This window comes from Streptomyces sp. NRRL F-5122 (assembly GCF_001507435.1).
GTDB lineage: Bacteria > Actinomycetota > Actinomycetes > Streptomycetales > Streptomycetaceae > Streptomyces > Streptomyces lannensis.
On sequence record NZ_LMWH01000266.1, the window covers coordinates 171,515 to 286,857 of the forward strand.

The following is a 115,343-nucleotide window of genomic DNA, read 5'->3' on the forward strand; positions in this document are numbered from 1 at the left end:
CAACATCGCCGTGCTGGTCATCGCCGCCCGTGTCTCCACCGCGCACGGGTTCGCCACCTTCTCGATGGTCTACCTGACCTTCACGGTGCTGCTCGGCCTCAACATGGCGTACGTGGGCCAGGCGGTCGTCCTCATCCGCGGCGGTACCGCGACGACGGGTGCCGCCTGCCGGTCCGCGATTGCGTTCACCGCGCTGGGCGCCACCGCCGCCGGCGTCCTGCTCGCCGCCGTCGGCGCGGGATCCGCCGCCCTCACCGGCGGCTGGGCCGGGCCGGGCGGAGCCTTCCTCGCCCTGGGTCTCGTCCTGCCGCTGGTGCTGGTGCAGGACGGGCTGCGCTACGCGTTCTCCACCCTGCGGCGCCCCGGCCTGGCGCTGGCCGCGGACAGCCTGCGCCTGGTGTGTGTGGTGCCCGCGTTGCTGCTTCAGCCCCGGCACACCTCCCCGGGGCTGCTCGTGGCCGTGTGGGGACTGTCCGCCGTGCCCGCACTGCTGCTCGGCCTGTTCCTGCTGTGGCCCCATGTGCGCGGCACCCGGGCCGACCTGTTGCCCTATGTGCGCCGGGGCCATCTGGGACAGCGCTTCGTGGTGGAGTTCGCCGTGGGCAACGCCTCCAGCCAGCTCGCCGTGCTCGGCCTCGGGCTGTTCGCCGCTCCGCTGGCGGTCGGAGCGCTGCGCGGTGCCACCACGCTCTTCGGCCCGCTCAACGTCCTGTTCAACTCGGTCAACGCGTTCGGGCCGCCGCTGCTGGGCCGGCTCGGGGGCCGCCGGGCCACCGCGCGCGCCGCGGCCGGGCTCGGCGCGCTGCTCTGTGCCGTCGGTCTCGCCTGGGGACTGGTGCTGTACGCCCTGCCCGACGGCATGGGGCGTCAACTCCTCGGAGCCACCTGGCAGTCGGCCTCCGCGCTGCTGCCCGCCTCGGGCGCCCAGTACGCTGTGATGGGCCTCGGCACCTGTGCCCTGGTGACCCTGCGGGTGCTCAGCCCGCGGGCCACGCTGTCGGTGCAGGTGGTGTTCTCGCTGCTCTCGGTCGTCCTCATGCTCGGCGGGTACGCGCTGACCGGCTCGGCGCTCGGCGCCGCCTGGGGGCTTGCCGCGGGTTCCGCGCTGAAGGCGGTGGCGGCCTGGACGCGCGTCGCCCGTCTGCGTGTGGAGGAGCAGCCCGCTGCGGCGCCGGTCCCGGCGGTCCCCACGGGCTGAGAGCCGATCGGCCCCGCTCAGCGCAGCCCGGCCGCCCGATCCTGCCGGAACGTGGTGATCAGCGCGATGCAGCACGCCGCGATCGCCACACGCCCCGACGCCTGCAACAGGGGCCCCCGCAGCAGGATGAAGGAGTACCCGGCGACCAGCGGCACGGTCAGCGCGATCAGACTGCCCGGGGGGGCCCGGCGCACCGCACGGCGCGCATAGCGGCGGTCGACCCGCGCCGCCGCGTACCCGAGGGCCACGAACCCGGCCGACATACCGACCGGACCGAAGTCGATCCACAGCTCGGCCCACACCGGGGACGAGAGATTGGTGTTGGTCGCCCCCATCCACTGGCCGATCACCACACCGGTGTCCATCGGCTTGCCCGGCCACACCGACCGGGGAACGGCGAACAGCACCGCGCCCGCCAGCTGGCGACCGTAGGTGTGCCCGGGCCCCGACCGCACATAGGTGACGGTGTTGGCGAACATGCCGACCTGGTCGTAGTCCTTGAGGGCCAGTGGCTCCAGGGGCGAAGTGGTCTGGATCGGACGGTAGTTGGCGTCGTCGTAGCGGAACCGGTCCGCGAACGGGAAGACGACGAGCGCCACCACCACACCCAGGCTCAGAGCGATCCGGTACAGCGCGGCGCTCACCGGGAACACGGTGAACAGCAGTGAGAACAGGACGGTGAGGAACCAGAAGCGCGGGTTGGATATAGGGTTGTTGACCAGAGCGTTCAGCGCGGCCAGCGCCAGCCATACGGCGATGATCACCACGGAGCGGCGGGCCCTGCGCGAGGTCACCAGCCACCGTGTGTACACCAGCCAGGCGATGAGGGCGGGCACGGTGCCGAAGCCCCGTACGATCGCCTGGCCCGCCTGCGAGTCGGCCTGGGAGAGCCCCGCCTCCTCGACGCTGCTGATGACCTCCTGGCGGCTGGTGAAGAAGACCGCCGGGCCGCCGAGCTTGACCACGAGGAGCGCCGACCCGACGAAGGCGACGAGCGTCAGCAGGTACAGGCGGCGACGGTGCACCAGTGCCGGGCGCACGGTGTCGTTCCGCTCCCGGCCCGGCCGCTGACGGGCCAGCAGCGAGCCGATGTCGAAGGCGACACAGCCGATCAGGACGAGCGAGACCGCTTCGGTCAGATCGGTGCGCGACCCCACCACCGGGGTCGGCGTGCGGCCGAGCACGGCCTGGGCGAGCGGGGCCACTCCCATCGCCATGTAGACGAACAGCCAGAACGAACCGGCGAGCAGCTTGCGGCGGCTGGTGAGGATCATCGCGGACAGCCGGATGCCCGCGTACATCGTCAGCGCCAACTGCACCCACAGCGCCGCATCGCGCGGGCCCGTGCCGGGCTGGACCAGCACCAGCAGCGGCAGGAACACCGAGAAGCCGAGCACGAGCGGGACGGACAGTGCGCGCGAGAGCAGCGTGCGCGGTGAGAAGGGCGGCAGCGCGGTGCGCTCCGGCCAACCCGGCCGCGGTGTCTCGGGCGCCGTCGTCGCACCCCGGTCCGTCTGCTGCGTCATGGCGCCCCCGCCCCCGGAAAAGATCCCCGCCGCAGTCTACCGACGCTCCGCCTGCGGTGAACGGTCAGCTACTAGAGTGTGACGAAGGGGCGTCAGGGGAGGCGCCGTTGGGGGGATGGATCGATGCGTGATCTCCCGGCCTTCACACTGGCCGGATACGACAAGGGGCGCGGCAGACTCGTCCAGGCGCTCTGGTTCGCGGTGATGAACACGGTCTTCATGGCGTGGTTCACGCCCGCTCGCGTCAGGGTGGCGCTGCTGCGCGCCTTCGGCGCCGACATCGGTACGGGGGTGCTCGTCCGGCACCGTGTGCGGGTGCTGTGGCCGTGGAAGCTGACGGTCGGGGACCACGCCTGGATCGGCGAGGGCGCGTGGATCCTCAATCTGGAGCCGGTCACCCTCGGCGCCCATGTGTGCGTGTCGCAGGAAGCCCTGCTGTGCACCGGCAGCCACGACCATCGCGCCGCCGACTTCCGTTACCGCAACGCGCCGATCACCGTGGACGACGGCGCCTGGATCGCCGCCCGCGCCACGGTCCTCGCCGGAGTGAAGGTCGGCCGGTGCGCCGTGGTCGGCGCCGGCGCGGTCCTCCACCAGGACCTTCCGGAACTGACCCTGCACACCGCCGACAACCGGCGCCGTCCCGTCCAGGAGCCGGCGTGAGAGTGCTGCACGCGGTCACCCTGCACAGCCCGACCCACGCCTTCGGCGGCCCGGTCAGGGTCGCCCTCAACCTCTGCCGGGGCCTGCGCGGACGCGGACACGACGCCCGCATCACCGCCCTGGCCGCCGGCTTTCGGCGGCCGCTGCCCCACGAGGTGGAGGGCGTACCCGCCCGGCTCCATCAGGCGCGCAGGATCCTGCCGTTGGGCTTCAGCGGACTGACCTCCCCGTCGCTCCTCGCCGGCGCCCACCGGCTGGTGCGCGACGCCGACGTGGTCCATGTGCACCTCGCACGCGATCTGGTGACGCTGCCCGTCGCGCTCGCCGCGCTGCGCGCCGGGCGGCCCCTCGTGCTGCAGACGCACGGCATGGTCGATCCGAGCGAGCGGCTGTCGGCCCGGCTGCTCGACGCGGTCGCGGTGCGCCGGGTGCTGCGCGGCGCCGCCGCCGTGCTGCATCTCACCGCTCACGAACTCCGCGGTCTTGAGGCCGTGGTGGGCACGGCGGGCCTCGCCCGCGCCGTCCGTCTGGTCAACGGCGTTCCCGCACAGCCCGAGGCCCCGGCCCCCCAGGGGCCGCCGCGCATCCTGTACGCGGCCCGGCTGCAGGCCCGCAAGCGCCCCGTCGACCTGGTGGACGCGGCGCCCGCGATCCTGGCCCGGCATCCGGGGGCGACCTTCGTCGTGGCCGGTCCGGACGAGGGCGAACTCGCCGCCGTACGGCGGCGGATCGACGAGCTGGGGCTGGCGGGGAAGGTGATCTGTCCGGGACCGCTCACCGGGGACCGCATGCTCGAGGAGCTGCGACGGGCGCACGTCTATGTGCTGCCGTCGGTGGACGAGCCGTTCCCGATGTCGGTCCTCGAGGCCATGGCCGCGGGCACCCCGGTCGTCGTGACCGACTCCAACGGTCTGGCCCGCGACGTGGACCGGGCAGGTGCCGGACGTGTGGTGACCGGCCCGGACGGTATCGCCCCGGCGGTGCTCGACCTGCTGGAGCCGTCCGTGCGGCCGTCCGCGTCGGCGGCGGCCCGCAAGCTCACCGCCGACGCGTTCTCCATGGACGTGGTCCTCGGCACATTGCTCGACGTGTACGAGCGGGCCTACGCCGGAAGCCAGGCGTAGCAGCCCGACGAGACGAACGTACGGGTCCCGGCCGGGATCCTCGCGGTCACCTTCTTCGCGCCGCCCGGTCCCGGCCCGGAGGCCAGGACCTTGTCGCCGGCTCCCAGCGCCTTCCAGGTGCAGCCCTTGGAGGTGGTCAGCGCCCGGTAGGTGCCCGGCCGCGGTGTCTTGCGCGTGCCGTCGGCGAAACCGGTCGCGGCGATGTCGAGCAGGGGCTTCTGCTTCGGGCACAGCTCGTCGATCGCGTCGTCGGCCGACGGCACGTCCCCGGCGATGAGCGCTCCGACCGCGGCGTCCTTGTCGTGGGCGGCGGTGCGCTCGATGCGCTGGCAGGCTTCCTGGCCGACCTCCAGCACGGCGGCCGGGTCCATGTTCGCCGGTACCCGGCCGTGCAGGTACTTCTTCTCCTTCGCGGTGAAGGAACCGGTCACCGGGGTGAGCTTCGCGTCGGGCAGCACCGGGCCCTTGGCGGGTGTCGGGGTGCTCCGGGGAGCGGGGCTCGCCTGGTCGTCGGGCACGGCGGCGGCCTGCTCGTCGGAGATGCGCTGCGTGGCTTCCGGCTTCGCCTGCGTGCCGTCCCCCGAGCTGCAGCCGGCGAGCGCGAGGAGCGCGGTGAGAGCGACGGCGCCGGCGGTGGTACCGCGCCGAAGAGTGCGAGTGTGCATGGTGGCTCCTGCGGCCCCAGCGGGCCTGGGTATGGTGGCGGGCCCGCACAGAAGTGCGGGCCCGAGCGGGGCGTGCGGGGCACCGGCGCTTGGTCCGGTGCCCCGCACGCCGGGACGCCCTGGAGGGTCAGGGCGCCCCGAAGGTGAGTACCAGCTGCGGAGTGTTCTCCGCGGCTGGCGCCTCACTGGACCACAGCCACAGCGCGTCCGCCCCGGTGCTGGTGAGCGCCAGGTCGTAGGCGCCGCCCAGGGCCGGGGTGAGCGCAGCGGTGTCGAGCGTCGCCGAGTAGACCGTCGAGAGGTCCGTGGCTCCGCTCAGGGTGCCGACCACGGTCGAGGACACCGCGGGCTTGGAGGCGAAGGTGGTTCCGGCCTCCGTCCAGCTTCCGGTGACCGGCCGCACGGAGATGTCGTCCGTGCTGCCCGCGCTGCTCAGGGTGGTGGTCTTCACCGCGAGCCGCGCGCTCTTGAGCACCGTCCCGGCCGGGGCCGAGGGCAGGTCGAAGCGCAGATACGTCTCGTACGCCGCGCTGCCGCGCACCGCCAGCGAGGTGGAGGTGCCGTAATTGGTCCCGGAGGCACCGGCGTTGACATAGGTGTCGTCCGACGCGCGGACGGTCTGCACGCTGTCGGCCGGGGCCGAGGCCAGGGTGTAGTGGCTCTGCACCTGGGCCGCGCTCAGCACCGACGGGTAGATCGCGGTCTCGTCGACCTGCCCGGCGAAGTAACTGCTGGAGGGCTGGTCGGGCCAGCCGTTGAGGTTGTCGCCGCCGACGTGCCAGTACCCGCTGTAGGGCTGGCTGTTGGTCTCGGCGAGCGTGCCGACCTGGCTGCCGTCCACGTAGAGCGCCATCCCGGAGGCTCCCTGGGTGGCGACGACGTGGTGCCAGGCACCGTCGTTGTAGCCGGCGGGCGAGGTGATGGTGCGGGCGGAGCCGGTCCACACGCCGAAGACCAGCCGGCCGTCGTTGCGCATGTAGACGTGCTTGTCGTACTGGCCGCTGGCCCGTGTGGTGTTGTCGCCGAACCCGACGAGCTTGCCGCCCCGGGTGGTGGTCGTCTTGAACCAGGTCTCGATCGAGTACTGGCTCGGCACCGTGGTGCGTTTGTCGCTGTAGACGATCTGGTCGGTGCCGTCGAAGCCGATGGCGGTGGACGGACCGGTCACGGCGGCCGGGGTCTGGCGCAGCGAGGGCCCGTTGAGGTGGATGCCGCTCTGGTCGCCGGGCGAGGTGTCACCCACGAACGGAGTGGCGGACTCGTCGTAGCGCCAGTACAGGTTCGCACCGTCGTCGAGCACCTTCGCCGCGTACTTCTGGGCGGAGGTCGGCACCGTCACCGTGGCGGCGGCGGACAGTGCGGAGGCGTTGCCCGCTCCGTCAGTGGCCGTCACCCGGTAGGTGTAGGTGGATCCTGCGGTGACGTTCTTGTCGGTGAAGGACAGCTGCGGGCGCGACCACTCCACGGAGTCGCCGTCGACGGTGTACACGGGTGTGGAACCGCCGTTGCGGTACACCTTGTAGGTCAGCTTGGTGTCGTCCGTGTCGAGGCTCGCGCGCCACCGGATGTGCGTCTCCGTCGGCTTCACGGACTCGGCGCTGACCGACGGCACCGTCGGCGCGCCGGTGTCGGGCGAGGCCGCGAAGCGCGTCAGACCCTGAGCCGCCGAGCCGTTGACCGTGGTGAACTCGCCACCGACCCACATGTATTTGTTGTCGGACGTCTCGGAGACCACCATGGCGCGCGGGCCGATGCCCTCGCCCAGACCGTCGTTGGTGTCCGGGAACCAGCCCAGCTTGTTGGTGCCGGTGGTCGGCTCCGCGAGCAGGTGATGGCGTCGCCCGTCGGGGAACTCCCCGACGCTGGAGCAATCGTGGGCGTGCGAGGCGCTGTACAGCACGTCCTGGTACGACTTGACGGCCTGGGTGGCGCCGAGGCAGGTGTCGCGCCAGCGCTGGTCGAGCGTGGACAGATCGAGCGCGATGCGGCCGTCGAAGACGCCGCCGCCGGTGCCCTCGTTTCCGGTGTAGAAGCCCGTGCCGTCCGTGTCGAGCGCCTTGACCACGGAGTTGGTCTCGATGAACCCCGGATAGGTGCGGACATTGGCGCCCGTGGTCGCGTCGACGACGGCGAGAGCGTGCGAGTTCGCGCCGTTGACGGTGAAGAAGTCACCGCCGAGGATCACGTCCTTGCCGTCCGGGGTGACCGCGACGGCCCGGCCGGGCTCGTCGACGTCGGCCTGGAACGGCTTGACCGCGCCACTGGTGGCGTCGACCGCCGCGTACCGCGCGTGCGCGCTGCCGCCGACGGAGGAGAAGTCCCCGCCCAGATAGACGGTGTCGTCCGTGACCGCGAGCGCCCGCACGGTCGCGGAGACGCTCGGGTGGAAGTTCGCCTTGGGCGTGCAGGTGGCGATGTCGATGGCGGCCAGGCTGCTGACCTGCGTGCCGTTGACCGCGCCGAAGTAACCGCCCGCGTACAGCGTTTTTTTGTCCGGTGAGACGGCGAGCGCCCGAACGGTCGCGGTGCCGCTTCCGATGGTGAAGGACAGCTTGCACGACGTGGGATCGCCGGTCGCCGCGTCCAGCGCGACGAAGTTCACCGCGGTCTGCGCGGTGCCGCTTTCTCCATCCGGCGGGCGCACCTGCGAGAAGGTGCCGCCCGCGAAGACCGTGCCGTGCGCCTCCGCCAGGGCCCACACGATGCCGTTGGTCTGCCAGGTCGGCAGATCGTCGGCGGTGAAGGCGACGGGCGGGGTGAGCGCGGCAGCCGGCTGCGGCAGGGCCACCAGGCCCAGACCCGCCGCGGTGGACAGGACGAGGGCGGCACTGAGCCCTCTGGATCTTTGCATGTACCCCCCGGCTTCCGGGCCCGGTCGTGGGCCCTCTGCCTCATCGAGCCTGTGTCGGTGTCCCCCGGATCCGAACAGGCCGCTCGAACTTGGTTGTTGGCGAACCATACGAGTACATGACACGCAATGGAACGCACTTGACTCATCTAGTAGGAAATTTCAACGTCTTCACCCCGACCCCGTGCGTCCCGGACGTCGGGACGGGCGGGTGCGGGCCGTCACGGCCGCGCCCGCGGTCAGCGGTCTATGCGCACCACGGCACCCGCGAGCTGGTCCTCCACCTGCCGAGCATCGGCGTCGACCATGATCCGCGCGAGCTCGTCCACCAGGACGGTGGGCCGCCAGCCCAGCGTCTCGCGCGCCTTGGACGCGTCCCCTATCAGCGCGTCGACCTCGCTCGGCCGCTCGTACTTGGGGTCGTAGCGCACGTGCTCGCTCCAGTCGAGGCCGACGTGGGCGAACGCGGTCTCCACGAACTGCCGCACGGTGGCCGGTACTCCGGTGGCGACCACGTAGTCCGCCGGCTCGTCGTGCTGGAGCATCCGCCACATCGCCTCGACGTAGTCCGGCGCGTACCCCCAGTCGCGTACCGCGTCCAGATTGCCGAGGTAGAGGCGGTCCTGGAGGCCGGCCTTGATCCGTGCGACGGCTCGGGTGATCTTGCGGGTCACGAAGGTCTCGCCGCGGCGCGGGGACTCGTGGTTGAAGAGGATGCCGTTGACCGCGAACATCCCGTACGCCTCACGGTAGTTGACGGTGGTCCAGTACGCGAAGACCTTCGCGGCGCCGTAGGGGCTGCGCGGGTGGAAGGGGGTGTCCTCGTTCTGCGGGGGAGGCGTGGAACCGAACATCTCCGAGGAGGACGCCTGGTAGACACGGGTCTCCACCCCGCTCGCCCGGACTGCTTCCAGCAGCCGCAGTGTGCTCAGGCCGGTCACGTCGCCGGTGTAGAGCGGCGCGTCGAAGGAGACCCGCACATGGGACTGGGCGCCCAGGTTGTACACCTCGTCCGGCTGGATGTCGCGCAGCAGGTTCACCAGCGCCACTCCGTCGGAGAGGTCGGCGTGGTGCAGCACGAAGTGGCGTTCGGCCTCCTGGGGTCCCTGGTAGATGTGGTCGATCCGCTCGGTGTTGAAGCTGGACGACCGCCGCAGCAGGCCGTGGACCCGGTACCCCTTCGACAGCAGCAACTCCGCCAGGTACGAGCCGTCCTGCCCGGTCACGCCGGTGATCAGTGCGGTCTTGGTCATGCGGTGTTCCCCTCCCCGCCGGACCCGTCTGCTTGACGGATCCGGCGCGTACGCCCGCCGAGTGCGGGTTGTATGTCGTGAACTGCGAGAAATTTCGGCAGAGTTGACGATCCGGGCATGTCGATCGCGTGGCGCCTGGCATGATCCGGCCCATGACCGCATCGCTGCTGCCCGAACGTGCCCGTGTCTTCGTCGCCGGCCACCGTGGCCTGGTGGGCTCCGCCGTGGCTCGCCGGCTCGCCGCCGACGGGCACGAGGTGCTCACCCGTACCCGCGCCGAACTGGACTTGCGTGACGCCGCGCGTACGGCGGCCGAACTGGCCGCCCTGCGTCCCGACGCGGTGGTGCTCGCCGCCGCGAAGGTCGGCGGGATCATGGCCAACAGCACTCAGCCGGTGCAGTTCTTGGAGGAGAACCTCCAGATCCAGCTCAGCGTGATAGCCGGGGCCCACGCCGCCGGGGTGGGCCGGCTGCTCTTCCTGGGGTCGTCGTGCATTTACCCCAAGCACGCGGCCCAGCCGATCACCGAGGACGCACTGCTGACCGGTCCGCTGGAGCCCACCAACGAGGCCTACGCCCTCGCGAAGATCGCGGGAATCGTCCAGGTGCAGTCGTACCGGCGGCAGTACGGCGCTTCCTTCATCAGCGCCATGCCGACCAATCTCTACGGCCCCGGCGACAACTTCGACCTGGAGACGTCGCACGTCCTGCCCGCCCTGATCCGCCGCTTCCACGAGGCGGTGGCCGAGGGACGGGAGGAGGTCGTCCTGTGGGGCAGCGGCACCCCGCGCCGGGAGTTCCTGCACGTGGACGATCTCGCCGCCGCCTGCGCCGTACTGCTGCGCTCGTACGACGGGGACGAGCCGGTCAACGTCGGCTGCGGCAGCGACCTCACCATCCGCGAGCTCGCCGGGACGGTCGCGGAGGTCACCGGGTTCGCCGGCCGTATCGCCTGGGACACGACACGGCCCGACGGCACTCCGCGCAAGCTGCTCGACATCTCCCGGCTTGCGCAGCTCGGCTGGAAGCCGGCCGTCCCGCTGCGCGACGGCATCGCCGCCACCTACGCCCACTGGCGCGGTGGGCTCGACGGCTGACGGACTCCGGTCGGGTACGTGCCTCGGCGTGCGGCGCGCGCCGAGGCACTGTGCGGCCACGGGCGGCGCTCTCAGTACGCCCCGCGGCCGTCGACGACGGCGCGGAACGTACGGGCCACGACATCGACATCGCTGGTGAACGACCAGTTGTCGACGTAGCTGAGATCGAGCTGGACGGTCTCGTCCCAGGACAGCTCGGAGCGTCCGCTGATCTGCCACAGCCCGGTCATGCCGGGCCGTACGGTCAGCCGCCGCCATTCGACCGAGGTGTAGTGCGCCACCTCTTCCGCGAGCGGCGGACGCGGGCCTACCAGGGACATGTCACCCTTGAGGACGTTGACCAGCTGGGGCAGTTCGTCGAGGGACGCACGGCGCAGCCAGCGGCCGACCCGGGTGACCCTGGGATCTCGGCGCATCTTGAACATCAGGCCGTCGTTCTCGTTCTCATGGGCCAGCGCGGCCTTCTGGCGGTCGGCGCCCACCCGCATCGTGCGGAACTTCCACATCACGAAGGGGCGTCCGGCCCGGCCGATGCGCTCGTGAAGATACAGAACGGGTCCCCGCGAGGAGAGCTTCACCGCCGCCGCGACCACCAGCAGCACCGGCGCCAGCACCAGCAGGCCCAGCAGGGCGGCGCTGCGGTCCAGGACCTCCTTGAGCAGAGGCTGCACGCCCTCCCGCACCGGTGGGGCCACGCGCAGCAGCGACAGCCCTCCGGCGGACCCGGTCTCCAGACGCTTGACGGACACCTCCACCAGGCCGGGTGCGACGAACAGTTCGACACCGGCGTCGTGCAGGCCCCAGGAGAGACGCCGCAGCCGTTCCCCGGACAGTGCGGTGCCCGGGACGACCAGCACCAGGTCGGCGCGGTGCCGGTGCACCGCACTGACCACCAGGCTGGCGTCCTCCGTGGGGGACTCCGGGGCGGTGGCGGCGAGCCGTTCCCCGCTCCGGACACCTGACGCGAACGGGCCGCGTCCCACGGGGACGGCGCCCACCGCCACATACGGGTGGTCGGTGCGCGCGGCGAGATGTGCGGTGACGCCGTCCACCGCGGTGGGCTCACCCACCACCAGGACCTTGATCACCGCTTGCGCCCTGCGGCGCACCGCGGCGAGATGACGGTGCACCGCCTTGCGGCACGCCAAGGTCAGCGGCAGGGCCGGCAGCAGCGCCACAAGGCAGAGCGGCGCGCGCAGTCGTGTCCCGGTTGCGGCGTGCCCCACGGCGAGCACGCCCAGCAGGATGAACCAGTCGTGGAGCACGGGCAGTGTGCCCCGGCTCTCCCCGATGGCGCGTGCCGCGTAACGCGAGCGGAAGAGCTGGACCGCCGCCCAGGCGAGTCCCGCGACGACACCGCTCGGCACCGCCCACGGCTGACGGCTGGCGGAGAGTACCAGCGTGACCGGCACCCCGGCACCGACGAGGTCGGTGATCAGGCAAGCCGGAAGGTACCAGCGGGACTTGCGTCCCATCCACAGTGAGGAGCGCGCCCGCGAGCGCGCCTTGCGTGATCTGTCGGATTCAGCGGCCTGAACATCCCACATGTACCCCCCCAGGCACGTTTCGCGGCACGAGCGGCTTCATGTCGCGAACATCTATTCGTCGAACATGAGGCACGATGGTGAACAGTACGGCAAACTTGTGCTCGCATGGGAGCGTTTACGTGAACGTCGCTGAGAAGTGCCGATCCGTACGAAATCCCGCGCAGGGTCCGATGTTTGGTCCGGCCGGGTCGACGGACGGGCGGAATGCGCCACGAATGCCGAACGTGCTGGCTACAGTGTGCGCCCGGTGCGGAAGGGGCCGTACCGCGTTGATGTGGGGGGTTGTGTGGTGGGGGACAAGAACACGGCGGAGGCCGAAGCGACCGGTCGGGACGACGCGGCGGAACGGGAGGAAGGGGCGGGCGGAGCCGGTCCTTCGGCCCCGGAAGCGGTCGACGGCGTTCACTATGCCTCAACAGATCCTTCACAAAAGGGGGTTGACGCTTCCGGAACCGAACCGAAGCGATCCTCGCGACGCAGGAGCCGTGCGCGGCGGGTGCTCCTCGGAGCGTTCGCGCTGCTCGCCGTGGGTCTGCTCATGGTGGGCGGGGTCACCTGGTGGGCGGTGGAGCACTACACCGGCAAGGTCGACCGTCTCTCCGGCGTCTTCCCGACGCAGGTGCCCGCGGCGGCTCAGCCGGCGCCCTCCCGTGGCGGCCAGACCTTCCTCCTCGTCGGCGTCGACAGCCGCTCCGAGCTGCCGACCACGGGCCGTGACGCCAAGGCCCCCGAGTGGAAGTACGGGGCCCAGCGCAGCGACACGATGATGCTGGTCCACCTCCCGGCGGACCACTCGGGCGCCTATGTCGTCTCGCTGCCCCGCGACGCATGGGTGGACGTCCCCGGACACGGCAAGGCCAAGCTCAACGCCGCCTTCTCCTGGGGCGGACCGCCGCTGCTCATCGACACCGTGCAGCGGCTGACGAAGGTGCGCGTCGACCATCTCGCCGTCATCGACTGGGACGGGTTCAAGAAGCTCACCGACTCCGTGGGTGGAGTGGACCTCGTCGTGGACGGCGCCGCCCGCCATATGAACGGCACACAGGCCCTGGCCTATGTGCGTGAGCGCTACCACCTCGCCCGCGGTGACTTCGACCGGACGCACCGTCAGCAGTACTTCCTGCGCACGCTGCTGGCGAAGGTGATGCGGCCCTCGACCTTCTCCAACCCCGTCAAGGGCGCCGAAGTGCTGGACGATCTCACCGCCGCCGTGAGCGTCGACGACCGGCTGGACGACGGCGACCTGCGCGCCCTGCTGTGGGACAACAAGAAGGTCCGCCCGGGGAACATGGTCTTCATGAACGCTCCCGCCAAGGGAACCGACATGATCTCCGGCCAGTCCGTGGTCCTCCTGGACCCCGGCGCCGGTGCCGATCTGTGGCGGGCCATGCGCGAGGACGCCGTCGACATCTATCTGCAGTCGCACGACGCCGACCGGCTCGGGGCCACGACCCCCTGACGGCACGTCGACGACCGCCGGAGATGCCCGGCTGATGATGGTTTGCCGGACAACGGGCCCCTCGTGCACTAGAGTTCGCATCGGCGGCCCCCGGCATCCGCGGAGGACACCCATGACGGATCACCCCGCTCGTCCGACGCACCGGCACCGAAGGTCCTCGGTGCGGTGGCGCACCGCGGTGGGTGCCCTGTTCGGCCTGCTGCTGATCGGACTGATCGCCGGTGTCGGACTGGCCCGCGACCGCGGGGACGCCGCGCCCCGCGCCGCGCGGGCGAGCGCGGCGATGCCCTTCGACCTGCCGGCCGCCGACGTGTTGCGCGACAGTCCGCATCAGGTCTTCGCGCACTACTTCCCGCCGTACCCGCTCTCCCTCGACAACCGGCCCGCCGAGGACGACTACTACGCCCGCAACTACCTCACGCCGCAGGGCGAGCAGGGCAAGCACGCGGCCTACGGCGGGCTGCTGCGTGACCGGCCCCAGCCCGTGCCGCCGGCCAAGGGGGACTGGCAACTCACCGACCTCGAACGGGAGGTGAGGACCGCTCGGGACGCCGGGCTCGACGGATTCACCGTCGACATCCTCTCCCTCGACGGCATCAACCGGCAGCGCGTCGACAAGTTGCTGAGCGCGGCGCAGCGGGTCGACCCGCACTTCCGGATCGTGCTGATGCCCGACATGACGTCCCTGCACACCGATCCGCGCACGCTCGCAGATCAGCTGACCCGGCTCGCCGCGTCCCCGTCCGCGTACCGGCTGGCCGACGGACGTCTCGTGGTCTCCCCGTTCAAGGCCGAGGCCCAGGACCCCGCCTGGTGGGGGCAGGTCATCGCCCGGCTGCGTGACCACGGCATCGGCACCGCGCTCGTGCCGGTCTTCCTGGACTTCCGCGCCAACGCCGAGAGGTTCGCGCCGATCAGCCACGCCTTCTCGTCCTGGGGCAACCGGAGCTACATCCGCCAGGACAACGTTCCCGGCGACATCCGGCTCGCCCACTCGCTGGGAAAGAAGTGGATGCAGGCCGTGTCCGTACAGGACGCCCGGCCCAACCAGGGGATCTACGACGAGGCGGGCAACACCGCCACCCTGCGGTCGACCTGGAACCACGCGATCTCCGACGGCGCGGACTGGGTGCAACTCACCACCTGGAACGACTACTCGGAGGGCAGCCAGTTCGCGCCCTCGCTGCACAACGGGCACGCCTACCTGGACATCTCCTCGTATTACCTCACCCGCTTCAAGACCGGGACCTGGCCGCGGATCGTCCGCGACACCGTGTACGTCACCTCGCGCGTCCAGTTCGCCGACGCGGGCGGAGCCGGCCTCCAGCCCCGGCTCATGCGCCCGCGACCGGGCACCGCGCCCCCGCGCGACCGGGTGGAAGTGCTCAGCTTCCTCACCGCGCCCGCCACGGTCTCCGCGCGTGTGGGCACCGTGCCCCACGTCTATCGCGCGCCGGTCGGCGCATACGCGCAGGATCTGCCGCTGTCCCCCGGCCGGAGCGAGGTGGTGGTCCGCCGTGCGGGGCACACCGTCGCCGCCGTGGCCACCCGCTATCCGGTGCGGCGTACGGTCACCGTGCAGGATCTTCAGTACTACGCCGTCTCCAGCGGCCGGTGAACCCCCCGGAGGCTTCCGGCGGTGCCGGGCGCCGGGCCCCGCTCGGTGCGGACGAGCCGGTACGCAGGCGCGTCGCCGGTGCGGGACACCGGCAAGCGCGGTACGCACGACGCCGGTTGCCGGCGCGGCCCGCGGACGCCCCGCTCCGGTCGGATCGTCGTGGGGCGGGGTCATCGCGGTCGGCGGCCGGCCGGGACGACGGCGCCGTGGCCGTGCGACCGGGCCGCCCTGAGTGGCGTTCCTTCAGTGTGGATCGGCCGTCCTCGGCGGGTGCCCGGCGCGCCCGAGGTTCAGGGGCGGCCGGCCGGGCGATCGCCCGGCCGGCCGCCCGTCATCAGTAATCCCCCCGTACCAGCCGCGCCAGGGTCTCGCGGCCCCGGTCGACGACCTCCTTGTCGTCGTGGGGCACTCCCCAGGCGATGGCGCTCACGGCGTCCAGGGCGGAAAGGCAGCGCAGGGCGGTCCGCTCCGCGGAGATCAGCTCGCGTCCGAAGCCCTCGAAGAAGGCGGTCCTCAACTCCGGCCGTCGAACCCAGGGTCCGCAGGCCAGCCGGACGACGTCGAGCACCGCGGCGTGCGGCCGGGCCCGTTCGAGATCGACCACCGCGAGTGATCCGCTTCCGGAGTCGTGGAGCCAGTTGCGCTCCTGGAAGTCGCCGTGGACGTATCCCACGGGCAGGGGGCCGAGCAGCGCCAGCCCCGCGGCGTGCCGGCGGACGACCTCACGCTCGGGTACGCCGATCAGGTCTGCGGACAGTTCCAGGTGCTTCTCGGCGGCTTCGACGGCGCGTTCCATCTCGCCGGCCGCCTCGGCGCGGTCCCGGTGGGTGAGATCGCGGGCGTCGCCGTGGAACCGGCGCAGCCACGCGCCCGCCTTGCGGTGCAGGGCGCGCCCCAGGGCGGGGGAGAGGGCCGCGGAACGCACCGGCCGGCCCGGTACCGCGGTCATCAGCAGCGCCCTGTGCCGAGCGTCGGTCTCCACCAGGTGCGGCACGGTGCCCCGCTCCAGGGCGGGCGCCGCCTCGCGATAGGCGCGGGTCTCGCGGGCGTAGAACACGGGTGTGGGGGCCACCTTGAGGATGGTCCGGCCGGTGGCGGAGGTCAGTTCCCAGACCTGGGACTCGGGGCGGGGGTGCGACACGTCCCGCACGGTGCGGAGGGGGCCGACGATGTTCTCGGCCCAGGCGGCCAGGGCGGGTGGAACCGGTGCGCCGGAGGTCATGCGCCCCACCTCGGTGTCGGTCGTGAGAAGGACGGGCGGCCGGCACCGGCGACTCGCCGCGCGTCGGCCCCGCACCGCGCGGACGAGGAATGCACCGACCGGTTCTCGAACAAGCGACGACCGGCGGCAGGGGCGGGGACGGGGTTCATGATTCCTCCGGAGGTTCTTGGCGATGCGGACAAGCGACCGAACAACCCGCCCGATCATGGACGCGTAACGGGGGATCGGGGGCGAATTTCCATACGTAAGTTCGAGCCATTCGGTTCTCCGCCCGCTGGGCGGGGGAACGCCGACGCCGGTGCCGTTCGATTCCCTCGTGTGGTGAAGGGTGCCCCGATCGGAGGATTGCTCGAAGCCCGCTTGACGGAGCGTCAGGTCGTGTCGGGGCCGGTTCCGCTGCCGGGGAGGTGCCGCCGGGTCAGGTCAGCACATGCTCCAGCAGTCGCAGCAGATCCCCCGTCGCGTCCGCGGCGCCCAGGGCCGGCAGCGTGCCGAGTGCGAGCGTCGACGCGGCGAGCGGCCACAGATGCGGGGGCGGACCGCTCTGCAGGGCCGCGATGCGGCGGGTGACCGCGTGGTCGGTGAAGTTGAGCGCGCACGACGGGGAGCGGCGCCTGGTGGTGAGCGCCGCTCGGGCCAGGGCGCGGGCCGTCGTGGAGCGGTCGCCGACCGCGTCGGCCGCCTGCTCGTCCGCCCAGCGCTCCATCAGGAACGTGACCGTGGTGCGGACGGGCGCGAGAAACGGGTCCGCGGCGGTGGCCAGCGCCACGGCGGCCGCGAGGGACGCGTGCCGGTGGGTGAGATGGGCGCGCTCGTGGGCCAGCAGCACCCGGCGCTCCGCGGGTTCCAGCGCGCCGAGCAGGGCCGAGGTGACCAGGATCCGGCCCGGCGCGCCGCCGCTGCCGGGGATGGCGAACGCCTGGGGTACGGGGGAGGCGGCGACGACCAGTTCCGTGTCCGGTGGATGTCCCGCGCACAGGGTCCGCAGTGCCCGGCGGGTGCCGAACTCGGCGCGGATTGCCCGATGGACGCGCACGACGACCAGCAGCAGGGCCAGGGTCGCGGCCACGGCGATCGTGCCGGGGACCGGTTCGGGCAATGGGTGGCCGTCCGCCCGGGCGTCCGCGACGACCGGCGGTGCCTGGCCGATCAGGGTCACCGCGAGCAACAGGAGCGACCAGGTGGTGGCGGCCGCCGTGAGAACGGCGGACACGGCCAGCACCCGGGCCGCGAGCGCGGGCGCCACCCTCCTGCCCACCATCGGGCTCACCGCGGCCAGCAGCAGCGAGAGGAGGATCGGGGTGTAGACGTCGATCCTCATGCACCCGCTCCGTCGGAGTGCGGGTACCCGTCCAGGAAGCCGCGCAGGGCACGCTCCTCCTCGGGGCTGAGTCCCGAGACGAACTGCTGGAGGGTGGCGATCGGATCGGGGCCGCGGTCGAGTGCCTCGTGCATGGCCTCGGCGGTCAGTTCGGCCGCGTTCTTCGAGGGGCGGTACGCCCCGCGCCGCCCGTCCACATCGCGCAGGACGAGCCCCTTGTCGTAGAGGCGCTTCAGGATGGTGTGCACGGTGTTGTAGGCGAGGCCGCCGCCGATCTCGGCCTGGATCTCGGCGGGGGTGAGCGCCTGCTCGGTGGCCCACAGCGTGGCGAGCACCTCGCTCTCCAGCTCACCGGCGCTGCGTCGTTCCATCCTGCCCCGCGGGCCCGTGCCAGCCATGCCCGCAACCTTACAGCGCGTAGGGGCGCGCGATACCGGGGACCAGGGGCGGTTGCCCGCGGGCCCGGTTCACGCGATCGGCGTAACGGCGGCCTCGGGGCTCCGGGTTGCCGCGGGTCTCATGCTGCACCCCCAGGCGCATCGCGTTAGCTTGTCCGTGTTTTACCTGTTTTCTTTCCCGATTTCCATCGTCGACCCTACGACCTGTAGGGTGTGATGCCCCTACAGGTTGTAGGGGGTGAGGGATGGGTATGGCCAACTCGAACACCACGCTCGCAGGGGTCCGCAGGCTCGCGGGGCCGTCGGTGGCCGGCACGTCGTGGCAGGACCGCGGCCACGGTCTGACAGCAGTTGTGGCGGGCGCCTTCACACTGGCCCAGCTCCTGCTCGTCGGCCCCCGCATGGGCCTCGGCTGGGACGAGACGGTGTACGCCAGCCAGATCAGCGCTCACGCTCCCGCCGCGTACTTCAGCGCACCTCGCGCCCGCGGCGTATCGCTCCTGGTCGCCCCCGTGACCTCGTGGTCCTCGTCCACGGCGCTGCTGAGGGTCTATCTGGCGGTGCTGTCGGGCGCCGCGCTGTTCATCGCCCTGCGCGCCTGGCGGGGAGTCTTCCCGGCCCGTGTCCTCGCCTTGGGCGGGGTCCTGTTCGCGAGCCTGTGGGTGACCCTCTTCTACGGCCCGCAGGTCATGCCCAACTACTGGGTGGCGATGGGCGCGCTGGCCGTCACCGGCTTCTTCCTGCGTGCCCACGCGGACAGCGCCGACCGGCCGGCCCTGTGGGGAGTCGCCGTCGGCGCGGCACTGATGACGTGGATGCGGCCCACCGACGCCGCGTGGACCGCGGCACCGCTCGTGTTCCTGCAGGTCTTCCTGCCCCGGTGGCGGAATCTGCCGCTGCTGCTGGCGCTGGTGGGCGGGCTGGTGGTCGGCGCGGCCCAGTGGATCGCCGAGGCCTTCGGCCGCTACGGAGGGCTTCTGCAACGCCTGTCCGACGGTTCCCGGTTGCAGGGCGGACTGGGCTGGAACATCGCCGTCGGCGACCAGTTGCGCAGCCTCGGCGGGCGCACCCTCTGTCGTCCCTGCACCGGCTCGATGCCGAACCCGGCGGTCGTCGCATGGTGGTTCGTGCTGCCGCTGCTCGTCGTGCTCGCGGTGGCCGTCGCCTTCCGGGCCCGGCGTCCCGCGTCCCCGAGCCGGACCCTGGTGCCGCTGGCCTGCGCGGCGACGGCGGCCTTCCCGTATCTCTTCCTGATCGGGTACGCCGCGCCGCGCTTCCTGCTGCCCACCTACGCCCTGCTCGCGATCCCCGTGGCCGACGCGCTGGTGCACCTGGTCACGGCCCCCGACGGACGATGGCGGCCGATCACCGCCTCGCTCGTGGCGATCGGGCTCGCCGGGCACCTGGCCGTGCAGTACGCGGTGCTGCACAGCACCGTGGAGCGGACCCAGGCGGACCGCCGGGGCTGGTCCCGCACCGCGGCCGAACTGCACCGGCTCGGCGTCCGGCCGCCCTGTCTGCTGACCGGGAACGAGGCCGTACCGATCGCTTTCTACACGGGCTGCTCCTCCGCCGCGACCGGCGGGAGCAACAAGAACTCCACCGCCGAAGGCATCGCGCGTTCCGCCCGGACCATGCCCGTGGCCCACCTGGGCACGCCCACCGGCCGTCCGCCGTCGTACACGCGCGGCTGGAGTCCGCACTCCTTCGACGGCCTGCGCATCTACGTCGCCCCGGCGGCGACCCGGAACGGACCCGGATGACGCCTCCGACCGCCACCCAGGTGGCTCCGGGGACCAGGCGGACGCCGGCCGAGCGGGCCGCGCCGGCCGGTCGGGCGAGGGCTCTGCGGCGGCGCGCCCCATGGCACCTGGCCGTCACCCTCGTCGTGCTCGTCTGCGCGGTGCTGCTGGCCCGGCACCACTGGCCGGTGATCGAGGCGGGCATCACCCGGCTCGAGGACGCCGACCGGGGCTGGCTGCTCCTGGCGGCGATCGCGACCGTGTCGACCTGGCCCTGCTCGGCGCTCGCCCAGCAGGGCGCCGTGGCCGAGCGACTGCCCTTCGGGCGCCTGGCTGCCGCGCAGTTCGCCGCCTCGGCCGCCAACCATCTTCTTCCCGCGGGCCTCGGGGCGGGCGCGGTCAACCTCCGCTTCCTGAACCGCCGCGGACTGTCGATGACCCGGTCGGCGACCGCGCTCGCGGTGAAGGCCACCGCCGGAGCCGTGACCCGTGGCGCGCTGATCGCCCTCCTCGCGCTCGCCGGCCCCGGTCTGCTGAGCCTCCCGCGCGCCTCCGCGGTCGCGGTGGGTGCCGCACTCGTGGTGGGCGGAGGGCTCGCGGTGGTGTTGTGCCGTCCGCTGCGCCGGGCGGTGTGGACGGTCCTCGCGGACGTGCGGGCCGTGCACCGGCTCCCGAGCCGTGCCGCCGCCCTGTGGGGCGCGTCGCTCGGGTTCGCTGCGCTGCACTCCCTGGTGGTGATCGCGGTGACCCGGTCGCTCGGCCTGCCGTTGCCGTCCGGCCGGGTGGCGCTGGCGTATCTCGTGGCGAGCAGCGCCGCCGTCCTGCTGCCCACTCCCGGCGGTCTCGGCTCCCTGGACGCGGCGCTCGCCTTCGCGCTCGCGCTGGCCGGCGCCCCCGGGAGCGCGGCCGCCTCGGTGGTCCTCGGTTACCGGCTGCTGACGGTGTGGCTGCCGCTGATCCCCGGTCTTGCGGTGCTCGGTCTGCTCGTGCGGCGCAAGGAGCTGTGACCCGTCAGCCGCTGACGCCGTCCTTCGCGGCCCGGCGGGAGCGCAGCAGTTCCAGGGCGAGCGGGAGCACCGAGACCACGACGATCACCGCGATGATCGGCAGCAGGTACTTGTCCACGTTCGGCACCGAGGAACCGAGGGCGTACCCGGCCAGGGTGAGGCCGAGGCTCCAGACCAGGCCGCCGATCGCCTGCCAGAGCGTGAAGGTCCGCACGGGCACCTGCAGGGCGCCTGCCATCGGGTTGAGCACCGTACGCACCACGGGGACGAAGCGCGCCAGGACGATCGCCTTCGCGTGGCCGTAGCGGTCGAGGAGTTCCTCGGCGCGCTCCGCGCCCTCCTTGAGGCGGACCGAGCGGCTGCGGGCGAGCAGCGCGCCGCCGGCCTTGCGCCCGAGCAGATAGCCGCACTGGGACCCGGCGAGCGCGCCCACGGCCGCCGCCACCAGGAGCGGGAACAGCGACAGCTTCACCCCGTGCTGGCCCGAGCCGGTGCACAGCAGACCCGCGGTGAACAGCAGGGAGTCGCCGGGCAGGAAGAAGCCGATGAGCAGGCCCGTCTCGGCGAACATCACCACACCCACGCCCAGCACGCCGAAGGCCGCGAGCAGGGACTGGGCGTCCAGCAGGTTCACCGCGAGCTGTGAGCCCAGGGTCAAGGATGTGGCCATCGGCGCGAGCCCTTTCGTACGGGGCCGGGCGGACACGGTGTCGCCCGACGGCGCACCATCGTACAGACCGTCTACTGAACTGTAGACGACGAACGGGTGGCGAGTGGTCTCGCGCTCGGCGTTCCGCACGGCCGCGGTGGCCGGCTCAGGCGGCGGCGAGGGAGATCTCCGTGGACTTGATCAGGGCGACGACCGAGGCGCCCGGCACCAGCCCGAGGTCATCCAGGGCGCTCCTCGTGATGACCGAGGTCAGAACGGCCCCCACGATCGTGACCCTGACCGACGCGACGGCCCCGTCCGGGGTGACGCGGTCGACGGTCCCGGGCAGCTGGTTGCGGATGGAGACGCCCGGCATCTCGGACGAGGCGAGCGCCACCTCCGTGGACTTGATCAGGACGTACACGGCGGCGCCCGGTGCGAGGTCCAGTTCGTCGACCGCCTCCGCGGTGATCGCGGCGGTGATGTCCTGGCCTCCCGCCAGTTTGACCTTGACGACCGCCATGACCCCGCCCGGGAGGACGACGGTCACGGTGCCGGGAAGCTGGTTGCGGATGCTCAGGTTCATGGGCGCGCCTCGCGGAACGTGGGGAGATGATCGTGTCCGTTCCCATGCTGGGCCCGCGGCGGCCGGATTCACGGCCGCGCCCGCGCGGCGTGTCAGGCCGGATACGCGTGCGTCTGCGTCGCCTTGACGGTCGCCCAGACCGTGGCGCCGGGCTGGAGGCCGAGCTCGGCCGCAGCGACGGCCGTCAGATCCGCGGCCAGGGTCAGCTCACCCGTGAGGTCGGCACGGATCTGGTCGCCGTGCGTCTCCAGGCCCGCCACCTCGCACCGCCACAGATTGCGCGCGCTGGCACCGCTGGGCCGGTCCCGGAACAGAGTGACCGCCCCGGGCGGAAACGCCACGAAGACGGGACCGGACAGCTCCTCGGTCGTGGTGATCACGGGCCCGGCCTCCAGCCGCACGGTGTGCCCGCCGGCCGTCCCTCGGTACAGATTGAGCCCCACGAGCTGCGCGATGTAGTCCGTGCGCGGACGACGGGCGATCTCCGAGGGTGTGCCCTCCTGGACGACCAGGCCGCTCTCCACCACCACCAGCCGGTCGGCGAGGACCATCGCGTCCAGTGGATCGTGGGTGACCAGCACGGCCACCGCCTCGAACTCGGCCAGATGGCGGCGCAGTTCCGCCCGGACCTCGAGCCGGGTGCGGGCGTCGAGCGCCGCGAGCGGCTCGTCCAGGAGCAGCAGCCGCGGCCGGGTCGCCAGCGCCCGGGCGAGCGCCACCCGCTGGGCCTGGCCGCCGGACAGCCGGCGGGGCTTGGTGCCGGCGTGGTCGGCCAGTCCCATGCGGTCCAGCCAGCCCGCGGCGATCTCGCGCGCCCTCGCCTTGGAGGCGCCGTGGCACCGCGGGCCGAACGCCACGTTGTCCAGGGCGCTCAGATGCGGGAACAGCAGATAGTCCTGGAAGACCACGCCCACGGGCCGCGACTCGGGCGGGATGCGGTCCAGCGCGGCGCCGTCGAGACGCACACCACCGCCGGAGACCGGGACGAGTCCCGCCAGCGCGCGCAGGGCGGTGGTCTTTCCCGCGCCGTTGGGCCCGAGCAGTGCGACGACCTCGCCGGGCGCGACGGTCAGGGCCACGTCGAGCCGGAAGGAGCCGCGCTGGACGACGAGGCGCGCGTCGAGTCCCTCGCAGCCGACGCCCGTGGGGGTGCTGCCGGGAGCGGTTTGATGGATGTGGGTCATGACGCCGTCATCCAGCGGTCCCGCAGGCCCGCCAGGACCGTGATCGACACGGCCAGCAGGACCAGGCTGAGGGCGATCGCCGCCGCAGGATCGTTCTGCAGGGCCAGATAGACGGCGAGCGGCATCGTCTGGGTACGGCCGGGGAAATTGCCCGCGAAGGTGATCGTCGCCCCGAACTCGCCCAGCGCCCGCGCCCACGCGAGGACCGAACCGGCCGCGACACCCGGTGCTATCAGCGGCAGCGTGACCCGGCGGAAGGCGGTGAAGCGGGAGGCGCCGAGTGTCGTGGCGGCCTCCTCGTAGCGCGGATCGGCGGCCCGGAGCGTGCCCTCGACGCTGATGACGAGGAACGGCATCGCCACGAACGCCTCGGCCACCACGACCCCCGCCGTGGTGAAGGGCAGCGTGATCCCGAACCATGCGTCCAGCCACTGCCCCACGATCCCGTTGCGCCCGAGCGCCAGCAGCAGCGCCACACCGCCCACCACCGGTGGCAGCACGAGCGGCAGGGTCACCAGGGCGCGTACGAGACCCCGTCCCGGAAACTCCGTGCGGGCCAGCAGCCAGGCCAGCGGCACGCCCAGCACGAGGCTCACCGCGGTGGCGGCGGTCGCGCTCACCAGGGAGAGTTGCAGCGCCTGCCACACCGCGGTGCTGGTCAGCTGGTCGGGGAGGGTGCGCCACGGGGCCCGTGCCAGCAGAGCCACCAGCGGCAGCAGCAGAAACGCCAGTCCGACCAGCGCCGGGAGCATCAGCGGCAGCGGCACCCCCGGACGCCGGACACGCCCGGACCGCGGCCCACCCGTGAGGGTGTCGGCCGCGGCACGGGACGTGTCGGCACCGGTCACGGCTGGAGGAATCCCGCTTCGGTCAGGACCTTGCTGCCCTCGGCGGACTGGACCAGCGCGATGAACGCCTTGGCCGCCTCGGCGTTGGGGGCGTCCTTGAGCAGGACGATCGGGTAGTCGTTGACGGCCTTGGCCGACTCGGGGAACTCCACGCCCTCCACCTTGTCACCCGCCGCCTTCACATCGGTCTTGTAGACGACCGCTGCGTCGGCCTCCTTCAGTTCCACCTTCGTCAGGGCGCTCTTGACGTCCTGTTCGTACGACACCGGTGTGAGCTTCAGGTTGCTCGCCTCGAGCGCCTTCTGCGCGGCGGCACCGCACGGCACCGTCTTGTCGCACAGTACGACCTTGAGGCCGGACTTGGTGAGGTCCTTCAGGGAGGCGACCTTGTCCGGGTTGCCGGGCAGGGTGGCGATCTCCAGCTGGTTGCGCACGAAGGTGGCGGGCGTGCCGGCCGCGTCCTGCTTGTCCGTGACGATGGCCATGGTCTTGGGGCTGGCCGCGGCGAAGACGTCGGCGGGGGCACCGCCGGTGATGCTCGCGGCGAGCGTGTCACTCCCGCCGAAGTTGAAGGTCACCTTCGTGCCGGGGTGCTGCTTCTCGAACTCCTGGCCAAGGGTCGTGAAGCTCTCCTTGAGCGAGGCCGCGGCGAAGACGGTGACCGTGCCGGACAGCTTCTCGGCGGAGGACGACGAGGACGACGAGGAGTCGGACTTGGGGGAGGAACTCGAGTCGGACGAGGAGGAGCAGGCGCTCAGGGCCAGCAGCGCGGCGGCCCCCGCACCGGCCACCTGCACCATCCGGCGGGTCCGGCGCGCGGAACGGGTCTTCACGGGGTCCACTCCCTCTGGTCGGCCGTGAGGGGCCCGCCAGGCCCCTCCATTACGCCGATCATACTGACGCAGGTGCCATGCGGAAGTCCCCTGTTGCATCGCATGAGCTGGGAGATCCGATGAAGGGAGCTGCATGTGCGTTTGTACGGGGTGGCCGCACGGGTACTGTCCTGCGGGAGGTGGTGTCCTGTGGGCCGGCCCCAGACGGAACGGGTCGCCGACGCGGCTGCGCCGGCCGTACTCGCGCTGACCGGAGACCTCGAGCGACCCGCCCGGCTGACCGTGCCCGACCTGCTGGCCTGGCCCCAGCACCGGGTCCGGGTCAGTTTCGAGTGCGCCACCAGCGGCGTACAGCACCACCGGTTCGAGGGTCCGCTGCTGCACGACGTGCTCTGCGCCGCGGGCCCGCAGTTCGACCCAGGCAGGCGCAAGGACCGGCTGCGCTTCCTGATCGCCGTCACGGGCGCGGACGGCCACCACGCCCTGCTGTCCTGGGCCGAGATCGACCCGGACTTCGGCCGTGCGCCCGTGCTGCTCGCGGCCGGCATCGACGACACCTCGCTGGACGGGAGCGGACCTCAGCTGGTGCTGCCGCAGGACCGTTGCGGGGCGCGGTACGTCAGCGGAGTCAACGCGATACGGGTGGACGGCCGTTACGGCCCGTGGACATGAGCCGCGCACCCGGTGGGCCGCCGGGCGCTCAGGTCCGGTCGATATGGACGTTCGTCGACTTCACGCGGGCGGTGGCCTCCATGCCGACCTCCAGGCCCAGTTCCTCGACGGCCTCCCGGGTCAGCAGTGACACCAGACGGTGCGGTCCCGCCTGGATCTCCACCTGCGCCGCCACGTCACCGAGCTTCACGGCGGTGACGATGCCGGGGAACGCGTTGCGGGCCGAGGTGTACGAGAGGGCGTCGTCCTCGCCGGCGCCGCCGCGTGCCAATTCCACCGAGAACGCGGCCAGATCCCTGCCGTCGACGACCCGGCGCCCGTTCTCGTCGCGACGGGTCGCCACCCGGCCCGCGTCGGCCCAGCGCCGGGCGGTGTCCGAGCTCACTCCCAGCATGCGGGCGGCCTGACCGATGGTGTAGGACTGCATGTCCGTCACGATAAGGGCTCGAGGCACTCCGGCCGTACGCGCCTGCGAGGGACTCCCACACGCCGTATCCACGGAAACCGCCATGGCCCCCGGGGCCGCATGGCAGGATCGCACGCCATGGATGTGTCCTGGACGGTGCGGAGCCTGCGCGCGGCGGTGTTCGCCGTGGTGTGCGTGCTGCTCGCCGCCGGGGGGCACGCACTGGCCACCGGCACCGTGCCACCGGTACGGGTGGAGGCGGCCGGTGTCCTTCCGGTGTTCGCCCTGAGCGTGGTTCTCGCCGGGCGTGAACGTTCCCTCCTCGGCATCGGTACCGCGATGCTGCTCGTGCAGGGCGGGCTCCATCTCGCCTTCGACTCGGCGGCCCCGCCGGTCGCACCGATGCACATGGCAGGCATGGCGCACGGCATGCACATGGCCGCGCAGCCGCACGCCATGACACCCCATGCCGTCGGCGCGCATCTGGCCGCCGCACTGACCGCCTCCTGGTGCCTGCGGCGCGGCGAGGCCGCCCTGTGGTCGCTGCTGCGCAAGGCGGCCGCCCTCGTCCCGGGCCTTGCCGCCTGGTGGCGTACGGCGCCGCTTCCCGCCTACGGCGGGACACCCCTTCCGTACACCTACCGCCGGCCCCTGCGGCAGGCGCTGCTCCGCCACGCCCTGTCCCGGCGCGGCCCGCCCCCGGGGACCCCGTACGCGATCTGACCCCCCCGAAACCGAGCACAAGTACGGAGCTTCCCCACTCATGTCCCCGATGCGTACCACCCTGCGCCGCGCCGGCACCGTCGCCGCTCTGACCGCCGCCGGCGTCCTCACCGCGGCGGGCGCGGCCTTCGCGCACGTCACCGTCCATCCCGAGAGCTACGCCAAGGGCGCCACCGACGGAGTGCTGACCTTCCGTGTCCCCAACGAGGAGGACACGGCGGCGACCACCAAGGTGCAGGTCTTCCTGCCCACCGACCACCCGGTCCTGGGCGTGCTGGTCGCGCCCCGGGACGGCTGGACCGCCCAGGTGACCACCACCAAGCTCAAGACGCCGATCAAGACGGACGACGGCACCATCACCGACGCCGTATCCGAGATCACCTGGTCGGGCGGGCGTATCCGGCACGGTCAGTACCAGGACTTCGACGTCGCCTTCGGTCAGCTCCCGGAGGACACCGACCAGTTGACCTTCAAGACGTTGCAGACCTACTCCGACGGAAACGTCGTCCGCTGGATCGAGGAGGCCCAGAAGGGCGCGGACGAGCCGGAGAACCCGGCGCCGGTCCTGCGGCTGACCGCCAAGGGCACGGCGGAGGGCGGCGGTTCGACCGCGGTCTCCTCCTCCACCACCGCGACGGACGAGAAGCCGGGCGGTTCCACGGCGAAGGCCACCGCCACCAGTGACTCCACCGCCCGGGGGCTCGGCGTCGCCGGGCTGGTCGTCGGTGTCCTGGGCCTGGCCGCCGCCGGCTTCGCGATCGCCCGCGGTCGTACCCGTACTCCCTCCTCGGAGTGACCTGACCCCGTCCCGCCGGCGACGACCACCGCCGGCGGGACGGGGAGCCGGCCGTTTCCCGGATGCGCGGTACGGGCCGATCGGCCGTCCGGCGGCCGCCGTGACAGCCGCGGCCCGGCCCTCACCCGCCGGGGTGAGAGCCGGTCACTTGGCCGGCGCGGGCCGGCGCTCCAGACGGATGTCCTGACTCGAGAGCGTCATCGGCGAAGCGGTGAAGGCGCGCAGCCGGATGCGGGTGCCCTTTCCGGGCACGGAGAAGCCGCCGCCGGGCGCCTGGATCCGGTAGGTGCCCGTCGAATGACCGGCGACGGAGGAAGGGCCGTCGAGCACCTTCCAGTACCGGCTCATCCCTTGTCCCGTGGTCACCATGAAGTGCGGCCGCAGCGCCGCGTCGCCGGTGTTGTCCACATGGACCGTGAGTGTCCTGACCGCCCGTGGCGTCCGGGAGGCGGCGGCGGCCTGCAGGTGCAGCGGAGGTCTGCCGGTCGCGGCCAGGAGCACCGCCACCAGGGAGGGGGCCAGCAGGCCCGCGGCCACCACCGTGCGGGCTGTCCGCCGCCCGTCCAGCAGCCGTGGCTGCCAGGCGGTGGTGAAGGCGCTCTGCGGCACGGTGACGGCCGCCGCCAGCCACAGCGGTGTCATCAGCAGGTAGTAGCCGTCCTGCGAGCGGGTCGCCAGGAAGAAGGCGCACCAGGGCAGCACCGTCGCGGCCGGGCCCAGCCGGCGCACGAACAGGACGAACACCGCCAGCAGGCCCGCCGCCAGCAGCATGCTGGCGTGCGAGTACCAACTCAGGCGGTCGCTGCCGTTCGTGAAGTACAGGGAGACATCGACCAGGCCCTGGCCGTGGATGACGGCGTCCTGGGTGAGCGGCAGCGCGACGCCCCGGATCCAGGTGCGCGGCTCGCTCACGATGAAGTACGCGTTGATCAGCAGCCAGGTACCGGCCGCTGTGGCCACGATGCGTCCCACGGCCACGGCGGCTCCGCGCGCCCCCAGCTCGCCGCGCCGCAGCGCGTAGACCCCGGCGAGCAGGAACGGTGTGAGGAACCACGGCAACTGCTGGGCCGCACAGGCCGCGCCCAGACATGCCGCCCGCGCCCAGTCGGCCGCGCCGCCGGCGCCCATGCGCGTCCAGCGGACCACCACCGGTACGAGGAAGGCCAGCGCGACGACCGCCGGATACCCGAGCCGGGCGTACACCGGGATCATGCCGAAGCCGAGGCACACCATGGTGGCCGCCGAACGCCAGGGCGCCGGCAGCATCTTCCACATGACAACCGTGCCCAGCACGAGGGCGGTGGTGGTGACCAGGGTCTCCGGCAGTGCGCCGTGGCCGATCCACAGCAGGGGCGCGGTCAGCAGCGCGGTCAGCGGCGGGTAGCCGTAGGTGAAGTCGTATCCGCCGCTCACCGTGGCCGTGTAGGCGACCCCGTGCCCGAACAGCCACGGCCACGGCTGTCCGTACACCGGGGCGCCCGCGAGCAGTTCATGGGCGGCCTGTGTGGTGAGTATCGACTCGTCACTGAAACCGTGCGCCACGGACACCGCGCAGTAGGCGAGCGTGACCGCCGTCAGCAGGACGGCCAGATCGAGCCGCGCCAGCGCACGGCTTCGCCGCACCACCAACGTCAGGACACCCGTGACCAGGATCGATGCGTAACAGACGGAGATGACGGCCGCGATCATCAGTCGGTGACTCGCAGCGGAGGACCACACCCCGCGGGTACCGATGAACAGGCTGATGTCCGCGAGCAACGTCAGGGCGCGATGCCACTGGGCGGGGGTCGGGTCGGGTTCGACCGGCGTCATGGCCGGTCGCGTCAATCGGCCGCTTGTCGACGGCCTCATTTCTGCCAACTGCACGCCACGGAACGTAAGGGGACAGGTTGAGTGCCGCGTCCGTGGTGGTGAAGATTCCGGTGTGAGGGCAGTAAGAAGAGGCCCTGCGGGTCCGGACGCCGGACGCCGGCCGCGTTCCCCCTGATGGGGGACCTCGTCCACCCGGTCGGCCGTCCACCGGACGGGCACCGCCGCACTCCCGCCGGGGCTGCGCGCGCGGCCGGTGGCACGACCGCCGGTCGCGTGGCGGTCCGTGTCGCTGTTGGGCCGGACGGGTGACCATGCGTAAGAATTGCCCGGTGCAGACATGGAATGCGAGCCATCAGGGGGAGGGCCGGTGAACGGCTACGACGTCACCGACGAACAGTGGGAGGGGCTCGCGCAGGTCGTGCCGTTGCGTGGCCGGGACGCCTGGCCGTCCGCCGTGGACCACCGCTCGATACCCGAGGCCCGGACCGAGGCGCGACGCCGTTTTGTGGTCCTGAGGGTCAACGTGTTCGCGGACGCCCGCGAGGTGGCCGAGACGCTGATGGCGGGGGTGCCCGTCCTGCTCGACCTGACGAGCGCGGAGACCGAGGTCGCCAAGCGGGTGCTCGACTTCAGCACGGGCGTCGTCTTCGGCCTCGCCAGCGGGATGCACCGGGTCGACCGCAATGTCTTCCTGCTGACCCCGTTGGGTACCGAGGTGCGCGAACTCATGGAGGGCGCGAGGGCTTCCGGCGGCTGAGGGCCGCCCGCGTACGCGGCCTGTGTGCGGGGCCCGTCGCCCGATCGTGGGAAGGGCACGCGGGCAAAACGGTTCGCCCATGCCTCCTGCGCCTACGGTCCCGGACATGACGGTGTCTCCCACGGTGTCCCTGCCCCGCCCGATCGCCGGGACCGAGCCGTGCCCGGACCGGCCGAACGTGACGGAACTGCGGCTGTCCGCGTTCGCGGGGCACCGTCGGGCCCGGTTCGTGCTCGGGCCCCTGACGCTCTTCACCGGCCCGAGCGGCTCCGGCAAGTCGCGGGTGCTCCAGGCGTACGCGGCGCTGGCGCGGCTCGGGGGCGGGGCGGAACTCCAGGAGGCGTTCCCGGATCCGCCGGCCTGTGTCCCGGAGGGGGCGCGGCCCGACGCCCAGCGGCGGCGCGGATTCCGCATCGGCTGCACGGCCGACGGTCCGGAGGGGCCGGTACGGCTCGACGTGGCCGTCCAGGCCGAGCCGGAACTGCGCATCGTCGGCGAGCGGTTGACGTCCGGCGACCTCGTCCTGCTGGAGACGGCGCTGCGCGACCCCGCCAGGCGCACGGTGCAGGCGGCCTGGCACACCGCCGGTTCCTCACCGGTGACCCGGGGCCCGTTGCCCGACGACCGCCTCGGTACCGCGCTGCTGCCGCTGCGTGTGGCCGGCAAGACGGACGGACAGCGCCGGGTGCTCGCCGCGGCCGAGCAGATGGTGGTCGCCCTGCGCTCGGTCTTCGCCTGCGACCCGAGTCCCCGCCGGATGCGCGCCCCGGTTCCACCGGGCGCGGGCCGGCTGCTGTCGGGCTGCGGCAACCTCGCGGAGGTCCTGCTGCGCACCCGGGCGGAGTGCGGGCGGCGGCACGCGCTGCTGACGGCGGCGGTCGCCGCCGGGTGCACGGGCCGCGTCGTGGATCTGCTGGCGGAGCCGCTCCGGGACGGCACGGTGCGCGCGTTGGTCGACCGGGGCAACGGAGTGCGTACACCACTGAATCTGCTGGGCGACGGTGAGCTGCGTTATCTGGCGCTGGCTCTCGTCCTGCTCACCGGGCCGGGCGTCCTCGAGGTCGACCCGGTGGGCGAGGTGCCGGCGGCGCTGCAGACACTCACCGTGCTGGCGGACGGTCTCGACCGCGGTATGGACCGCCGGCAGGCGCGGGAACTGCTCCGATTGGCGGTCAGGATGAGCACGCGGGGGCATGTCCGGTTGGTGGGTGCGGTGAGTGACGTGTCCCGGGCCGCGGAGGTGGACGGCGTGACGGTGGTAGACCTGAGCCCGTGACTGAAGAACCCGGGCGGCGCGAGGACCTGGACGTGGCGCGGTTGCAGCGGCGGCTTGCGGATTTCGCCGCGAGGCGCAACTGGCAGCACTACCACACACCGAAGAATCTGGTCGCCGCGCTCAGCGTGGAGGCGTCCGAACTGGTCGAGATCTTCCAGTGGTTGACGCCGGAGGAGTCGTCGCGCGTGATGGACGATCCCGGTACGGCCCACCGGGTGACGGACGAGGTCGCGGACGTGCTCGCGTATCTGCTCCAGCTGTGCGAGGTGCTGGGCATCGACGTGTTGGCGGCGCTGGACGCGAAGATCGACCGCAATGAGGGCAGGTTTCCGGCACCCGGAGCCGAGTGACTCTCCCTCCCTGTCACTCTCCGGAGTTATTGAGTTGTCCACTTCTCTCCGGGTGTCCACAGATTTCGGACTACCTCTGGCTTTTCGTCCGTTGTGCCTTCACGCTGGGTAGTGAACAACGGAGTTCGGGCAGACGTGCGGGAGTGCGTCAGGACAGAGCGGGGGCAGCGCATGGAAGCGGTGCGGCTCATCGTGACGAGCAGACGTGCCCTGGCGGGGAGCGGGGACGGGTCGAGGATCATGACGGAGGCGTGGCAGGCGTACGCCCTGGCGCAGGCGATCGGCAGCCGGCTGGCTGTCTCGGGACCTCCCGAACTGCGCGGGGAGGCCCTGGGGTTGACGGAACTCGCAGGCAGGGGCTGCGGCGTCCTCGACACACCCTCCATCGACGTGGCGGACCTGCGGGCCGCCCAGCTCACCGATCTGGGCGATGCGCGCGGGGCCCTTCTCGACCTCGCGACCCTCCTGGTGGAACTGGGCATGGCCCTGGTCGCCGTCGCGAGCGCGGCGGACGACGAGGGCACCTACTGGCAGTGCATGGAGGCCATCGACGCGGCGGACGAGTCGAGGGACAGGGTCAGCGAGATGCTGCGGCGACTGGCGGCAAGGGACGGCGAGATGCGGGAACGACACAAGGCGCCGGGCTGAGCCGCTCGTCCACGAGCTCTGTCCCGTGGGGCTGCTCGGGAAACGACGGCTCGCTCGGCCCCGGCCCCTTCCCGGCGAGCGGACACGGCGAGGGCGAGAGGCACGGCCATGGGCGGAGGGTGCCGGCCGGTGCGGCACCGCGGCGGTGATCGGCGCGAGGAAGGGCCGGCGGAGCGGTCTTTCACCCGATCATCCGATTGCCGGACGTTCGCTCGGTCCGGGGCGGGTGGGGCGGAAGGGACCAGTGGGATCGACGGGTGCCGGAGCGTGCAGGATGGAGGTATGGATCTTCGCATCTTCACCGAGCCCCAGCAGGGCGCGACCTACGACACCCTTCTCACCGTCGCCAAGGCCACCGAAGACCTGGGCTTCGACGCCTTCTTCCGTTCCGACCACTATCTGAAGATGGGGAGCGGGGACGGCCTCCCCGGCCCCACCGACGCCTGGATCACCCTGGCCGGCCTCGCCCGCGAGACCAAGCGCATCCGCCTCGGCACGCTGATGACCGCCGCCACCTTCCGTCTGCCCGGTGTCCTGGCCCTTCAGGTCGCCCAGGTCGACCAGATGTCCGGCGGCCGGGTCGAGCTGGGCCTCGGGGCCGGCTGGTTCGAGGAGGAGCACCGGGCCTACGGCATTCCGTTCCCGAAGGAGAAGTTCGCCCGCCTCGAGGAGCAGCTGGCGATCGTCACCGGGCTGTGGCGGACCGAGGTCGGCAAGACCTTCGGCTTCCACGGGACGTACTACGACCTCACCGACTCACCCGCACTGCCCAAGCCCGCCCAGGCGAAGGTCCCCGTGCTCATCGGCGGCCACGGTGCGACCCGTACCCCGCGGCTGGCCGCGCAGTACGCCGACGAGTTCAACATCCCGTTCGCCTCGATCGAGGACAGCGAGCGCCAGTTCGGCCGGGTCCGTGCCGCCGCCGCGGAGGCCGGCCGGGCCGCCGACAGCCTGACGTACTCGAACGCACTGGTGGTCTGTGTCGGCAAGGACGACCAGGAGGTGGCCCGCCGCGCCGCCGCGATCGGGCGCGAGGCCGACGAGCTGAAGATCAACGGCCTGGCCGGTACCCCGGACGAGGTCGTCGACAAGATCGGCCGGTACGCGGAGATCGGCTCCAGCCGTCTCTACCTCCAGATCCTCGACCTCGACGACCTGGACCACCTGGAGCTCGTCTCCTCCCGCGTGCAGTCGCAGCTGTCCTGACCGGTCTCTCCGCGCTCCGGGCCGCACGTGGTCCGGCCCGGAGCGCCGTGGGGAGGGCGGTGGACGCGCAGAGCCGTCCCGGCGGAAACTCCGTGGCCCCGACGGAATCCCCGCGACGATACTCGTACGCGTGTTCCTGACGATCTCCACTACCGGCGACGAGAAGACCCCGGCCACCGACCTGAGCTTCCTGTTGCACAAGCACCCCGACAACGCGCAGGCGTTCTCGACCTCCTACGGCACCGCGCACGTCGTCTACCCCCGGGCGGACGCCGAGTGCTGCACGGTGGCCATGCTGCTGGAGGTCGATACCACGGCGCTGGTCCGCAGGGGAAAGGGCAAGGGCCGCGGAGGCGCTCCCGACGCCGCGCTCGCGCAGTACGTGAACGACCGCCCGTACGCGGCCTCCTCCCTGCTCGCCGTGGCGCTGAGCCGGGTGTTCTCCAGTGCGATCCGGGGTGTGTGCAACGCCAGGCCCGAGCGCGTGCAGCAGCCGCTGCCGCTGCGGGTCGAGATACCCGCGCTGCCCGCCCGCGGCGGTCCGGACCTGGTGTGCCGGCTGTTCGAGCCCCTCGGCTGGACGGTCGCCGCCGAACGGGTCGCGCTGGACCGCGAGTTCCCGGAGTGGGGCGACTCGCGCTATGTCGGCCTCGTCCTGGAGTCGGACCGGCTGACCCTGGCCGAAGCCCTGCGCCACCTGTACGTTCTGCTTCCCGTCCTCGACGATGCCAAGCACTACTGGGTCTCCGCCGACGAGGTCGACAAGTTGCTGCGAGCGGGTGAGGGCTGGCTGCCGACCCATCCGGAGCAGAAGCTGATCACCAGTCGCTATCTCTCGCGCCGCTGGTCGCTGACCCGGCAGGCGATGGAGCGGCTGGAACTGGTGCGGCTCGCCGAAGCGGACGACAGCGAGGTCGAGGATCTCGACAACGCGGTCCAGGACGAGACGGGGACGGACGAGACCGGGAACGGCGAGAGCACGACCGGGGAGACCGCGACCGGGGAGGGCGCGGCCGAGGACCGGCCGGTACCGCTCGCCGTGCAGCGTCGGGACGCCGTTGTCGCGGCGCTCAAGGAGTCGGGCGCCGCCCGTGTCCTGGACCTCGGCTGCGGCCAGGGCCAGTTGGTCCAGGCGCTGCTCAAGGACCCGCGGTTCACGGAGATCGTCGGCGTGGACGTGTCCGTGCGGGCGCTGACCATCGCGTCCCGGCGGCTGAAGCTGGACCGCATGGGGGAGCGCCAGGCCTCCCGGGTGAGGCTGTTCCAGGGGTCGCTCGCATACACCGACAACCGGCTCAAGGGATACGACGCCGCCGTGCTCAGCGAGGTCGTCGAGCATGTCGACCTGCCGCGGCTGCCCGCTCTGGAGTACGCCGTGTTCGGCTCGGCCCGTCCGAGGACGGTCCTCGTGACCACGCCGAACGTCGAGTACAACGTCCGCTGGGAGACCCTCCCGGCCGGGCACGCCCGGCACGGCGACCACCGCTTCGAGTGGACCCGCGAGGAGTTCCGCGCCTGGGCCGGCCGGGTGGCCGAACTCCACGGCTACACCGTGGAGTTCATTCCAGTCGGCCCCGACGACCCCGAGGTGGGGCCGCCGACCCAGATGGCCGTGTTCACGCTCACCGCCAAGGACAGCACGAAGGAGGAGAAGGCCGCATGACCGAGAACAAGGGACGCACCCTGCCCGTCACCGACCTCTCCCTCGTGGTCCTCGTCGGTGCCTCCGGCTCGGGCAAGTCCACCTTCGCCCGCAGGCACTTCAAGCCGACGGAGATCATCTCCTCGGACTTCTGCCGGGGCCTCGTCTCCGACGACGAGAACGACCAGAGCGCCACCCGGGACGCCTTCGACGTCCTGCACTACATCGCGGGCAAGCGACTGGCGGCCGGCCGTCGTACCGTCGTCGACGCGACCAGCGTGCAGCAGGACTCCCGCCGCCAGCTGATCGACCTGGCCAAGCGGTACGACGTGCTGCCCATCGCGATCGTGCTCGACGTGCCGGAGGAGGTGTGCGCCGAGCGGAACGCTGGCCGCATCGACCGGGCCGACATGCCGCGCCGGGTGATCCAGCGTCACACGCGTGAACTGCGCCGCTCGCTCCGGCATCTGGAACGGGAGGGCTTCCGCAAGGTGCACGTCCTGCGCGGCGTGGAGGACGTCGAGAACGCGACGGTCGTCACCGAGAAGCGCTTCAACGACCTGACGCATCTCACCGGCCCCTTCGACATCATCGGCGACGTCCACGGCTGCTCGTCCGAACTGGAGGCGCTGCTGGGCAAGCTGGGTTATGTCGACGGCGCGCACCCGCAGGGCCGCACGGCCGTGTTCCTCGGCGACCTGGTGGACCGCGGCCCGGACAGCCCTGGTGTGCTGCGCCGGGTGATGTCGATGGTCGCCTCGGGGAACGCCCTGTGCGTGCCGGGCAACCACGAGAACAAGTACGGCCGGTTCCTGCGCGGCCGCAACGTCCGGCACACCCACGGACTCGCCGAGACCATCGAGCAGATGGACGGTGAGAGCGAGGAGTTCAAGCAGCGCGTACGGGAGTTCATCGACGGCCTGGTCAGCCACTACGTCCTCGACGGCGGCCGGCTCGTCGTCTGCCACGCAGGCCTGCCCGAGAGGTACCAGGGCCGCACCTCCGGCCGGGTCCGGTCGCACGCGCTGTACGGCGACACGACGGGGGAGACCGACGAGTTCGGCCTGCCCGTGCGTTATCCGTGGGCGGAGGAGTACCGGGGCCGGGCCGCGGTGGTCTACGGCCACACGCCGGTCCCGCAGGCCTCCTGGCTGAACAACACCATCTGCCTGGACACCGGTGCGGTCTTCGGAGGCAGCCTGACGGCGCTGCGCTGGCCGGAGCGGGAGCTGGTGGACGTGCCGGCCGAGCGGGTCTGGTACGAGCCGGCCCGGCCGCTGGCCGCCGAGGCGCCCGGCGGTCACGAGGGCCGTCCGCTGGACCTGGCGGACGTGCACGGCCGCAGGGTGGTCGAGACGCGGCACGCGGGCCGGGTCTCGGTCCGCGAGGAGAACGCGGCTGCGGCACTGGAGGTCATGAGCCGTTTCGCGGTGGACCCGCGCCTGCTGCCGTATCTGCCGCCGACCATGGCGCCCACCGCGACCTCGCACGTCGAGGGCTATCTCGAGCATCCGGCCGAGGCCTTCGCGCAGTACCGGGAGGACGGGGTCGCGCGGGTCGTGTGCGAGGAGAAGCACATGGGCTCGCGGGCGGTGGTCCTGGTGTGCCGGGACGCGGAGACCGCGCTCAGGCGTTTCGGGGTCTCCGGTCCGACGGGCTCCCTGTACACCCGCACCGGCCGTCCGTTCTTCGACGACGAGGCGTTGACCGAGGAGGTCCTCGGCCGGCTGCGGTCGGCGATCGGCGATGCGGATCTGTGGCGGGAGCTCGAGACGGACTGGATGCTGCTGGACGCGGAGCTGATGCCGTGGTCGCTGAAGGCGTCCGGGCTGCTGCGCAGCCAGTACGCCGCGGTCGGCGCGGCGGCCGCGGCCGCGTTCCCGGGGGCGCTGTCCGCGCTGGAGGGCGCGGCGGCGCGCGGTGTCGACGTGACCGAACTGCTGGCACGTCAGCGGGAACGGGCGGCGGACGCGGGGGCGTTCACGGAGGCCTACCGGCGGTACTGCTGGACGACGGACGGGCTGGACGGGGTGCGGCTGGCGCCCTTCCAGATCCTGGCGGTGCAGGGCCGGAGCCTGGCCGACGTACCGCACGACCGCCAGCTCGCGCTGCTCGACCGGCTCGTCGAACACGACGGGAGCGGACTGCTGCAGACGACACGGCGCCTGTTCGTCGACCCGGGCGACCCCGAGTCGGTGCAGGCCGGTGTCGACTGGTGGCTGGAGATGACCGGGCGTGGCGGTGAGGGCATGGTCGTCAAGCCGCTGGACGCGGTGGTGCGCAGCACCGCGGGCCGTCTGGTCCAGCCCGGCGTCAAGTGCCGCGGCCGTGAGTACCTCAGGATCATCTACGGCCCGGAGTACACCCGACCCGAGAACCTCGCGCGGCTGCGGCAGCGGTTCCTGAACCACAAGCGGTCGCTGGCGATCCGCGAGTACGCGCTGGGCCTGGAGGCCCTCGACCGGCTCGCGGAGGGCGAACCGCTGTGGCGGGTGCACGAGGCGGTGTTCGGGGTGCTCGCCCTCGAGTCGGAGCCGGTGGACCCCCGGCTGTGACGGGGGTCCACGTCAGCGCGCCAGCCGCAACCGTTCCGTACACACGCCCACCCGGACCGACTGCCCCCAGGTCAGCTCCAGGGCGTCGGACTCCATCCCGTCGCCGAAGGCGATCAGGCGCTCCGACTCGACGGTGACATGGAGCCGGAGCGCGGCCTGCAGTTCCCCCGCCACCAGGGACGTCCCGGTGGCGGGGGAGGGCCAGGCCTCGCGTACGAACCAGAGCAGCCGGTCCTCGGTGGGCGCGGGGAGCGGCAGCCGGCCGCCGCGCTCCTGCCACACCGACCGCAGCCAGCCCGTCGCCCCGGTCCCGGTGCCCACCAGCACCCCCGACGAGGCCTGGGCCTCGACGACACCCCCGTCGCCGTCGAGGCCCAGGCGATAGCGGACGGTCTGGTGACCGGCGGCGCCGAGGTAGATCTCGTTGAGGGCCACCAGTCGCTGGGCGTCGTCCGTGACGGCCTCCACCATGGTCAGCTCCTCCACGCCCGTGCCGCCCGCGGCCACCGCCGGGATCAGCGCGGCGGCGTGCCGGGAGGGATGGCGCACCAGCACTCCGGGATTGCGCCCGGGATCGGTGTTGATGCCCACCACCGGCTGGCCCGTCAGGTACTTGGCGACATTGGCGACGAGCCCGTCCTGCCCGACCACAACCACCACGTCCTCCGGGGCGAACAGGAACCGGTCCAGGTCGGCCCGCTCCACCCGGGTCTGACGCCAGGTCAGCGGGATGGCGGCGGTCACCTCGGCCAGCGCGTGCCGGGTGCGCTGGTGCCGTTCCGCGACCTCGTCGAGGCTCCGGCCCCGGGAGGAGAGGAAGAAGGCGGCCTGTCCGTGCGTGCCGTGACGAGCCACCAGCTCCTCGTACTCCGTGGTGCGATGGACGATCACCGCCCGCGGGGCGAGACTCACGCCCGCTCCCCGTTCCCGAGCCTTGCGAGCAGCCCGGTCAGCACATCGGGCGAGACGGTCACGCTGTCGATGTGCGGCAGGTTCTCCGCGAGACGCGTCGCGGTGAGGGCGTGCAGCGTCGCGACGTCGGCGTCCGCGTGCACCCGCAGCCACGCCGCCTGCGCCTCGGCCCGTGCCCCACCGACCTCCCGTGCGGCGCGTGCCTCCGCCTCGCCGAGCGCCACGGTCCGCCGGGCCTCGGCCTCGGCCAGCCGTACGGAACGGGTGGCCTCCGCGTCGGCGAGCCGGACCGTGCGCGCGGCCTCCGCCTCGGCACGTACCGCGTCCGCCGCCGCCTGCTCCTGCGCCTCACGTCGTGTGTTGGTGCCGCGCTGCTCGACCAACTGCTCCTCGCGACGGGCAAGTTCGATCCTGCTGGCCAGCTCGTTCTCGGCGATGGCACGCTCCCGCTCCACGGCCACGGCCCGGCGTTCGTAGGTCGCCCGGTCCGCCTCCTGCTGGATCTGCTCGCGTGCCGGGGTGCGCAGGGCCCGCTCGACCTCGGGCTCCGGGCGCAGTGCCATGACCCGCACCGCGACCACTTCGATGCCGGTCGCGGGCAGTCGCGGCTCCGCCCCGAGACCGGCCGCCACCCGCTCGCGTACCGCCGCGACCCCGTCTGCCAGGGCCTCCGACAGCGGTGTGCGGGCGAGGACGTCCAGCGCGTGCTGCTGGGCCGTCTCGGTCAGCAGGGTCGAGAGGTGCTCCAGCGGCGCGCCCCGCCAGACGCCCGTGTCCGGATCGATGGAGAAGTCCAGCCGGGCCGCCGCGATGCCCGGGTCGCTGATCCGGTACGTGACCGTCGCCTGGACGGAGACGTCCTGGAAGTCGTGGGTGCGGGCGTGGAACGTCATCGCGAGTTCGCGGTCGTCCACGGGGATCTCGGAGAGCGCGGCGGTCAGCGAGCGGTACCAGAAGCTGAGCCCCGGCCCGTCGTGCACCAGGTGCCCGGCGCGGTGGTGCCGGATGTGCGCGGTCGGTGCACCGCGCAGATGACGCCAGCCGAAGCGCCGTGTGATGTCGGCCATGAGTCCATGCCCCCTCGTACCGGGAGCGCGAGGGCCCCCGTCCCCTTTTTCGTCATGACGACGATAATGAGTCGCATCATTATCGTCAAGACGACGAAAGGAATCGGTCCGGCTCGCCGTGAAGGACGGGTGAACCGGCACGTGAATGGTCAGGATGGAGTCATGGGATTCCATGTCGACTCCGAGGCCGGGCGGCTGCGCCGCGTCATCCTGCACCGGCCCGATCTCGAGCTCAAAAGGCTCACCCCCAGCAACAAGGACGCGCTGCTCTTCGACGACGTGCTGTGGGTGCGTCGGGCGCGTGCCGAGCACGACGGGTTCGCCGACGTGCTGCGCGACCGCGGGGTCGTCGTCCATCTCTTCGGTGATCTGCTGACCGAGGTCCTCGAGGTCCCGGCGGCCAGGACCCTCGTGCTGGACCGGGTCTTCGACGAGAAGGAGTACGGACCGCTCGCGACCGACCATCTCCGTGCCGCCTTCGAGACGCTGCCCTCCGCCGAGCTCGCCGAGGCCCTCGTGGGCGGCATGACCAAGCGGGAGTTCCTCGACGTCCACCCGGAGCCGACCTCCGTGCGGTTCCATGTGATGGAACTCGACGACTTCCTCCTGCGCCCCCTTCCCAACCACCTGTTCACCCGGGACACCTCCGCGTGGATATACGACGGCGTGTCGATCAACGCCATGCGCTGGCCCGCGAGGCAGCGCGAGACCGTGCACTTCGAGGCGATCTACCGGCACCATCCGCTGTTCGGCAACGAGACCTTCCACCTCTGGTCCGAGGGGCAGGCCGACTACCCGTCCACCATCGAGGGCGGTGACGTGCTGGTCATCGGCAGCGGAGCCGTGCTCATCGGCATGAGTGAGCGGACCACGCCGCAGGCCGTCGAGATGCTCGCGCACAAACTCTTCGCCGCCGGCTCGGCGCAGACCATCGTCGCGCTCGACATGCCCAAGCGGCGGGCGCTCATGCACCTGGACACGGTGATGACGATGGTCGACGGCGACACCTTCACCCAGTACGCGGGGCTCGGCATGCTCCGCTCGTACACCATCGAGCCCGGCGCCGGCGACAAGGAGCTGAAGGTCACGGATCATCCGCCGGAGCACATGCACCGGGCGATCGCCGCGGCGCTGGGCCTGAGCGAGATCCGGGTGCTCACCCCCACGCAGGACGTGCACTCGGCCGAGCGGGAGCAATGGGACGACGGATGCAATGTGCTGGCGGTCGAGCCCGGCGTGGTGGTGGCGTACGAGAGAAATGTGACGACCAACACCCATCTGCGGAAGCAGGGAATCGAAGTGATCGAGATTCCGGGGAGCGAGCTGGGGCGGGGACGGGGCGGGCCCCGCTGTATGAGTTGTCCGGTCGAGAGGGATGCGGTGACCCGCTGATCGGGGGCCGCGCCCGGGGACCGGTCTCGTATAGAAATGTGAATCGTCGTATAGACTTCCATCCGCCTCCCTGATCCTTCTGTCCCGACCACCCTGGAGCGCACCATGGCGACAGTCCCGAGCGCCCTCACCGGCCGCCACTTCCTCAAGGAGCTGGACTTCACCGCGCAGGAGTTCCGCACCCTGGTCGAGCTGGCGGCCGAGCTCAAGGCGGCCAAGAAGGCAGGGGCCGAGACGCGCCGGCTGGCGGGCAGGAACATCGCCCTGGTCTTCGAGAAGACCTCGACGCGCACCCGGTGTGCCTTCGAGGTCGCGGCCGCCGACCAGGGCGCGCACACCACGTATCTCGACCCGTCCGGCTCGCAGATCGGGCACAAGGAGTCCGTGAAGGACACCGCCCGGGTGCTCGGCCGGATGTTCGACGCCATTCAGTACCGCGGGCACCGTCAGGGCGTGGTCGAGGAGTTGGCCGCTTACGCCGGGGTCCCGGTCTACAACGGCCTGACCGACGAGTGGCATCCGACCCAGATGCTCGCCGACGTGCTCACCATGACCGAGCACTGCGACAAGCCGCTGGACGGGATCGCCTTCGCCTACCTGGGCGACGCCCGCTACAACATGGGCAACTCCTACCTCGTCACCGGCGCCCTGCTCGGAATGGACGTCCGTATCGTCGCGCCCAGGCTGCTGTGGCCCGACGACACGATCGTGGAGGTGGCGCAGCGGCTCGCCGCCGCCTCCGGAGCCCGCATCACGCTCACCGACGACGTGAAGGAGGGCGTGCGGGGAGCCGACTTCGTCGCCACCGACGTCTGGGTGTCCATGGGCGAGCCGAAGGAGGTCTGGGACGAGCGCATAGCGCTGCTCGGCCCGTACGCCGTGACCATGGACGTACTGCGCGCCACGGGCAACGACGACGTGAAGTTCCTGCACTGCCTGCCGGCCTTCCACGACCTCGGCACCGACGTGGGCCGCGAGATCCACGAGCGCCACGGGCTCACCGAACTCGAGGTCACCGACGAGGTCTTCGAGTCCGAGCACTCGGTGGTCTTCGACGAGGCGGAGAACCGGATGCACACGATCAAGGCCGTCCTGGTGGCCACCCTCGCCTGACCTGCGTGCCCGCTGCCACAGTGGGTGCCGGGGACCTTCCCGTACGATCCTCCTCGGCGGCCGGAACCACCCCTTCCGCAGCCGTCGCGCGACCTTCCCCGCACTCCCGGCATTCCGTTCGGCCTCGTTCGAGCGGTGGACCGCCGTGAGCGGGGGCACCCCCACCGTCGCATCCGTACCACCGAAAGAGCACCACCCGTATGCCCGGCAGCCCCGCCAACCCGTTCCGCATCAAGTCCCCCGAGCTGCTCGTCGCCGAGTCCGGAGCCGATCTCTCCGGTCATGGCCTCAGACGCCACATGGGCCTGTTCCAGCTCGTCTGCTTCGGCGTCGGCGCGATCGTCGGCACCGGCATCTTCGTCGGCCTGTCCGACTCCGTCGCCCAGGCGGGCCCGGCCGTCGTCGTCTCGTTCGTGCTCGCCGCCCTCACCTGCGTCTTCACCGCGTTCGCGTTCGCCGAGCTGGGCGGTGCGATCCCGGTGTCCGGATCGTCGTACTCGTTCGCCTACGCGGGCCTCGGCGAGGGCACGGCCTTCCTCGTCGGCTGGTGCCTGCTGCTGGAGTACGGCGTGTCCGTCTCGGCCGTCGCGGTGGGCTGGAGCCAGTACGTCAACGAACTGCTGCACAGTCTTGTCGGATGGCAGCTGCCCCCGGCGCTCTCCGCCGGTCCCGGCGACGGCGGTGTGGTCAACCTCCCCGCTGTGATCGTCATCGCCCTGGCCGCCGTACTGCTCGTACGCGGTGTCCGTGAGAGCGCCCGCGCCACCGCCGCCATGGCCGTGCTCAAGCTCGCGATCCTGGTCGCCTTCTGTGCGATCGGGTTCACCGCCTTCCGGCACGGCAACCTGACCCCGTTCGCCCCGGCCGGGCTCGGCGGCATCGGTGCCGGCACCACCGCCGCCTTCTTCTCGTACATCGGGTTCGACGCGATCACCACCGCGGGCGAGGAGGCCAAGAACCCCCGTCGGAACATCCCTGTGGCGATCCTCGTCTGCCTCGGCCTGGTGACGCTGCTGTACTGCGCGGTCGCGCTCGCCGCGATCGGCGCCATCGGCGGTCCCGAGGTGGGCGGCCGGCCCGCGGCGCTGTCGTACGTCGTCAACCAGGTCACCGGCTCCACCCTCGGGGGCGGTGTCATCGCCTTCGGCGCGGTCGTCGCCATCGCCTCGGTCGTCCTCGCCGTGATGTACGGGCAGACCCGCATCCTGCTGTCGATGTCCCGCGACGGGCTCGTACCGCGTGTCTTCGAGCGCGTCTCGCCGAAGACCTCGACGCCGGTCTCCGGCACCCTCATCGTGGCGGTGGTCTTCGCGGTCCCGGCGGCCTTCTCCTCGCTGGACGTGGTCGTCAACCTGTGCACCATCGGCACCCTCGCCACGATGGCCGTGGTCAATGTCGTGGTGATCGTCCTGCGCCGCCGCGAACCGGGCCTCGCCCGCAGCTTCCGCGTGCCCCTCTACCCCGTGGTACCGCTGCTCGGGGTCGGCTTCTGCGGTTACCTGATGTACGAGACGGGCTGGACGACGTGGGTGCAGTTCGCCGCGTTCCTGGCGGCCGGGTGCCTGGTGTACGCGTTCTACGGGCGCCGGCACTCCAGGCTGGCGACCGGAGCCGTCACGCCGGACGCCACTGCCGTGGAACGACAGGCAGTCTGAACCACACCGCCTTGCCGGACTCGGTGGGGCGGTGACCGCAGGACGAGCTGAGGCTGCGGATCAGCAGCAGTCCGCGCCCGTGCTCCTGCCAGGGGTCACAGGGCTCGACGGCCGGACGGGTCAGATCGCCGGGCGGGGCCGGGTCCGGGTCGTGCACCTCGACCTTGCAGCCGTTCGGCAGCAACTCGACGACCAGCTCGATCGGCCCGTCACCCGAGGCGTGCTCCAGGGCGTTCGCCACCAGCTCGGCGGTGAGCAGTTCCGCGGTGTCGCTGTCCGCCGTCGCGGGCAGCTCCGCCAGGGCCGTGCGCACCAGGGCACGGGCGACGGGCACGGCTGCGGCGGTGTGCGGCAGCGCGACACGCCAGGAGGCGGGAGCGGGAGGTTCGTACACGGCTGGTCCGTTCATGGCGCAGGTCGTCCTGCTTTCAAACAAGAGGCATGGTACGGCGCGCCCCGTACGGGGCGGTCGGCGGGTTTCGCCCGAAGACTGCGTCGGCCTCGGCTTCGTGCTGCGTACCCAGGCCGAGGGCGCCGTACGGCACGCCCGGGTCCGTCGTTACCGGTCTGTCGACGACGTGTGACGGGAGGCCGGGCGGCTGTCACACCTCGCGCGGTGTCCGCCCCCGCACGACCGCTGTGCGGTCCGGGGCGTCGGGCGGGCACACGTGTATCGCGTGCTCGTGACGACAGTCACGAAGAGGTGATAACTTCGTCACAGGCCATCAGTGCAGTCAGCCGTCCCGCCCGAGGAGGCCGCACGCCATGAGTCCGTTCACCGGTTCCGCCGCTCGCACCTCCGACTGGCGCCACCTCCGCTGCGTCCACGCGGACGGAGTGGCCACCGTCACCCTCGCCCGGCCCGAGAAACTCAACGCGCTCACCTTCGGCGCCTACGCCGACCTGCGCGACCTGCTCGCCGAGCTGTCCCGGGAGAGAACCGTGCGGGCCCTGGTGCTGGCGGGCGAGGGGCGCGGCTTCTGCTCGGGCGGCGATGTCGACGAGATCATCGGCGCCACCCTGTCCATGGACACCGCCCAGCTCCTCGACTTCAACCGCATGACGGGACAGGTGGTCCGGGCCATCCGGGAATGCCCGTTCCCGGTGATCGCGGCGGTGCACGGGGTGGCCGCGGGCGCCGGGGCGGTCCTGGCGCTGGCCGCGGACTTCCGGGTGGCTGATCCTTCCGCCCGCTTCGCGTTCCTCTTCACCCGCGTCGGGCTGTCCGGCGGTGACATGGGCGCCGCCTATCTCCTGCCGAGGGTCGTCGGGCTCGGCCATGCGACCCGCCTGCTGATGCTGGGCGAGTCGGTGCGGGCCCCCGAGGCGGAGCGGATCGGACTGATCAGCGAGCTGACCGACGAAGGCCGCGCCGACGAGGCCGCCCGGACGCTGGCCCGCAGACTCGCCGACGGCCCGGCGCTCGCCCACGCCCAGACCAAGGCGCTGCTGACGGCCGAGCTGGACATGCCGCTCGCCGCGTCCGTCGAACTGGACGCCTCGACGCAGGCGCTGCTGATGAACGGCGAGGACTACGCCGAGTTCCACGCGGCCTTCACGGAGAAGCGGCCGCCGAAATGGCGGGGGAGGTAGCCATGGCGGCGGGACACGCGGCCGGGCCGACGACGGAACCCGGCTTCGGAGGCGGGTCCGGCGCCACGCGGAGAGCGGAGCCGGGCGGTGAGGCGCGCTCGGCCGGCCGGCAGGCGCTGCGCGTCGCCGTCATCGGCGGGGGTCCCGGCGGGTTGTACGCGGCTGCCCTCCTCAAGCGTCTTGACCCGGCCCGGGAGGTCACCGTCTGGGAGCGTAACGCCCCCGACGACACCTTCGGCTTCGGTGTCGTCCTGTCCGACGAGACCCTCGGCGGCATCGAGCACGCCGATCCCGTCGTCTACGCGGCGCTGAAGGACGAGTTCGTACGCTGGGACGACATCGACATCGTCCACCGGGGTGTCCGCCACACCTCCGGAGGCCATGGGTTCGCCGCCCTCGGCAGGCGGCGGCTCCTGCAGATCCTGCACGAGCGGTGCCGCTCCCTCGGTGTCGCCCTGCGTTTCGGCACCGAGGCCCCGCATCCCGACCGGCTCTCGGAGTCGTACGACCTGGTGATCGCCGCCGACGGGGTGCGCAGCGGCACACGCGAGGCGTACGCCGAGGTGTTCCGGCCCTCCGTCGAGGAGCACCGCTGCCGCTACATCTGGCTCGCCGCGGACTTCGCCTTCGACGCCTTCCGCTTCGAGATCGCCGAGACCGAGCACGGCGTGATGCAGTTGCACGGCTACCCCTTCTCGGCCGACGCCTCCACGGTGATCGTGGAGATGCGCGAGGAGGTGTGGCGGGCGGCAGGGTTCGGGGAGCTGGACACGGCCGAGACCATCGAGCGCTGCGCCAAGATCTTCGCGGATGCCCTCCAGGGCATGCCCCTGCGCTCCAACCGCTCCACGTGGACCACCTTCCGCACGGTCGTCAACGAACGCTGGTCGCACGGCAACCTGGTCCTCATCGGCGACGCCGCGCACACCGCCCACTTCTCGATCGGCTCCGGCACGAAGCTGGCCGTCGAGGACGCACTCGCCCTGGTCGCATGCCTGGAGGAGCACACCTCGCTGCGGGAGGCCCTGGTCGCCTACGAGCAGGAGCGGCGCCCCGTCGTCGCCTCCACCCAGCGCGCGGCACGGGCCAGCCTGGAGTGGTTCGAGAACCTCGGGCTCTACCTCGGCCAGCCCGGCCGGCAGTTCGCCTTCAACCTGCTCACCCGCAGCCGCCGGGTCACCCACGACAATCTCCGGCTGCGCGACGCGGACTTCACCGAGGCAGTGGAGCGGGACTTCGGCTGTCCGCCGGGCACGCCCCCGATGTTCACCCCCTTGCGGCTGCGCGGGCTGACCCTGCGCAACCGGGTCGTGGTCTCGCCGATGGACATGTACTCGGCCGAGGACGGTGTGCCGGGCGACTTCCATCTGGTCCATCTGGGCGCCCGGGCCCTGGGCGGAGCCGGCCTGGTCATGACCGAGATGGTGTGCGTGAGCGCCGAGGGCCGGATCACTCCCGGCTGTGCCGGGCTCTACACCGGGCGCCAGGGCGAGGCGTGGCGGCGGATCACCGACTTCGTGCACGGCCGGTCGCCGGGAACCGCGATCGGTGTGCAGCTCGGCCACAGCGGCCGCAAGGGCTCCACCAAGCTGATGTGGGAGGGCATGGACGAGCCCCTGGAGGCGGGCAACTGGCCGCTCGTGGCGGCCTCCCCGATCCGCTACAAGCCCGGGAGCCAGACGCCCCGCGAGCTGTCCCGCGCCCAGCTGACCGACATCCGCGAGCAGTTCGTGGCCGCCGCCTGGCGGGCCGCCCGCAGCTCGTTCGACCTGCTCGAGCTCCACTGCGCCCACGGCTACCTGCTGTCCGGCTTCCTGTCTCCGCTCACCAACCACCGGACCGACGCCTACGGAGGCACGCTCGCCAAGCGGCTCCGCTTCCCGCTGGAGGTGTTCGACGCCGTGCGGTCGGTGTGGCCCGAGGAGCGGCCGATGACCGTACGGATCTCCGCCACGGACTGGGCCGAGGGAGGCACCACGGCCGAGGAGTCCGTCGAGATCGCCCGCGCCTTCGCCGCGCACGGCGCCGACGCGATCGACGTGTCGACGGGGCAGGTGGTGGACGAGGAACGGCCGGCGTTCGGGCGTTCGTACCAGACGCCGTACGCCGACCGGATCCGCCAGGAGATCGGTATCCCCGTGATCGCGGTGGGCGCGATCTCGTCCTGGGACGACGTCAACTCGCTGATCCTGGCCGGACGCGCGGATCTGTGCGCCCTGGCCCGGCCGCATCTGTACGACCCGCACTGGACTCTGCACGCGGCGGCCGAGCAGGAGTACAGCGGGCCCGGCGTGACCTGGCCGGCGCCCTACAGGGCGGGCAGCCGGCGCCCCCAGACGGGACGCACGGACGCGCCCAGGCCACGGCTCACCCTGGGCGGTTGACCATCGCCGTGGCCACGGCGGAGCGAGCGCGAGTGACCGTGTGGATCCTGCCCGGTGAATGCGGTCACACCCCCGCGAAGACCGCCCCGGCGTCCCGGAGTCGCTCGTGCAGTGCCCGGAAGACCGCGGCCGAGCGCACGCCCGGCCAGTCCGCCGGCAGCAGCTCGGCGGGCAGCCCCGGGTCGGCGTAGGGCAGATGGCGCCAGGAGTCCAGGGCGAGCAGATAGTCGCGGTAGGCCTCCTGGTGCGGGGTGTCCGCGCGGGCCTCCCAGCCGTGCAGCACGGGTGCGTGGTGGTCCAGGAACGTCTCGTGCTGCTTGGCGATCGAGGCCAGGTCCCACCAGCGCGCCACCGACTCCGCGGTAGCGGCGAAGCCCAGGTGCTCGCCGCGGAAGAAGTCCACGTAGGGGTCGAGACGGAGCCGTTCGAGCGTGTGCCGGGTCTCCTCGTACAGGCGTGCAGGGGCGATCCACACCCCGGGAGCGGCGGTGCCGAAGCCGAGTCCGGCCAGGCGCGAGCGCAGCAGATGCCGCTTCTGCCGTTCCGACTCGGGCACCGAGAACACCGCGAGCACCCAGCCCTCGTCCTTCGGCGGGGTGCTCGCGTACACGCGCCGGTCGCCGTCGTCGAGCAGCTGCCGAGCCTCCGGAGACAGGGCGTACCCGGCCGCGCCCGCCGCCGTACGGGCCGGCACGAGCAGACCGCGCCGCTTGAGCCGCGAGACCGAGGAGCGTACGGAAGGGGCGTCCACGTCGACCGCGGCGAGCAGTCTGATCAGCTCCGCCACCGGCACCGGGCCGGGGGAGAAGCGGCCGTAGGCGCCGTAGAACGTGACGATGAGGGACCGGGGAGCGTGCTGATCGGACACGTTGATCACTCTAGGGCGTTCGCGTCACTCATGATCACCTTCCGGGGGCAGGGAGACGGCACCGGCGGCGACGTCGGCGCCCGTGCCCGCGTCCGCGGCGAGGTGCATGCGCAGCCGGAAGCGCTGGAGCTTGCCCGTCGCGGTGCGCGGCAGCGCGTCCAGGAAGACGAACTCGCGGGGGCACTTGTACGGCGCCAGTTCCGACTTGAGGAACGTGCGGAGCTCCTCCGGGTCGCGGGGCGCCCCCGCTCTGAGCACCGTGTACGCGACCACGACCTGCCCGCGGTCCTCGTCGGGCCGGCCCACCACCGCCGTCTCGACCACGTCGGGATGGCGCAGCAGGGCGTCCTCGACCTCGGGCCCGGCGATGTTGTACCCGGCGGAAATGATCATGTCGTCGGCCCGGGCCACATAGCGGAAGTAGCCGTCGGGGTCGCGGACGTAGGTGTCGCCGGTGATGTTCCAGCCGTCCCGCACGTAACTGCGCTGCCGCGGATCGGCGAGATAGCGGCAGCCCACGGGGCCGCGGACGGCGAGCAGCCCCGGTTCGCCGTCGGGCACGGGAACGCCGTTCGTGTCCTGTATCCGTGCCTGCCAGCCCGGTACCGGCACCCCGGTGGTTCCCGGGCGGATCCGGTCGTCCGCGGCGGAGATGAAGATGTGCAGCAGTTCCGTGGCGCCGATGCCGTTGATGACGCGCAGTCCGGTGCGCTCGAACCAGGCGTGCCAGGTGGCCGCGGGCAGGTTCTCGCCCGCCGACACGCACCGCCGCAGCGAGGTGACGTCGTACCCGTCCAGCTCGTCGAGCATCGCGCGGTAGGCGGTCGGCGCGGTGAACAGCACGGAGACGCGGTGTTCGGCGATCGCGGGCAGCAACTGCCTGGGACCCGCCTGTTCGAGCAGCAGGGCGCTCGCCCCGGCCCGCAGCGGGAAGACGACGAGCCCGCCGAGCCCGAAGGTGAAGCCGAGCGGGGGGCTGCCCGCGAAGACGTCGTCGGGGTGCGGCCGCAGTACGTGCCGCGAGAAGGTGTCCGCGACGGCGAGCGCATCGCGGTGGAAGTGCATGCAGCCCTTCGGGCGGCCCGTGGTGCCCGAAGTGAAGGCGATCAGCGCCACGTCGTCGGCCGCCGTGTCCACGGGTGCGAACGGCTCCTCGGAGGCGGGAAGGCGCAGCAGGTCGTCGGGGGAGTCGCCGCCGTAGGCGGTGATGTTCAGCCCGGGGATGCCGGCGTTCACCAGGTCGTCGAGCGAGCGCGCGTCGCACAGGGCGTGCCCGACCCGGGCGATCTCGCACATCGTGCGCAGCTCGTGCGGACGCTGCTGGGCGAGCACGGTGACGGCGACCGCACCCGCCTTGAGCACCGCCAGCCAGCAGGCGGCCAGCCACGGGGAGGTGGGGCCGCGCAGCAGGACGCGGTTGCCGGGGACCACGCCGAGCCGGGAGGTGAGCACATGCGCGATCCGGTCCACGCGGGTGCGGAGCTCGCCGTACGTCCACACCCCGCCGTCCGCCGTGTGGAAGGCGGGGCGCTCGGGTGCGGGGCCGGCGAGCAGTTCCGCGGCGGCGTTGAGTCGTTCGGGGTAGTGCAGCTCCGGCAGGTCGAAGCGGAGTTCGGGCCACTCGTCCCGCGGCGGCAGGTGGTCGCGGGCGAAGGTGTCGCGGTGGGCGGTGCGGGTGGGGCTCGTACGGGTCAAGGCGCCCTCCCGGTCGGTACCGGTCCCGGTGGCCGCGGCGCTCGTGGCGTACCTGTGGTCCAAGGCGGTTCGCCCCCTTGTCGTGGTGGGCTCGCGCATCGAGCGTATCGTGTTGGTGACGACAGTCAACGGTCCGCGATACGGTCGGGTTGGGCAGCCCGCCCGACCCGGTACGCCGTCAGGGAGAGGGGACCGGCAATGACCGCATTCTCGCTCGATCCGGCACAGACCGCCTGGCGCGCGGAACTGCGCGGCTGGGCGGAGCAGCGGCTTCGCCCACTGGCGGAGAAGGGCGAGCCCGGCCACGTCAACCGCGCGCTCGTCGTCGAACTCGGCCGACTCGGGCTGCTGGACCGCCTGTTCAGCTCCGGCGCGCTCGACCTGTGCCTGATGCGGGAGTCCCTCGCGTACGCCTGCACGGAGGCCGAGACGGCGCTCGCTCTCCAGGGACTCGGCGCCCATCCGGTGTACGCCCACGGCACAGGGGCCCAGCGCGACCGCTGGCTTCCCGGCGTCCGGTCCGGCACCACGGTCGCCGCCTTCGCCCTGACCGAGCCCGACGCCGGCTCGGACGCGGCCGCACTGACCCTGACCGCCGAGCCCGACCCCGCGGACGGCTGGCGGCTCACCGGCGAGAAGTGCTGGATCTCCAACGCCCCCGAGGCCGACTTCTACACCGTCTTCGCGCGCACCACGCCCGGTTCCGGCGCCCGTGGAGTGACCGCCTTCCTCGTGCCCGCCGACCGGCCCGGACTGACCGGCAGCCCGCTCGACATGCTCTCGCCGCACGCCATCGGCACTCTCGGCTTCGACTCGGTGCCCGTGACCGCGGACGACGTCATCGGCGAACCCGACCGCGGCTTCCGGGTCGCCATGAGCACCCTCAACCTGTTCCGGCCCAGCGTCGGCGCCTTCGCGGTCGGAATGGCCCAGGCGGCCCTGGACGCCACGCTCGCCCACACGGCCGGGCGGGACGCCTTCGGTGGCAAGCTGAAGGACCTCCAGGCCGTCTCCCATCAGGTCGCCGAGATGGCCCTGCGCACCGAGGCGGCCCGGCTCATGGTCTACGCGGCGGCGGCGGCGTACGACGAAGGCGCCCCCGACGTCCCGCGCCGGGCCGCCATGGCCAAACTGCTCGCCACCGAGACCGCGCAGTACGTCGTCGACGCGGCCGTCCAGTTGCACGGGGCGCGCGCCCTGCGCCGCGGCCACCTTCTCGAGCACCTCTATCGGGAGGTGCGCGCGCCGCGGATCTACGAAGGCGCCAGCGAGGTGCAGCGCGGCATCATCGCCAAGGAGTTGTACGCCACCGTGGAGGCCCCGTGACCACCGAGCGCAGCGTCCCGCCCGATCTGTCGCGCCTCAATCCGCCCGCTCTGTCCCCGCCCTCGGGCTTCTCCCACGCCGTCGTCGCCACCGGGTCCCGGGTGGTGTTCCTGGCGGGCCAGACCGCTCTCGACACGGACGGGAAAGTGGTCGGCGCCTCGCTTCCCGAGCAGTTCGAGCGGGCGCTCGCGAATCTGCTCACCGCGCTGCGGGCCGCCGGCGGCACACCCGCCGACCTGGCCCGCGTCACCGTCTACGCCACCGACGTGGCGGACTACCGGGCCCGCGCCCCCGAGCTGGGTGGCATCTGGCGGAGGCTGGCGGGCCGCGACTACCCGGCGATGGCCGTCGTGGGGACCACTCGTCTGTGGGACGAGGAGGCCCTGGTGGAACTGGACGGCTTCGCCGTGCTGCCCTAGCCGCGGCGACCGTGGGAGTTCGTCGCCGCGGGGAGCGGGACCGCGTCAGGCCGCCATGGCCAGCGGTCCCATCGGCACGCGGCGCGGGGCGACCACGCTGCCGTCCGGGAGCAGTTCCCCGCTGTCGTCGAAGACGATCGCGCCGTTGCAGAGCAGGGTCCAGCCCTGTTCAGGACGGGCGGCGACGACGTGTGGTGCGATGGTGTCGGACGCCGGGCACGAAGGCTGGTGGGAACACATGGCGCACCTCCGGGTGAGGTTCGGGCGGCCGGTTGTCGCCCCCTCGTCCTAGACCATGCTCCGCCTGTGAAGCCACCGGAAGCATCGGCCGACAAGCGTGACACCATGCGGACAACTCTCGGACACATCGCGGACGGTCGGGGCGGACTCGCCACGAAGGGGTGAAGATCACGCACCCCGACAAGGCCTCCCGGTACCTGTGGAACCCCCCATTCCAGGAGGTGTTCCATGTTCGTGCGCCAGGTCGTCGGGGTGGTCTTCGGCGCCGCCCTGCTCCTGTCCGCCGCCCCCGCCGCCGGTGCCCAGACCGGACGGCACGAGGAGCTGACGATCCACCGTATCGGCCACCTCACGGCCGACGGCACGCTCACTCTGTCCGGCACCTACCGCTGTCACGGTGGCGGTGGCCCGGTCTTCGTCTCCTCCTCCGTCTCCCAGGGCGACTCCCGCGTCAGCCACGGAGTCGGAGGCACCCTCGCGGTGTGCGACGGGGCCGAGCACCGCTGGACCAACTCCGAGAGGCGCCCTGGCGCCTATCACCCGGGCCGGGCGCACGTGGGGGCCGCCCTGCTGGAGCTGCGCGCGACCGGCCTCCCGCTGCCCACGTTCCACGCGGTACGGCAGCGGGAGGTCAGGCTGGTCGAAGACTAGGGCTCAGATGTTCCGGAACGTCTCGATCTGCGCGCCGACCGAGTTGAGCCGTTCGGCCAGCTCCTCGTAGCCGCGGTTGATCACGTACACGTTGCGCAGCACGGACGTACCCTCGGCCGCCATCATCGCCAGCAGCACGACCACGGCGGGCCGCAGCGCGGGCGGGCACATCATCTCGGCGGCCCGCCAGCGGGTCGGGCCCTCGACCAGCACCCGGTGGGGGTCCAGGAGCTGGAGGCGGCCGCCGAGGCGGTTGAGGTCCGTCAGATAGATCGCCCGGTTGTCGTACACCCAGTCGTGGATCAGCGTCTTGCCCTGCGCGGCGGCGGCGATGGCCGCGAAGAACGGGACGTTGTCGATGTTGAGGCCGGGGAACGGCATGGGGTGGATCTTGTCGATCGGCGCCTCCAGCTTGGAGGGCCGCACGGTCAGGTCCACCAGCCGGGTACGGCCGTTGTCGGCGACGTACTCGGGCGTGCGGTCGTGGTCGAGGCCCATCTCCTCGAGCACCGCGAGCTCGATCTCGAGGAACTCGATCGGGACCCGGCGCACCGTCAGCTCGGACTCGGTCACGACCGCGGCCGCCAGCAGGCTCATCGCCTCGACCGGGTCCTCGGAGGGGGAGTAGTCGACGTCGACGTCGATGTTCGGCACACCGTGCACCGTGAGCGTGGTGGTGCCGATGCCCTCGACCTCGACGCCGAGCGCTTCGAGGAAGAAGCAGAGGTCCTGGACCATGTAGTTCGAGGACGCGTTGCGGATGACCGTGACCCCGTTGTGGCGGGCGGCGGCGAGCAGGGCGTTCTCGGTCACGGTGTCACCGCGCTCGGTCAGCACGATCGCCCGGTCGGGCGAGACGGACCGGTCCACCACCGCGTGGTAGTGCCCCTCGGTGGCGGTGACGTCGAGGCCGAACCGGCGCAGAGCGATCATGTGCGGCTCGACGGTGCGTGTGCCCAGATCGCAGCCGCCCGCGTACGGCAGCCTGAAGCGGTCCATGCGGTGCAGCAGCGGACCGAGGAACATGATGATGGAGCGCGTACGGCGGGCGGCCGCGGCGTCGATGGAGTCCATCTCGAGGTCGGCCGGGGGCACGATCTCCAGGTCGACGCCGTCGTTGATCCAGCGGGTGCGCACCCCGATCGACCCGAGGACCTCGAGGAGGCGGTACACCTCCTCGATCCGGGCGACCCGGCGCAGCACCGTGCGCCCCTTGTTGAGCAGTGAGGCGCACAGCAGCGCCACGCAGGCGTTCTTGCTCGTCTTCACGTCGATGGCGCCCGAGAGCCGGCGACCGCCGACGACCCGCAGATGCATGGGGCCCGCGTAGCCGAGGGACACGATCTCGCTGTCCAGGGCTTCACCGATTCGGGCGATCATCTCAAGGCTGAGGTTCTGATTGCCCCGCTCGATGCGGTTGACAGCACTCTGGCTGGTGCCTAGCGCCTCGGCGAGCTGTGTCTGAGTCCAGCCACGGTGCTGCCGGGCGTCACGGATGAGCTTGCCGATGCGTACGAGGTAGTCGTCTGACATGAGGCCGAGGTTATCTCAGATATGAGATTGCGCCTCTTGGGGGGTCTGTTCGGGTGAGTGACCGTCAGTGACCCTTGGTGGAACGGGTGCGACGCCATCCGAAAGGACCGGGCAGATCCATGGATGTCGTGCGACGTCCCGAACTGCTGCGCGTATGGCGCGGGCCGTGCTTCCCGCCCGTGGTGATGGACCACGAGCGCTTGTTGATGTTCAGACGCACCCCGGGCAGGATCCGGAAACTCTTGCGGAACGTGAGGGGCATGCGACGTCTCCCTTCGATTGCCGGTTCACGTCGCATACCCCGGCTCCGCGCATTGATGACACCGCGGCGGAGTGCTCGCCGGGCATGGCCAAAGGGTGTCCTCGGTCGGCCGGTGGCGCGCGGCCGTGCGGGCGCGCCGCGGGGCGCGGTGGCGGGATCGGGCCGGGCCGGGCATGACCATCCCGTCCCCATGTACTAGAGTTATCTCGACATCGAGATATCTGCCGAGGCGCACCGCAGCCCCGGGCTTGGTAAGGGTTACCTAACTTAGCCTTACCTTAGCGGATCGGCCAGGCCGTCGTGGCGGCAGGATGCGGTGGTACGCGCACATCAATGAAGGAGACTGTCGTGTCGGCGAACAGCTTCGACGCCCGCAGCACGCTGCAGGTGGGCGACGAGTCGTACGAGATCTTCCGGCTGGACAAGGTGGAGGGCGCGGCCCGCCTGCCGTACAGCCTCAAGGTCCTGCTGGAGAACCTGCTCCGCACCGAGGACGGCGCGAACATCACCGCCGACCACATTCGCGCCCTCGGCAACTGGGACTCCCAGGCCCAGCCGTCGCAGGAGATCCAGTTCACGCCGGCCCGCGTGATCATGCAGGACTTCACCGGCGTTCCGTGTGTCGTCGACCTCGCCACCATGCGTGAGGCCGTCAAGGAGCTCGGCGGCGACCCGGCGAAGATCAACCCGCTGGCCCCGGCCGAGCTGGTCATCGACCACTCCGTCATCGCCGACAAGTTCGGCACGAACGACGCCTTCAAGCAGAACGTCGAGCTGGAGTACGGCCGCAACAAGGAGCGCTACCAGTTCCTGCGCTGGGGCCAGACCGCCTTCGACGAGTTCAAGGTCGTCCCGCCGGGCACCGGCATCGTCCACCAGGTGAACATCGAGCACCTGGCCCGCACGGTCATGGTCCGCGGTGGCCAGGCGTACCCCGACACCCTCGTCGGCACCGACTCGCACACCACCATGGTCAACGGCCTCGGCGTCCTCGGCTGGGGCGTCGGCGGCATCGAGGCCGAGGCCGCGATGCTCGGCCAGCCGGTCTCCATGCTCATCCCGCGCGTTGTGGGCTTCAAGCTCACCGGTGAGCTGCAGCCCGGCACCACCGCCACCGACCTGGTGCTCACGATCACCGAGATGCTGCGCAAGCACGGTGTCGTCGGCAAGTTCGTCGAGTTCTACGGCGAGGGCGTGGCCGCCACCTCCCTCGCCAACCGCGCCACCATCGGCAACATGTCGCCGGAGTTCGGTTCCACCGCCGCGATCTTCCCGATCGACGACGAGACGCTGAGCTACCTGCGCCTGACCGGCCGTTCCGACCAGCAGGTCGCGCTCGTCGAGGCCTACGCCAAGGAGCAGGGCCTCTGGCTGGACCCGAAGGCCGAGCCGGACTTCTCCGAGAAGCTCGAGCTGGACCTGTCCACCGTCGTTCCCTCCATCGCCGGCCCGAAGCGTCCGCAGGACCGTATCGTCCTGGCGGGCGCCGCCGAGCAGTTCAAGGTCGACGTCCGCAACTACGTCGACACCGCCGACGAGGCGGGCAAGGAGTCCTTCCCGGCCTCCGACGCCCCGGCCTCCTCCAACGGCGTCCCGTCCAATCCGGTCCCGGTCACCGCCCCCGACGGCACGACCTACACCCTCGACCACGGTGCGGTGACGGTCGCGGCCATCACCTCCTGCACCAACACCTCGAACCCGTACGTCATGGTCGCCGCCGCCCTGGTGGCGAAGAAGGCGGTCGAGAAGGGCCTGACCCGCAAGCCGTGGGTCAAGACCACCCTCGCCCCGGGCTCGAAGGTCGTCACCGACTACTTCGACAAGGCGGGTCTGACCCCGTACCTCGACAAGGTCGGCTTCAACCTGGTCGGTTACGGCTGCACCACCTGCATCGGCAACTCCGGCCCGCTGCCGGAGGAGGTCTCCAAGGCCGTCAACGACCACGACCTCGCGGTCACCGCGGTGCTGTCCGGCAACCGCAACTTCGAGGGCCGGATCAACCCCGACGTCAAGATGAACTACCTGGCGTCCCCGCCGCTGGTCGTCGCGTACGCCCTCGCGGGCTCCATGAAGGTGGACATCACCAAGGACGCCCTCGGCACCGACCAGGACGGCAACCCGGTCCACCTCGCGGACATCTGGCCGTCCGAGGCCGAGGTCAACGACGTCGTGGCCAACGCCATCGGCGAGGACATGTTCAACAAGTCCTACCAGGACGTCTTCGCCGGTGACGCCCAGTGGCAGTCGCTGCCGATCCCCACCGGCAACACCTTCGAGTGGGACGCGGAGTCGACCTACGTCCGCAAGCCCCCGTACTTCGAGGGCATGCAGATGGAGCCGGCCCCGGTCACCGACATCGCCGGTGCCCGTGTCCTCGCGAAGCTGGGCGACTCGGTCACCACCGACCACATCTCCCCGGCCGGTGCGATCAAGGCCGACACCCCGGCGGGCAAGTACCTCATCGGGCACGGTGTGGAGCGCCGTGACTTCAACAGCTACGGCTCGCGCCGCGGCAACCACGAGGTCATGATCCGCGGCACGTTCGCCAACATCCGCCTGCGCAACCAGATCGCGCCGGGCACCGAGGGCGGCTACACCCGCGACTTCACCCAGGCCGACGCGCCGGTGTCGTTCATCTACGACGCCTCGCGCAACTACATCGAGCAGGGCATTCCGCTGGTCGTCCTGGCCGGCAAGGAGTACGGTTCCGGTTCGTCCCGCGACTGGGCCGCCAAGGGCACCGCGCTGCTCGGCGTGAAGGCCGTCGTCGCCGAGTCCTACGAGCGCATCCACCGCTCGAACCTCATCGGCATGGGCGTCCTGCCGCTCCAGTTCCCGGAGGGCCAGAGCGCCGAGTCCCTCGGTCTGACCGGCGAGGAGACCTTCTCCATCGCGGGTGTCACCGAGCTGAACGACGGCACCACGCCGCGTACGGTCAAGGTCACCACCGACACCGGTGTCGAGTTCGACGCGGTCGTCCGCATCGACACCCCCGGTGAGGCCGACTACTACCGCAACGGCGGCATCATGCAGTACGTGCTGCGCAACCTGATCCGCAAGTAGGCGGACCGGCAAGGTCATCGGGCCGCAACTCCGGCAACGGGGTTGCGGCCCTGCGCCGTTACGGCGGGGGAAAGCGGAGCCCTGCGCGGTCCCGGTCCGATCCCCTGCTCTAGATCCATCCCGCGGCCTGGGCGATCGCGAACGGCGCGGGGACCAGGGTCGACATGCCGAGCCACAGGTTGAGCGGCCTGCCCTCCTGCCACGGCATCAGGACGTCCACCACCAGGATCATGCCGAGGACGAAGGCGCCGCCCAGCACCGCGCCCAGCGTCATCCCGACCGCCTGGTCCGGCGAAACCTTGACGCAGCCGAACCCGCCGGTGCATGAGATCAGCGCGTATCTGGTCAGCAGCCACCGCAGGCACACGCCCGGGAGGATGGCGGCAAGTCCGATCAGGAGGTTCGCCACCGCGGCCGCCCACCAGGAAACGGCGGTGCCCGCTCTGCGGCCACCGTCCGTAGCGGAACCGTGCACAGCTTGCCCTCTCCCAGTTCACCGCGCTCGTACAGGTAGATGACCAGGGGAGCACTCCGGTTGCCCTGTGCGCCCCCTGGAGCGGCGAACACCGCTCCCACGAGTGACGCCGGGCGGCTTCGGACGGACTCGGGTTGCCGCCGCACCGTCGTCCCGACGCAGGCGAGGGGGCAATGGGGTGACCGCGGCCGGGTCCCGCACGAGGGAGCGGCGCGTCAGGAGTTGATGAGGCTTCCGCGATCGCCCGTCGGGCACGTCCGCGCGGCAGGCGCGGTGGGGCACTCCGGGCGGACCGGGTGGCCGGTGTGTGAGCCACCCGGTCCGCGAGCCGGGCCGGCCCGGGGGAGGGAGCCGGACCAGGTGATGCGTGGCTGGTGTGCGCCCTGATGGCGACAACGTTGTCCGACTGGTCTGTACATGACTGTATCGCCCCAATGGACAACGATGTCAAGGTTGTTCACCCGCAAGGCTGATTCGGCGGCGCCCGTCCGCGCACCTGCCGGGCGCAGAAGGGCGGGCGCGGAGGAAACTCCACGCCCGCCCTGTCCCGTGTGCGGTGGGTCGGGCCGTCAGGCCAGCAACTCCACCTCCGCCAGGGTCGCCTGACCGCTCAGGACCAGGCGGTAGTGCGTGTAGGAGCCGGTGTCCGGGATCGAGAACGCCCTCGTCTGCCGGTCCCATGCGAAGGATTCGCCCGAGCGCCGGTCGAGCGTGGTCCACTGCGTGCCGTTCCTGGACGCCTGAAGGGTCCAGTCCGTGGGCGCCTTCGTGTGGTCCGCCGGGGATGTCAGGGTGTACTGCACCGCCTTGGCGGACTCCGTGACGGGAAGGTCCACGCTCGTCACGGTGCCCTCCGTCGCCGAGGTGTTGTCGAAGAGCGCTCCGTCACCCTTGATCACGTCCGCACGGGGCGAGGGGACCTTGTCGTCCTGGGTGATCGACACCGGCGCCGCCGTCTTCCCGGTGCCCCAGGAAGACGGCCGGGCACCCATGTCGAAGTCCAGCACCCCGCCCTTGGCCAGCAGGCTGTGCGGCAGCGACGTCGACGTCCACGCCTTGCCGTTCACCTTCACGCCCTGGACGTACACATTGCGGCTGCTGTTCTTCGGTGCCCTGATCACCAGGTCCTTGCCGTTCTCCAGGTGCACCGTCGCCTTGGTGAACAGCGGAGACCCGATGGCGTACTCGCCGCTGCCCATCACCAGCGGGTAGAAGCCAAGCGCCGAGAACACGTACCAGGCCGACTGCTCGCCGTTGTCCTCGTCGCCGTGGTACCCCTGGCCGATCTCGCTGCCGGTGTACAGGCGGGAGAGGACCTCACGGGCCTTCGCCTGCGCCTTCCACGGTTCGCCCGCCGCGTCGTACATGTAGATCACATGGTGGGCGACCTGGTTGGAGTGCCCGTACATGCCCATCCGGACGTCGCGCGCCTCCGTCATCTCGTGGATGACACCGCCGTAGGAGCCCACGAACTCCGGTGACGCCGTCTCGGGCGTCGCGAAGTACTCGTCGAGCTTGTCCGCCAGCCCGGCACGGCCGCCGTACAGGTTGGCCAGGCCCCGGCTGTCCTGCGGCGCCGTGAAGGCGTAGCCCCAGCCGTTCGTCTCCGTGTAGTCGTAGCCCCACACCCGCGGGTCGTACTTCGCGGAGTCCACCCGCCAGTTGCCCTGCGCGTCACGGCCCTGGAAGAAGCCGGCCTTCGTGTCGAAGAGGTCGACGTAGTCCTGGGCGCGGTTGAGGAAGTACGCCGACTCCTCCTTGTAGCGCTTCTTGTGGGTCTTCTCGTAGAGCGCCTGGCCCATCTTCGCGATGCCGTAGTCGTTGACGTAGCCCTCCATCGCCCACGACAGGCCCTCACCGGTGGCGGTGCTCGTGTAGCCGAGGAACGGAGAGGTCGCCATGCCCTTGCGGCCCACCCCGGACGACGGAGGCGTGACCGTGGCGTTCTTCACCGCCGCGTCGTAGGCAGCCCCCGCGTCGAAGTTCACGCCCTTCGCATAGGCGTCCGCGAACGCCACGTCCGAGGAGGTGCCCGTCATCAGGTCCGCGTAGCCGGGCGAGGACCACCGGGAGGTCCAGCCGCCGTCCTTGTACTGCTGCACGAATCCGTCGACCAGTTCACCGGCCTGCTTCGGCGTGAAGAACGAGTACGCCGGCCATGTCGTCCGGTAGGTGTCCCAGAAACCGTTGTTGACGTACACCTTGCCGTCGACGATCTTCGCCCCGGTGTGGGTTGGGGTGTCCTGACCCGTCATCGGGGAGAAGGGGGACGCGTACTGATTCGTCGAACCCACCTTCTCGAAACCGGAGTTGGGGTACAGGTACAGCCGGTACATCGAGGAGTACAGCGTCGTCAGCTGGTCGGTCGTGGCCCCCTCGACCTCGACCCTGCCGAGCAGTTCGTCCCAGGCCTTCTGGGCGCGTGCCTTCACGTCCTCGAACGAGGATCCGTCGGGGACCTCCTGGCTCAGATTGTCCTCGGCCTGGTCCACGCTGATGAGCGAGGTGGCGAGACGGAGGGTCACCGTGTGGTCGGCGCCCGGCTTGAAGCGCAGGTACCCCTTCACTCCCGAGGACGCGCCGTCCGTCACGGGCGCGTCGAACACGCCGTATACGAACAGCCGTGTGGCACCCGTCGACAGGCCGGACTTCACGTCCGAGAAGCCGGTGACGATCCCCTTGTCCTTGTCCAGGGTCAGCCCGGCCTGCTCGGTCACGTTGTCGAAGATCACGCTCGCGTCGTCACCGGGGTAGGTGAACCGCAGTACGGCCGCGTGGTCCGTCGGCGTCATCTCCGCCTTCAGGCCGTTCTCGAAGGTCACCCCGTAGTAGTAGGGGCGCGCGGTCTCCCTCTCGTGCCGGAACGCCAGCGCCCGTGCCTCCCGGCCGGTGTCCGGCGTGCCGGACGCGGCCGACGGCATCACCTGGAACGTCTGCCGGTCACCCATCCAGGGGCTGGGCTCATGGCTCGCGCTGAACGCCTCGACGGTGGGCAGATTGTCGTCGTTGTTGGCCCGGGCGTAGTCGTACAGCCAGCTCAGCGAGCCCGCGTTGGTCACCGGCGTCCAGAAATTGAAACCGTGCGGCACGGCCGTCGCGGGGAAGTTGTTGCCGCGGGAGAAGCCGCCGCTGGAGTTGGTGCCGCGGGTCGTCAGCGCGTAGTCGGACAGATGCGCCTTGGGCTTGTCCGGTGGGGTCGTCTTCAGCGAGACGTCGTCCAGCCAGCCCCGGAACTTCGCCGGTCCCTTGGGCGAGTCGTAGGCGACCAGAATCCGGTCCACGGTCTTGCCGGCCGCGACCGAGCCGATCCGCGCGACCACGTTGTTCCACTGGTTCACATACAGGACCTTGGCCGCGCCCTGCCCCTGGGGGGTGAGCGGGAGGCCGTGCTGGTCGAGCGCGCCGAGGCCGCTCAGATAGGTTCCGTCGGTGAAGGCCAGGTCGACGGAGACGTTCGTGGCGTCGTAGTCGCGGTCCCCGTCCGCCATCGACGGGAAGATGCGGTACGACAACCGGGTGTCCCGCTGGACGGCCACGTTCACGTCGAAGACCTTGTTGTACGAGTACCCACGGCCGTCCGCCGTGTGCGTCCCCGCGTAGCGCAGCGCCCGGCTGCCCGTGAAGCCCATGCCCGCCTTGGCGGTGGGGGAGCCGATCGGGCCGCGGTCCACCAGCGTGCGCATGTCCTTGGGCGTGGGATCGGTGGTGTCGCCCGTGGAGAACTGCACATCGGCGAGCTGGAGGATGTCGGCCCCGTGGTTCCTGGTGAAGTCGAGCCGGAAGTGCTGGTACTCGGCCGGTGCGGCGAGATCGAACGACGTCGTCCTGAACCGCTCGTCGAAGGACACGCCGGTCCGGGTGTCCAGGGTCTTCCAGTCCTTGCCGTCCGTGGAGCCCTGAAGGGTCCAGTCCGCCGGGTCCCGTTCCGCGGCGTCGTTGGCCGACGTGAGCGCGTACGTCACCACCTTGACCGGGGCGTCGAAGTCGAACTCCACCCAGCCCGTCGGCGCGAACGTGAGCCACTTGGTGCTCGGTTCGCCGTCGATCAGGTTCTCCTTGACCTCACCGGAGCCCGAGTTCTCGGCGCTGGCCCGGACGTCGGTGACCTCATCGGTGACATTGCCCGGAATACCCGTCGCATACGCACCGTCCACGCCGGACGCCCGTTTCGAACCGTCCGCCGCCGTGTCGACGGTGTTGAGCCATGTCGGCGCCGGATCGTCCGTTTCGAACGACGAGGCGAACTCCCGGTCGGCGCTCCCCGCCCGGGCGGGCAGGGCCACCGAGGCGCCCTGTGCCCCTACGAGCAATGCCAGGGCGGCCGCCCCGACGACCGCCGTCGGGGCCCATCTGTGCCGAGATCTGTGCTGCATACGCGAGCACCCTCCCTGCGCTGTGAAATTGGACAACGTTGTCTACTCCGCTGCGCGAGGAACCAGTAGGTGGCCAAGTAGCCAGTGATGTCAAGGTGTTGAGTGTGGCATTCGGGCTCAATGCGGCGGATATGCCGTTCTGGAAGCGCACGGGCATCCCGTATTTCCGAGAGGTCTCAACTCGGAAAAGCAAAGAGTCAACCTTGCATTCGATCTTGCCCAGTTGGCGGGAAGTGGACTATACCTGTCGGCGTCCGGAGCAGCCGTCTTCTGCGGTCCGACGGCTGTGGGCAGGCACGACCGGGGGAATGGGAGGCGGCGAACTGTTTCGGGAATCAACAACTGCCGTGCGCCCCACTGAATCCCTCGTGCACGACCCCAGCTTCACCATCACCGCGGTGCCGGTAAGGATCCGGTTCACCGCCTGAGTCCTGGAGAAGGCGAGGACTTGAGCATGGGATCCACTTCCGGCGAGAACTCCACCACCGCAGGCGTCGGACGCCGTGATCTGATCAAGCGGTCCGCTGCGCTCGGTCTGATCTCCGTCCCCGCGATGAGCTTCCTTTCCGCCTGCGCCAGTGGCGGCGGCGACGATCAGGGGAAGGCCAAATCGGGCAAGAAGACCGAGAAGAACCCGCTCGCCGTCAATGACACGGCGCAGATGGAATTCGTGTTGTTCGACGGCGGCTTCGGCAAGGAGTACGCCGAGGACGCGGTCAAGATCTACGAGAAGGACTTCCCGAAGGCCAAGGTCAAGTTCTCCGCCACCCAGAAGATCCAGTCCACCCTGCAGCCCCGCTTCAACCAGGGCACGCCGCCCGACCTCATCGACAACTCCGGCGCCGAGCAGATGGACATGGGCGTCCTCGTCGGCAAGAGCCAGCTCGCCGACCTGACCCCGCTGCTGGACGCCGCGTCGTACGACGACCCCTCCAAGAAGGTCCGCGACACCCTGCGTCCGGGCATCGTGGAAATGGGCCAGTTCGACGGCAAGCCGGTCTGGATCCTGTACTACGCCTACACGGTGTACGGCGTCTGGTACTCGCAGAAGGCCCTCGACTCGCTCGACGAGCAGTACCCGGAGACCTGGGACGCGATGCTCAAGGTCTGCGAGAAGGCCAAGAAGAAGGGCATGGCGGGCTGGACGTACGCGGGCAAGTACCCGTACTACCTCCCCTTCTCGCTGTACCCGATGATCGGCAAGGTCGGTGGCCGCGAGGTCCTGGACGCCATCGACAACCTGGAGCCCAACGCCTGGAAGCACCCGGCGGTCAAGGCCTGCTTCGAGGCCTACTACGAGCTCTACAAGAAGGGTTACGTCCTCAAGGGGACGCCCGGCCTCGACCACATCCAGTCGCAGACCGCCTGGGCCAAGGGCAAGGCGCTGTTCATCCCGAACGGCTCCTGGGTCGAGAACGAGTCCGCGAACGTGATCCCCAGCGACTTCAACCTCGCGGTCTCCGCCCCCACCGGCCTCGACAGCTCCGACAAGATGCCGTTCGGCACCATCTGGGCCTCCGGCGGCGAGCCCTTCATCGTCCCGGCCAAGGCGAAGAACGCCGCGGGCGGCATGGAGCAGCTGCGCATCATGCTCAGCGAGGCCTCGTCGAAGAACTTCACCGCCAAGGTGAAGTCCCTGACCGCGTACAACGGCGGCACCGACGGCATCACCCTCACCCCGGGTCTGAAGTCCGGTGTCGCGGCGCTGGAGAAGGCCGGCGACAACGTCGTGAACCCGCGTCTCCAGGACTGGTACGTGCAGCTGCAGAAGGAGAAGATCGGCGTGTCCGGCCTGGGCGAGATGATGGCCGGCCGTCTCACCCCCGCCGAGGCCATCCAGAAGATCCAGGGCTTCGCCGACGAGGCGGCGAAGGACTCGTCGATCAAGCACTACAAGCACCAGTGAGGGTCCGTCACCAGCGGCAACACCCGCCCAGAGAACGGGGTCGGTAGCAATGCAGCACGGCAAGTACCGGTTCATCGTGGGGTTCCTGGCGGTTCCCCTGGGGCTGTACGGGCTTTTCGTCGTCTGGCCGTTCATCCAGTCCATCTACTACTCGTTCACGGACTGGACCGGCCTGAGCCCCGAATTCAAGATGGTGGGCTTCGACAACTACAAGAGGATGCTCCATGACGAGATCTTCTGGAAGTCGTTGCAGCACAGCCTGCTGTTCGCCTTGGTGCTGCCGCTGGTGACGCTCACCCTGGCGCTGTTCTTCGCCTTCATGATCAATGTGGGCGGGCGGCGCCGGAGGGGCGGCCCGGTGATCTCCGGTGTCCGCGGCTCGTCGTTCTACAAGATCGTCTACTTCTTCCCGCAGGTGCTGTCGATCGCGATCGTGTCCTTGCTGTTCGCCTTCGCGTACAACCCGGACAGCGGCGCGATCAACTCGCTGCTGCGCGGGATCGGACTCGACAGCCTGCAACCGCTGTGGCTGGGCGACCCGAGTCTCGCCCTGTGGTGCGTCATGGCGGTGCTCGTCTGGTCGACGGTCGGCTTCTTCGTGGTGCTGTTCTCCGCGGGTATGGCGTCGATACCGACGGATCTGTACGAGGCCGCGCTGCTGGACGGCGCCGACCGGATCGCCACGTTCTTCCGGATCACCCTGCCGTTGCTCTGGGACACCGTGCAGTCCGGCTGGGTGTACATGGGCATCCTCGCCCTCGGCGCCGAGTCGTTCGCGGTCGTACAGATCATGACCACAGGACCGGGCGGTCCCGACTACTCGACGACGGTCATGGTCCTGTACGTCTACCAGAAGGCCTTCCGGGACGGTCAGGCCGCATACGCCACGACCATCGGTGTGGCCCTGCTCGTCGTCACGCTCGCCTTCGCGGCCGTCGTGATGCGGCTGGGCCGACGCGAGCGGCTGGAGTTCTGATCACATGAAGACGACTGACACCTCCGCCCCCGTGCCGGCCGAGTCCGGTCTTCCCGTCGCCGAGATCGGCACTACGCGCGGGACGGCGCCCAGGGAGAAGAAGGAGGGAACCGTCCTCAATGCCTTCTCGCACGGGATCCTCGTCCTCTGGGCCATCATGGTGGTCATGCCGCTGCTGTGGGCGGTGATGACGTCCTTCAAGGACGACAGCTCCATTTTCGGCTCGCCCTGGGCACTGCCGGACAAACTGCATTTCGACAACTGGGCGCGGGCCTGGACCGATGCCAACATGAGCGACTACTTCCTCAACACCATCCTTGTGGTGGGAGGTTCGCTCATCGGCACCCTGGTGCTCGGTTCGATGGCGGCGTATGTGCTGGCCAGATTCGATTTTCCGGGAAACCGCTTCATCTACTTCCTGTTCATCGGCGGCATGAGTTTCCCGATCATGCTGGCCCTGGTCCCGCTGTTCTACGTCGTGAACAACATGGGACTGCTGAACACGATTCACGGGCTCATCCTGGTCTACATCGCCTACTCCCTGCCGTTCACGGTGTTCTTCCTGACCGCGTTCTTCCGGACCCTGCCGACCTCGGTCGCGGAAGCCGCGTTCGTGGACGGTGCCTCGCACAGCCGGACCTTTTTCCAGATCATGCTGCCGATGGCCAAACCCGGGCTGATCAGTGTGGGGATCTTCAACTTCCTCGGGCAGTGGAACCAGTACATGCTGCCGACGGTGCTCAACACCGACCCGGACAAGCACGTCCTCACCCAGGGGCTCGTGCAGCTGGCCGTCAGTCAGGGATACAAGGGCGACTGGTCCGGTCTCTTCGCCGGTCTGGTCATGGCCATGCTGCCCGTGCTCGCGGCCTACATCATCTTCCAGCGGCAGGTGGTGCAGGGCCTCACGGCCGGCGCCCTGAAGTAGTCCGAGGCCTTCGCTCGGCCGACGCCGCCCCCACCCCGGGGGCGGCGTCGGCATGCGTGCCCCGAAGATCCGTACGCGTGTTTGAGGATCGGATCCGTGCGCGTCCACAGACCCGGATGTAGTTCAACCTCTTGACGGGAGGCAACCCGAACGGCTCAGCTTAGAGTTCACTAGTTGGACATAGGCGGGGCCTCATCGAGGCGGCCCCGTGCTCAGGAGGTCGTCGTGGAGACTCCGGGGTCGCAGTCATCGCTGCACCGGGCCAACCTGGAGCGGGTCGTGCGTGCCGTGCGGCTGGCAGGATCCCTCACGCAGGCGGAGATCGCGAGGACGACGGGTCTGTCCGCGGCAACGGTCTCCAACATCGTTCGGGAACTCAAGGACGGCGGAACCGTCGAGGTCACGCCCACGTCGTCGGGCGGTCGCAGGGCCCGCAGCGTCTCCCTCAGCGGTGACGCCGGCATCGTCATCGGCGTCGACTTCGGGCACACGCATTTGCGCGTCGCGATCGGAAACCTCGCCCACCAGGTGCTCGCCGAGGAGGCCGAGCCCCTCGATGTGGACGCCTCCGCCGACCAGGGCTTCGACCGGGCGGAACGGCTGGTCAGCAGGCTGATCGAGGCGACCGGGGTGGACCGGGCCAAGATCGCGGGAGTGGGCCTCGGCGTGCCGGGCCCCATCGACGTGGAGTCGGGCACGCTCGGCTCCACCGCCATCCTGCCGGGCTGGACCGGCGCCAAGCCCGCCGAGGAGCTGCGGGGGCGGCTCGGCGTGCCGGTGCACGTGGACAACGACGCCAACCTCGGCGCCCTCGGAGAGCTCGTCTGGGGCAGCGGCAGAGGGGTCAAGGACCTGGCGTACATCAAGGTCGCGAGCGGTGTCGGCGCCGGCCTTGTGATCGACGGCACGATCTACCGCGGGCCCGGCGGCACGGCCGGGGAGATCGGGCACATCACCCTCGACGAGTCCGGGCCGGTCTGCCGCTGCGGCAACCGCGGCTGCCTGGAGACGTTCGCGGCGGCGCGGTACGTGCTGCCGCTGCTCCAGCCCAGCCACGGCTCCGATCTGACCATGGAGGGCGTGGTCAGGCTGGCGCGCGACGGAGATCCGGGCTGCCGTCGGGTGGTCGCCGACGTCGGGCGTCACATCGGCAGCGGAGTCGCCAATCTCTGCAATCTGCTGAACCCGAGCCGAGTGGTGCTCGGCGGCGATCTCGCCGAGGCCGGTGAGCTGGTTCTCGGGCCCATCAGGGAGTCGGTCGGGCGGTACGCGATCCCCAGCGCCGCACGCCAGCTCTCGGTGTTGCCGGGTGCTCTCGGAGGCCGTGCCGAGGTGCTCGGGGCGCTCGCTCTGGCCCTCAGCGAGATGGGCGATTCGACCCTTTTGGATGGGTCGCTTCCCGCGGTAACCCCTGCCTTCACTTAGAGAACGGATGGCACCGTTGCCATCTCGTTAAGGATTTACTTCTTGACGTCGCACGTGTGGCCGAGTTGACTTCCAGCCACCTCGGCCGCAACGACGCGGCCTCGTCAGGGAGGTTTCTGAAGTGAACACGCGTATGCGTCGTGCGGCCTTCGCCGTTGCTGCTGGTGCCATGACCGTTGCGCTGGCCGCATGTGGCAGCGCCAAGGAGTCGGGTGGCGACTCCTCCTCGTCGTCCCCGAGTGCCAAGAAGGGCGACGCCATCAAGGTGGGTCTGCTTCTCCCCGAGAACCAGACCGCCCGTTACGAGAAGTTCGACCGCCCCTTGATCGAGAAGAAGGTCAAGGAGCTCACGAACGGCAAGGGCGAGATCGTCTACGCCAACGCCAAGCAGGACGCCAGCCTGCAGAACCAGCAGGTCGACACGATGATCACGAACAAGGTCAACGTGCTGATCGTGGACGCGGTGGACTCCGCGGCCATCAAGAACTCGGTCCAGAAGGCCAAGGACGCCGGTATCCCGGTCGTGGCCTACGACCGCCTGGCCCAGGGCCCGATCAGCGCCTACACCTCGTTCGACAACGAGACCGTCGGCAAGACGCAGGGTGAGGCGCTCCTCACCGCGCTCGGCTCCAAGGCCAAGTCCGGCAAGATCGTCATGATGAACGGCTCCGTCACCGACCCGAACGCCGCGCAGTTCAAGAAGGGCGCCCACGAGGTGCTCGACGGCAAGGTGAACGTCGGCAAGGAGTACGACACCAAGGACTGGAAGCCGGAGAACGCCAACGCCAACATGGAGGGCGCCATCTCCGCCCTCGGCAAGAAGAACATCATCGGCGTCTACTCCGCCAACGACGGCATGGCCGGCGGTATCATCACCGCCCTGAAGGCCGCCGGCATCAAGGTCCCGGTCACCGGCCAGGACGCGGAGCTCGCGGGTGTGCAGCGCATCGTCGCCGGTGAGCAGTACATGAGCGTCTACAAGCCGTACGCCCCCGAGGCCGACGCCGCCGCCGAGATGGCCGTCGCCCTCGCCCAGGGCGAGACGCTCGACTCGATCGCCAAGGACAAGGTCGACAGCCCGACCACCAAGCAGGTCCCGTCGGTCCTCGTCCCGGTCCAGTCGCTGACCGCCGACAAGATCAACGACACCGTCATCAAGGACGGCGTCTACACGGTCGCGGACATCTGCACCGCCCAGTACAAGGCGGCCTGCGACAAGCTCGGCCTGAAGTAACCGGCCGACCGTCCTGGTCCCGGGGGGAATCCGGGGGAATAAACAACCCTTGACTCCCCTTCAGGACTGGCGGACGAAGGCTCCTCCGGCGCCCCGCATTCACCAGCCCCGCAAGCTCGTTGCGGGGCGCCGGACGGAACATTCCCCACAAACTTCTGCACAACCTCCCGCCGGGTCAGGCGGCGAAGGAGATGGTTCACGTGTCCGCTACGCCCGTGCTGGCGTTGCGCGGGGTCTCCAAGCGGTTCGGTGCCGTTCAGGCGCTCACCGACGTAGAGCTTGAGGTCCACGCCGGTGAGGTGGTCGCCCTGGTGGGCGACAACGGCGCCGGAAAGTCCACGCTGGTCAAGACGATCGCTGGCGTGCACCCCATCGATGAAGGTGTCATCGAATGGGAAGGCAAGTCCGTAACGATCAACAGGCCGCACGACGCCCAGAACCTGGGCATCGCGACGGTGTACCAGGACCTCGCGCTTGCCGACAACATCGACGTCGTCGGCAACCTGTACCTGGGCCGGGAGGTCCGCCGGTACGGCATCCTGGACGAGGTCGAGATGGAACGCCGCTCGCGCGAGCTGCTGACCACGCTGTCGATCCGTATCCCCAGCGTCCGTATCCCGATCGCCTCGCTCTCCGGCGGCCAGCGCCAGACGGTGGCCATCGCCCGTTCGATGCTCGGTGAGCCGAAGCTCGTCATCCTCGACGAGCCCACCGCCGCCCTCGGCGTCGAGCAGACCGCCCAGGTCCTCGACCTGGTCGAGCGACTGCGCGAGCGCGGTCTCGCCGTGATCCTCATCAGCCACAACATGGCCGACGTGAAGGCTGTCGCCGACAAGGTGGCGGTGCTGCGTCTGGGGCGCAACAACGGCGTCTTCGAGGTCAAGACGACCTCGCAGGAAGAGATCATCTCCGCCATCACCGGTGCCACGGACAACGCCGTGACCCGTCGTGCGGCGCGCAGCACTGGGGAGATCAAGAAGTGAGCATCGACAAGACTTCCGCGTCTCCCGAGGACCACGTCGTGGAGAACCCTGACGCGGCCCCCCAGGCCGTCACCGCCGTCGACCCCCGACTGCTGGTGCGCGAACAGGGATTCAAGGGCTACATCACCGAGTTCAAGCGCAAGATCAAGGCCGGAGACCTGGGCGCGATCCCGGTCGTCATCGGCCTGGCAATCATCTGGATCATCTTCCAGAGCCTGAACTCCAACTTCCTGACCGCGGGCAACCTGTCCGACATCTCCGTCGCCATGGTCGGCACGGGCATGATCGCCGTCGGTATCGTCTTCGTGCTGCTGCTCGGCGAGATCGACCTGTCGGTCGGCTCGGTCAGTGGTGTCGCCGGTGCCGCCTTCGCGGTGCTGACGGTCACCCACGGCATGTCGGCGTGGCTGGCGTTCGTCCTGGCCATCCTGACGGGCACGGTCGCCGGTGCGATCCACGGCTTCGTCTTCGCGAAGATCGGCGTGCCCGCGTTCGCCGTCACGCTGGCCGGTCTGCTGTTCTGGAACGGCTTCATGCTCCAGATCCTGGGCGACAGCGGCACCATCAACCTGGACAGCGAGGGCCTTGTCGCCAAGCTGACCAGCTACTACTTCACCGACGTGGCCGCCGCCTACGGGCTCGCCCTCGCGGTGACGGTGCTCTACTTCCTCAGCTCGTTCTTCGGCAACCGTCGCCGTGAGGCCGCCGGCGTGCCGTCCCGCCCGCTGAGCGAGACCATCCTGCGCACGGTGCTGCTGGCGATCCTCTCGTTCGTCGTGGCGGCCGTCTACAACCAGTACAAGGGCCTGCCGCTGGCGGTCGTGATCTTCATCGCCGTGCTGCTGATCACGGACTTCGTCCTGCGCCGTACCCGGTACGGCCGGATGATCTTCGCCCTCGGTGGCAGCGTCGAGGCCTCCCGGCGTGCCGGTATCAACGTGGAGATGGTCCGGATCTCGGTCTTCGCGATCTCGGGCACCTTCGCCGCGATCGGCGGTCTGTTCATCGCCTCGAAGATCGCCTCCGCCAACCAGGGCGCCGGTGCCGGTGACCTGCTGATGAACGCGATCGCCGCGGCGGTGATCGGTGGTACCTCGCTGTTCGGTGGCCGCGGGCGCACGTGGAACGCGCTCCTCGGTGTGCTGGTCATCGTCTCGATCCAGTACGGCCTCGCCCTCGAGGGCATCGCCTCGCCGGTCCAGTACATGATCACCGGTGGTGTTCTGCTGGCGACCGTCGTCATCGACGCCATCACGCGCAAGACGCAGAAGACGGCCGGCCGCGCCTGACGCCCCGGCTCCGTCGCGAACCGTGCCCGGCACCGACCACGGTGCCGGGCACGGTTGTGTGCGGCCGAATGTGTGGCAAGGAAGGCCGGGGCCGCCGGTGATCCGCACAGGCGGAAGATTAGACTCGACGGGCCCGGCGAAAGCTCGCTCGTCACAGCTCTACTGCAAGGAGGCACGGGTGCCGCTGCTGACCCGCATCAGGGGACCGCGCGATCTGGACCGGCTCAGCCTGGAAGAGCTGGACCAGCTTGCAGAGGAGATCCGGACCTTCCTCGTCGACGCCGTCTCCAAGACCGGCGGCCACCTCGGCCCCAACCTCGGTGTGGTCGAGCTCACCATCGCGCTGCACCGCGTCTTCGACTCACCCAAGGACAGGGTCCTCTTCGACACCGGCCACCAGGGTTACGTCCACAAGCTGCTCACCGGCCGTCAGGACTTCTCGAAGCTGCGCGCCAAGGGCGGCCTGTCCGGCTACCCCTCGCGCGCCGAGTCCGACCACGACGTCATCGAGAACTCGCACGCGTCGACGGTCCTCGGCTGGGCCGACGGCCTCGCCAAGGCCAACGAACTGCTGCAGCGCGACAGCCACGTCGTCGCCGTCATCGGCGACGGTGCCCTCACCGGCGGTATGGCCTGGGAGGCGCTCAACAACATCGCGGACGCCAAGGACCGCCCGCTGGTCATCGTCGTGAACGACAACGAGCGCTCGTACTCCCCGACGATCGGCGGTCTCGCCAACCACCTGGCCACCCTGCGCATCACCGACGGCTACGAGAAGTTCCTCGCCCGCACCCGGGAGGTGCTGGAGCGTACACCCGTCGTCGGCAAGCCCCTCTACGAGACGCTGCACGGCGCCAAGAAGGGCCTGAAGGACTTCATCGCCCCGCAGGGCATGTTCGAGGACCTGGGTCTGAAGTACGTCGGTCCGATCGACGGCCACAACATCGAGGCGCTGGAGTCCGCGCTGGCCCGCGCCAAGCGGTTCGGCGGCCCGGTCATCGTGCACTGCCTCACCGAGAAGGGCCGCGGCTACAAGCCCGCCGAGCAGGACGAGGCCGACCGCTTCCACGGCATCGGGCCCATCCACCCCGACACCGGTCTGCCCATCAAGGCGGCGGCCGCCAGCTGGACCTCCGTCTTCGGCGACGAGATGGTCAGGCTCGGCCGCGAGCGCGACGACATCGTCGCCATCACCGCGGCGATGCTCCATCCCGTGGGCCTGAAGAAGTTCGCGGACGCCTTCCCGAACCGGATCTACGACGTCGGTATCGCCGAGCAGCACGGCGCGGTCTCAGCCGCCGGTCTCGCCACCGGCGGACTGCACCCGGTCTTCGCCGTGTACGCGACCTTCCTCAACCGCGCCTTCGACCAGGTCCTCATGGACGTCGCCCTGCACAAGTGCGGTGTGACGTTCGTGCTGGACCGCGCCGGTGTCACCGGCGACGACGGCGCCTCGCACAACGGCATGTGGGACATGTCGATGCTCCAGGTCGTCCCGGGCCTGAGGATCGCCGCGCCGCGCGATGCCGAGCAGTTGCGCGCCCAGCTGCGTGAGGCCGTCGACGTCGACGACGCGCCCACCGTGCTGCGCTACTCCAAGGGCGTCGTCGGACCGGCCGTACCGGCGGTCGGCATGGTCGGCGGCATGGACGTCCTGCGCAAGGCCGACGTGCCCGTGCCGGACGTGCTGCTGGTCTCCGTCGGTGCGCTGGCGCCCATGTGCCTGGAGATCGCGGACCTCCTCGACAAGCAGGGCATCTCCACCACGGTCGTCGACCCGCGCTGGGTCAAGCCCGTCGACGAGGCGCTGGTCCCGCTTGCCGAGCGGCACCGCGTGGTCGTCACCGTCGAGGACAACTCGCGCGTCGGCGGTGTCGGTTCGGCGATCGCGCAGGCCCTGCGCGACGGCGGAGTCGATGTGCCACTGCGCGACTTCGGCATCCCGCCGCGCTTCCTCGACCACGCCTCCCGCAAGGAGGTCCTGGCGGAGATCGGCCTGACCGCGCCGGACATCGCCCGTCAGGTCACCGGGGTCGTCGCCAAACTCGACGGCGGGCGCTTCGACCGCCCGGGTGCCCCGCAGGCCGTGGACCCGGTCGAGACGGCACGCGACTGACGCGACCGCATGGTCCGCCCGGGCCGGCTTCGGATCCTTTACGGTGGCGAAGCCGGCCCGTCAGCGTGAACTCCCGCACGCCGGGGCATACGCACTTACGCCCCCTCTCGATCATGTCGAGGACGCCGAGCGCGGGAGGTAAGCCGTGAGTCGCACCCTCTTCCGGACGAAGAACGTCGAGCAGTCGATCCGGGACACGGAGCAACCCGATCACGCGCTCAAGAAAACCCTCTCCGCCCTGGATCTGACCGTGTTCGGCGTCGGTGTCGTCATTGGCACCGGCATCTTCGTGCTGACCGGAAAGGTCGCCAAGGAGAACGCGGGGCCGGCCGTCTCCCTGGCCTTCGTGGTCGCCGGTGTGGTCTGCGCGCTCGCCGCGCTCTGCTACGCGGAGTTCGCCTCGACGGTCCCCGTCGCGGGTTCCGCGTACACGTTCTCGTACGCGACACTCGGCGAATTGCCGGCCTGGATCATCGGCTGGGACCTGGTCCTGGAGTTCACGCTGGGCACGGCGGTGGTCGCCGTCGGCTGGTCCGGATACATCCGCTCCCTGCTGGACAACGGGGGCTGGCACCTGCCCGACTATCTCGGCGGCCGGGACGGGGCGCACGGCTTCGGCTTCGACATCCTGGCCGCCGCGCTGATCCTGGTGCTCACCGCCATCCTCGTGGTCGGTGTGAAGCTCTCGGCCCGGGTGACCCAGCTGGTGGTCGCCATCAAGGTCGCCGTGGTGCTGATCGTGATCGTGGCGGGTGCCTTCTTCGTCACCGGCTCCAACTACAAGCCGTTCGTTCCGAAGGCGCAGCCGGTGGAGGCGGCCGGCTCCCTGCACGCACCACTGATCCAGCTGATGTTCGGCTGGGCGCCCTCCAACTTCGGTGTGATGGGCATCTTCACCGCGGCGTCCGTGGTCTTCTTCGCCTTCATCGGCTTCGACATCGTGGCGACCACGGCCGAGGAGACGAGGAACCCGCAGCGCGACATGCCGCGTGGCATCCTCGGCTCCCTCCTGATCTGCACGGTGCTGTACGTGGGGGTGTCCATCGTCGTCACGGGAATGGAGCACTACAGCAGGCTGTCCGTGGACGCCCCGCTCGCCGACGCCTTCAAGGCCATCGGGCATCCCTGGTTCGCGGGTGTGATCAGCTTCGGCGCCGCCGTCGGCCTGACCACCGTCTGCATGATCCTGCTGCTCGGCCAGACCCGGGTCTTCTTCGCGATGAGCAGGGACGGGCTGCTGCCCCGCTTCTTCTCGCACGTCCATCCCCGGTTCAAGACCCCGCACCGGCCGACCGTCCTGCTCGGTGTGATCATCGCCGTCGTTGCGGGCTTCACCAGCCTCAGCGAACTCGCCGAACTGGTGAACATCGGCACGCTCTTCGCCTTCATCGTGGTGGCCGTCGGCGTGATCGTCCTGCGCAGGACCCGCCCCGACCTGCCCCGGGCCTTCCGTACTCCGTTCGTCCCCGTGGTGCCGATCCTGTCGGTGTGCGCCTCGCTGTGGCTGATGCTGAACCTGCCCGCGGAGACCTGGCTGCGGTTCGCCGTCTGGCTGGTCGTCGGCTTCCTCATCTACTTCCTCTACGGCCGTTCGCACAGCCGTCTCGCCGACCGGCGGGAGAAGCAGCCGGCAGGACGGTGAGGGGGCCGTGTGACGACGGGCCCGCAGGACGCGTGGACGGGTGCGGGCCGGGACGGCGGACCGCGGGGTTCCGTCAGGGTGGGTCCTGGCCGCGATTCCGTTCCTGGTGCAGGAGTTCGTCGAGGTCGCCGAGGCGGTCCAGGCCCCGGAGCGCCTGTGCCATCCGCCCGTTGCCCGCCAGCCGGGACCGGTGCCGGTGCAGGAAGGCCCAGTACCCGGCCGTGTAAGGACAGGCCCGCTCACCCACACGCTCCGTCGGCCGGTAGGCGCAGCCGCCGCACAGGTCGCTCATGCGGTTCACATAGGCGCCTGCGGAGGTGTACGGCTTGGTGGTCATCCGCCCGCCGTCGGCGTACTGGGACATCCCGACGACATTGGGCAGCATCACCCAGTCGTAGCCGTCGACGAAGCTGCGGTGGAACCAGTCCGTCACCGCCCGCGGGTCGAAACCGCGCTGTAGGGCGTGGCTTCCGAGCAGCATCAGCCGGGGGATGTGGTGTGTCCAGCCGGTGTCGCGCACCTGTGCCAGCGCCGTGGCGAGACATCGTGCGGTCACGGCGTCGGCGTCCAGTTCGAGGAACCAGTCGGGCAGTGGCGCGTGGTGGTGCAGGGCGTTGCTGTGGCGGTAGTCGTCGCCGAAGTACCAGTAGAGCTGCCAGACGTACTCGCGCCACCCGGCGATCTGCCGGACGAACCCCTCCACACTGTTGATGGGTGCCCGCCCGGACCTCCAGGCGTCCTCCGCGCCCTCGACGCACTCGGCGGGGTGCAGCAGGCCGAGGTTGAGCGATGACGACAGCAGGCTGTGACTCATCACGGGGTCGGCGCCCAGCATCGCGTCCTCGTGGGGCCCGAAGCCGGCGAGCCGGTGCTCGAGGAACCGCCGCAGTGCGGCCAGTGCCTCACGCCGGGAGGCCGGGAACCGTCGTGGGCCGTCCCGCCCGACGAAGGCCACCAGGCCGTCGCGTTCCCAGCGGTCCAGGTCGTGCCGCACCTCCTCGTCGACGGTGTTCTCCCGAGGCCGGTACGGCGCCGGTGCACCGAGGGTCCGCGCGCCCCTGGGCGGGGGCTCGCGGTTGTGGTGGTCGTGGTTCCAGCGTCCGCCCGCGGGGGCGTCACCGTCCATCAACAGGTGACGGTCGCGCCTCACCCAGCGGTAGAAGTCCTCCTGACGCAGGCTCCGGCCGCCGTGACCGTCGGCCCAGGCGCGGAAGTCCGCGTGCGGCAGGAGGAAACCGCGGGCGGGCAGGACGGTGACGGCGTCGAGGGACCGGACCAGACGCAGGGCCGCGTGAGAGGTGGGGTGGTGCACCGTCACGGGACCTTCGCCGACGGCCGCGAGCAGCCCTTCCCGATAGGTGTCGCAGCGGATGTACCGCACCCGGTCGCCGAGTTCGGCGGCCCGGTGCCGCATCGCGGACAGGATCAGATGGGCTTTCGCACGGTGGAATCGCCGCCGGCGGAAGACGGAACGGGCCTCGATCATCACCACCGGCGCGTCACGGTCGAGCCCTTCGGCGCCGGCGGTGAGGAAGTGGGGTCCGAGCTGGTCGCCGAAGAGCCAGTGGGCAGTGGCCATACGAGCGCGTCGCCTCCATCTTCTCGGCGGTGGTCGTCAGGACGGGGGAGCCGGTGCGACACCCCGGGGCGAACGGGCGGTGTTCGTGCGGCAGTCGCCGAAGCCATGCCGGCTCCACGGAGCAGCACGTTGCGCCAGTACGACAACTGACGTCATTTTTGCCAATAAAGTACCCGTTTTTTCCTCGCCGGGCCGCGGATGCGTCCGGAGGCCGATGGCCGGACCGGTGGCCGTCGGGAGTGTGCGCGGTGCGGGGGACGCTGGTGCCAGGGCCTGCCCTTTGGATCATGTCGGCGTCGCGGGGCGTGGCACGCGCGTCTGCCGCGTTGTCGTCGGTTGCCGCGGCTCCGCGTCGTCGCCCTCCTCCGCCCTGCAGCCGCACGCACCTCGCCCGCTCGGGTCGATCGAACGGCGCGGTCTCTCCCAGCCGACCTGATCCAGACGACAGACCCTAGCCGCGGTCCGCCCGCGGCTCCCCGTCGCGCACCGTGCGCGGGCCGGTGACCTGGGCGCCCAGTTCCGTCACGCGGCGGCGCAGCTCACGGTCCGCCGTGACGACCAGGACGGCACGGTCCCCGGCCTCGGCGACCAGCTCGACGATGCGGTCGTCCCCGCTGTGGGGTGCCGACACCACCCGTACCCCGGGCACGGAGTCCACCCCGCGGGCCGCACCCTCGACCACGAGCACCAGCTCCACGGGTCCCGAAAGATCTGGGAGCCCCTCGTCGGCGTAGCGCACGATCCCGTCGCGCAGCCGCTCCGCGGCACCGCGCCGGTCCCGCCACCAGCCGTCGGGAACGGAGCCGACGACGTTGGCGGCGTCGACGACCACGAGCGGGAGGTTCTCCTCGTCCATGGGGCCAGGGTCGCACGACCACCGTGCCGGACGCGCCGGCCGGTGCATGCGAGAGGGCCTCCGCCCGTCGGGCGGAGGCCCTCTTCACATCCCTACGACGCTGGTCGCCCGCCCGTCCGTCACGCCGGGACCGAGGCGACGCCCGCGCTCAGGAAGCGCTTGCCGTTCACCCGCTCGGAGACGCCCTCACGGTCCAGGTACGGGGTGAGGCCGCCCAGGTGGAAGGGCCAGCCGGCGCCGGTGATCAGGCACAGGTCGATGTCCTGGGCCTCGGCGACGACGTTCTCGTCGAGCATCAGGCCGATCTCCTGGGCCACGGCGTCCAGAACGCGGGCACGGACCTGCTCCTCCGTCAGGACCGTGTCGCCCTGCACGAGGAGCGCGGAGACCTCCGGGTCCAGCTCCGGCTTGCCGCTGTCGTAGACGTAGAAGCCGCGCTTGCCCGCCCCGACGACCGCCTTGAGGTTCGGGGAGACCTTGAAGCGGTCGGGGAAGGCCCGGTTGAGGGTCTCCGAGACGTGCAGGCCGATGGCCGGACCGACGAGCTCGAGAAGGACCAGCGGGGACATCGGCAGGCCGAGGGGCTCCACCGCCTTCTCCGCCACCTCGACCGGGGTGCCCTCGTCGATGACGTTCTGGATCTCGCCCATGAAGCGGGTGAGGATGCGGTTGACGACGAACGCCGGGGCGTCCTTGACCAGAACCGCCGTCTTCTTCAGCTTCTTGGCCACCGCGAAGGCGGTCGCCAGCGAGGCGTCGTCCGTCTGCTCGCCGCGCACGATCTCGAGGAGCGGCAGGATCGCGACCGGGTTGAAGAAGTGGAAGCCGACGACCCGCTCGGGGTGCTGCAGCTTCGAGGCCATCTCCGACACCGACAGGGAGGAGGTGTTGGTGGCGAGGATCGCGTGGGCCGGGGCGACCGCCTCGACCTCGGCGAACACCTTCTGCTTGACCGACATCTCCTCGAACACGGCCTCGATGATGAAGTCCGCGTCCGCGAAGCCCTCGGCCTTGTCCAGGACACCGGACACAAGGGCCTTGAGCCGGTTGGCCTTGTCCTGGTGGATCCGGCCCTTGCCGAGCAGCTTGTCGATCTCGGCGTGGACGTAGCCCACGCCCTTGTCGACGCGCTCCTGGTCGATGTCCGTGAGGACGACCGGGACCTCCAGGCGGCGCAGGAACAGCAGGGCCAGCTGAGAGGCCATCAGACCGGCGCCGACGACGCCGACCTTGGTGACCGGGCGGGCCAGGTTCTTGTCCGGGGCGCCGGCCGGGCGCTTGCCGCGCTTCTGGACGAGGTTGAAGGCATAGATGCCCGCACGCAGCTCGCCGCCCATGATCAGGTCGGCGAGGGCCTGGTCCTCGGCGTCGTAGCCCTGCTGCAGGTCACCGTTCTTCGCCGCGGCGATGATGTCCAGCGCGCGGTACGCGGCCGGGGCCGCGCCGTGCACCTTGCCGTCGGCGATGAAGCGGCCCTTGGCGACGGCCTGGTCCCAGGCCTCGCCGCGGTCGATCGCCGGCCGCTCGATCCGGATCTCGCCCTTGAGGACGGCCGCCGTCCAGATCAGCGACTGCTCCAGGAAGTCCGCGCCCTCGAAGATGGCGTCGGCGATGCCGAGCTCGTGGACCTGCGCGCCCTTGAGCTGCTTGTTCTGGTTGAGCGAGTTCTCGATGATCACCGAGACGGCCTTGTCCGCGCCGATCAGGTTCGGCAGCAGGGTGCAGCCGCCCCAGCCGGGGACCAGACCCAGGAACACCTCGGGGAGAGAGAACGCCGGGAGGGCCGTGGACACCGTGCGGTAGGTGCAGTGCAGGCCGACCTCGACGCCGCCGCCCATCGCCGCGCCGTTGTAGTAGGCGAAGGTCGGGACGGCGAGGTTCGACAGGCGCTTGAACACCTCGTGGCCGCCCTTGCCGATGGCCAGCGCGTCCTCGTGCCGCTTCAGCAGCTCGACGCCCTTGAGGTCGGCGCCGACCGCGAAGATGAACGGCTTGCCCGTGACGCCGACACCGACGATCTCGCCGTCCGCGGCCTCCTTCTCGACCTGGTCGATCGCGGTGTCGAGGTTCGCGAGCGACTTCGGCCCGAAGGTGGTCGGCTTGGTGTGGTCCAAGCCGTTGTCCAGGGTGATCAGGGCGAAACGGCCCGCGCCCTGAGGCAGGTCGAAGTGTCGTACGTGCGCCTGGGTGACGACCTCGTCCGGGAACAGCTCGGCCGCGCCCTTCAACAGTTCGGCAGTGGTGCTCACTTGTCCCCCTCGAAGTGCGGGTTCTCCCAGATGACGGTCGCGCCCATGCCGAAGCCGACGCACATGGTGGTCAGGCCGTAGCGGACGTGCGGCTGCTCCTCGAACTGCCGGGCCAGCTGCGTCATCAGACGGACGCCGGAGGAGGCGAGCGGGTGGCCGAAGGCGATGGCACCGCCGTACTGGTTGACGCGCTCGTCGTCGTCCGCGACGCCGTAGTGGTCGAGGAAGGCCAGGACCTGGACGGCGAAGGCCTCGTTGATCTCGAACAGGCCGATGTCGGAGATGGACAGGCCCGCCTTGGCGAGGGCCTTCTCGGTGGCCGGGATCGGGCCGTAGCCCATGACCTCGGGCTCCACGCCCGCGAAAGCGTAGGAGACCAGGCGCATCCTGACCGGCAGGTCGTTCTCGCGGGCGAAGTCCTCGGACGCGATGATCGAGGCGGTGGCGCCGTCGTTCAGACCGGCCGCGTTGCCCGCGGTGACCCTGCCGTGCACGCGGAACGGAGTCTTGAGGCTCGCCAGGTTCTCCAGGGTGGTGCCCGGGCGCATCGGCTCGTCCGCCGTGACCAGACCCCAGCCGGTTTCCCCGCTCTCGGGGTTCGTGCGACGCACGGAGATCGGCACCAGGTCCTGCTGGATCTTGCCGTTGGCGTACGCCTTGGCGGCCCGCTCCTGCGAGCGCACCGCGTACTCGTCGGCGCGCAGCTTGGTGATGTGCGGGTAGCGGTCGTGCAGGTTCTCCGCGGTCATGCCCATGAAGAGGGCGGACTCGTCGACCAGCTTCTCGCTCACGAAGCGCGGGTTCGGGTCCACGCCCTCGCCCATCGGGTGGCGGCCCATGTGCTCGACACCGCCGGCGATGACGGCGTCGTAGGCGCCGAAGGCGATCGATCCGGCCGTCGTCGTCACGGCCGTCAGCGCGCCCGCGCACATGCGGTCGATGGAGTAGCCGGGGACGGACTGGGGGAGACCGGCCAGGATGCCGGCCGTGCGGCCGAGCGTCAGGCCCTGGTCACCGATCTGCGTGGTCGCGGCGATGGCGACCTCGTCGATCTTCTTCGGGTCGAGACCCGGGTTGCGGCGCAGCAGCTCCCGGATCGCCTTCACGACGAGATCGTCGGCGCGGGTCTCGTGGTAGATGCCCTTCGGGCCCGCCTTGCCGAACGGGGTACGGACGCCGTCGACGAAGACGACGTCCCTGACGGTACGAGGCACGATGGCTCTCCTCCAGGGTGCGGGATGGCACTGCCGCGACGCGCTGAGCGCGCGCTCAGTCCCATGCTACTTGTGGGTAACCAAGCTGCCCAGTCCCGCAGGTCCAAGCGGCGAAGGTCACACCATCGTGTGAGTCCTTCCGCGGCTCCACACGCGGCGGTGCACCGATCTTGGCGTGATCTCGACGCAGCCGTCGCGGCTCCGGGGCAGAGCAGGCGCCCCGGGTGGGCGCTGCGGGCCGTCGTCGCGGACCTGGGCGGACGCGTGCACCGCGCGAGCGGGCCACGAACCGGCCGTGGCACGGAGAAGGGCCGCCCAAAGGCGGCCCCGTCTCTCCGTTCCGGTGCTCAGGGCTTCGCGGACAGCGCCGCCACCAGCACCGGGGTCACCTGCTCCACCTGCCACGGCCGCGCGCCGTGTCCGGCCAGCGCGGCAGCGACCGACTCGGCGTCGGCCGACGGAGGCGGTTCCCAGCACACCCGCCGCACGGTGTCGGGGGAGACCAGGTTCTCCTGAGGCATGTTCAGCTGCTCGGCGAGGGCCGAGACCGCCGCACGCGCCGCGGTCAGCCGGGCCGCGGCCACCGGGTCCTTGTCGGCCCACGCGCGCGGCGGCGGCGGACCGGTCACCGGCTGGCCCGGCTGCGGCAGCTCGGCCTCCGGCAGCCCCTTGGCGCGATCGACGGCGGCCTGCCACTGCTCCAGCTGACGCCGTGCCATGCGGTGCCCGAATCCGGGGAGGGCGGCCAGGGCGTGCGCGTTCGGCGGCAGGGCCAGCGCGGCCTCGACGATCGCCGCGTCCGAGAGCACCTTGCCGGGGGAGACGTCCCGGCGCTGCGCGATCCGGTCCCGGGTCTGCCACAGCTCGCGCACGACCGCCATCTGCCGGCGGCGGCGCACCTTGTGCATGCCGGACGTACGCCGCCAGGGGTCCTTGCGGGGCTCCGCGGGCGGCGCGGAGGCGATCGCGTCGAACTCCTGCCGGGCCCACTCCAGCTTGCCCTGCCGGTCCAGCTCCTTCTCCAGGGCGTCCCGCAGATCGACGAGCAGTTCGACGTCGAGGGCGGCGTAGCGCAGCCAGGGGTCGGGCAGCGGCCGCGTCGACCAGTCGACCGCCGAATGCCCCTTCTCGAGCACGAAGGCAAGGACGGACTCCACCATGGCGCCGAGCCCGACCCGGGGGAACCCGGCGAGACGTCCGGCCAGCTCGGTGTCGAACAGGAGCGTGGGCACCATGCCTATCTCGCGCAGACACGGCAGGTCCTGGGTGGCGGCGTGCAGCACCCACTCGACGCCGGACAGCGCCTCGCCCAGCGCCGACAGGTCGGGGCAGGCGACGGGGTCGATCAGCGCCGTGCCCGCGCCCTCGCGGCGCAGCTGGACCAGATAGGCGCGCTGGCCGTAGCGGTAGCCGGAGGCGCGTTCCGCGTCGACGGCGACCGGGCCGGAGCCCGCGGCGAAGGCGGCCACGGCCTTGGCCAGCGAAGCCTCGTCGGCGATCACGGGCGGGATGCCGTCCCGTGGTTCGAGCAAGGGGATCGGCGCCGCTTCGACATCGTCCGGAGGGGCGCCTCCGGTGGTTCGCAGTGGGCTGTCTGCTGCGGTCTCCTGGGCGTCGGTCACCTGTCAAGGGTATCCGTGGATTGAGTACGCCCGTCGACGGAACGTTCCGTCGACGGGCGATGGGGGGTCGTAAACCAGTCATGTGTCACACGTGCAGGTGAAGGACACCGGCCTTCCCGATTGACGTGGGGCGGCGGATGCCGCCGGCGCGGCGTTCGTTCCGGACCCGGGTGTGCGGCGGCTCGATGGGACGGGGGTGGGTGGACGGTCAGTGGATGATGCCGGTGCGCAGTGCGACCGCCACCATTCCGGCGCGGTCGCCGGTGCCGAGCTTGCGGGCGATCCGGGCGAGATGGCTCTTGACGGTCAGGGCGGAGAGCCCCATCGAGACGCCGATCGCCTTGTTGGACTGGCCCTCGGCGACCAGGCGCAGCACCTCCACCTCGCGACCGGAGAGTTCGCGGTAGCCGCCCGGGTGGCTCGGGGCACCCGGGGGGCGGCGGTGCAGGCGCGCCGCGGCGGCGCCGATGGGGGCGGCGCCGGGCCGGGTGGGGAGCCCGACGTTGGTGCGCGTCCCGGTGACGACATAGCCCTTCACTCCGCCCGCCAGGGCGTTGCGGACCGCGCCGATGTCGTCGGCGGCGGACAGGGCGAGGCCGTTCGGCCAGCCCGCGGCGCGGGTCTCCGACAGGAGGGTGAGGCCGGAGCCGTCGGGGAGGTGCACGTCGGCGACGCAGATGTCGCGCGGATTGCCGATACGGGGGCGCGCCTCCGCGATGGACGACGCCTCGATGACGTCGCGCACCCCGAGCGCCCAGAGGTGGCGGGTGACGGTGGAACGTACGCGCGGGTCGGCCACGACGACCATGGCGGTCGGCTTGTTTGGGCGGTAGGCGACCAGGCTTGCGGGCTGCTCGAGGAGAACGGACACCAGGCCTCCTGGGGGTGCGGGACGGGGCCGGCTCTGGGGATGAAGCCGGGACGAACCGTGCTTTCAAGGTCACAGTCGTCTTCGGCATCAAACTCCTGCTCCTTTAGAGAATGATCACGATTTGGTGAGTAACAATCGGTGCAATTCGGACGCGCGCGCGATCAACCGAAGATCGAATCGGTTCGCTCCGTTGTCAATACGCGGCCGAAAGTGGCCGTATCGACAAAGAGATGACAAGGACCACCCGTCGAGGCGTGTCGTGCCGGGCTCCCGTCACGAAGAGGGCCGTGCCCCACGTTCGGGTGGGGCACGGCCCTCGTCGTGACACGGCCGGTGAGCGCGGGCCGTCAGCGCGAATCGGGTCCTCGGCGCTGCGGCAGGGTCACCACCGAGGAGTCTCCCGGGCCCGCCGGGGGCAGGCCCGCGATCTGTGCGAGCAGATCGCACCAGGAGGCCAGATGGGCGGCCGTGTCCGGGACGCCGCCCAGACCCTCACGGGGGGTCCAGGAGGCGCGGATCTCGATCTGGGAGGCGGCGGGACGAGCGGCCAGCCCGCCGAAGTAGTGCGAAGCGGCGCGTGTGACGGTGCCGCTCGGCTCCCCGTAGGCCAGTCCGCGGGCCTGCAGCGCGTCCGTCAGCCAGGACCAGCACACCTCGGGCAGCAGCGGGTCGGCCGCCATCTCGGGCTCGAGTTCGGCGCGCACCAGCGTCACCAGGCGGAAGGAACCCTGCCAGGCCTCGTGCCCCGCCGGGTCGTGCAGCAGGACGAGGCGTCCGTCGGCCAGGTCCTCGCCCTCCTGGACGACCGCTGCCTCCAGGGCGTAGGTGTGCGGGGCGAGCCGCTGCGGAGGTCGCGTCGGTTCGATCTCGATCTCCGGCCGCAGCCGAGCGGCCTTCAGCGCGTCGACCGCGGCGCGGAAGGGCAGCGGAGCCGCCTCCATCGCATTGCCGTCCCCCTCGTCCATTCCGCCAGCGCCGTCCGTCAGTGGTTCCTGAGCCGCAGCCATGCGGGGAAGAGTAAAGGGAGGACAGCGCCTTCGCAGGGAGAGACACCCGTCCCGACGGTGGTTGGCCGGGAACGGCGAGATGTCGTTTCGGTGGGGCGCGGTCCCCCGTCCGGGTGCCGCCCGCTCCGCCCGCCCCATCGCCCTCGCCCCCGGGCCGGGTGCCCGGTGGGGCGTGCGAGACTTCTTGACGTGAGTGCCAACGACCGCCCCGTGACGGGCCAGCCGACAGCCGCGTACGATTCCGCCTTCCTCAAGGCGTGCAGGCGCGAGCCCGTTCCCCACACGCCGGTGTGGTTCATGCGGCAGGCCGGGCGCTCCCTGCCCGAGTACCGCAAGGTGCGCGAGGGCATCCCCATGCTCGAGTCGTGCACGCTGCCGGAGCTGGTCACCGAGATCACCTTGCAGCCGGTCCGCCGCCACGGCGTGGACGCGGCCGTCTATTACAGCGACATCGTCGTCCCCCTCAAGGCCATCGGTGTCGAGCTCGACATCAAGCCAGGTGTCGGTCCGGTCGTCGAGCACCCGATCCGCTCCCGGGCCGATCTCGCACAGCTGCGGGACCTCACCCCCGAGGACGTCTCCTACGTCACGGAGGCAGTCGGGCTGCTCACCGCCGAGCTGGGCCCGACCCCGCTGATCGGTTTCGCGGGCGCCCCCTTCACCCTCGCGAGCTACCTCATCGAGGGCGGCCCGTCCCGTACGTACGAGAACACCAAGGCGCTCATCTACGGCGACCCGCAGCTGTGGGCCGACCTGCTGGACCGGCTCGCGGACATCACGGCCGCCTTTCTCAAGGTCCAGATCGAGGCGGGCGCCTCCGCCGTCCAGCTCTTCGACTCCTGGGCGGGCGCCCTCGCACCCGCCGACTACCGCCGCTCGGTACTGCCCGCCTCGGCCAAGGTCTTCCGGGCCGTCGAGGGCTACGGCGTCCCGCGCATCCACTTCGGTGTCGGCACCGGTGAGCTGCTCGGTCTGATGGGCGAGGCGGGAGCGGACGTCGTCGGCGTCGACTGGCGTGTCCCGCTCGACGAGGCGGCCCGGCGCGTCGGCCCGGGGAAGGCCCTCCAGGGCAACCTCGACCCGGCGATCCTCTTCGCGCCGAAGGAGGCGGTCGAGGCCAAGACCCGCGAGGTGCTCGAGGCCGCCGCGGGACTCGAGGGGCATGTCTTCAACCTCGGCCACGGCGTCATGCCGTCCACCGACCCCGACAGCCTGACCCGGCTCGTGGAGTACGTCCACACGCAGACGGTCCGCTGACCGTTCCCCCGCATGCGGCCGCCCGGGTTCACGCGTCCCCGCGCGGCCCGGTGGCGCGGCCGCGCCCGCCGTTCGGCCCGGTGGGCCCCGGCGTCCACCGTGACGGGCCGCGGTGCCCACAAGGCCGTCCGGGCACGGACGACCGCACGGCCGACGGTGCGGTCCGGCGATCCGAGTCGCCGTCAGCTCGGTGCGGACCGGGATCGGTTTCCCGGCCGGCGCCGGGTGTGCCCCGCCGGCCTCACCAACCGGGCCGTGCCCGCCTGCCGAACAAGAGGCCCTGTGGTTCGGGCGGTTGCGGGGTGCCCGCGCGCAGGGGCCAGGCGATCACCATGCCGACCAGGAAGCCGACCACGTGTGCCATGTACGCCACGCTGCCCGCGCTGGAGACGCCCTGGCCGGAGGAGTAGGCCGCTTGGAGGACGAACCAGAAGCCCAGCACGATCCAGGCCGGCAGCCGCAGCGGCAAAAAGATCAGGAACGGTACGAGGACCCAGACACGGGCCCTCGGATACAGGACCAGATAGGCGCCGAGCACGCCGGCGATCGCCCCGGAGGCGCCGATCAGCGGGTCGCCCGAGTCGGAGTTCGCCAGGGCGAAACCGTAGGCGGCCGCGTAGCCGCACACGAGGTAGAACAGCGTGAAGCGGACGTGGCCCAGCCGGTCCTCGATGTTGTTGCCGAAGATCAGCAGGAACAGCATGTTGCCCAGCAGGTGCAGCCAGCTGCCGTGCAGGAACATCGCCGTGAAGACGGACGCCGGCGGTGACTTCTGGTAGTCAGGCGTGGCCACCACACAGCCCGGGCCGTGCGGGCCCACACCGACGGCGCCGGTGGGCACGAGCCGAGGCAGCTGATCGTGGATCAGCTCCCGCGGCACCGCGGCGTAGTGATCCAGGAACGCCTGGAGATGGCAGAGCTGCGCCAGATCGCTCTGTCCCGCCACCGAGCCCGCTATCCCGGGGGTGAACAGGAAGACGACGACGTTGGCGGCGATCAGTGCGTACGTCACATAGGGCGTACGCCGCACAGGGTTTACGTCATGGACGGGGATGACCACAAGGAAGTACTGCCCGGGATGGGCCGGGCGAATCAGTGAACGCGGCCGTCCGCCTGTGCGTATGTCTCCTCAACCGGCCGCGGTACGGGGAAGGCGTGTCGCGGGGACGACGTGAGGGACACAGGTGATGAACGACCGAGTTACTCCTCCGATCCACGCTCTGCCCGACGGCGAGGCCGAACTGGCCCTGGTCATCCATCTGCCGTGGGAGGACATCGCCCGGCTCGGCCAGGAGGCGGGCCGGCTCGCCGCCCAGATGCAGCGCCCCGTGACACTCGACGAGGCCGTCAGCCAGCGGCTGCGTTCCACCAGGGTGGCCGCGCACGCGAAGCCGGGGGGAGTGCAGCCCCCGTCGGCCGCCGTCCCCTCCAGTGCCTCCGTGTCGTCGCTGCCTCCCCGTCCGCCCGCCGAGCAGGCCCGGCAGGCCATCGAGAGGATCAACGGTCAGCACGAGACGGCGTAGTCCCCCCGCCGCGTGAGCCGTGGGGACCGCCATGCGGGCGGTCCCTGCGGCTCTTCGCGGCCGGGCCGTGATCCGGGCCCGGGGCGTCAGCCGGCGTCCTCCCGCACTGCGGCCGTCGCCTTCCTGGCCGCGACCAGGACCGGGTCCCACACCGGTGAGAACGGAGGCGCGTATCCCAGGTCCAGGGCCGTCATCTCCTCGACCGTCATACGGGCGGTCAGCGCGACCGCCGCGATGTCGACCCGCTTGGCCGCGCCCTCCCGGCCGACGATCTGGACGCCGAGCAGCCGGCCCGTGCGGCGTTCGGCGAGCATCTTCACCTTCATCGACGCGGCGTTCGGGTAGTAACCCGCGCGGCTGGTCGACTCGATGGTGACGGTCACGTACTGCAGTCCGGCCCGCCGCGCGTCCTTCTCGCGCAGACCGGTGCGGGCGATCTCCAGATCGCAGACCTTGCTCACGGCCGTGCCGACCACGCCCGGGAAGGTGGCGTAGCCGCCGCCCACGTTGGTGCCGATGACCTGGCCGTGCTTGTTGGCGTGCGTCCCGAGGGCGATGTGCCGCTCCCGTCCGGAGACCAGGTCCATGACCTCGACGCAGTCGCCGCCGGCCCAGATGTTCTCGTGCCCGCGCACCCGCATCGAGAGGTCGGTGAGCAGTCCGCCGTGCTCGCCGAGCGGCAGCCCGGCGGCCCTCGCGAGCCCGGTCTCGGGGCGTACGCCGATGCCCAGGACCACCACGTCCGCCGGGTACTCGGCGGATTCCGTGCCGACGGCGCGGACCCGTCCGTCGCCGCCGGTGAGGATCTTGGTGACCGCGGCGTCGTCGACCATCCTGATGCCGAGGCCCTCCATGGCCTCGTGCACGAGGCGGCCCATGTCCGGGTCGAGCGTGGCCATGGGTTCCTTGCCGCGGTTGACCACGGTGACCTCGTAGCCGCGGTTGACCAGCGCCTCGGCCATCTCCACACCGATGTAGCCGGCGCCGACGACCACCGCACTGCGCCCCCGGGTGGCGGCCAGCGAGTCCAGGAGCGCCTGCCCGTCGTCCAGGGTCTGCACGCCGTGCACCCCCGGCGCGTCGATGCCCGGCAGATCGGGGCGGATGGGCCGGGCCCCGGTCGCGATCACGAGCTTGTCGTACGACGTCCAGGCCTCGGCCCCGGAGTCGACTGCCCGTGTGCGGACGCGTCGGCCCGCCACGTCGATCTCCGTGACCTCCGTCCGCATCCGCAGATCGATGCCCCGCGCCGCGTGCTCCTCGGGCGTACGGGCGATCAGCTCGTCCCGTGTGGCGACGTCGCCGCCCACCCAGTACGGGATGCCGCACGCCGAGAACGAGGAGAAGTGACCGCGCTCGAACGCCACGATCTCCAGCTCGTCGGGCGTCCTGAGGCGGCGCGCCTGCGACGCGGCGGACATGCCCGCCGCGTCGCCGCCGATCACGACCAGGCGCTCGGGGGAACGGTTCGTAGGGCTCATGGTCATACGAACACGCTACGTGCGCGGGGAATTTCAGTCCTGTTCGCCCCTGCCGCCCTGCCCCCGGGCGGGCTCGGCCGCCGTTCGGGCCGCGGGGAACGCGCCCGTCGGCGGAGCGGCGGGCGCGGACGCCGGACGACGGGGCAGCCGGGGGCGTACCAGGCGCAGCCACACCAGAGCGAGCAACGCGGCGCACACCGCGAAGGGGAGGGCCGCCCCGATCGCCAGGGCGATCCAGCGCAGCAGCGTGACGAACACGTGCCACCCGCCCGCCAGGGCGTCCACGAACCCGGGCCGGTCGTCCTTCGCCGCCTTCGTCGCCGGTGTCTCGGACAGCGAGAGTGTGATGGTGGCCAGGCTGGTGCGGTCCTTGAGGGAGGCCTGCCGGGCCAGCAGCGCCTCGAGGTCGGCCTCGCGCGAGCTCAGTTCCCCTTCCAGGGCGACCACGTCGCTGAGCCTGGTCGCCCGGTCCATCAGTTCCCGCACCCGCGCCACGCTGGCGCGTTGCGACCGGATGCGGCTCTCCACGTCGACGACCTGGTCGGTGACGTCCTCGGCCCTGGCGGTGCGGTCGAGCAGCTTGCCCGCGCCCTGGAGCGAGGAGAGGACCTCGTCGTACTTCCCGGTGGGCACCCGAAGGACGAGCCGGGTGCGCTCGTGGCCCCGGGCGTCGCGACTGGTGTTCTCGTTGCCGACGAACCCGCCCGCGTTCTCCACGGTCGTCCGCGCCCGGTCGAGCGCGTCGGGCACGTCCTTCACCTGCACGGTGAGGGAGGCGGTGCGGATGATGTCGCCCGTGGAGAGCCGGGGCGTGCTGCCGGGGCTCTTCGCGTCGCCGCCCGCGCTGTTGCCGGCGCCCTTCGCGCCGACGCCCGCGGCGCTGTCGGTGACGCCCTCCTGCCGGGCGGGCGCCGCACCGGACTTGGCGTCGCCGTCACTGCTGCTGGTGCCCGAATCGCCGCCGGCGCTGCAGCCCGCGAGCGCGAGTGCGGCGGCGAGCAACGTCGCGGCCAGCACCTGGACCGGCCTTGCGGAGCGTGGAGTGCGCATGTGGTCGTACCCCCGAGGGTTGTGGTGACGGATGCCTCTTCGACGCGGGGCCCGTACCGAACGTTGGCCCGATCCGGTCCCGATGCGGTCACGGTCGGGACTCGGCCGGGACACCCGGCCCAGGCCGTTCGGCGGCGGCACACACCGCTCCCCGGCCTCCCGGAGCCGTTTGAGAGGCTGGGGGCATGAGCGCAACGCACACCCGCCCGGACGCGGGACACGTCGTCGTCGTCGGAGGCGGGATCGCGGGGCTGGCCGCCGCCCATCGGCTGCTGGACCGGGGGATGCGGGTGACGGTCCTGGAGGCGGCGGACCGGGTCGGCGGCAAACTGCTGCCGGGCGAGATCGCGGGCGTGCGGGTCGACCTCGGCGCCGAGTCCATGCTGGCGCGGCGTCCCGAGGCGGTGTCCCTGGCCCGCGAGGCGGGCCTCGCGGAGCGGCTTCAGGCACCGGCCACCTCGACCGCCTCGATCTGGACGCGCGGCGCCCTGCGGCCGATGCCGAAGGGTCATGTCATGGGCGTCCCCGGTGCCGCCTCCGCACTGGCCGGACTGCTGTCGGACGAAGGACTGCGCCGCATCGAACAGGACGCCGAACTGCCGCGCACGGAGGTCGGCGACGACGTGGCGGTGGGGGAGTACGTGGCGGCCCGACTCGGCCGCGAGGTCGTCGACCGCCTGGTGGAACCGCTGCTCGGCGGGGTGTACGCGGGTGACGCGTACCGCATCTCCATGCGCTCGGCCGTCCCGCAGCTTTTTTATGCCGCCAGGGACCATGCCTCGCTGACGGAGGCGGTACGGGACATCCAGGCGAAGGGGGCCGCGGCCGCCCGGACCGGCCCGGTTTTCATGGGCATCGAGGGAGGCGTCGGCCGGCTCCCGCTCGCCGTGGCCGGGTCGGTGCGGGCCCGGGGCGGCGAGATCCGCCTGGGGACCAGGGCGGACGGCCTGAACCGCACTCCCGCAGGATGGGAGGTCCTCGTCGACGGCCGCACCGTCGAGGCGGACGCGGTGGTCGTGGCGGCCCCCGCCCGTCAGGCCGCCCGGTTGCTGCGCGGCGTCAGTGGCGGGGCCGCCGCCGAACTGGACGCCGTCGAGTACGCCTCCATGGCGCTCGTCACGCTCGCCTACCGCCGTGCCGACATCGCCCTTCCCGAGGGCAGCGGCTTCCTGGTGCCGCCGGTCGACGGGCGGACGATCAAGGCGTCGACCTTCGCCTCCCGGAAGTGGGGCTGGATCGGGGACGAGGACCCGGACGTCGTCGTGCTGAGGACGTCCGTCGGCCGCTACGCCGAGACGGAGATCCTCCAGCGCGAGGACGCCGATCTGGTGGCCCTCTCGCGGCACGACCTGCGCGAGGCGACCGGGGTGGCCGCCGCGCCGCTTCAGACGCGTGTGACCCGCTGGACCGACGGCCTGCCGCAGTACCCCGTGGGCCACCACGCGCGCGTGGTCCGCATCCGCGAGCACGTGGCGAGGCTGCCGGGACTGGCGGTGTGCGGCGCGGCCTACGACGGGGTCGGCATCCCGGCGTGCATCGCGAGCGCGTACGCGGCCGTCGACCAGCTCGGCGGCGATCTGCGCGGTGTCGAGGAGCTCACCGCCAACCCGGTGCAGAGCCTGCACGGCGGAGCGGGAGAATAGGAACATGAGTGACGACGCACCCACCACCGAGGCCGGCCGGATCCCGAACAAGGGCAAACTGGCCAAGGACCTCAACGAGGTCATCCGCTACACGCTGTGGTCCGTCTTCAAGCTGAAGGACGTGCTTCCCGAGGACCGCGCCGGGTACGCCGACGAGGTCCAGGAGCTGTTCGACCAGCTGGCGGCGAAGGACGTGACCGTCCGAGGCACGTACGACCTGTCGGGTCTGCGCGCCGACGCCGACCTCATGATCTGGTGGCACGCGGAGACCAGCGACCAGCTGCAGGAGGCGTACAACCTCTTCCGCCGCACGCGGTTGGGCCGCGCTCTGGAGCCGGTCTGGTCGAACATGGCGCTGCACCGTCCCGCCGAGTTCAACCGCTCGCACATCCCGGCGTTCCTCGCGGACGAGACCCCGCGCAACTACGTCAGTGTCTACCCGTTCGTGCGTTCCTACGACTGGTACCTGCTGCCGGACGAGGACCGTCGCCGTATGCTCGCGGACCACGGCAAGATGGCCCGCGGCTACCCCGACGTGCGGGCCAACACGGTCGCCTCGTTCTCCCTCGGGGACTACGAGTGGGTCCTCGCCTTCGAGGCCGACGAGCTGTACCGCATCGTCGACCTCATGCGTCATCTGCGCGGCTCGGAGGCCCGGATGCACGTGCGCGAGGAGGTCCCGTTCTTCACCGGCCGCCGCAAGTCGGTCGCCGAACTGGTCGAGGGCCTCGCCTGATCGGTCGGCCCCGGGTGTCCGGCGCCCCGTCACGGCGGGGGGCCGGACGCCGCAGGCGGCAGTGAGTACGTCGGCGTCACCGGGATCGGAGTGCCGGGGTCGTCCGTGGGTCCCGGGGGAGCGGGGGACGGGGTGAGCGGGGCCGGGCTCGCGGTGGCCGCGTCCTCGGCGAGCGCGTCGAAGTCGACGTAACCCGTGGCCTCGAGGACCTTGATGTGGTCGAGGACGGTGGTGTTCGCGTCGTCGGCGAGGGCACGCACCAGCGAGTTGCGGGTGGTGGCCCGCACCTGCGCGACGACGGCGAAGACCTTGCCGTGGGCCCGGCGCAGGAGGTTGGCGAAGTCGCGGTCGTACTCCTGGCCCTGGGCCGAGTCCAGGGTGGCGAGCCACTGGCGCTGCTGGGCGTTGGGCTGGTTGGGCAGGGCGAGGCCGAGGCGCCCGGCGACGTCGCGGACGCGGGCGTCCAGAAAGGTGTGGCCGGTGACCAGGTGCTCGCCCGCGGTGCGCACCGCCTGGGTGGTGCCCTTCTGTTCGGCCTGCTGTCCGGCAGGCAGTTCCCACAGCCCGGCCAGCCGGACCCTGGTGACGAAGTCCCGGTCCAGCGCGGACAGCGGGCCGTAGTCGGTGGGCACGGTCTGGGCGTTGAGGGTGTCCAGCCCGGTGCCGGAGCGGTCCGCGTAGGACCAGACCGGGAAGATCAGTGCGGCGAGGGTTCCCGCGAGCAAGGTGATGAGAAGCCCGGTGCCGCTGAAGATTCCGCGGCCTCGGACGGGTCTGGATCGCATGGTGCCTCCTGCTTGCGGCACCGCACGCTAGTGTGCTTCGGGTGCGGGATGGCATATTACTGCGCCGTATCCGCCAACTGCCGTACGCGGGCATTCACTTGGAAAGCGGGCAACCTGGCCGGAATGCGGCAGGTACGCACGTGTCCTTCTCCGGTGAAACAGGGGCGAACCAATCCCTTCGTCCCCACTGTGCGCCCTTTGCGTCAACCGCGTCACATTCGCCCGCGACGGCCTCACATGCCCCGGCCGAGGTGCTACGGAGTGCGCTCTCGCTCAGTGCCGCAGCAGCACCCGGCGTGTGGCTCGGGCCAGCCGTGCGGTGGGGCGCCGGGACGGAGGCGTGGGTCCCGAGCGTTCCAGCCACCAGGCATGCAGCCGGCGCCCGGCCCCGATGTCCTCCGGCCGGGCGGTGCGCAGCAGATGCTCGGCGAAGTCGAGGGCGTCGCGCCGGTATCCCCCCGTCATCGGACGGTGGTGGGCGTAGGCCAGGAAGGCGGGCCGGAAGTCCTCACCGAGGATCTCCGGCAGTTCGGGCGCGACCTTCGCCACGACATCGGCCCGCTTGCCGGCGAGGGCACGCGCCTGCAGCCCGAGCCGCACCCGGTCGAACCCTTCGGGCACGGGCGTGCCGGCGACGAGCGCGGAGAGCAGCGCAGCCTCGGCGAGCGCGAGCCGCCCACGCCCGGCGGCGGCGTCACCGTCGCCGGAACCCCCCGCTGCCGGTGAGGCGGTCGCGCCCTCGGGCGGAGCGGCCGCGGCCGGGGTGGCGGAGCCGCCCGCCGTGCCCGTCGAGCGCAGTTCTGCCGGGTGTGTCCCCGAGGTCGCGGGTGAGTGTTCCGCCTTCCCCACCGTCTGCCGGATCTCGGTCAGTTCCCGCTCGAGCTCGGTCGGTTCGGGGAAGTTCTCGTCGCGCTCGAGCAGGACGCCGGGCGGGGTGGCGCGAGACGCGAGGTCGGCCAGGATGTCGAGGACCGGCTGCGGCACCGGGTGGGCATGGCTGTCGTGCCAGACGCCGTCGCGTTCGTAGCCGCCCGCCACATGGACGTACGCGATGGCCTCGACGGGCAGCTCGTCCAGCGCCCTGGCCGGGTCCTCGCCCCGGTTGACGTGGTTGGTGTGGAGGTTCGCGACATCGATCAGCAGCCCTACCCCGGTGCGGTCGACCAACTCGTAGAGGAACTGGCCCTCGGTCATCTCCTCGTCGGGCCACGAGATCAGCGCCGCGATGTTCTCCACGGCGAGGGGCACGGGCAGGGCGTCCTGGGCGATGCGGATGTTCTCGCAGAGGACGTCCAGCGCGTCGCGCGTGCGCGGGACCGGGAGCAGATGGCCCGCCTCCAGCATCGGGGAGGCGGTCAGCGGCCCGCCCGCCCTGACGAACGCGATGTGCTCCGTGACCAGCGGCGCCTCCAGCGCCGTGGCCCTCTCGGCGAGCTCGGCCAGCCGGGCCTCGTCGGGGCGTTCCGCGCCACCGAGGCCGAGGGAGACGCCGTGCGGGACGACGGTGACGCCCCGCCGCCGCAGGCGCAGCAACGACTCGGGCAGATGTCCGGGGCACACGTTCTCGGCCACGGTCTCGACCCAGTCGATGCCCGGCATGCGTTCCACGGCGTCGGCGATCTCCGGCCGCCATCCGATGCCCGTTCCCAGTCGTCGCACGGTCCGCTCCTCCACCCTGGTCCACCGGCCGCCGCCCTACGGTCACGGCCCCACGGCCGTGCCCCCGCGCCCCCGTCGACGCACCACCGCTGCCGGTGTGACGGAGTGATGACCCCGGCCCGCGGAGCCGAACCCCTGCCGGAGGACGTTCAGAGCAATATTTGAGGTTCGCCCCCGCCCCGGATCGGCTCCCGCGGGACCGACGCGCGGAACCGGTCCGGGGCCCGGCAGTGGGTGCCGGTCCGGCCGTGGCCGTTCACGGGGGGAGGGCACCGCCCCTGCCGCGCGGTTCGACCCGAACGGCCGAGCCGCCGGGCCCTGCCGCCAGGAAGACCTTGGTGGAGGCCCTACGTCGCCCTGCCCGGTCCACGGGCACGAGGCCGGCGCCGTGCCGGTCGCGGTCGGCAGTGAGGAGCAGAGGATGAGGAGCCGGCCCCGCCACCGGTACCGTCTGCGCGGTGCCGCGGCCCTGGTGACGGCCGTACTGAAGGCGTCCCTCACCGTGCCGCAGGCGACCGCGGTGCCGCCGTCCGGGGACGCCTGCCACACCACCGCGGACGTCATGCCACGCGGCGACTGCGGCCCCTTCCACCAGGTGTTCGCCGAGGACTTCGACGGTGACGTGGTGCCGCTCGGCTCCTTCAGCGACTGCGACCACGACGCCGACACCCGCAACGCGCACTGCGGCGGCCTCACCGGTTCCTACCGCGCCGACTGGTGGGCCTACCCCCGTGGCTGGTACGACACCGCCCATCCGCGCAACCACTCCAACGGCAACAACCGCGTGCTCGGGGGCGAGTACCGGGCCGACGACACCGTGTGGGTCGGCCCCGCCGCGGACGGCGACGGCCGTATGCACATCCGCATGTACCGTCCGGCTTCCGGGGGCGACCTCCATGTCGCGGCCGTCGTACCGCGCAGGGTGATGCGGCAGACGTACGGGAAGTACAGCGCCCGGGTGCGGGTCGTGAAGGCCGCGCCGGGATACAAGAGCGCCTGGCTGCTCTACGGAGGCAGCTGCGAGATGGACATGTACGAGCAGTCGTGGGTCGACACCGTCCACTTCTTCCACCACCCGTGCGACGGACGCCCCCAGGGCGTGGCCGACACCGGCAGGCCCTTCACCGAGTGGCACACGGTCGGCCTGGAGTGGACACCCGGGCTCGCCCGGTACTACCTGGACGGCAGGCTCTTGCTCAGCGACAGCCGGGGCGTCGCCGCGCGGCCGCTGAGCTGGGTGCTCCAGAACGAGAGCGCCCTGTACGGGGCGTACGCGGCGCCGGGTTCATGGGCGCAGATGGACATCACGTGGGTGACCGCCTACACGTACACCGGGAGCAGACCGGGCTGACGGTCGACGCCGGGTCCCCGGACCACCCCTTCGGGCGTCGGGAAACCGATGGCGATCCTCGCCGTCGGGCGGGGGAACTCCGGCCGACGGTCGGCGCCCGGTCGAGGTCCCGGCCCCCGTACCGGGTTTCCGTGCCGGTCAGCTGTGACGCAGTGCCGGATGGTCCGCCACCACCGTGCAGCTGCCCGGGGCGATCTCCGTGAAGCCTGCATCCTTCACCAACGGCAGTCCGGACGCGGTGAGCTCGGTCCAGTGGGAAGGCTCCGCGGTACGGACGGCCAGCGGGAAGCCCGCGTCGCGCCACGCTGCGCGCTCCTCGTCGGGCAGCGCCCACCAGGCGAGCTGGGCCCCGTGCCCTGCCTGGGCCATCGCCTTGCCCGCCGACATCTCGAGGCCGGGGTTGAGCCACAGCACGGGAGCGGTGGCGTCGGCCTCGACCGGCGGCTCCGCGTCGTCGAGATCCGTGCCGGAGACCTGGAGCCGGGCGAGATCCTTGGGCCAGCCGTCCAGCGGGACGGGCGGGAAGACACGGACCTCGGCCGACTTGCCCGTGACCGTGATGCCCGGCAGCGCCTCGGCCCGGCGCCACTCCGCGCCGCGCGCCCGCCGTACCACCTTGCGGATCCGCGCGTCCTGCCAGTCCCGGATCACTCGGGCCCATGCGCCCTCGCCCTGCGACCGTTCGTCGCTGAGGATCACGAGCACGGCCCGCGCCGCGGTCTCCAGCGCGTCCGTACGCGCCGGCGGAGCGGCACGTTCGACGCGTACGACGAGCGGCAGAACGAACTGCGGGGCCTCGTCGCGCGGGGTGCGCTCGGAGCGGAAGGGGCTGTCCTGGCCGGCGCGGCCGGTCCGGTCGTCGTGCGGGGAGTCCGGCGACGCCGAGGGGGTCTGGTCACTGCTCACGACGTCAAGTCTGCCAGGCGGAAGATCGGGTCATTCCGGAGGAGAGCGGCGGCCACCGCAGCGCCTCGCGCGGTCATCCGGAGCAGGCCGCGCGCTGCGCCTCCTGCCACTCGCAGACCGGGCAGAGCGTGATCCCCCTGTACGACTCCGGGTACTCCGTGGGCTCCCGGCACAGCACGCAGTCGGCGAACGGCGGCCCGCCCGCCCCGGGCACCGGGGAGGGTGCCTCCGTGTCGCAGTAGTCGCTCATACGACGAGCCTAGGGCCTGAGCAGAGGCGCGGGCCCCATCGTGGCGCGGGCCCCTACCGCCGCACGCCGGACATCCCGATCAGCTCGGAGACCTTGACGAACCGGTAGCCGCGTCCACGCAGCTCGGGCACCACCGCCCTGACCACCTGTCCGCTCTGCGCCGCCGAGCCGCCCGTGCCGTGCAGGGCGACGACGGAACCCGGCCGTACCCCGTCCAGCACCTGCCGCACGGTCGTGGCGGCGTCCGTCGCGGGTGCGTCCCCGACCGTCACGTCCCATTGGACCGCCGTGACACCGAGCGAACCGATGGCGCGCAGCGCAAGGGTGTCGTAACAGCCGCCGGGGAAGCGGAAGTACGGCATCGGACGGGGCACGCCCGCGGTGCGGATCGCCGTGAAGGCGCGCTCCACGTCCGAGCGCATCGTCTTCAACGGCAGGACGGGCAGCCACTGGCAGTCGCCGGCGGAGGAGGAGTTGCCGTAGGAGCGGCCGGCGACCTCGAAGAGCGGGTCCCGGCCGATCGCCCGCGCCTCCTGACGGTTCTCGTCGGCCCAACGGCCGGTCATGAACACGGTCGCCGGCACCTTCAGGTTCCGCAGCGCCTCGACCAGCCGCGGAAAGCCGATGCGGCCGCCCGCCGCCGCGGTCCCTGGTCCCGCATCCACGTCCTGGTCCGCGTCGAAGGTGAGGGCGAGGACCTTCTCCTGCGTGGCGGCCCTCGTGAAGACCGGCGTCAGCCCCCTGGGCCCCGGGGCGAGTGCGGGCGCCCGTGCGGCCGACGAGGTTGGTGCCGGGAGCGGCGCCGAGTGCGGCGCGGGGTGCAGAGATGTGCCGGGGCCTCCGCAGGCGGCCAGCGCCGCACCGATGGCGCACAGAGCGGCGATACGCCGGACGAGAAGGATCACCGTACGAACGTAGAGGCTCAAATCATCGGAAAAGCCCACCTTGCGTATGTGCCGGGCCGCGAGGGAAACGAATCCACCCGCCCGGCTGCGGCGATCCGCCTCCCACGGGCCGGGCGCGCCGTTCCGTTCGGGCCGGTTCCACGTCGATGGCGGGTGTCTGCGGCGGAGGGTCGGCGCGTCCGACGCGCTTGTCGAATCGCCAGACGAAGGCCGGTGTTCGCGGACGATGTGCGGCATGCGCGCGGCGTCACCGGTGTGGTCGAACCGCGCTCGCCCTTCCCGCTGCCCGGCCGGTGTTGCGGTCGGGCGGACGTGGTTCGAAGTTTAGGGGCCGGCTGGTCCTGGTCGTGGGGGCGCCGGTGTGGCCGACGGGCGGTCGGTGTTCCCGTCGTGTCGTCGGCTTTGGCGACGATGGCCGGCTTTGTCGACGGACGGCCGATGTTCGCGGTGGTTCCGCGGTGTTGTCGACGGGTGGTCGGCGTTCCTCGTGGACGGTTGGCGTCGCGGGGGCGGTCGCCCCGGTCCGGTTCGACCAGGGGTTGGCGTTTCCGTTGTGGCGTCGGTGTCGGCGAAGAGTGCACGTCATCGTCGACAAACGGTCGATTTGGGCGGCGGGGCTGCGCCCATGTCGACGGCTGGTCGGCCGCCAGGCGGATGTTTGCCGTTGTCGGGGGCGGCCACGGGCCACGACGAAGGGGTGCCCCGGAGCGCTCCGGGGCACCACCCCCTTCGCGGTGGCCCACCCGTGTCACGCGTCCCAGAGGTCGACGGATCGGCGGGTGACGAGCCCGCCGACACGGTGCAGTACCCCCTCGGCGGGCTGGCCCTCCAGGCGCCGGCCGTCCCGCAGGCGCAGCGAGACATGATCGACCGCGGCCTCCCGGGCGCCGATCACCGCTTGGTAGGGCACCAGGCGTGCCGCCCGGACGCGCGCGCCGAGGGTGCCCTCCTCGGGGGTGGCCGACCGGGCCCGCAGCCCTCGCTCCAGACACCGCTCCACCAGCCGTGCGGCATGCTCGGACTCGGTGTCGGAGACGGGCAGGACGACGATCTGGATCGGGGCGAGCCAGGCGGGGAAGGCGCCACCGTGCACCTCGAGAAGATGGGCGACGGCACGTTCCAGGCTGCCGATGACGCTGCGGTGGACCATCACCGGGCGGTGACGGGCGCCGTCGGGGCCGGTGTAGCGCAGATCGAAGCGCTCCGGCTGATGGAGGTCGATCTGCACGGTGGAGAGGGTGGTCTCGCGACCCGCCGGATCGGCGATCTGGACGTCGATCTTGGGGCCGTAGAACGCGGCCTCGCCCTCCACCGCCTCGTAGGCGACACCGGCACGGTGCAGGACCTCGCGCAGCATCGCCGAGGCCCGGCGCCACAGATCCGGATCCGCGACGTATTTGCCACCGGGGCCCGGCAGTGACAGCCGGTGGCGGGCGGGGCGGATGCCGAGCGCCGCATGGGCCTCGCCGATCATGCGCAGCGCCGCTTCCGCTTCCTCGACCGCCTGGTCCAGGGTGCAGAAGACATGCGCGTCGTTCAGCTGGATGGCCCGTACGCGGGTCAGTCCGCCGAGCACCCCGGACAGCTCGGAGCGGTACATGCCGCCCAACTCCGCGATCCGCAGGGGAAGCTCCCGATAGCTGTGCGGGCGGGAGCGGTAGATCAGAGCGTGATGGGGACACAGGCTCGGCCGCAGCACGACCTGCTCGCCGCCCAGATCCATGGGCGGGAACATGTCGTCGTGGTAGTGCGCCCAGTGCCCGGAGATCTCGTACAGCTCCCGCTTGCCGAGGACCGGCGAGTACACGTGCCGATAGCCCGCACGGCGTTCCAGGTCGCGCACGTACTCCTCGAGGGTGTGCCGTACGACGGCGCCGTCGGGCAGCCAGTACGGCAGGCCGGCGCCCACCAGCGGGTCGGTGTCGAACAGGTCGAGTTCACGGCCGAGGCGGCGGTGGTCGTGCATCGTGGTCTCCTCTCGTCGGGGGCGAGGGGGCCACACACGGCGAAGCCCCGGGGCACTCGCCCCGGGGCTTCGACCTTCGGTCGTCTGTCAGCGCGCCGGGACACTCTCCGGCGTCGTCGTGGACACATGGGCGCGCTGCATGTCGCAGAACCTAGCAGGCGGCGTACAAGGGCGCCTCTCAATTCTCCGGCCGCCGTGCGCTTCTGCGCAGGGGCCGGTCCAGATCTACGGCTGGGTCGACGGGGAGCCGTCGGATGTGGGGCCGCGCCGCAGTGCGGTCGGTTCGGGCACTGGGGCCGCCTCGGGTGTCGGCACCTGTTCGACGGGTCGATCGGCCGCCGACGCGGCCTCGCCCACGGACGAGGACGCGGCTTCCTCCAAGGGCTTCGGCGCAGTCGAGGGCGTGGAAGTCGCCTTCTCCTCGGCAGTCGGCGCCGGCGAGGATCGGCCTTCGTCGGGGCCCTGCGCTCCGTCGTGGGGCGCCGCCCGTTCGAGGAAGCGCAGCAGTTCGACCGGGAAGGGCAGTACAAGGGTGGAGTTCTTCTCGGCCGCGACCGCGACCACGGTCTGCAGCAGCCGCAGCTGGAGCGCGGCGGGCTGTTCGGACATCACCCCGGCGGCCTCGGCCAGCTTCTTGGAGGCCTGCAGCTCCGCGTCCGCGTTGATGATGCGTGCGCGGCGCTCACGGTCGGCCTCCGCCTGCCGGGCCATCGAACGCTTCATCGTGTCGGGCAGGGACACGTCCTTGATCTCGACCCGGTCGATCTGCACACCCCAGCCGATGGCCGGACTGTCGATCATCAGCTCGAGCCCCTGGTTGAGCTTCTCCCGGTTGGAGAGCAGGTCGTCCAGATCGCTCTTGCCGATGATCGAGCGCAGCGAGGTCTGCGCCATCTGCGAGACCGCGAACCGGTAGTCCTCCACCCGGATGAGCGCGTTCGCCGCGTCGACCACCTTGAAATAGACGACGGCGTCCACCCGCACGGTCACGTTGTCCCGCGTGATGCCTTCCTGGGCGGGGATGGGCAGCGTGACGATCTGCATGTTCACCTTGTGCATCCGGTCGACTCCCGGAACGATCACGGTGAAGCCCGGCGCCCTGGGGGACCCGAGGAGCCGTCCGAACCGGAAGACCACGCCACGCTCGTACTGCTTGATGACCCGCGCCGCGGCGGCGAGGCCGACGAGCCCGACGGCGCCCGCCGCCACCAAGGCACCCACCAGCTCCTGGATCATGACGACCTCCTCGTCGAGAGGCCAGGTATGTCTGCACTTGCCACCATAATTCCGTCGAAGCCCACGAGGCGAGGGCCACCGGTGCCATGCCGGGTGGCCCCCGCCCCGCGGGGGCGGAGCGACTGTGCGCCGTCAGCGGCCGGACGTCATCCGCACCGGTTCCGTCCCGGCCGCGCTGTGCCGCTCCGCCCAGTTCTCCAGGGCCGTACGGCAGGCGTGGTCGAGGTGGTGCAGTCCCGACAGGTCCAGCTCGACGGGACGGTCCTGGGGAAGCGCCTCCAGGCTGTCGAGGATCTTCGGCAGCCGCAGGAAGGTCGCGTTGCCCGACAGATGCGCCTGGACCGGGCCCGCGCCCTTGTCGACGACCTCCAGCCTGATGTGCGAGGCCTCCCAGGCGGTCTTCGCAACGGCGAGGGCAAGGCCGATGAGCACCCCTTCGAACATGCTGACCGCGACGATCGACAGCGCGGTGACCACGAGGATGAACGCCTCGCCCCGATGCTCCCGCCACAGGATGACGAGCTGCCGCACGGGCACGAGCCTGGCGCCGGAGTACACGAGGATCCCGGCCAGCGCGGGGATCGGTATGTGCGCCAGCACGGACGGCAGCAGCGCCGCGAACAGCAGCAGCCACACGCCGTGCAGCACCCGGGAGGCCTTGGTTCTGGCACCGGCCTGGACGTTGGCCGCGCTGCGCACGATCACCGCGGTCATGGGCAGCGCGCCGAGCAGTCCGCAGACCGTGTTGCCGGCGCCCTGGGCCATCAGCTCCCTGTTGTACTCGGTGCGTGGACCGTTGTGCAGCCGGTCCACGGCCGCGGCGCTGAACAGCGACTCGGCCGAGGCGATCAGGGTGAACGCGACGATCGTGCCGAGAAGGCCGGCACTCGCGTGTTCACCGAGGGCGTCAAGGGACGGTGGGTGGACGGAGTCCAGCAGTCCCCTGACCTCGACCGTGGCCACCCGCAGGCCGAGGACGGCCGTGGCGAGGGTGGCGAGCGCCACCGCCGCGAGAGGCCCGGGCACCGCGCGCACCAGGCGGGGCAGGTGCGGCCACAGCAGGAGGACGGCGATGGTGCCGGCACCGAGGGCGAGTGCGGGGAGCGCCTCGGTGTTCGCGACGGCGCCGGCCAGCGCCCCGGGCAGTCCGGCCAGCTTCTCCGGGCCGGATGCGGGGGCCTGCCGCCCGGCCACCGAGTACAGCTGCCCGGCGACCAGCACCAGACCGATGCCGGCCAGCATGCCTTCCACCACGGAGACGGAGATCGCCCGGAACCAGCGCCCCAGCCGCAGGGCGCCCATGAGGAGCTGGAGCACACCGGTGACGAGCACGATCGCGCCCAGCGCCGGGAGCCCGAACTCCCGCACCGCCTCGAAGACCAGCACGGTCAGCCCCGCCGCCGGTCCGGAGACCTGGAGGCTGCTCCCACGCATCAGCCCGCTGACGATGCCGCCCACGATGCCGGTGACCAGGCCGAGTTCGGCGGGTACGCCGGAGGCGACGGCCACCCCCACGCACAGCGGTAGCGCGACGAGGAAGACGACGAGGGAGGCGGCGAAGTCCTCTTTGAGATGCGGTAATCCGCGCAGTGCGGTCATCGGCCCGCTCACAGCGCTTCGAACGTGTCGGTGGAGGCGCTGTGTGCGCGTACCGCACCGGTGTGCACCTCGTAGTACCAGCCGTGCAGACGCAGCCGGCCCGTGGCCAGGCGTTGTTCGACACACGGGTAGGACCGCAGGCGCAGCAACTGCGCGAGCACATGGTTCTGGACGGCCTCTGCGACCGTCGGGTCGTCGGCGTCGGACGCCTGTGGTTCGGGTGCGGCGTGCGCCAGCCAGTCGCGCACGGCCGGCACCGCGGTGAGGTCGTCGCCGCGCACCAGCGCGCCGACGGCTCCGCAGTGGGAGTGGCCGCAGACGACGACGTCACCGACGCCGAGCACCTCGACGGCGTACTCGATGGTGGCCGCTTCGCCGGTGGGGCGGTCGGAGACGTACGGGGGCACGATGTTGCCGGCGGTGCGCAGTTCGAAGAGCTCACCGGGCCGGGCTCCGGTGATCAGCGCGGGGACCACCCGGGAGTCCGAGCAGGTGATGAACAGGACCTCGGGCGACTGGCCGTCGGCCAGCGGGGCGAAGTCCTCCGGGCGCTGTCCGTGCGCACGGGCGTGATCGATGAGGGGCTGCATTGTCAGTTCCTCCTGGCGCGCCTCGGATGGCGCGTCGGCGTACGAGAACGTGGCAGATGCGGGTACGGCGACATGACCCCACGTCGACGCGCTCGGCCAACGTGGCGTGGTGAGGGGAGGGTCGGGTCAGTCCGTACCCGGGGAGCAGCTCAGCGGCGGAACACCTGAAGTGCCGCGGGAGAATGAGCGGTTGACGGTCTTGATATGCCCGGTGCGGCGCGGTGCGCGGTCGGCGGCCGCCCGTCGGTGATGTCGCCCGCCTGCCGCGTGGGCGCGGGGGGCTCCGGAACCGCGTCCGCGGATGCGCGGTGGCGGTCGCGGGTGCGCAGCGGACCTGTGGGGCCCGGGGAGTGTCCGAGACCACCGCGGGTGACGGCCTCGTCAGCGCGCTTGCTCATGACCGCTTCCGGGGTTGCGGCGGCGGTCGCACGGGGCTGGTGCGCCGAGGCGGGGGACGCGGAGGGCGCGAGGAGATACAGGGCCAGCAGGACGGCGGAGAGAATCGCGGGAGTGACCCGGACCGCCGTGCCTCGTCCCATGACCTCCCCTCCCCGCCATGAGCGTCCGTCGTAGGTGCCTCGGCGAACACGTTAACCCGGCTTGCGCGTTTGCAGGGTCAACTTCGCGCTTCAGGTAAAGGAGAGCCCAAAAATCGAGGTGAGGATGGCCGGAACGCGCCGGTGGTGCACATCCGTTTGGTTCTGTTACGCCTCGACGAAACCCTTCGCGTCCCGGGCGAGCGCCGTGAGGCGGGAGATCGCGCGGAAGTACTTCTTGCGGTAGCCGCCGTTCAGCATCTCGTCGCTGAACAGCTTGTCGAACGGCACTCCGGAGGCCAGCACCGGCACCTCGCGGTCGTAGAGCCGGTCCGCGAGCACTACGAGCCGCAGTGCGGTGGACTGGTCCGGCACCGGCCCGACGTCGGTCAGGCAGACCGCCCTGATGCCGTCGGTCAGTGCGCCGTACCGGCTCGGGTGCACACGCGCGAGGTGCTCCAGCAGGTGCGGGAAGTCGTCGAGCGAGGCGCCCGGGGTGGCGTACGCCGCCTTGGTCACCTGCTCGTCGCTGTACGGCGCCGGTGCCTCGGGCAGACCTCGGTGGCGGTAGTCCTCGCCGTCGATGCGCAGCGTGCGGAAGCGCGCGGACAGGCCCTGGATCTCGCGCAGGAAGTCCGCGGCGGCGAAGCGGCCCTCGCCGAGCTTGCCCGGCAGGGTGTTGGAGGTGGCCGCGAGGGCGACGCCCGCGTCGACGAGCTTGCCGAGCAGGGTGGAGACGAGGACGGTGTCGCCCGGGTCGTCGAGCTCGAACTCGTCGATGCACAGCAGGCGATGGCCGGAGAGCGTGCGGACCGTCTGCTGGAAGCCCAGCGCGCCGACCAGATTCGTGAGCTCCACGAAGGTGCCGAAGGCCTTCAGCGAGGGAGCGGCCGGGGTCGCGTGCCACAGAGAGGCGAGCAGGTGGGTCTTGCCGACTCCGTACCCGCCGTCGAGGTAGACGCCGCGGGGACCGGCGGGCGCCTTCGCCCTGGCCTTCCCGAAGCCGAAGAACGAGCGCCTGGCGGTCACCGCGTGCGCGCCGCCGAGCCCCCCGGCGAAGTCCTCGAGGACGTGGACGGCCTCGCTCTGGCTGGGCTGGTTCGGGTCCGGGATGTACGTCGCGAAGCGGACCGAGTCGAAGCGCGGCGGCGGCACCATTTCGGCGACGAGCCGGTCGGCGGGGACGTGCGGCTCGCGGGAGGACAGGGAGAGCGGAGCCGTTTCGGCTATCGGCTCGATCCCGGAGGCGGCGGTGGAGGACGACACGGTTCACCAGCTTAAGCGCCGTGCCACACTGCTCGGCATGCGACGCCTGTTCCCTGTGACCGACGAGACAGTGGCCCGACCGGACGGTGCGACTGCGGGCGCCGGCCCTGCCGTCCCGCCCGGCGACCGGGAGTGGACGCTGGAGGAACTGGCCGCGGCGTACGCCTACCCCGAGACCGGTGCGGGCGGCCGGGAGCCGTGGCTGCGGGCCAACATGGTCTCCACCCTCGACGGGGCCGCCCAGCACGACGGCCGCTCCCAGCCCATCTCGAACGCCGCCGACATGCGGATCTTCGGCACACTGCGGGGACTTGCGGACGTGGTGGTCGTGGGCGCGCAGACGGTACGGCAGGAGGGATACCGCCCGGCGCGCGAACGGGAGGCCTTCGCGGCGCTGCGGAAGGCCGCCGGGCAGGGGCCGGCGCCCGCGATCGCCGTGGTGAGCGCGAGCCTCGAGCTGGACTTCTCGGAGCCGCTGTTCAGCTCGCCCCTGGTGCCCACGCTGGTGCTGACCGGCGCCGCGGCCGCGCCGGACCGGGTGGCCGCCGCCGAGCGGGCCGGCGCCCGGGTGGTGATCGCCGGGGACGGCATGGGGGTGGACCCGGTTCGTGCCGTACGCGCCCTCGCGGACCTCGGCATGAGCCGGCTGCTGACCGAGGGCGGCCCGCGCCTGCTGGGGCAGCTGGTGGCGTCCGGGGTCCTGGACGAGCTCTGTCTGACCCTCTCCCCGATGCTCACGGCGGGCGACGCGCAACGGATCGCCGGAGGTCCCTCGGTCGCGGTGCCCCGGCGGTTCACGCTGGTGTCGCTGCTGGAGGAGGAAGGCTTCCTGTTCGGCCGCTACTGCCGCGACTAGGGTCTGTCGTTTGGATCAGGTCGGCTGGGGGAGACCGCGCCTTTCGGCGCCCCGCGACGTCGGCATGATCCAAACGACAGGCCCTGGCCGAGATGGCTTCACGATCTTTGCGAAATCGGCCCTCTATGTACCGGTTTTTCGGGGATCTTCCGGCATGTTATGGAATATCCCGTTCCGTTTATTTCCCGATGGGCACACTCAATCTCGTGGTGCCCGTCCGATCACGGGGCAGGATGGTTTCCGCAAGACCTCGAAGGGCCCGCGCAGCAGAGGCCCGCCGGGGTTCTCAAGGATTCGAAGAGAAGAAGGGGCGCCCGTCGTGTTCACGAGCGTACTGATGATCGAGAAGGCCCTCACATCCGCCGACGTGGAATTCGTCACCACCCTGCACGGTGACGAGTCGGTCTCCTTCCACGTGCTGCTGCAGCCCCGCGGCGACCAGGCGGACCGCCTGCTGCGGGCCATCGACGACATCGCCCTGGGTGAGCTGGACGAGGCGGCGCACGAGCGGGACACCCCCGAGGGCAGGAGTGCCGCGGCCCTGGGGCGGCAGGCGCTGGACGTCTCCCTGGCCGCTCTGCACGCGGCGGGCAGCGAGGCCGAGGGCAGGCTCATCGAGGACCATCCGCTGGACGCGCTCAAGGCGCTCGTCGGAGAGATCGGCGCGGACGAGGTGATCGTGCTGACCGACCCCCACTACGTGGAGGAGTTCTTCCACCGCGACTGGGCGTCGAGAGCCCGGCACAAGGTGGGCGTGCCGGTGCTGAAGCTGTTCTCGCACAGCAAGGCGCAGTGACCGGTCGGTGTACGTCGACCCGGACGGCACGCAATAGGCTGGGCCGCTGAACGCACGCCGTACCAGCACTCAGGAGACACGCATGGCACCCGGCCTCCCCACCGCCATGGACCGACCGCACTTCATCGGCATCGGCGGCGCCGGAATGTCGGGCATCGCGAAGATCCTCGCCCAGCGTGGCGCCGTGGTGGCGGGCAGTGACGCCAAGGACTCGCCCACCGCCGAGGCCCTGCGCGCGCTGGGCGTGACGGTGCACATCGGTCACGCGGCCGAGCATCTCGCCGACGACGCCGGTTGCGTCGTCGTCTCCTCCGCCATCCGGGCCGACAACCCGGAGATGGCGCGGGCGGCGGAGCTGGGCATCCCCGTGGTGCACCGCTCGGACGCCCTGGCACGCCTGATGGACGGCCTGCGCCCGATCGCGGTCGCCGGCACCCACGGCAAGACGACGACGACGTCGATGCTGGCGGTGTCCCTGACCGAGCTGGGCCTTTCGCCGTCCTATGCGATCGGCGGCGACCTGGACGCCCCCGGCTCCAACGCGCTGCACGGCGAGGGCGAGATCTTCGTCGCCGAGGCCGACGAGAGCGACCGCAGCTTCCACAAGTACGCGCCCGAGGTCGCGATCGTCCTCAACGTCGAACTCGACCACCACGCGAACTACGCGTCCATGGAGGAGATCTACGAGTCCTTCCAGACCTTCGCGGGCCGGATCGTGCCGGGCGGGACGCTGGTGGTGGCGGCCGACCACGAGGGCGCACGCGAGCTGACGCGGCGGCTGGCGGGATCGGTGCGGACGGTGACGTACGGGGAGTCGCAGGACGCCGACGTCCGTATCCTCTCCGTGGTCCCGCAGGGACTGAAGAGCGAGGTGACGGTGGACCTCGGCGGCTCCCGGCTGACCTTCACGGTCTCCGTCCCCGGCCGCCACTACGCGCACAACGCCGTGGCGGCGCTGGCCGCGGGCGTGGCGCTGGGTGTCCCGGCGGCCGAGCTCGCGTCGGCCCTCGGGGCCTACACGGGCGTGAAGCGCCGTCTCCAGCTCAAGGGCGAGGAGTCGGGCGTCCAGGTGATCGACTCGTACGCGCACCACCCGACGGAGATGACGGCGGACCTGGAGGCGATGCGGGCGGCGGCCGGCGAGGCCCGCATCCTGGTGCTCTTCCAGCCCCACCTGTTCTCCCGCACCCAGGAGCTGGGCAAGGAGATGGGCGAGGCGCTCGCGCTGGCGGACGCCTCGGTGGTCCTGGACATCTACCCGGCCCGTGAGGACCCGATCCCCGGTGTGACGAGCGAGTTGATCATCGACGCGGCGCGGACGGCCGGCGCGGACGTGCAGGCCGTCCACGACAAGGCGGAGGCCCCCGCGGTCGTGGCGGGAATGGCGAAGCAGGGCGATCTCGTTCTCACCATGGGAGCGGGCGACGTCACCGACCTCGGCCCGCGGATCCTGGAACGTCTCGCACAGAAGTGACACGGAAGTAAGGGGTTGGCCTACATGTCGTACGACGTCGACAAGCCGGACGAGCAGTGGCGGGCGGAGCTGACCCCGGCGGAGTACGCGGTACTGCGCCAGGCCGGTACGGAACCCGCCTTCGTGGGTGAGTACACCGACACCAAGACCAAGGGCGTCTACTCCTGTCGGGCCTGCGGCGCGGAACTGTTCACCTCGGACACGAAGTTCGAGTCCCACTGCGGATGGCCGTCCTTCTACGACCCGAAGGACACCGAAGCGGTGGAGCTGCTGGTGGACCGCTCGCACGGAATGGTCCGCACCGAGGTGCGCTGCGCCCGCTGCGGATCGCATCTGGGGCACGTCTTCGAGGGCGAGGGCTATCCCACGCCGACCGATCAGCGGTACTGCATCAACAGCATCTCGATGCGGTTGACGCCCGACGAGGGCTGAGCACGCCCGAAGGCCCCCTCGGCTCCCCGGAGCCGAGGGGGCCTTCGCATGGACGGGGCACGCGGCGCCGGGTGGCCGCGGTGGACGGCCGGCCCGCCGGCCACGTCACAATGCGGCGGCAACAACCGCTACAAGGGGTAGCCGACTTGACCACCGGCGGTCACCCGCGATTTGCTCCGGCCCAGCCTTCCTCCTGCTCGGCTGCACAGCGAGGTGCCGCACCCCCATGAAGACTCCTCCCACACCCCACCCCCTCCGCGGATCCGCATGGGCGACGGCCGTTGCCTGCGCCGCCGTCGTCTGCCTGCTCATGGCCGGCTGCACCGGCTCCGGTGACTCCCCGTCCGGCTCGGACGCGAAGGTGCCCGGTGCCGCGGGGCTCAGAGTCACCCTGGTCACCCACGGAGCCGAGGGTGACGCGTTCTGGGAGCTGGTGAAGAAGGGTGCGGAGGCGGCAGCGGCGAAGGACGGCGCCGACCTGACGTACGCGAACGACCCCGATGCGGCGGGTCAGGCGGAACTGGTGCGGGACGCGATCCGGGACCGGGCCGACGGCATCGCGCTGACGCTCGCCAAACCGGACGCCATGAAGGGCCCGATCGGCGAGGCCAGGGCGGCCGGCATACCGGTCGTCGGTCTCAACTCCGGTATCGACGCCTGGCGTTCCGACGGCGTCCTCGAGTACTTCGGCCAGGACGAGAGCCTCGCGGGCCGGGCCGTGGGCGACAAGCTGGACGGTCTCGGCGCCCACCACGCCCTGTGTGTCATCCATGAGCGGGGCAACGTGGCCCTGGAGGCGCGCTGCGCCGGCGTGAAGAAGACGTTCGGCGGCGACACCGACATGCTCTATGTGGACGGCACCGACACGAACGCCCTGACCGAGTCGGTCGCGGCCCGGCTGCGGCAGGACCCGGGCATCGACGAAGTGGTCACGCTGGGGGCGCAGTTCGCCCTTGCCGCCGTCCGGTCCGTGCGGCAGGCGGACAGCAGGGCCCGTGTCGCCACCTTCGATCTCAACAAGGCCCTGGTCAAGGCCGTGCAGGACGGCGACGTGCAGTTCGCGGTCGACCAACAGCCCTATCTGCAGGGCTATCTCGCCGTCGACGCGCTCTGGCTCTACAAGTCCAACGGCAACGTCAGCGGAGGCGGCGTCGCGCCGGTGCTCACCGGTCCGGCGTTCGTGACCAAGGCGAACGTCGCATCGGTGGCGAGACTCGCGGCCGACGGCACGCGCTGAGCGGACACCGTGCCGGTGGTCGATCTCACGTCGATTCCGCGGCTCTCGGTGCGTTGGGTCAGATGTGCGGATAGCATCCTGCGCACCCCCTGTACCGCATCGGACACGCAGTCACCCCGCGTTCGTCCCCACCCCCCGTTCCCCGGTTCGCTCTAGGACGACGATGTCTCGACGGACTCCGACAGCTCTCCGGCGCCGTCTCGCCTCCATACGCCTCTCCCTGATCCTGCTGGCTCTGGTGCCCAGCGTCACCCTCGCCGTCATCTGGACCGTGACGACGACTCAGATGCTGTCGGAGGGCCTGAGGTTGCGCTCGCAGACGGAGCTGAGCAGGTCGACCGGTGCCATGGGCACCGAGGCGGCGCTCGCACTGCAGCAGGAACGCAGCCTGTCGGCGGCGTGGCTGGCCGCGCCGCACGGCTCCCGGGCCGCCCTCGACGCACAGCGGGCGAGGACGGACACGGCGGTGGCGCAACTGGTGGACCAGGACGATGCGATCAAGAGGGCGCCCGCCCGCATCAGGGACCGCATGTACTCGGTCGTCGCGTCGGTGGGCAGCCTGGAGTACTACCGGGACCAGGTGGACCACCCGACCGACATCACCGCCGGGCAGGCGGTGGACCAGTACACCGCGATCATCGACGACCAGGTGCACGCCTTCCAGGAGCTCTCCCAGGTCGACGACGGCGACCTCACCTCGCAGGCCGGGCCGCTCGTCGCGCTGGAGCACGCCGCCGAGCTGGTCTCCCAGGAGGACGCACAGCTCACCCTGGCCTGGCCGTCCGGGCACCTGGACGACACGACCTGGAACCGGTTCGCGCAGCTGGTCCACGCCCGCCGCTGGCTGGTCGAGGACCAGATCGTCCCCTCGCTCGAGGGCAGCACGAAGACCGAGACCGAAAGGATTTTGCAGTCGGCGCAGTGGCATGCCCTGCAGACCGTCGAGGACCAGGTGCTCGCGGCACGCGTGAGGACCGGCGGCTCGCACGGGATGGCGATGCCGGACGCACGGAAACGGTGGAGCACGGCGATGACCAGGCTCTCCGACCAGTACGCGACGCTGATCCGGCAGCAGACGGCGCTCCTGCTCGACCGCAGTGCCGAGAGGTCCGACGGGCTGCTGATCAAGGCCGGGTTCCTCAGCGCCGTCGGCTTGGCCGCACTGCTGCTGTGCGTGGGCATGTCCTGGCGGATCACCCGGTCCCTCTCCCGGCGGCTGAGGGGCCTGAGGGCCGCCACGCTCGGCCTGGCGCAGGAACGGCTGCCCGACGTGGTCGCCCGGCTGGACCGGGGGGAGAAGGTCGATGTGGAGTCCGCGACCCCGCCGCTGGACTACGGCGACGACGAACTCGGCCAGGTCGCCCAGGCGTTCAACGCCGCCCAACGCACGGCCGTGCACACGGCGGTCGAACTCGCCGACACCCGGCGCGGTTTCCAGAAGGTCATCCTCGGTATCGCCCGGCAGAGCCAGAACCTGGTCAACCTCCAGCTCAGCAAGCTCGATGCGCTGGAACGCCGCCATCAGGACCCCGACGTCCTCCAGGGGCTGTACGAACTCGACTCCACCGCCAGCCAGTTGCGCCGCTACGAGGAGAACCTCGTCATCATCAGCGGTGAGCGGCCCCGGCGCCACTGGAGCGAACCGGTCTCGCTGGTCGACATCCTGCGCAGCGCCGTCGGCGAGGTCGCCGAGTACCGGCGGGTCGAGGTGCACACCGACGAGGACGTGTACCTCTCCCCGCCCGCGGTGGCCGACGTGATCCACCTGCTGGCCGAGCTGATCGACAACGCGACCGCGTACTCGCCCGCGCCCAGCCCCGTCGGGGTGCGGGCGGCGGTGGTGGCCAAGGGGCTCGCGATCGAGATCGAGGACCGCGGCCTCGGCATGCCGGAGGTCGACTACGCCCAGCTCAACGAGCAACTGGCGGCGCCCCCGCAGTTCGACGTGGTGGCGCTCGCCGACGATCTGCGGCTCGGCATGTTCGTGGTCGCCCGGCTCGCCACCCGGCACGGCATCGGGGTGACGCTGCGTCCATCGCCGTACGGGGGGACCACGGCGATCGTCCTCGTCCCGCACGACATCGTGGTGCGGCGGAGCCCGTCCTCCCGGAAGACGCCGTCCGAGGCGCGCGGGCGGAGGCCCGGGTACCTCGGCGCCGCGCCCTCCACCGAAGGTGTGGCCGCAGGAGAGGCCGCGCCCCTGCCGCGCCGGGTGCCGCAGACGAGTCTGGCCGCCGAGCTGCGGGAGGAGGCCGCGCCCGCCGAGGAGGACGCCCGCCGGGACGAGTTCACCGCCGACCGCGCCGCCTCCTCCCTCGCCGGCTTCCAGCGCGGCACGCGCCTGGCGCGCGACGACGCCCCGTGGGACCTGGACGACCCGAAGGAGCCGGACCGGGAGGAGGCCGTCGCCCGGTCCGGTCCCGGTGAAGGCGTCCGTGCCGCAGGCCCACCCGTCCCTTCGACCCCGCCCGCCGACCGCTCGTGAAGGACACCGACATGACACGCCCCATCCCCGCCACGCACACACAGCTCGACCAGTTGCTGACCGGACTCGTGGACCGGGTCGCCGACGTCAACCACGCCGTGGTGCTCTCCGAGGACGGACTGGTCGTCAGCAAGTCCACGGGTTTCCCGCGCGACGACGCCGAGCGGCTGGCGGCGACCGCGTCCGGTCTGATGAGCCTCAGCAAGGGGGTCAGCCTGGACTTCGGCGGCGGCCCGGTGCGACAGGCGCTCATCGAGCTGGCCCGCAGCTATCTCATCCTCACCTCGGCCGGACCCGGCGCCCATCTCGTCGTCCTCACCGGACCGGGCGCCGACGTCGGTGTGGTGGCGTACCAGATGAACATGCTGGTGAAAAAGATCGGCGAGCACCTGAGTGCGGCACCACGCGGGGACGGCGCCGGCTTCGGCAGCGGCGAGAGGTGAACGGAGGCGACGCGGCGGGCCGGCTCGTCCGGCCGTTCACACTGACGGGCGGACGGACCCGGCCCACCCGCGCCGACTTCACCCTCATCTCGACCGTGACGGCGGTGGACCCGCCGCCCGAGTGGGGCACCCGGCCGCAGCCCGAGCACACGCGGATCCTGATGCGGTGCGCCGAGCCGATCGCGGTGGCGGAACTCGCCGCCCTTCTCGACCTCCCGGTGAGCGTGGTCGTGATCATGCTCTGCGATCTGCTGGAGGCGGGGCGGATCACCGTCCGCCCGCCGCACCCCGTCTCCCGCACCCCGGACCTGGAGATGCTGCAGAAAGTGAGGGACGGCCTTGGCCGACTCTGACACCGCTGTCCGGCCGCCGCCAGCGCCCGACACGGTGAAGATCCTGATCGCCGGGGGGTTCGGCGTCGGCAAGACCACCATGGTCGGGTCGGTCAGCGAGATCACCCCGCTGTCCACCGAGGAAGCGCTGACCGTCGCCGGACTGGACGTCGACGACCTCGCAGGCGTCGAGGAGAAACGGGCCACCACCGTGGCCCTCGACTTCGGCCGGATCACGATCGGCCAGGAGCTCGTGCTGTACCTCTTCGGCACACCCGGTCAGCAGCGGTTCTGGTTCATGTGGAACGACCTGGCCATCGGTGCGCTGGGCGCCGTGGTCCTCATCGACGTCCGCCGCCCGGAGTCGAGTTTCGCCGCCATCGACTTCTTCGAGCGCCGGGGCATCCCGTTCGTCGTCGGCGTCAACGGCTTCCACGGGCGCCATCCCTACCCGCCCGAGACGATCCGGGACGCGCTGGCACTGCCGGGACACGCCCAGGTGCTGCTGTGCGACGCGCGGGAGCGGGGGTCGTGCAGGGACGTTCTGCTCGCCCTGATCGACCAGTTGATCGCCTCGGCCGGCCGGCCGGTCCGGGTCCGGCCCCCGGACCGTCGGTGACGGCCGAGGCCCCCGCTCCTGACCTGTGCGGCGCATTGCGCGGCGGAGGCGAGGGGCGTGATCCAGCCGTGGTGCACGGAGGTTCGCGCACTCCCCGGAGTCCGGTACGCGGTGGGCCTCCACGCTGTCCGCACGGTCGCCGACGGCAACGGCGGGGGCGACACGGCGAACGCGCCCGGCGTGGTCCGGACGGCCGGCTCGGGCGCGTCCAGGGGGCCCGGACCAGCGTGTCGCACGGTCCCGCACCACAGGCTCTACCGACTTCGGGCACGTCACCCGCCACGGCGCCGCAACACTCGGCGTCTACACTCTCCCGGCAACGGCCCTCGCGACATCGGCCGGGACATCGTCGCTTCTGCCACACCCGAAGGGTATTCGGCGCTTTGATACGGATAGATTCAGTCACCAAGCGGTACCCGGACGGCACGGTGGCGGTCGACCGGTTGTCGTTGGAGATACCGGACCGCTCGATCACCGTCCTCGTCGGCCCCTCCGGCTGCGGCAAGACGACGACCCTGCGCATGATCAACCGGATGATCGAGCCGAGCGAGGGCACGATCACCCTCGACGGAGTCGACATCAGCCGCCAGCCGGTGAACTCGCTGCGCAGGTCGATGGGTTACGTCATCCAGAACGCCGGGCTCTTCCAGCACCGCACCGTCGTCGACAACATCGCGACCGTGCCCCGGCTGCTCGGCTGGAGCAAGGACAAGGCCCGGGAGCGGGCCCGCGAGCTGATGGAACGGGTCGGCCTGGACCCCTCCTTCGCCAAGCGCTACCCGTACCAGCTCTCCGGCGGCCAGCAGCAGCGCGTCGGCGTGGCCCGGGCGCTCGCCGCGGACCCGCCGGTGCTGCTCATGGACGAGCCGTTCTCCGCCGTCGACCCGATCGTGCGCAAGGGGCTGCAGGAAGAGCTGCTGCGTATCCAGGAGGAGTTGGGCAAGACCATCGTCTTCGTCACCCATGACATCGACGAGGCGATCCGGCTCGGGACGATGGTCGCCGTGATGCGGACCGGGGGCAGGCTCGCCCAGTTCGCGCCGCCGGCCGAGCTGCTGTCGTCCCCGGCCGACTCGTTCGTGGAGGACTTCCTCGGCACGGACCGCGGGATCCGGCGGTTGTCCTTCTTCACCTCCGAGGCCCTGGAGCTGAAGAAGACCCCGATCGTCGCCGTCGACTCCTCCGCCGAGCAGATCGCCTCCCGCGAGGGTACAGACGTTCCGTACCTGCTGGTCACCGACCTCGAGGGCAGGCCGCTCGGCTGGAGCGCACCCGGGGATCTGACCGCGGGGCGGATCGAGGCCGGCCGACTGCTGTCGTACGGGCGGCCGTTCGTGCACGGCAAGGACTCGCTGCGTGCCGCCCTCGACTGCGCGGTGCT

The 115,343-nt window shown here is 71.1% G+C and carries 98 protein-coding genes (2 of these 98 running past the window's edge); 52 read left to right on the plus strand and 46 right to left on the minus strand.

What is annotated here, in order from left to right:
• On the plus strand, positions 1 to 1,198 hold the 3' portion of the coding sequence (locus ADL25_RS36290) for a hypothetical protein (protein ID WP_234381180.1). The gene continues 107 nt to the left of window position 1, outside the view; 1,198 of the gene's 1,305 nt are visible here — the last part of the coding sequence; its start codon lies off the left edge, out of view; its stop codon occupies positions 1,196 to 1,198.
• Between the two features lie 17 nt (positions 1,199 to 1,215).
• On the opposite strand, the gene ADL25_RS36295 is transcribed toward ADL25_RS36290, so the two are convergent.
• A complete protein-coding gene (locus ADL25_RS36295; RefSeq protein WP_234381181.1) occupies positions 1,216 to 2,724 on the minus strand; it encodes a hypothetical protein in 1,509 nt (502 codons plus the stop codon).
• Between the two features lie 123 nt (positions 2,725 to 2,847).
• Here ADL25_RS36295 and ADL25_RS36300 point away from each other — a divergent pair, with 123 nt between their 5' ends.
• A complete protein-coding gene (locus ADL25_RS36300) occupies positions 2,848 to 3,387 on the plus strand; it encodes a WcaF family extracellular polysaccharide biosynthesis acetyltransferase (RefSeq protein WP_059132159.1) in 540 nt (179 codons plus the stop codon).
• Positions 3,384 to 4,511, plus strand: a complete 1,128-nt coding sequence (locus ADL25_RS36305) for a glycosyltransferase (protein WP_059132160.1) — start codon at positions 3,384 to 3,386, stop codon at positions 4,509 to 4,511. Before ADL25_RS36300 ends, ADL25_RS36305 begins: the two co-directional genes overlap by 4 nt.
• On the opposite strand, the gene ADL25_RS36310 is transcribed toward ADL25_RS36305, so the two are convergent.
• From ADL25_RS36310 to gmd, 3 genes are all read right to left on the minus strand, one after another.
• Positions 4,490 to 5,176, minus strand: coding sequence for a hypothetical protein (locus tag ADL25_RS36310; protein WP_059132161.1), 687 nt, complete (start codon positions 5,174 to 5,176; stop codon positions 4,490 to 4,492). The two genes, ADL25_RS36305 and ADL25_RS36310, sit on opposite strands and share 22 nt — an antisense overlap.
• Before the next feature lie 127 nt (positions 5,177 to 5,303).
• Entirely contained in the window at positions 5,304 to 8,027 is a 2,724-nt protein-coding gene (locus tag ADL25_RS36315) for a DUF7594 domain-containing protein (RefSeq protein WP_059132162.1), read from the minus strand.
• A gap of 236 nt (positions 8,028 to 8,263) precedes the next feature.
• Positions 8,264 to 9,277, minus strand: a complete 1,014-nt coding sequence (gmd, locus tag ADL25_RS36320; protein WP_059132163.1) for a GDP-mannose 4,6-dehydratase — start codon at positions 9,275 to 9,277, stop codon at positions 8,264 to 8,266.
• A gap of 152 nt (positions 9,278 to 9,429) precedes the next feature.
• On the opposite strand from gmd, the gene ADL25_RS36325 reads away from it, so the two are divergent.
• Positions 9,430 to 10,374, plus strand: a complete 945-nt coding sequence (locus ADL25_RS36325; protein ID WP_079050809.1) for a GDP-L-fucose synthase family protein — start codon at positions 9,430 to 9,432, stop codon at positions 10,372 to 10,374.
• A 71-nt stretch (positions 10,375 to 10,445) separates the two neighbouring features.
• Here the strand turns inward: ADL25_RS36325 and ADL25_RS36330 are convergent, their stop codons facing one another.
• Positions 10,446 to 11,849, minus strand: coding sequence for an exopolysaccharide biosynthesis polyprenyl glycosylphosphotransferase (locus tag ADL25_RS36330; protein WP_059132165.1), 1,404 nt, complete (start codon positions 11,847 to 11,849; stop codon positions 10,446 to 10,448).
• Positions 11,850 to 12,417: 568 nt separating this feature from the next.
• On the opposite strand from ADL25_RS36330, the gene ADL25_RS36335 reads away from it, so the two are divergent.
• Together ADL25_RS36335 and ADL25_RS36340 are read left to right on the plus strand one after the other, a co-directional pair.
• Positions 12,418 to 13,380, plus strand: coding sequence for an LCP family protein (locus ADL25_RS36335; protein ID WP_059132166.1), 963 nt, complete (start codon positions 12,418 to 12,420; stop codon positions 13,378 to 13,380).
• A gap of 112 nt (positions 13,381 to 13,492) precedes the next feature.
• Entirely contained in the window at positions 13,493 to 14,998 is a 1,506-nt protein-coding gene (locus ADL25_RS36340; protein WP_079050811.1) for a glycoside hydrolase family 71 protein, read from the plus strand.
• Positions 14,999 to 15,332: 334 nt separating this feature from the next.
• Here the strand turns inward: ADL25_RS36340 and ADL25_RS36345 are convergent, their stop codons facing one another.
• The 3 genes from ADL25_RS36345 to ADL25_RS36355 all read right to left on the minus strand — a co-directional run bounded on the left by ADL25_RS36345 (position 15,333) and on the right by ADL25_RS36355 (position 17,939).
• Positions 15,333 to 16,220 carry an aminoglycoside phosphotransferase family protein gene (locus ADL25_RS36345; protein WP_059132168.1) on the minus strand — a complete coding sequence of 296 codons (888 nt, stop codon included), beginning with the start codon at positions 16,218 to 16,220 and terminating at the stop codon, positions 15,333 to 15,335.
• A gap of 418 nt (positions 16,221 to 16,638) precedes the next feature.
• Positions 16,639 to 17,541: a M48 family metalloprotease gene (locus tag ADL25_RS36350; RefSeq protein ID WP_059132169.1), complete on the minus strand. Its 903-nt coding sequence runs from the start codon at positions 17,539 to 17,541 to the stop codon at positions 16,639 to 16,641.
• On the minus strand, positions 17,538 to 17,939 hold the full coding sequence (locus tag ADL25_RS36355) for a BlaI/MecI/CopY family transcriptional regulator (RefSeq protein ID WP_059132170.1): 402 nt from the start codon (positions 17,937 to 17,939) through the stop codon (positions 17,538 to 17,540). Before ADL25_RS36355 ends, ADL25_RS36350 begins: the two co-directional genes overlap by 4 nt.
• Positions 17,940 to 18,190: 251 nt before the next feature.
• On the opposite strand from ADL25_RS36355, the gene ADL25_RS36365 reads away from it, so the two are divergent.
• Together ADL25_RS36365 and ADL25_RS36370 are read left to right on the plus strand one after the other, a co-directional pair.
• A complete protein-coding gene (locus tag ADL25_RS36365) occupies positions 18,191 to 19,702 on the plus strand; it encodes a hypothetical protein (protein WP_059132172.1) in 1,512 nt (503 codons plus the stop codon).
• On the plus strand, positions 19,699 to 20,688 hold the full coding sequence (locus tag ADL25_RS36370; RefSeq protein WP_079050813.1) for a lysylphosphatidylglycerol synthase transmembrane domain-containing protein: 990 nt from the start codon (positions 19,699 to 19,701) through the stop codon (positions 20,686 to 20,688). Before ADL25_RS36365 ends, ADL25_RS36370 begins: the two co-directional genes overlap by 4 nt.
• Positions 20,689 to 20,692: 4 nt before the next feature.
• Here the strand turns inward: ADL25_RS36370 and ADL25_RS36375 are convergent, their stop codons facing one another.
• The 5 genes from ADL25_RS36375 to modA form a co-directional block, all read right to left on the minus strand.
• Positions 20,693 to 21,358: a DedA family protein gene (locus ADL25_RS36375; protein ID WP_059132267.1), complete on the minus strand. Its 666-nt coding sequence runs from the start codon at positions 21,356 to 21,358 to the stop codon at positions 20,693 to 20,695.
• A gap of 145 nt (positions 21,359 to 21,503) precedes the next feature.
• The gene (locus tag ADL25_RS36380) at positions 21,504 to 21,923 is read right to left on the minus strand and encodes a TOBE domain-containing protein (protein ID WP_059132173.1); all 420 of its coding nucleotides are present in this window, start codon (positions 21,921 to 21,923) and stop codon (positions 21,504 to 21,506) included.
• A 92-nt stretch (positions 21,924 to 22,015) separates the two neighbouring features.
• Positions 22,016 to 23,107, minus strand: a complete 1,092-nt coding sequence (locus ADL25_RS36385) for an ABC transporter ATP-binding protein (RefSeq protein ID WP_059132174.1) — start codon at positions 23,105 to 23,107, stop codon at positions 22,016 to 22,018.
• Positions 23,104 to 23,955: a molybdate ABC transporter permease subunit gene (modB, locus tag ADL25_RS36390; protein ID WP_059132175.1), complete on the minus strand. Its 852-nt coding sequence runs from the start codon at positions 23,953 to 23,955 to the stop codon at positions 23,104 to 23,106. Before modB ends, ADL25_RS36385 begins: the two co-directional genes overlap by 4 nt.
• Positions 23,952 to 24,755: a molybdate ABC transporter substrate-binding protein gene (modA, locus tag ADL25_RS36395; RefSeq protein ID WP_079050825.1), complete on the minus strand. Its 804-nt coding sequence runs from the start codon at positions 24,753 to 24,755 to the stop codon at positions 23,952 to 23,954. The genes modB and modA overlap by 4 nt, the downstream gene beginning before the upstream one ends.
• Before the next feature lie 222 nt (positions 24,756 to 24,977).
• Here modA and ADL25_RS36400 point away from each other — a divergent pair, with 222 nt between their 5' ends.
• Positions 24,978 to 25,460 carry a molybdopterin-dependent oxidoreductase gene (locus ADL25_RS36400; RefSeq protein ID WP_059132177.1) on the plus strand — a complete coding sequence of 161 codons (483 nt, stop codon included), beginning with the start codon at positions 24,978 to 24,980 and terminating at the stop codon, positions 25,458 to 25,460.
• Positions 25,461 to 25,488: 28 nt separating this feature from the next.
• Here ADL25_RS36400 and ADL25_RS36405 read toward each other — a convergent pair whose 3' ends face one another.
• Positions 25,489 to 25,887: a TOBE domain-containing protein gene (locus tag ADL25_RS36405; protein WP_059132268.1), complete on the minus strand. Its 399-nt coding sequence runs from the start codon at positions 25,885 to 25,887 to the stop codon at positions 25,489 to 25,491.
• A 117-nt stretch (positions 25,888 to 26,004) separates the two neighbouring features.
• Here ADL25_RS36405 and ADL25_RS36410 point away from each other — a divergent pair, with 117 nt between their 5' ends.
• Positions 26,005 to 26,589, plus strand: coding sequence for a hypothetical protein (locus ADL25_RS36410; protein ID WP_059132178.1), 585 nt, complete (start codon positions 26,005 to 26,007; stop codon positions 26,587 to 26,589).
• A gap of 40 nt (positions 26,590 to 26,629) precedes the next feature.
• Positions 26,630 to 27,385 carry a YcnI family protein gene (locus tag ADL25_RS36415; protein WP_059132179.1) on the plus strand — a complete coding sequence of 252 codons (756 nt, stop codon included), beginning with the start codon at positions 26,630 to 26,632 and terminating at the stop codon, positions 27,383 to 27,385.
• A 144-nt stretch (positions 27,386 to 27,529) separates the two neighbouring features.
• On the opposite strand, the gene ADL25_RS36420 is transcribed toward ADL25_RS36415, so the two are convergent.
• Complete coding sequence (locus tag ADL25_RS36420; protein ID WP_059132180.1) at positions 27,530 to 29,197, minus strand: hypothetical protein; 1,668 nt, start codon at positions 29,195 to 29,197, stop codon at positions 27,530 to 27,532.
• 337 nt (positions 29,198 to 29,534) lie between these two features.
• Here ADL25_RS36420 and ADL25_RS36425 point away from each other — a divergent pair, with 337 nt between their 5' ends.
• From ADL25_RS36425 to ADL25_RS36455, 7 genes are all read left to right on the plus strand, one after another.
• Positions 29,535 to 29,954 carry a cell division protein SepF gene (locus tag ADL25_RS36425; RefSeq protein ID WP_079050814.1) on the plus strand — a complete coding sequence of 140 codons (420 nt, stop codon included), beginning with the start codon at positions 29,535 to 29,537 and terminating at the stop codon, positions 29,952 to 29,954.
• Between the two features lie 106 nt (positions 29,955 to 30,060).
• Positions 30,061 to 31,230: an AAA family ATPase gene (locus tag ADL25_RS36430; RefSeq protein ID WP_059132182.1), complete on the plus strand. Its 1,170-nt coding sequence runs from the start codon at positions 30,061 to 30,063 to the stop codon at positions 31,228 to 31,230.
• Entirely contained in the window at positions 31,227 to 31,580 is a 354-nt protein-coding gene (locus tag ADL25_RS36435; RefSeq protein WP_059132183.1) for a nucleotide pyrophosphohydrolase, read from the plus strand. The genes ADL25_RS36430 and ADL25_RS36435 overlap by 4 nt, the downstream gene beginning before the upstream one ends.
• Before the next feature lie 171 nt (positions 31,581 to 31,751).
• Entirely contained in the window at positions 31,752 to 32,228 is a 477-nt protein-coding gene (locus ADL25_RS36440) for a DUF6099 family protein (RefSeq protein WP_059132269.1), read from the plus strand.
• A 282-nt stretch (positions 32,229 to 32,510) separates the two neighbouring features.
• Positions 32,511 to 33,434 carry an LLM class F420-dependent oxidoreductase gene (locus ADL25_RS36445; protein WP_059132184.1) on the plus strand — a complete coding sequence of 308 codons (924 nt, stop codon included), beginning with the start codon at positions 32,511 to 32,513 and terminating at the stop codon, positions 33,432 to 33,434.
• 130 nt (positions 33,435 to 33,564) lie between these two features.
• The gene (locus ADL25_RS36450) at positions 33,565 to 35,097 is read left to right on the plus strand and encodes a 3' terminal RNA ribose 2'-O-methyltransferase Hen1 (protein WP_059132185.1); all 1,533 of its coding nucleotides are present in this window, start codon (positions 33,565 to 33,567) and stop codon (positions 35,095 to 35,097) included.
• Entirely contained in the window at positions 35,094 to 37,631 is a 2,538-nt protein-coding gene (locus ADL25_RS36455; RefSeq protein ID WP_059132186.1) for a polynucleotide kinase-phosphatase, read from the plus strand. Before ADL25_RS36450 ends, ADL25_RS36455 begins: the two co-directional genes overlap by 4 nt.
• A 12-nt stretch (positions 37,632 to 37,643) precedes the next feature.
• Here ADL25_RS36455 and ADL25_RS36460 read toward each other — a convergent pair whose 3' ends face one another.
• Both ADL25_RS36460 and ADL25_RS36465 read right to left on the minus strand, forming a co-directional pair.
• Entirely contained in the window at positions 37,644 to 38,543 is a 900-nt protein-coding gene (locus ADL25_RS36460; protein WP_059132187.1) for an NAD(+)/NADH kinase, read from the minus strand.
• Positions 38,540 to 39,610, minus strand: coding sequence for an SPFH domain-containing protein (locus ADL25_RS36465; protein WP_059132188.1), 1,071 nt, complete (start codon positions 39,608 to 39,610; stop codon positions 38,540 to 38,542). The genes ADL25_RS36460 and ADL25_RS36465 overlap by 4 nt, the downstream gene beginning before the upstream one ends.
• A 162-nt stretch (positions 39,611 to 39,772) precedes the next feature.
• Between ADL25_RS36465 and ADL25_RS36470 the strand changes: the two genes are divergently transcribed.
• The 3 genes from ADL25_RS36470 (at position 39,773) to ADL25_RS36480 (ending at position 43,770) form a co-directional block, all read left to right on the plus strand.
• The gene (locus ADL25_RS36470) at positions 39,773 to 41,002 is read left to right on the plus strand and encodes an arginine deiminase (protein ID WP_059132189.1); all 1,230 of its coding nucleotides are present in this window, start codon (positions 39,773 to 39,775) and stop codon (positions 41,000 to 41,002) included.
• A gap of 105 nt (positions 41,003 to 41,107) precedes the next feature.
• Positions 41,108 to 42,115: an ornithine carbamoyltransferase gene (gene argF / locus ADL25_RS36475; protein ID WP_059132190.1), complete on the plus strand. Its 1,008-nt coding sequence runs from the start codon at positions 41,108 to 41,110 to the stop codon at positions 42,113 to 42,115.
• Between the two features lie 200 nt (positions 42,116 to 42,315).
• Positions 42,316 to 43,770, plus strand: coding sequence for an amino acid permease (locus tag ADL25_RS36480; protein ID WP_059132191.1), 1,455 nt, complete (start codon positions 42,316 to 42,318; stop codon positions 43,768 to 43,770).
• Here ADL25_RS36480 and ADL25_RS36485 read toward each other — a convergent pair.
• Positions 43,730 to 44,179 (minus strand): ATP-binding protein, encoded by a 450-nt coding sequence (locus ADL25_RS36485; protein WP_059132192.1) that lies wholly within the window; start codon positions 44,177 to 44,179, stop codon positions 43,730 to 43,732. The genes ADL25_RS36480 and ADL25_RS36485 overlap by 41 nt on opposite strands.
• A gap of 356 nt (positions 44,180 to 44,535) precedes the next feature.
• Here ADL25_RS36485 and ADL25_RS36490 point away from each other — a divergent pair, with 356 nt between their 5' ends.
• Complete coding sequence (locus ADL25_RS36490) at positions 44,536 to 45,363, plus strand: enoyl-CoA hydratase family protein (RefSeq protein ID WP_059132193.1); 828 nt, start codon at positions 44,536 to 44,538, stop codon at positions 45,361 to 45,363.
• A 116-nt stretch (positions 45,364 to 45,479) separates the two neighbouring features.
• The gene (locus ADL25_RS36495) at positions 45,480 to 47,747 is read left to right on the plus strand and encodes a bifunctional salicylyl-CoA 5-hydroxylase/oxidoreductase (RefSeq protein ID WP_059132270.1); all 2,268 of its coding nucleotides are present in this window, start codon (positions 45,480 to 45,482) and stop codon (positions 47,745 to 47,747) included.
• A gap of 64 nt (positions 47,748 to 47,811) precedes the next feature.
• Here the strand turns inward: ADL25_RS36495 and ADL25_RS36500 are convergent, their stop codons facing one another.
• Together ADL25_RS36500 and ADL25_RS36505 are read right to left on the minus strand one after the other, a co-directional pair.
• Positions 47,812 to 48,624 (minus strand): PaaX family transcriptional regulator C-terminal domain-containing protein, encoded by an 813-nt coding sequence (locus ADL25_RS36500; RefSeq protein WP_059132194.1) that lies wholly within the window; start codon positions 48,622 to 48,624, stop codon positions 47,812 to 47,814.
• 15 nt (positions 48,625 to 48,639) lie between these two features.
• Complete coding sequence (locus tag ADL25_RS36505; protein WP_079050815.1) at positions 48,640 to 50,409, minus strand: AMP-binding protein; 1,770 nt, start codon at positions 50,407 to 50,409, stop codon at positions 48,640 to 48,642.
• Between the two features lie 99 nt (positions 50,410 to 50,508).
• Between ADL25_RS36505 and ADL25_RS36510 the strand changes: the two genes are divergently transcribed.
• Together ADL25_RS36510 and ADL25_RS36515 are read left to right on the plus strand one after the other, a co-directional pair.
• On the plus strand, positions 50,509 to 51,636 hold the full coding sequence (locus ADL25_RS36510) for an acyl-CoA dehydrogenase family protein (RefSeq protein ID WP_059132195.1): 1,128 nt from the start codon (positions 50,509 to 50,511) through the stop codon (positions 51,634 to 51,636).
• Positions 51,633 to 52,055 carry a RidA family protein gene (locus ADL25_RS36515; RefSeq protein WP_234381183.1) on the plus strand — a complete coding sequence of 141 codons (423 nt, stop codon included), beginning with the start codon at positions 51,633 to 51,635 and terminating at the stop codon, positions 52,053 to 52,055. Before ADL25_RS36510 ends, ADL25_RS36515 begins: the two co-directional genes overlap by 4 nt.
• Positions 52,056 to 52,100: 45 nt before the next feature.
• On the opposite strand, the gene ADL25_RS36520 is transcribed toward ADL25_RS36515, so the two are convergent.
• On the minus strand, positions 52,101 to 52,295 hold the full coding sequence (locus tag ADL25_RS36520) for a DUF5999 family protein (protein ID WP_059132196.1): 195 nt from the start codon (positions 52,293 to 52,295) through the stop codon (positions 52,101 to 52,103).
• A 228-nt stretch (positions 52,296 to 52,523) separates the two neighbouring features.
• Between ADL25_RS36520 and ADL25_RS36525 the strand changes: the two genes are divergently transcribed.
• Complete coding sequence (locus ADL25_RS36525) at positions 52,524 to 52,946, plus strand: DUF6299 family protein (protein ID WP_059132197.1); 423 nt, start codon at positions 52,524 to 52,526, stop codon at positions 52,944 to 52,946.
• Positions 52,947 to 52,949: 3 nt separating this feature from the next.
• Here the strand turns inward: ADL25_RS36525 and ADL25_RS36530 are convergent, their stop codons facing one another.
• Positions 52,950 to 54,479, minus strand: coding sequence for a helix-turn-helix domain-containing protein (locus ADL25_RS36530; RefSeq protein WP_059132198.1), 1,530 nt, complete (start codon positions 54,477 to 54,479; stop codon positions 52,950 to 52,952).
• Positions 54,480 to 54,543: 64 nt separating this feature from the next.
• Complete coding sequence (locus ADL25_RS36535) at positions 54,544 to 54,741, minus strand: DUF4236 domain-containing protein (protein ID WP_059132199.1); 198 nt, start codon at positions 54,739 to 54,741, stop codon at positions 54,544 to 54,546.
• 348 nt (positions 54,742 to 55,089) lie between these two features.
• On the opposite strand from ADL25_RS36535, the gene acnA reads away from it, so the two are divergent.
• Positions 55,090 to 57,804 carry an aconitate hydratase AcnA gene (gene acnA / locus ADL25_RS36540; RefSeq protein ID WP_059132273.1) on the plus strand — a complete coding sequence of 905 codons (2,715 nt, stop codon included), beginning with the start codon at positions 55,090 to 55,092 and terminating at the stop codon, positions 57,802 to 57,804.
• Positions 57,805 to 57,913: 109 nt separating this feature from the next.
• Here the strand turns inward: acnA and ADL25_RS36545 are convergent, their stop codons facing one another.
• Positions 57,914 to 58,279: a hypothetical protein gene (locus tag ADL25_RS36545; RefSeq protein ID WP_115976520.1), complete on the minus strand. Its 366-nt coding sequence runs from the start codon at positions 58,277 to 58,279 to the stop codon at positions 57,914 to 57,916.
• A gap of 569 nt (positions 58,280 to 58,848) precedes the next feature.
• Complete coding sequence (locus ADL25_RS36550; protein ID WP_199839269.1) at positions 58,849 to 62,652, minus strand: GH92 family glycosyl hydrolase; 3,804 nt, start codon at positions 62,650 to 62,652, stop codon at positions 58,849 to 58,851.
• A gap of 104 nt (positions 62,653 to 62,756) precedes the next feature.
• On the opposite strand from ADL25_RS36550, the gene ADL25_RS49360 reads away from it, so the two are divergent.
• From ADL25_RS49360 to ADL25_RS36595, 10 genes are all read left to right on the plus strand, one after another.
• Positions 62,757 to 63,080: a hypothetical protein gene (locus ADL25_RS49360; RefSeq protein WP_159045080.1), complete on the plus strand. Its 324-nt coding sequence runs from the start codon at positions 62,757 to 62,759 to the stop codon at positions 63,078 to 63,080.
• A gap of 26 nt (positions 63,081 to 63,106) precedes the next feature.
• Complete coding sequence (gene ngcE / locus ADL25_RS36555) at positions 63,107 to 64,558, plus strand: N-acetylglucosamine/diacetylchitobiose ABC transporter substrate-binding protein (protein ID WP_059132201.1); 1,452 nt, start codon at positions 63,107 to 63,109, stop codon at positions 64,556 to 64,558.
• 49 nt (positions 64,559 to 64,607) lie between these two features.
• Complete coding sequence (locus ADL25_RS36560) at positions 64,608 to 65,534, plus strand: carbohydrate ABC transporter permease (protein WP_059132202.1); 927 nt, start codon at positions 64,608 to 64,610, stop codon at positions 65,532 to 65,534.
• Positions 65,535 to 65,538: 4 nt separating this feature from the next.
• On the plus strand, positions 65,539 to 66,462 hold the full coding sequence (locus ADL25_RS36565; RefSeq protein ID WP_059132203.1) for a carbohydrate ABC transporter permease: 924 nt from the start codon (positions 65,539 to 65,541) through the stop codon (positions 66,460 to 66,462).
• Between the two features lie 225 nt (positions 66,463 to 66,687).
• A complete protein-coding gene (locus tag ADL25_RS36570) occupies positions 66,688 to 67,887 on the plus strand; it encodes an ROK family transcriptional regulator (RefSeq protein ID WP_059132204.1) in 1,200 nt (399 codons plus the stop codon).
• Between the two features lie 133 nt (positions 67,888 to 68,020).
• A complete protein-coding gene (locus tag ADL25_RS36575; RefSeq protein ID WP_059132205.1) occupies positions 68,021 to 69,121 on the plus strand; it encodes a substrate-binding domain-containing protein in 1,101 nt (366 codons plus the stop codon).
• Between the two features lie 191 nt (positions 69,122 to 69,312).
• Positions 69,313 to 70,104, plus strand: coding sequence for an ATP-binding cassette domain-containing protein (locus ADL25_RS36580; RefSeq protein WP_059132206.1), 792 nt, complete (start codon positions 69,313 to 69,315; stop codon positions 70,102 to 70,104).
• Positions 70,101 to 71,393, plus strand: coding sequence for a sugar ABC transporter permease (locus tag ADL25_RS36585; RefSeq protein WP_059132207.1), 1,293 nt, complete (start codon positions 70,101 to 70,103; stop codon positions 71,391 to 71,393). The genes ADL25_RS36580 and ADL25_RS36585 overlap by 4 nt, the downstream gene beginning before the upstream one ends.
• A 178-nt stretch (positions 71,394 to 71,571) precedes the next feature.
• Positions 71,572 to 73,509 (plus strand): 1-deoxy-D-xylulose-5-phosphate synthase, encoded by a 1,938-nt coding sequence (dxs, locus tag ADL25_RS36590; protein WP_059132208.1) that lies wholly within the window; start codon positions 71,572 to 71,574, stop codon positions 73,507 to 73,509.
• Between the two features lie 145 nt (positions 73,510 to 73,654).
• Positions 73,655 to 75,151: an amino acid permease gene (locus tag ADL25_RS36595; protein WP_059132209.1), complete on the plus strand. Its 1,497-nt coding sequence runs from the start codon at positions 73,655 to 73,657 to the stop codon at positions 75,149 to 75,151.
• 73 nt (positions 75,152 to 75,224) lie between these two features.
• Here ADL25_RS36595 and ADL25_RS36600 read toward each other — a convergent pair whose 3' ends face one another.
• From ADL25_RS36600 to ADL25_RS36630, 7 genes are all read right to left on the minus strand, one after another.
• The gene (locus ADL25_RS36600) at positions 75,225 to 76,730 is read right to left on the minus strand and encodes a cryptochrome/photolyase family protein (RefSeq protein ID WP_059132210.1); all 1,506 of its coding nucleotides are present in this window, start codon (positions 76,728 to 76,730) and stop codon (positions 75,225 to 75,227) included.
• A 451-nt stretch (positions 76,731 to 77,181) separates the two neighbouring features.
• The gene (locus ADL25_RS36605; protein ID WP_059132211.1) at positions 77,182 to 77,586 is read right to left on the minus strand and encodes a hypothetical protein; all 405 of its coding nucleotides are present in this window, start codon (positions 77,584 to 77,586) and stop codon (positions 77,182 to 77,184) included.
• A 119-nt stretch (positions 77,587 to 77,705) separates the two neighbouring features.
• Entirely contained in the window at positions 77,706 to 79,835 is a 2,130-nt protein-coding gene (locus tag ADL25_RS36610) for a 3-hydroxyacyl-CoA dehydrogenase NAD-binding domain-containing protein (RefSeq protein ID WP_059132212.1), read from the minus strand.
• The gene (locus ADL25_RS36615) at positions 79,832 to 81,049 is read right to left on the minus strand and encodes a thiolase family protein (protein WP_059132213.1); all 1,218 of its coding nucleotides are present in this window, start codon (positions 81,047 to 81,049) and stop codon (positions 79,832 to 79,834) included. The genes ADL25_RS36610 and ADL25_RS36615 overlap by 4 nt, the downstream gene beginning before the upstream one ends.
• A 347-nt stretch (positions 81,050 to 81,396) precedes the next feature.
• Positions 81,397 to 82,671, minus strand: coding sequence for a ribonuclease D (locus ADL25_RS36620; RefSeq protein ID WP_059132214.1), 1,275 nt, complete (start codon positions 82,669 to 82,671; stop codon positions 81,397 to 81,399).
• A 208-nt stretch (positions 82,672 to 82,879) separates the two neighbouring features.
• Positions 82,880 to 83,542, minus strand: a complete 663-nt coding sequence (locus tag ADL25_RS36625) for a response regulator transcription factor (protein WP_003993737.1) — start codon at positions 83,540 to 83,542, stop codon at positions 82,880 to 82,882.
• Between the two features lie 347 nt (positions 83,543 to 83,889).
• A complete protein-coding gene (locus ADL25_RS36630; protein ID WP_059132215.1) occupies positions 83,890 to 84,549 on the minus strand; it encodes a DUF3000 domain-containing protein in 660 nt (219 codons plus the stop codon).
• 189 nt (positions 84,550 to 84,738) lie between these two features.
• Here ADL25_RS36630 and hemE point away from each other — a divergent pair, with 189 nt between their 5' ends.
• Positions 84,739 to 85,806, plus strand: a complete 1,068-nt coding sequence (gene hemE / locus ADL25_RS36635) for a uroporphyrinogen decarboxylase (RefSeq protein ID WP_059132216.1) — start codon at positions 84,739 to 84,741, stop codon at positions 85,804 to 85,806.
• Positions 85,807 to 86,047: 241 nt separating this feature from the next.
• Here the strand turns inward: hemE and ADL25_RS36640 are convergent, their stop codons facing one another.
• On the minus strand, positions 86,048 to 86,866 hold the full coding sequence (locus ADL25_RS36640) for a rhomboid family intramembrane serine protease (protein ID WP_059132217.1): 819 nt from the start codon (positions 86,864 to 86,866) through the stop codon (positions 86,048 to 86,050).
• 127 nt (positions 86,867 to 86,993) lie between these two features.
• Between ADL25_RS36640 and ADL25_RS36645 the strand changes: the two genes are divergently transcribed.
• Positions 86,994 to 87,329 (plus strand): hypothetical protein, encoded by a 336-nt coding sequence (locus ADL25_RS36645; RefSeq protein WP_059132218.1) that lies wholly within the window; start codon positions 86,994 to 86,996, stop codon positions 87,327 to 87,329.
• Positions 87,330 to 87,415: 86 nt separating this feature from the next.
• Here ADL25_RS36645 and ADL25_RS36650 read toward each other — a convergent pair whose 3' ends face one another.
• Together ADL25_RS36650 and ADL25_RS36655 are read right to left on the minus strand one after the other, a co-directional pair.
• Entirely contained in the window at positions 87,416 to 88,816 is a 1,401-nt protein-coding gene (locus ADL25_RS36650; RefSeq protein WP_059132219.1) for an FAD-dependent oxidoreductase, read from the minus strand.
• A 27-nt stretch (positions 88,817 to 88,843) separates the two neighbouring features.
• Positions 88,844 to 89,860, minus strand: a complete 1,017-nt coding sequence (locus ADL25_RS36655) for a DUF4349 domain-containing protein (protein ID WP_059132220.1) — start codon at positions 89,858 to 89,860, stop codon at positions 88,844 to 88,846.
• Positions 89,861 to 90,045: 185 nt separating this feature from the next.
• Between ADL25_RS36655 and hemG the strand changes: the two genes are divergently transcribed.
• Positions 90,046 to 91,503 (plus strand): protoporphyrinogen oxidase, encoded by a 1,458-nt coding sequence (hemG, locus tag ADL25_RS36660; protein ID WP_059132221.1) that lies wholly within the window; start codon positions 90,046 to 90,048, stop codon positions 91,501 to 91,503.
• Between the two features lie 4 nt (positions 91,504 to 91,507).
• Positions 91,508 to 92,239 carry a hydrogen peroxide-dependent heme synthase gene (hemQ, locus tag ADL25_RS36665; RefSeq protein WP_059132222.1) on the plus strand — a complete coding sequence of 244 codons (732 nt, stop codon included), beginning with the start codon at positions 91,508 to 91,510 and terminating at the stop codon, positions 92,237 to 92,239.
• A 29-nt stretch (positions 92,240 to 92,268) separates the two neighbouring features.
• On the opposite strand, the gene ADL25_RS36670 is transcribed toward hemQ, so the two are convergent.
• Together ADL25_RS36670 and ADL25_RS36675 are read right to left on the minus strand one after the other, a co-directional pair.
• Positions 92,269 to 93,024, minus strand: coding sequence for a DUF4142 domain-containing protein (locus ADL25_RS36670; RefSeq protein ID WP_059132223.1), 756 nt, complete (start codon positions 93,022 to 93,024; stop codon positions 92,269 to 92,271).
• A 273-nt stretch (positions 93,025 to 93,297) separates the two neighbouring features.
• Complete coding sequence (locus tag ADL25_RS36675; RefSeq protein WP_079050817.1) at positions 93,298 to 94,683, minus strand: DUF692 domain-containing protein; 1,386 nt, start codon at positions 94,681 to 94,683, stop codon at positions 93,298 to 93,300.
• 421 nt (positions 94,684 to 95,104) lie between these two features.
• Here ADL25_RS36675 and ADL25_RS36680 point away from each other — a divergent pair, with 421 nt between their 5' ends.
• Positions 95,105 to 96,034, plus strand: coding sequence for a glycoside hydrolase family 16 protein (locus ADL25_RS36680; protein ID WP_059132276.1), 930 nt, complete (start codon positions 95,105 to 95,107; stop codon positions 96,032 to 96,034).
• A 138-nt stretch (positions 96,035 to 96,172) separates the two neighbouring features.
• Here the strand turns inward: ADL25_RS36680 and ADL25_RS36685 are convergent, their stop codons facing one another.
• The 9 genes from ADL25_RS36685 to zapE all read right to left on the minus strand — a co-directional run bounded on the left by ADL25_RS36685 (position 96,173) and on the right by zapE (position 105,288).
• Entirely contained in the window at positions 96,173 to 96,940 is a 768-nt protein-coding gene (locus tag ADL25_RS36685; RefSeq protein ID WP_059132224.1) for an aminoacyl-tRNA hydrolase, read from the minus strand.
• Between the two features lie 73 nt (positions 96,941 to 97,013).
• A complete protein-coding gene (locus ADL25_RS48560) occupies positions 97,014 to 97,190 on the minus strand; it encodes a hypothetical protein (RefSeq protein WP_107116802.1) in 177 nt (58 codons plus the stop codon).
• A 53-nt stretch (positions 97,191 to 97,243) separates the two neighbouring features.
• Entirely contained in the window at positions 97,244 to 98,095 is an 852-nt protein-coding gene (locus tag ADL25_RS36690; RefSeq protein WP_059132225.1) for a polysaccharide deacetylase family protein, read from the minus strand.
• A 748-nt stretch (positions 98,096 to 98,843) separates the two neighbouring features.
• Positions 98,844 to 100,061: a threonine--tRNA ligase gene (gene thrS / locus ADL25_RS36695; RefSeq protein ID WP_059132226.1), complete on the minus strand. Its 1,218-nt coding sequence runs from the start codon at positions 100,059 to 100,061 to the stop codon at positions 98,844 to 98,846.
• Positions 100,062 to 100,286: 225 nt separating this feature from the next.
• On the minus strand, positions 100,287 to 101,297 hold the full coding sequence (locus tag ADL25_RS36700; protein WP_063805806.1) for a slipin family protein: 1,011 nt from the start codon (positions 101,295 to 101,297) through the stop codon (positions 100,287 to 100,289).
• A gap of 132 nt (positions 101,298 to 101,429) precedes the next feature.
• Positions 101,430 to 102,896, minus strand: a complete 1,467-nt coding sequence (locus ADL25_RS36705; protein ID WP_059132227.1) for a SulP family inorganic anion transporter — start codon at positions 102,894 to 102,896, stop codon at positions 101,430 to 101,432.
• An 8-nt stretch (positions 102,897 to 102,904) separates the two neighbouring features.
• On the minus strand, positions 102,905 to 103,486 hold the full coding sequence (locus tag ADL25_RS36710; protein WP_059132228.1) for a carbonic anhydrase: 582 nt from the start codon (positions 103,484 to 103,486) through the stop codon (positions 102,905 to 102,907).
• Positions 103,487 to 103,635: 149 nt separating this feature from the next.
• Positions 103,636 to 104,025, minus strand: a complete 390-nt coding sequence (locus tag ADL25_RS36715; RefSeq protein WP_059132229.1) for a hypothetical protein — start codon at positions 104,023 to 104,025, stop codon at positions 103,636 to 103,638.
• Positions 104,026 to 104,190: 165 nt separating this feature from the next.
• Positions 104,191 to 105,288, minus strand: a complete 1,098-nt coding sequence (gene zapE, locus ADL25_RS36720; RefSeq protein WP_059132230.1) for a cell division protein ZapE — start codon at positions 105,286 to 105,288, stop codon at positions 104,191 to 104,193.
• A 37-nt stretch (positions 105,289 to 105,325) separates the two neighbouring features.
• On the opposite strand from zapE, the gene ADL25_RS36725 reads away from it, so the two are divergent.
• From ADL25_RS36725 to ADL25_RS36770, 10 genes are all read left to right on the plus strand, one after another.
• Positions 105,326 to 106,144: a pyrimidine reductase family protein gene (locus ADL25_RS36725; RefSeq protein ID WP_107116803.1), complete on the plus strand. Its 819-nt coding sequence runs from the start codon at positions 105,326 to 105,328 to the stop codon at positions 106,142 to 106,144.
• A gap of 319 nt (positions 106,145 to 106,463) precedes the next feature.
• Entirely contained in the window at positions 106,464 to 106,940 is a 477-nt protein-coding gene (locus ADL25_RS36730; RefSeq protein ID WP_181923178.1) for an indole-3-glycerol phosphate synthase, read from the plus strand.
• Between the two features lie 82 nt (positions 106,941 to 107,022).
• On the plus strand, positions 107,023 to 108,414 hold the full coding sequence (murC, locus tag ADL25_RS36735) for a UDP-N-acetylmuramate--L-alanine ligase (RefSeq protein WP_059132231.1): 1,392 nt from the start codon (positions 107,023 to 107,025) through the stop codon (positions 108,412 to 108,414).
• A gap of 24 nt (positions 108,415 to 108,438) precedes the next feature.
• The gene (gene msrB, locus ADL25_RS36740) at positions 108,439 to 108,846 is read left to right on the plus strand and encodes a peptide-methionine (R)-S-oxide reductase MsrB (RefSeq protein ID WP_059132279.1); all 408 of its coding nucleotides are present in this window, start codon (positions 108,439 to 108,441) and stop codon (positions 108,844 to 108,846) included.
• 226 nt (positions 108,847 to 109,072) lie between these two features.
• Entirely contained in the window at positions 109,073 to 110,083 is a 1,011-nt protein-coding gene (locus tag ADL25_RS36745) for a substrate-binding domain-containing protein (RefSeq protein WP_059132232.1), read from the plus strand.
• A 163-nt stretch (positions 110,084 to 110,246) separates the two neighbouring features.
• Complete coding sequence (locus ADL25_RS36750) at positions 110,247 to 112,568, plus strand: nitrate- and nitrite sensing domain-containing protein (RefSeq protein WP_059132233.1); 2,322 nt, start codon at positions 110,247 to 110,249, stop codon at positions 112,566 to 112,568.
• 11 nt (positions 112,569 to 112,579) lie between these two features.
• Positions 112,580 to 113,011: a roadblock/LC7 domain-containing protein gene (locus ADL25_RS36755; protein ID WP_059132280.1), complete on the plus strand. Its 432-nt coding sequence runs from the start codon at positions 112,580 to 112,582 to the stop codon at positions 113,009 to 113,011.
• Positions 113,008 to 113,364, plus strand: coding sequence for a DUF742 domain-containing protein (locus tag ADL25_RS36760; RefSeq protein ID WP_059132234.1), 357 nt, complete (start codon positions 113,008 to 113,010; stop codon positions 113,362 to 113,364). The genes ADL25_RS36755 and ADL25_RS36760 overlap by 4 nt, the downstream gene beginning before the upstream one ends.
• Complete coding sequence (locus ADL25_RS36765; RefSeq protein ID WP_059132235.1) at positions 113,351 to 113,962, plus strand: GTP-binding protein; 612 nt, start codon at positions 113,351 to 113,353, stop codon at positions 113,960 to 113,962. Before ADL25_RS36760 ends, ADL25_RS36765 begins: the two co-directional genes overlap by 14 nt.
• A gap of 383 nt (positions 113,963 to 114,345) precedes the next feature.
• Positions 114,346 to 115,343, plus strand: the 5' portion of a protein-coding gene (locus ADL25_RS36770) for an ABC transporter ATP-binding protein (protein WP_079050818.1). 133 nt of this gene lie beyond the right edge of the window; only the first 998 of its 1,131 coding nucleotides appear in the window; it begins with the start codon at positions 114,346 to 114,348; the stop codon falls past the right edge of the window.

Bases quoted from the DNA above. Each gene is read 5' to 3' on its own strand.
- ADL25_RS36295 (WP_234381181.1), bottom strand. From the start codon at position 2,724: ATGACGCAGCAGACGGACCGGGGTGCGACGACGGCGCCCGAGACACCG.
- ADL25_RS36300 (WP_059132159.1), top strand. From the start codon at position 2,848: ATGCGTGATCTCCCGGCCTTCACACTGGCCGGATACGACAAGGGGCGC.
- ADL25_RS36310 (WP_059132161.1), bottom strand. From the start codon at position 5,176: ATGCACACTCGCACTCTTCGGCGCGGTACCACCGCCGGCGCCGTCGCT.
- ADL25_RS36315 (WP_059132162.1), bottom strand. From the start codon at position 8,027: ATGCAAAGATCCAGAGGGCTCAGTGCCGCCCTCGTCCTGTCCACCGCG.
- gmd (WP_059132163.1), bottom strand. From the start codon at position 9,277: ATGACCAAGACCGCACTGATCACCGGCGTGACCGGGCAGGACGGCTCG.
- ADL25_RS36325 (WP_079050809.1), top strand. From the start codon at position 9,430: ATGACCGCATCGCTGCTGCCCGAACGTGCCCGTGTCTTCGTCGCCGGC.
- ADL25_RS36330 (WP_059132165.1), bottom strand. From the start codon at position 11,849: ATGGGACGCAAGTCCCGCTGGTACCTTCCGGCTTGCCTGATCACCGAC.
- ADL25_RS36340 (WP_079050811.1), top strand. From the start codon at position 13,493: ATGACGGATCACCCCGCTCGTCCGACGCACCGGCACCGAAGGTCCTCG.
- ADL25_RS36345 (WP_059132168.1), bottom strand. From the start codon at position 16,220: ATGACCTCCGGCGCACCGGTTCCACCCGCCCTGGCCGCCTGGGCCGAG.
- ADL25_RS36350 (WP_059132169.1), bottom strand. From the start codon at position 17,541: ATGAGGATCGACGTCTACACCCCGATCCTCCTCTCGCTGCTGCTGGCC.
- ADL25_RS36355 (WP_059132170.1), bottom strand. From the start codon at position 17,939: ATGGCTGGCACGGGCCCGCGGGGCAGGATGGAACGACGCAGCGCCGGT.
- ADL25_RS36365 (WP_059132172.1), top strand. From the start codon at position 18,191: ATGGCCAACTCGAACACCACGCTCGCAGGGGTCCGCAGGCTCGCGGGG.
- ADL25_RS36370 (WP_079050813.1), top strand. From the start codon at position 19,699: ATGACGCCTCCGACCGCCACCCAGGTGGCTCCGGGGACCAGGCGGACG.
- ADL25_RS36375 (WP_059132267.1), bottom strand. From the start codon at position 21,358: ATGGCCACATCCTTGACCCTGGGCTCACAGCTCGCGGTGAACCTGCTG.
- ADL25_RS36380 (WP_059132173.1), bottom strand. From the start codon at position 21,923: ATGAACCTGAGCATCCGCAACCAGCTTCCCGGCACCGTGACCGTCGTC.
- ADL25_RS36385 (WP_059132174.1), bottom strand. From the start codon at position 23,107: ATGACCCACATCCATCAAACCGCTCCCGGCAGCACCCCCACGGGCGTC.
- modA (WP_079050825.1), bottom strand. From the start codon at position 24,755: ATGGTGCAGGTGGCCGGTGCGGGGGCCGCCGCGCTGCTGGCCCTGAGC.
- ADL25_RS36405 (WP_059132268.1), bottom strand. From the start codon at position 25,887: ATGCAGTCCTACACCATCGGTCAGGCCGCCCGCATGCTGGGAGTGAGC.
- ADL25_RS36410 (WP_059132178.1), top strand. From the start codon at position 26,005: ATGGATGTGTCCTGGACGGTGCGGAGCCTGCGCGCGGCGGTGTTCGCC.
- ADL25_RS36415 (WP_059132179.1), top strand. From the start codon at position 26,630: ATGTCCCCGATGCGTACCACCCTGCGCCGCGCCGGCACCGTCGCCGCT.
- ADL25_RS36420 (WP_059132180.1), bottom strand. From the start codon at position 29,197: ATGACGCCGGTCGAACCCGACCCGACCCCCGCCCAGTGGCATCGCGCC.
- ADL25_RS36425 (WP_079050814.1), top strand. From the start codon at position 29,535: ATGGAATGCGAGCCATCAGGGGGAGGGCCGGTGAACGGCTACGACGTC.
- ADL25_RS36430 (WP_059132182.1), top strand. From the start codon at position 30,061: ATGACGGTGTCTCCCACGGTGTCCCTGCCCCGCCCGATCGCCGGGACC.
- ADL25_RS36440 (WP_059132269.1), top strand. From the start codon at position 31,752: ATGGAAGCGGTGCGGCTCATCGTGACGAGCAGACGTGCCCTGGCGGGG.
- ADL25_RS36445 (WP_059132184.1), top strand. From the start codon at position 32,511: ATGGATCTTCGCATCTTCACCGAGCCCCAGCAGGGCGCGACCTACGAC.
- ADL25_RS36455 (WP_059132186.1), top strand. From the start codon at position 35,094: ATGACCGAGAACAAGGGACGCACCCTGCCCGTCACCGACCTCTCCCTC.
- ADL25_RS36465 (WP_059132188.1), bottom strand. From the start codon at position 39,610: ATGGCCGACATCACACGGCGCTTCGGCTGGCGTCATCTGCGCGGTGCA.
- ADL25_RS36470 (WP_059132189.1), top strand. From the start codon at position 39,773: ATGGGATTCCATGTCGACTCCGAGGCCGGGCGGCTGCGCCGCGTCATC.
- argF (WP_059132190.1), top strand. From the start codon at position 41,108: ATGGCGACAGTCCCGAGCGCCCTCACCGGCCGCCACTTCCTCAAGGAG.
- ADL25_RS36480 (WP_059132191.1), top strand. From the start codon at position 42,316: ATGCCCGGCAGCCCCGCCAACCCGTTCCGCATCAAGTCCCCCGAGCTG.
- ADL25_RS36485 (WP_059132192.1), bottom strand. From the start codon at position 44,179: ATGAACGGACCAGCCGTGTACGAACCTCCCGCTCCCGCCTCCTGGCGT.
- ADL25_RS36490 (WP_059132193.1), top strand. From the start codon at position 44,536: ATGAGTCCGTTCACCGGTTCCGCCGCTCGCACCTCCGACTGGCGCCAC.
- ADL25_RS36505 (WP_079050815.1), bottom strand. From the start codon at position 50,409: ATGCGCGAGCCCACCACGACAAGGGGGCGAACCGCCTTGGACCACAGG.
- ADL25_RS36510 (WP_059132195.1), top strand. From the start codon at position 50,509: ATGACCGCATTCTCGCTCGATCCGGCACAGACCGCCTGGCGCGCGGAA.
- ADL25_RS36520 (WP_059132196.1), bottom strand. From the start codon at position 52,295: ATGTGTTCCCACCAGCCTTCGTGCCCGGCGTCCGACACCATCGCACCA.
- ADL25_RS36525 (WP_059132197.1), top strand. From the start codon at position 52,524: ATGTTCGTGCGCCAGGTCGTCGGGGTGGTCTTCGGCGCCGCCCTGCTC.
- ADL25_RS36530 (WP_059132198.1), bottom strand. From the start codon at position 54,479: ATGTCAGACGACTACCTCGTACGCATCGGCAAGCTCATCCGTGACGCC.
- ADL25_RS36535 (WP_059132199.1), bottom strand. From the start codon at position 54,741: ATGCCCCTCACGTTCCGCAAGAGTTTCCGGATCCTGCCCGGGGTGCGT.
- ADL25_RS36550 (WP_199839269.1), bottom strand. From the start codon at position 62,652: ATGCAGCACAGATCTCGGCACAGATGGGCCCCGACGGCGGTCGTCGGG.
- ngcE (WP_059132201.1), top strand. From the start codon at position 63,107: ATGGGATCCACTTCCGGCGAGAACTCCACCACCGCAGGCGTCGGACGC.
- ADL25_RS36560 (WP_059132202.1), top strand. From the start codon at position 64,608: ATGCAGCACGGCAAGTACCGGTTCATCGTGGGGTTCCTGGCGGTTCCC.
- ADL25_RS36565 (WP_059132203.1), top strand. From the start codon at position 65,539: ATGAAGACGACTGACACCTCCGCCCCCGTGCCGGCCGAGTCCGGTCTT.
- ADL25_RS36575 (WP_059132205.1), top strand. From the start codon at position 68,021: ATGCGTCGTGCGGCCTTCGCCGTTGCTGCTGGTGCCATGACCGTTGCG.
- ADL25_RS36580 (WP_059132206.1), top strand. From the start codon at position 69,313: ATGGTTCACGTGTCCGCTACGCCCGTGCTGGCGTTGCGCGGGGTCTCC.
- ADL25_RS36600 (WP_059132210.1), bottom strand. From the start codon at position 76,730: ATGGCCACTGCCCACTGGCTCTTCGGCGACCAGCTCGGACCCCACTTC.
- ADL25_RS36605 (WP_059132211.1), bottom strand. From the start codon at position 77,586: ATGGACGAGGAGAACCTCCCGCTCGTGGTCGTCGACGCCGCCAACGTC.
- ADL25_RS36630 (WP_059132215.1), bottom strand. From the start codon at position 84,549: ATGGCTGCGGCTCAGGAACCACTGACGGACGGCGCTGGCGGAATGGAC.
- ADL25_RS36645 (WP_059132218.1), top strand. From the start codon at position 86,994: ATGAACGACCGAGTTACTCCTCCGATCCACGCTCTGCCCGACGGCGAG.
- ADL25_RS36650 (WP_059132219.1), bottom strand. From the start codon at position 88,816: ATGACCATGAGCCCTACGAACCGTTCCCCCGAGCGCCTGGTCGTGATC.
- ADL25_RS36655 (WP_059132220.1), bottom strand. From the start codon at position 89,860: ATGCGCACTCCACGCTCCGCAAGGCCGGTCCAGGTGCTGGCCGCGACG.
- hemG (WP_059132221.1), top strand. From the start codon at position 90,046: ATGAGCGCAACGCACACCCGCCCGGACGCGGGACACGTCGTCGTCGTC.
- hemQ (WP_059132222.1), top strand. From the start codon at position 91,508: ATGAGTGACGACGCACCCACCACCGAGGCCGGCCGGATCCCGAACAAG.
- ADL25_RS36670 (WP_059132223.1), bottom strand. From the start codon at position 93,024: ATGCGATCCAGACCCGTCCGAGGCCGCGGAATCTTCAGCGGCACCGGG.
- ADL25_RS36680 (WP_059132276.1), top strand. From the start codon at position 95,105: ATGAGGAGCCGGCCCCGCCACCGGTACCGTCTGCGCGGTGCCGCGGCC.
- ADL25_RS48560 (WP_107116802.1), bottom strand. From the start codon at position 97,190: ATGAGCGACTACTGCGACACGGAGGCACCCTCCCCGGTGCCCGGGGCG.
- thrS (WP_059132226.1), bottom strand. From the start codon at position 100,061: ATGCACGACCACCGCCGCCTCGGCCGTGAACTCGACCTGTTCGACACC.
- ADL25_RS36700 (WP_063805806.1), bottom strand. From the start codon at position 101,297: ATGATCCAGGAGCTGGTGGGTGCCTTGGTGGCGGCGGGCGCCGTCGGG.
- ADL25_RS36705 (WP_059132227.1), bottom strand. From the start codon at position 102,896: ATGACCGCACTGCGCGGATTACCGCATCTCAAAGAGGACTTCGCCGCC.
- ADL25_RS36710 (WP_059132228.1), bottom strand. From the start codon at position 103,486: ATGCAGCCCCTCATCGATCACGCCCGTGCGCACGGACAGCGCCCGGAG.
- ADL25_RS36715 (WP_059132229.1), bottom strand. From the start codon at position 104,025: ATGGGACGAGGCACGGCGGTCCGGGTCACTCCCGCGATTCTCTCCGCC.
- ADL25_RS36725 (WP_107116803.1), top strand. From the start codon at position 105,326: ATGCGACGCCTGTTCCCTGTGACCGACGAGACAGTGGCCCGACCGGAC.
- murC (WP_059132231.1), top strand. From the start codon at position 107,023: ATGGCACCCGGCCTCCCCACCGCCATGGACCGACCGCACTTCATCGGC.
- msrB (WP_059132279.1), top strand. From the start codon at position 108,439: ATGTCGTACGACGTCGACAAGCCGGACGAGCAGTGGCGGGCGGAGCTG.
- ADL25_RS36745 (WP_059132232.1), top strand. From the start codon at position 109,073: ATGAAGACTCCTCCCACACCCCACCCCCTCCGCGGATCCGCATGGGCG.
- ADL25_RS36750 (WP_059132233.1), top strand. From the start codon at position 110,247: ATGTCTCGACGGACTCCGACAGCTCTCCGGCGCCGTCTCGCCTCCATA.
- ADL25_RS36755 (WP_059132280.1), top strand. From the start codon at position 112,580: ATGACACGCCCCATCCCCGCCACGCACACACAGCTCGACCAGTTGCTG.